The sequence below is a fragment of the Flavobacterium amniphilum genome, from assembly GCF_023634845.1.
GTDB lineage: Bacteria > Bacteroidota > Bacteroidia > Flavobacteriales > Flavobacteriaceae > Flavobacterium > Flavobacterium amniphilum.
Map to the genome: position 1 here is coordinate 1 of NZ_JAMLJL010000005.1, position 115,343 is coordinate 115,343.

The window sequence follows — 115,343 nt, forward strand, 5'->3', positions numbered from 1 at the left end:
TTCAGGATACAACAGCTCCGGTATTCAATACGGAAGGACTACCACAAGATGTAACCGTTCAGTGTGATAATGTTCCGGCTCCGGTTGTACTAACAGCTTCTGATAACTGTGACCAAAATGTACAGGTGATTTACACCGAAACCTTCGCCGGTCAAAACGATAACTGTAGCGCTAATTATGTAATTACCAGAAACTGGTCGGTTACCGATTGTGCGGGCAACAACACCCAACACACACAAATCGTAACCGTTCAGGATACAACAGCTCCGGTATTCAATACGGAAGGACTACCACAAGATGTAACCGTTCAGTGTGATAATGTTCCGGCTCCGGTTGTACTAACAGCTTCTGATAACTGTGACCAAAATGTACAGGTAGTTTACACCGAAACCTTCGCCGGTCAGGATGATAACTGTAGCGCCAACTATGTAATCACCAGAAACTGGTCGGTGACCGATTGTGCGGGCAACAACACCCAACACACACAAATCGTAACCGTTCAGGATACAACAGCTCCGGTATTCAATACGGAAGGACTTCCACAAGACGTAACCGTTCAGTGTGATAATGTTCCGGCTCCGGTTGTACTAACAGCTTCTGATAACTGTGACCAAAGTGTTCGTGTGATTTACACCGAAACCTTCGCCGGTCAGGATGATGACTGTAGCGCCAACTATGTAATTACCAGAAACTGGTCGGTTACCGATTGTGCGGGCAACAACACCCAACACACTCAAATCGTGACCGTTCAGGATACAACAGCTCCGGTATTCAATACGGAAGGACTTCCACAGGATATCACAGTACAATGTGATAACGTTCCGGCTCCGGCTGTGATTACCGCTACCGATAATTGCGACAACAATGTACAGGTAACTTATTCAGAACAAAAAATCAGCAATGAAGAAGGTTGTGCTGCAAATTACAGATTGATCAGAACCTGGTCCGTAACCGATTGTGCCGGCAATAATACAACTCATGTTCAGACTATTAATGTTCAGGATACCACTCCTCCATTCCCTTCTGTTGAACTACCGGAAAGTATCAGCTTAAACTGTAGTCAGGAATTACCTGAAATTACATTCAGTGACAATTGTACTACAAATGTAACTGTTGTATATACACAGGCAACAACTCAGCAAAATGAATACGGATATGTTGTTGTGAGACATTGGGTTGTTACCGATGAATGTGGTAACAGAGCTGAATACAATCAGACCGTTAATGTTACAATCGAAACTCCATTCTCATTTGTTAATGGATCGGTTTGTAACGGAGACGCACCAGTTGATTTGTATAGTTTCTTACCGCAAGGAACAGAAACAACCGGGGTTTGGACTGATGTTAGTGGCACAGGCGGGTTAAACGGAAGTATTTTAAACCCAGCAGGCATCCAACCGGGGTTCTATGTATACAGATACACAATTGCTGATTACCCTTGTCCGAGAATCATAGAAGTTTACATGACAATTGACGATGATTGTGTTGTATTACCTTGTACAGTTAGCGATATGAAAATATCTAAAGTTGTTACTCCCGGTGAAGATGGATACAATGATTTCTTTAGAATTCTTGGACTTGAAACTTGTGGATTCACTTATAATGTCAAAATATTCAACCGTTGGGGAGCACTTATCTACGAAAACCCTAACTATCAAAACGACTGGAGTGGAAAAGCTGATCAGGCAATTTCAGGTAGTAATTTACCGGCAGGTACTTACTACTACATCGTAAACATTGTTAACAGCGGATTCGACATAATAAATGGATATTTTTATTTAGGAACCAAAAACTAATCACCATATGAAACGTATAATATTAACTTTAGTAATAGGTGTAGTAGCGTTCTGTGCGAATGCGCAACAAACACCACAGTTTACACAGTATATGTTCAATACGATTTCTGTGAATCCAGGATATGCAGGAAGCCGTGAAGCATTAACAATAGTGGGGTTACACAGAAGTCAATGGGTTGGTATGGATGGAGGTCCCACAACACAGACCTTTTCAATTCATTCACCGTTAAGGAATGAGAATATTGGAGTGGGATTTTCCTTCATCAATGATAAATTAGGATATGAGAATTTTAATTATCTATATGCTGATTTTTCATACACTATCAATCTTTCTCAACAAACTAAATTGGCATTCGGGGTTAAAGGAGGCTTCAGCTATTACAGCATTGACGAAGCTTTATTCAACGATCCCGATGTGTATAATGACCCTTATTTTCAGGAAAAGTTAAACAGATGGACTCCCAATATAGGTGCAGGTATATACATGCACCAGCCGAGATGGTACGTTGGGGTTTCTTCACCAAAACTTATTGAAAATGATTATAATAAATTAGGCAATTATGTATCATTTGAGCAAATGCACTTTTATACCATTGCAGGATATGTTTTTGATTTGAATGACAGTGGCAGTGTTAAAATGCGTCCAACAGGTTTAGTAAAACTAACCAAAGGTGCACCGGCTTCTTATGACGCAACATTGTCCTTTTTATTCAATGACAAATTATGGGTAGGTGGTTCTTACCGCTTTGAAGATTCTGCAGGAGCATTGGTCAGTTTTCAGTTATCAAAACAGCTGACTATAGGTTATGCATATGATTATCCGATTTCCGACTTAAAACCATATACTTCGGGATCACATGAAATCATGTTGATGTTTGACTTCAAATTTGATAAGTCTAAGTACAAATCACCGCGTTATTTCTAACCTAAATGACTGAATTATGAAAAAACTTATTCAAATATTCGTAGCAATTCTACTTTTTGGATTCATTCCTTCGGCTTCAGCTCAATTTGGGAAGCAGAAAAAAGCGGATGCACTCTATAACAGTTTCTCGTATGTGAAAGCCATAGATGTTTACAAAGAAATACTGGCTAATAATTATAATGCCGAATATGCAAAAAGACGATTAGCCGATTGTTATTCGATGCTGCGTGATCCTCAAAATGCATCCGTCTATTATGCAGATGCGGTAAAACAACCCAACATTGATCCGGAATATTATCTGAATTACGCCTTGGCACTTCGAGCGCTTAAAAAATATGATGAATCCGAAGTTTGGTTAAACAAATACAAAGAAACCGGAGTTGTTGATTCCAGAATCCAGAAAATAGTTCAGGATAAAAACTTTATCACCAATATTTATGGCCTTAAACAGCAGTATTTTTCAAAACCGGTCTCTTTCAATTCTGAATTGAGTGATTTTGGAGCTATTGAAAAAGACGGTATAATCACATTTGCATCCAGCAGAGACAGAGGTGTGGGAATTAAAAGAACCTATTCCTGGAACCAACAACCTTTTCTCGATTTATACGATACCAAAAGAGAAGGAGACAAATATACTGATGCCAAAAAAGTAAAAGGTGATGTAAATACCCGTTTCCATGAAGGGCAGATTTCGGTTTCGAAAGACGGAAAAACAATGTTTTTCACACGGAATAATTATAATGACGGAAAAAAAGCCAAGGATGCAAGCGGTACCAATAACCTCAAAATTTATAAAGCAACTTTAGATAATGATGGTAAATGGACAAACATCAAAGAGCTACCTTTTAATTCCAATAATTATTCTGTTGGACATCCCAGCTTGACAGCTGATGGAAGTACTTTATATTTTGCTTCTGATATGCCTGGCGGAAAAGGGAAATCTGATTTATACAAAGTAAGTGTTAACGGTGATACTTTCGGTACACCTGTTAATTTAGGTGACAAGATCAACACCGAAGGCAATGAACTATTTCCCTTTGTACACAATGATGGTAATTTGTTCTTTTCATCTGACGGATTACAGGGCTTGGGGCAATTAGACATCTTCACCACCGTAATGGACAAAGAAGGTAATATTCAGGAAATCATCAATCTGGGGGTACCCGTAAATTCAAATATGGATGACTTTTCTTTCTTCCTGAATGACACTGGAGAAACCGGATTCATAGCTTCAAACCGTGAAGGCGGTATTGGTGATGATGACATTTACGGCTTTGACAGAGTACCTCTGTTCTCAATTATCGGAACTGTGACCGATGCCGTGAACAAAAAACCCATCAAAGAGGCCAAAATTGTCATCAAGGACAAAGACGGAAATCAAATAGCTGATTTACTGACAGATGATGAAGGAAAATACAGCATTAACGTTGATAGGGAAACGACCTACACAGTTGAAGCCTCACATCCGAAATACCAGCCGGAACCTTCAAAAATTGCCGACACAAGAAATTCAAAAGGCAAGACATTTGTTCAGGTTGATTTTGAACTGGATCCTGTTCAGGATGTTGATGTACTTGCCGGTTTAAATATTGAAAATATCTATTTTGATTTTGACAAGTACAATATCCGTCCGGATGCTCAGATTGAATTGAATAAAGTAGCTGATTTAATGCTGATTACATATCCGCAAATGGCCATTGAAATTGGTTCACATACTGACAGCCGTGGAAGTTTCAAGTACAATGAAGCATTAGGTATACGCAGGGCAAACTCCACTTACAATTATTTACTCTCAAGAGGAGTTGAACCTAAACGGATTAAAAAACATGAAGGTTTTGGAGAATACAATCTGGTTAATGATTGTAAAGACGGGGCCGACTGTTCAGAAGAAGCACACCAATTAAATAGAAGATCTGTCTTCACAGTTTTAAGAATGCAATAAATACTCTCATACGCGTTGCATTTGGAAACCTTTCAACGATATACCTAGTTGGAAGGTTTCTTTATTGTATAACGGCTCGATACTTCTAAGATTGTCTCGTACAATACATTAGGCTCAAAAGGCTTTATCATCACACCATTCATTCCTGAGGCTTCTATTTCATCATTAATTTCCTGCTTGTCAAAAGCCGTCAGGGCAATAACAGGAACTTCAAATCCTTTTTCACGGATAAGTTTAGTTGTTTCAAATCCGTTTAATTGTGGCATGTTGATATCCATCAAAATTACATCAAATACGGTATGCTGTATTCTTTCAATCGCTTCAAAGCCGTTCTCTACAATCTGGGTTTCAAAGCCGAATTTACCCAAAATCCTTTCCGTAACAATCTGGTTGATTTTATTGTCTTCCACCAGAAGGACTTTCAGTTCGGTAGTTTTACCATTCAGGCAAAGTTCGATAGAATTCTCAGCATCAGCCATAGTTTCGGTATAGTTAAAATCAAGAGAGAATGAAATCGTAGTACCTTTATTCTCTTCGCTGTCCAAATGGATTTCGCCCCCAAAAAGTTCCACTAATTTTTTTACAATCGGGAGTCCGAGGCCGGTTCCCTGATAATCGTCTTCCCTGCGTTCAATTTGCACGAACTCATCAAAGATCTTTTCATGGTCTTCTTTAGAGATACCGATACCGTTATCGGCTACTTCAAAATACAATTTACAGGTATCCTTTCCTCTTTCCGATGTTTTTACCAAGACATCAATCTTTCCTTTTTCTGTGAATTTGAGGGAATTACTGATGAGGTTCATGAAGATTTGCGACAATCGGATCTTATCACTGAAAATATATTTCGGAACATATTCATCAATATGGATATGGATTTCATTTTGGTTTTTCAGGGCTAAGATCTGTAGGCTGTTTTTAATCGATTCAAGTTCGTACCGTAAATCAAAAGGAGTTGTCTCCAGTATGATTTTCTTTTCGGCGATTTTGTTCATCTGTAAGATGTCGTTTACTAAAGAGAGTAGGTATTTAGCCGAGAACTGAAGCGAACTCAGGTACTTGCTTTTATTCAGTTCCGGATATTCTTCCGAGATGATATCCGTAATACCGATAACGCCATACAAAGGCGTGCGCAATTCATGGGTGATGGTCGAAACGAACTGCGATTTGAGTTGGTTCACTTCTTCTGCTTTATTTTTAGCCAATTCCAGTTCCTGATTGGCCAACTCCAATTCTCTGTAGTTTTTCTTCCGCAGTTTATTGTTTACAAACAGGTTGTACATGAACGCCAGCAGAATGGTCATACTGATCAGGCATAAAAAAACAATAATCCAGGTTTGTCTTAAACTATTTTCCCGTTGAAGCTTCTCCCCTTCTATAAAATCAATCTGCCTTTTGTATTCGTCAATTTCGAGTTTATTTTCATAATCCCTCACCTTTTCGGTACGTTCGGCATTGTAAATTTCCTCATTCAGTTTATTGTTGAGGTCAAGGTAATGATAAGCTTGCTCGTAGTTTTTATTCTTTAGGTAATGCAAGGAGAAATCGCTGTACACTTCCGCCAGATACGAATCCAGCAAGTCGGTCTTTTCATGTTCCCCGAAAGAAATAGCTTTTTGAAAGCTGGCTTCAGCTTCGTTATTTTTGCCCATTGCGCTCAAATAAGATCCTAACTGGGAATAGTAGGTTATTCTCGCTTCCAGTTCATCATGTTTATCCAAATGTTTTTCTGCCTTTTGCAAAAAGGGCAAACCTTCTTTATACATCCCTTCCCCGAAATAAGCACCTGAAATATTCAGGGAATTATAGGTGATTTGTATGGGATTCTTGGTTTTTTCGGTGTAAACCAATCCTTTTTTATAATATTCAATCCCTTTTTTGAAATCATGGTTATAATACGAATAAAGGGCACCGAGGTTGTTATACACCCAGTCCTTTACGGTATCGTTATCGGTGAGGTTTGCATAATGGAGCGATTTTTTATAATAGTTCTCCGCTTTTTTAGTATCCAGGAATTCGAGGAAGTTGGACCCAATCACATTATACGATTTGGCGATCAGTAAATTATCATTAATGGTATAGGAATCTTTTAAAGCTTCTTCAGCGATGCGGAGTGATTTTTCGCAGTCCAGTTCTGAGAGTGCATTTCTGGCATTGGTGATTTTGGTAAGAACCTGCTTTTTTGTGGGTGTAGTTTCCTGTGCATAAGTAATACCTAAGGTAAGCCAAGACAATACAATAAAGAATTGGAAAGTTTTAATCATAGATTGTCTAAATTACTTTTTACTTAGAGGATTTATTTGTGAACAGCAAATAATACATTTGTTAAATGTACTAATTTCCAAACAAATACAAATAAAAAACTCCGCATTTTGCGGAGTTTAAGTAAATTATCGTACTAATTTTTTGTATTTTAATTTGGTTGGAGCGGTATCTCCCAGACGTTTTTTACGGTTTTCTTCATACTCTGAGAAACCACCTTCGAAGAAATACACCTGTGAATCCCCTTCAAAAGCAAGGATGTGAGTACAGATACGGTCTAAGAACCAACGGTCGTGCGAGATAACCACGGCACAGCCTGCAAAGTTCTCCAAACCTTCTTCAAGAGCACGAAGTGTATTGATGTCCAAATCATTCGTTGGCTCATCCAGTAATAATACGTTTCCTTCTTCTCTTAGCGTCATTGCTAAGTGTAAGCGGTTACGCTCTCCACCTGAAAGCGTGCTTACTTTCTTGTTCTGGTCACTGCCACCGAAGTTGAAACGGGATAAATACGCTCTTGAATTCACCTGACGGCCACCCATCATGATCAATTCCTGACCGTCACAGAAGTTCTCCCAGATGGATTTTTCAGGATCGATGTTAGAGTGCGACTGGTCAACGTAAGCAATTTTCACGGTTTCCCCGGTACTGAACTCACCACTGTCCGGTTGTAATTCATCCATGATCATTTTGAAGATAGTGGTTTTACCGGCACCGTTCGGACCGATAATCCCTACGATACCTGCCTGTGGCAACGTAAACTCAAGATTATCGTATAGTAATTTATCTCCGAATGCTTTCGCCACATTGTGTGCATTGATTACATTCGTTCCCAGACGTGGTCCGTTAGGGATATAGATTTCTAATTTCTCGTCTAATTCTTTTTGGTCTTCGTTTAATAAACGGTCATAGTTTTGAAGACGTGCTTTCTGTTTTGTCTGACGTCCTTTGGCACCCTGGCGTACCCAATCCAACTCACGTTCTAAAGTCTTGCGTCGTTTTGAAGCCACTTTTTCCTCCTGCTCCATACGTTTAGACTTCTGGTCTAACCAAGACGAGTAGTTCCCTTTCCATGGAATACCTTCACCTCTGTCTAACTCTAAAATCCAACCGGCAACATTATCAAGGAAATAACGGTCGTGCGTTACGGCGATGATCGTTCCTTTGTACTGTTGTAAGTGTTGCTCTAACCAGTGTACCGACTCGGCATCCAAGTGGTTGGTAGGCTCATCCAGCAACAATACATCCGGTTCCTGTAATAAAAGGCGGCATAAAGCCACACGGCGGCGTTCCCCTCCCGACAATACCTTAATAGGCGTGTCGGCATCCGGACAACGTAAGGCATCCATTGCGATTTCCAGTTTGGTATCCAGTTCCCATGCACCGCAAGCATCGATTTTATCCTGTAATTCAGCCTGACGGTCCATAAGTTTCTGCATTTTATCTGCATCTTCGTATACTTCCGGAAGACCGAACTGGTCATTGATTTTATTGAATTCTTCCAATAAAGCCACCGCTTCGGCAGCCCCTTCACGAACTACTTCGATAACCGTTTTATTATCGTCCAGTAAAGGTTCCTGCTCTAAATAACCAACCGTATAACCCGGTGCGAAAACCACATCCCCCTGGTAGTTTTTATCAACTCCGGCAATGATTTTCAATAATGAAGATTTACCCGAACCGTTAAGACCCAGGATACCGATTTTGGCACCATAGAAGAAACTCAGGTAAATGTCTTTTAGAACTTGTTTGTTTGTTGATGAATAAGTCTTGCTTACCCTCGACATGGAAAAGATTACTTTCTTATCGTCAGACATAGTGTTTATGTTTATTTAATATTCAAATTTATTTAAACGGTTACAAATATAGGTATTTGTGAGTGATTAGTGAAGAGTGATTAGTAATTAGTGAAGAGCGACTTGTAATTAGTACTGAGTAATTAGTAACTAGTGATTAGCTTTTAGTTCTTAGCTCATAATCCTTAGTCCTTAGTACCCGCTAAATAGTACTTAGCTTTTACAGAAGTAAGCAAGATCTGCTATTAATGAATTATAAATTAGAAATAAAGGATATTTATTTCAGACATTAATGATATACGCTATAAACACGCTATAAACACGCTATAAACACGCTATAAACACGCTATAAACACGCTATAAACACGCTATAAACACGCTATAAATACGCCACATATCTAACTTTAGATAAGAATAGACAGTATTCTGTAAAGAAGTAAACTTTACTCCTGCTCTTTTATAGCAAATACTTTATTAAAGTGAACTTTCGAAATTGTTTAAAGCTGTTATAAATTCCTCCATATCCAGTTCCCATCTCTTAGAGTTAATTTTAGAAAAATTCAAACTGATATGTGTATAATTGCCATTATACCAAACATTACAATCCGAGATATCGCTTATATTACGGTTATAAAGACCTAATTCATTGTATATCGAAAAATACAAATCTATCTTTTGAGCTACATCCTTTTTATAAATTTGCCAATGAATGCATTCGTCATTATCATTTGGTTCATTAATTGGAAACTCCATAGCTTCTCCGGAATCAGGATCTAAAAATTGATATCTGCTCCTGTTTCTTTTCAAATTATCGCATAATTGGTTTAATCTTTCTAAAGACATTTTAAAATAAGAATTTACTATTTTATCATATTTCTGTACCGAAATTAGTCTGGTGTTTATTTTTAAAACAACGCTGGTGTGCAAATATAGTGTTTTAGCAAGCACTCCTTAATCCATAGCTATTGCTTTTAGTTATACGTTATATCTTCCTTCCACTTCCATTTTAGTCTATAGTATTTAAGAACAAAAATCATCATTAGTTCTTTTGTATCCGAACAACCTATATAAACAATAGCATCTCATTTTTTGAATACTTTCAAAATTCAGGCAAGGTATTTGCATATGATTTTACTTACAAATATGAATTGAAATAAAACAGAAGGATTATGGCAAAACAAAAAGGCATCATTAAACTCAGCGGTACACTGGAAGGCGTTAACTTTTACATCTTGAACGGGAAACCTGTGGTACGGAAAGCCGGTGGTGGTTTTAACGGAGAAACAATAAAAACTAAAGACAATATGGTAAGGGTCAGGGAAAACAGCAGTGAATTCGGGCATTGTTCCAAAGTAAAAAAACAGCTACGATTGGCATTACTACCCTTTTTGACCTTGCATCACGATACCGGTTTACACGGAAGGATGGTGCGGATGCTTCAGGAGCTCAAAAACCACGATCAAATTTCAGAGCGGGGAAAACGGACTATAGGCAACGGACTGCAAACAGAGGCCGGACGAAAACTGTTTACTGATTTCAATTTTACCGAATCATGGAATATTCGGAATACCTTGAATTGTGATATTAATTACAACCCTTCGGATTACACCCTTACCTTAAGCCGTTTCGATATTTCCAAGGTTAAATTTCCGGCATCGGCCACTCATTTAGAACTAAAATTTGGCTTATTATCTTTTGATTTCGACAACCTTAAATATACAATGATTGAAAGTGAGTTATTACAATTAAACAAAAGTAATACTTTAACTAACTTTATATTAACTCCTAAGGAACAATCCAATGCGACAAACCAATCATTTGTGTTTTGCGGTGTCCGGTTTCACCAGGAAATTAGTGGTGAATTATATCCTTTAAAAGGAGATGATGCGATAACCGTGAGCTGTTTGGGAGTATATCCTTAAAATCCGTCTTTGGCTTACCATTAATAAAACAATCAGGAAGCGGAAGAAATAGTTTACATGTGGCGCAACCTTTTGAAAAAATGAAGACTATTGGGTATACTGTAAAAATACCTAACTATGAAAAAACTATTTTTTTTAATGGCAGGATTACTGGCCTTATCCTGTTCCGATGAAGATTCAGCCATCTCCGATTTCAATTTTAACACCAAACTGTATACCATTACGATTAAAAATGAAAGAGGAAATAACTCATCTGAAGTCGGCAAAATGAATTTTAGCAAAGGAAAGCTACGGAACATCCAATATCCAGATAAAGCGCATGACGATTATTATTACAGCAACGGTTTAGTTTCTGAATTATACAGTTATGCTTCTGACAACAGATTACTCAAAAAAACAATCTATACTTATGACAGTAAAGGACGTATTATTGAAATCAGCAAAACGTATTTTTTTATAAATCAGACACAAAACAACACAAAATACTTTTTCACTTATACAGGCAACAAGATATTGATCCGTACAGGCACTCCGGGATCAAGTGTTTTAGTGGAAATCACAGCTGATGCCGACAACAACATTATCAGCGAGAAATTTCTGGACGTAAACGGAAACTCACACGAATGTACCTTTACTTATACTAACGGCAACCTAACTTCCTTTACTGACAATAGTTTAAATGACACCCCTGTAACAAGAAAATACACGTATACCCCATTAAAAAACAATTCCAATTACAACCAATACCTCTTCGGCAAAGAATGGAAAATGAATTATTGTCTGGACAATTGGGTAACAGGAAATGGTTTTTCCGGTAAAATGGAAGCTGTCTCGAAGAATTTACCGTCAGGCTTCACACAGGATACTAATGGCGAAAGAGATTATGAAACATCAATAAATTACCTTTTTAATGAAAAGAACCAACTTTCAAAAGAAATGCGGAATACAACTTATGCCGATTATTCCCAGGCACGAAAAGATCTAAATTATGAATACCGATAAGGCAGTTTGCTAATCCATACTATTCAAAAACACATTACTACGTTAGTTAGTTTGTCAGGAAATAATGAAGAAAAGAATGAAAGAAAGAAAAGAATCCATACAAACAAAAAAAGGAACCCAACGGGTTCCTTTTTTATACAAAGTATTACTTATTATACTCTTCCTTTTAATGAGCTGAAAACCCATGCATTTGCCAGAAATCCTACACCTACAGCACTAAATCCCCATCCGGCAACATCTGCATATCTGTAAACACCCAAGCCGATTAACAACAGTCCCATTACGACCATGATTAAAGTAGCCCAGCCTAATACAGTATTTTTATTCATTCCTACACTCATAGTAAATTAAATTGATTGGTTAATTATTGGTAGGCAAATATCGGTATTTATATTGTTTCAGGAAAATTTTTATGATTTACCGAATGATTTTCACGTTTTGACGGTAATTTGTTATTTGCCGCGTCCGGATAGTTTCCAACCTAAATAAGCCATCGGGATATACGCCACCAATACATCAAGAGCACTGAACCAGATGGGCGCCGGTAAAATACAAACCATATAGATACCACCCATCAAGAAGAAACCTCCCACTATCATGGCCAGTATGAAGTTTTTTGAAGCACCGAATCTAGCCGCCATAAAAGCACCAACCAGAACCCCTATGGCATGCGCCAGAAAAGGACCTACAAAGTGCTTGGGTTTAAACAAATGCATTCCTGTTTTCATGCTTTCAATATCTTTAGGATTTACGCCTTGGGGTAATTTAATCGCAGTTTGCATATTGTCAATGATATACATATTCAATATGGCTCCAACGGCAAGCCCCAGTACAACCGCTAAAATGTTTCTTACAATTTTCATAGCCTATATCTTTGGTTAGTTAAAAATCTTCACCAGCATTTCTTTTAATAAATCCGATTGCGGCAGATTATTGGCCCCAACCCCTTTACTTTTCAAATCAATATCCTTTAAAGTTGCCACAATCCCACTCACCTTCTTCATGGGGAAGTTGCGGGCAGCCAATTCATAATCTTTTACGAAATATGGGTTGACTTTCAGGGCTGAAGCCACATTCTTAGGATTTTTATCTTTCAATCCGTGGTATTGCAGCAATTGAGAAAAGAAACTGAATACCAGTCCGACCGTTAATACAATAGGATTATCCTTTGGATTTTGGGCGAAATGATCTGCGATTTGGTACGCCTTCAATTGGTTGCGTTCCCCGATAGCCTTGCGCAATTCAAACGGATTAAAGTCCTTACTGAAACCGATATTCTCTTCAATAATTGCCGGCGTAATGGTATCGCCCGGCTTTAAGATAATGGCCAACTTGTCAATTTCATTAGCAATACGGCTTAAATCGGTACCTAAAAAATCCACAAACATGGCGGCTGCCTTCGGTTCTATAGCCAGTTTTTTTCCTGACAATACACGTTTCAGCCAGTCCCCTACCTGATTTTCGTAAAGCTTCTTACTTTCAAATACAACCCCTCTTTTCTCCAGGACTTTAGTTACCTTTTTACGTTTATCCAGTGTTTTATACTTATAACATAAGATCAGAACCGTTGTTTCCTGAGGGTTTTCGGCATAGGATTCCAGTTTATCAATTGTTCTCGACAACTCCTGTGCTTCCTTAACGATTACCACCTGACGGTCAGCCATCATCGGATAACGTTTGGCATTACCCACAATATCATCAATGGTAACATCACGTCCGTACAAAACCGTCTGATTGAAATCGCGTTCATGTTCCTGCAATAAGTTTTGTTCAAAATATTCAGAAAGTTTATCGATATAATAAGGTTCTTCCCCCATTAGAAAGTAAATGGGTTTGATATTTCCGGCCTGTATGTCTTTGATGATTTTTAAAACTTCGTCCAAAATACGTTGATTTGGTTATTTGGTTATTTGATGATAGCTTTGCTGAATGCAGCAGCTTAACTTTCCAGCTTACAGCTTCCGGTTCAAAAATAGTGAAAATAAAGTCTCTATTTTTGATGAAATCAGGAAAAAATTTGTGGTTCTTACACCCGAAGAATGGGTCCGCCAACATGTGGTACGGTATCTTCTCGAAGAAAAGAAATATTCCAAATCCTACATTAATGTAGAGAAAATGATCAGCATCAACGGTCTTACCAAAAGATATGACATTGTTGTATTCAATCCGGACGGAAGTATTTTTGTTTTGATTGAATGCAAGGCCCCGGAAGTCAATATTACCCAAAATGTATTTGATCAGATTGCCCGTTACAATATGGTACTAAATGCTAATTATTTAATGGTAACCAATGGTCTGAATCATTATTTTTGTCAAATGGATTTTGAAAAAGAACAATATAATTTCCTGAGGGATTTACCCGAATTTAACCGATAAAAATGATACAAAAACTTTCTATTTTCCCCTTACTTTTCCTTTTGATTTCGTGTGGAAAAGAAAACAATAACAAAACCACTGCTGATAAAACAGATTCCATTGCGGTCAGTGAAGAAGTGAAACCGGATGCAGCTGATAATCAATCCGGCGTCACTGAAAGAGCCTTAAAAGAAATTATTTTCAAGACAGACTCTGTGAAGAAGCATCTGAACCGGAAGAATGCTTTGGCACTTTATTTAAAATTTAGGGAAGACACCGGAGAATTAATAGGTAAAATTGACAAAGACAACACCTATATATTGGATAATTTCTACACCCATGTATCTGAAAAAACACAAAAACTAAACCTTCCCGATTCATTGAAAACAAAATTCAGGGATATTAAGAAAGCCAATATTGAATTTTGGGAAATTGGAGAAGGATATATTGAAATCAGGCCTAAAGCTGATTATTACCAAAAGATTTTTGATAACAAACTATCGGCAGATTACAATGAATTTGTAAAGCTTGAAGCTTTTGAAAACAAAGACTTAATTGGTGCCGATGCCGGTTTAACCATTTCATTTGAGGAACTATCCGTTTTGGTTTTAAACTGGGAAAACTTTCTACTGAAATACCCCAACAGTAAATTATATGCAGAAGTAAAAGAGAATTATAAAAATTTACTGAACATCTATCTTTTTGGTCTGGACAACACACCAACCTATGAAAACAATGGCGATAACGTATTGGAATTATACAATGAGAATAAGAAAGAATTTGAACGTTTTACTTCCAAAAATCCTGAATCAGTAGCTTCGAAAATAGTTTTGTCTTTACTGGAAGAATTTAAAAATAAGTCAACTTATGATGATTTACATAAAAAAAGGGATCAGGAATTTTTAAAGTACCCAATAACCAAATAATGAAAAAAACTGCTGTAGTCATATTAAACTGGAACGGAGTGAAACTGCTCGAGCAATTTCTTCCGTCTGTTGTACAATATTCCCCGGAAGCAACCATATATGTAGCCGACAATGCTTCAACCGATACTTCAATTGAATTTGTGAAAGAACATTATCCTTCTGTCAAAATCATTCAAAACAAAGGAAATTACGGATTTGCAAGAGGATACAATGAAGCTTTGGTTTCGGTTGAAGAAGATATTTATGTTTTGGTTAATTCGGACATTGAAGTCACTGAAAATTGGTTGGTTCCAGCCCTTGATTTATTTGAAAAAGAACCTTACACTGCCATTATCCAGCCTAAAATCCTGGATTATAAAAACAAAGCATATTTTGAATATGCCGGTGCCGGTGGTGGTTTTATAGACAAATATGCCTATCCGTATTGCCGCGGGCGTATTTTTGAAACCATAGAAAAAGACAGGGGCCAGTACAATGACACCCGGGAAATATTCTGGGCATCAGGTGCCTGTTTTTTTATCCGGAAAAATGTGTACAGGGAATTAAAAGGGTTTGATGCTGATTTCTTTGCCCATCAGGAAGAAATTGATTTATGCTGGCGTGCCTTCAATAGTGGCTATACCGTAAAATACTGCGGAGAATCGACGGTTTACCATGTGGGCGGTGCAACATTGCAAACCGGAAACCCGCAAAAAACCTACTTAAATTTCAGGAATTCCTTATGGATGATGCTGAAAAACCTACCCAAAGGGAAACTATTCCCGGTTATGTTCGCCAGACTTATTCTTGATGGTATAGCCGGTGTACGTTTCATGACACAGGGCAGGTTTAAACATGTATGGGCAATAGTAAGAGCCCATTTTAACGTATATTTTACTATCTTTAAGTTCTTAAAAAAGAGAGGCTTACAGCAGGACGAAAATTATTACAAAATAAACTCCATCGTTTACCGTTATTTTGCTAAGAATGGCAAGCTATTTGCGGAATAAAAATAAAAATCAAAAAACGTTATACAATGAAAAAAGTAGCAGTATTATTATCAGCCTTGGCTATTGTAACTACTTCCTGCGGGAGTAAAAAGAAAATAGCAGAATTAGAAGCAAAAAACAAAGAAATTCAGGATTTACTGAACACTTGTACCGTAAAACTGAATACATGCTTAACTGAAAAAGAAGGATTAAGCAGTCAGAATGAGTACTTGAAAAAGAACAATTCGGACTTGATCAACAGTTCAAAAGAAATGACTGTTTTGACTACAAAAGGTGCCGAAAACCTTGAAAAATCATTGGAAAGTTTAAAAGAAAAAGATCTTAAAATTTCAAGATTACAGGATGCATTAACTAAAAAAGACTCGGTTACCCTTGCCTTGGTGACCAGTTTAAAACGTGAAGTTGGAATTGATGATCCGGATATCAATATCAATGTTGAAAAAGGAGTGGTTATGATTTCCATTGCCGATAATTTATTATTCAAATCGGGAAGTTATGATGTGAGCGACAGAGCCAAAGGCGTTTTAGGCAAAGTGGCCAAAGTGATCAACAGCAAGCCAGATTTTGAATGTATGGTAGAAGGACACACGGATAACGTGCCAATTAAAAACGCTGTATTATTAGACAACTGGGATTTATCGGTTAAAAGATCGACTTCGATTGTACGTGTATTACAGAATGATTTAGGAGTGAATCCGAAACAATTAATTCCTGCGGGAAGAAGTTTTTACATTCCTTTAGCAGAAAACGACACAGCAGAAAACAAAGCTAAGAACAGAAGAACCCGTATTATCATCATGCCTAAGATTGATCAGTTTTATGATATGATTGAGAAAGAGATGAAAGGTTTGAGCAAGTAATATTGTTTTATCATCTAAAAAGTAAATGCCCTGCCGAATGCAGGGCATTTTATTTTAAAATAAAAGCGGATCCGTATGGATCCGCTCTATGTACCTTAATTTACTTTTTTTAATAACCAATTAAATATTTAAACTAAGAAATACACAGTTTTAATTATTTAAACAAAACTAAACATCTATTAGTCATTAATTGGCTCCTCAATAATGTCAGATACTATGCTAAATTAGTATTTTTTTATGACTTTCTTTAATAATTTACAAAATATCAAGACTCCCCTTTCCTTCACGGATTACAACCGGTTCGCCTTCAGACAAATCAATTATGGTGGATGCTTCATTATCTCCATATCCCCCATCGATTACCACATCGACAAGGTTTTGCCATTTCTCAAAAATAAGTTCGGGATCTGTGGAATATTCTAAAATTTCATCATCATCATGAATGGAAGTTGAAACAATAGGGTTTCCTAACTGGCGTACAATTTCGAGAGCTATATTATTATCCGGAACACGGATACCTACGGTGGTTTTCTTTTTGAATTCTTTCGGAAGACTGTTATTCCCCGGAAGAATAAATGTGTAAGGGCCCGGCAAAGCCCTTTTCAGTATTTTAAAAGTAGAAGTATCGATTTGTTTGATATAATCTGATATATTACTCAAATCAGAACAAACGAAGGAAAAATTAGCCTTCTCCAATTTGGTTCCCTTGATTTTCGCGATACGTTCCAATGCTTTCGTATTGGTGATATCGCAACCCAAACCGTAAACCGTGTCGGTTGGATAAATCACCAAGCCACCATTCTTTAAGACTTTAATCACTTTAGCGATTTCCTTTTCATTGGGGTTTTCAGGGTATATTTTAATGAATTGTGCCATTTTTAGTTTGAAAGTTTAAAATTTGAATGTTATAAAGTTAACCTATAAAATCAATCTTAAATCAATTTAGATTATTTTTCTTACTTGTTACAACTCCTTTTTCAATTGCATTTGGATAGTATCATTATATAAGACCATATTCCATTCCATTGAATTCCCTTTAAATTTATTGATTTGCACAGAAATTGTATCCGGCTGTTGTGGATTTTTCTCGTATGAAATAACCCGAATAGCATCTTTAACCTTGACATATTCGTATTTCATCAAAATGGACGTATTATCATCATACTTATACGGGTTTGGCGTGTACAGTATCTTCCCCCTTTCTTCGAAATAAATATTCTTCCAGGCAGTTGTATCTTTTTCCCAGGCATCTTCAGCAATTGGTTTTCCGTTGCGTTTCATCGTTTCAACATTCCATTTTCCGAAGTATTTAGAAGAAGCATAGACATCACTTTTATAGTACAACAGAAACGCTACCGGGATGATAACACATAAAATTCTGGCAACATTTCTAAAAATACGGCTTCCGACTGAGGGTAAATTGTTTTCAAAATTAAGGAACAATGCCATTATTTCCTCTTTTCTCTGGTACAACAGATAAGACAGTCCCAATACTGTTGACAAAGCGGTCAGTGTTGTGATTGGTCCAATTCCGTAAAAAATGTTTATTAAGAGAATATTGAACATTACCGGTAATAACATTGCAATAGCTAACAGAATTGTCTTTCTGAAAAGCAATAAATAACCTCCCACTATTTGGAAAAAAGCGATTACAAGAGAAATTCCATATGAATAACTGTAGTAAATCCATGTTAATTGTTGTCCGTCCAAAAGTCCTGCCGGCGTATCATTTGCATTAAAAGACGGTGCAAAGTTTATTCCCATGATTTTCTCAAAACCGAAAGAAGTAATTTTCATTGCTATCCAATAACGCAAAAGAGATGTTAGCCATAGATGCCATTTTTCAGAATTAAAGCTTCCTTTCTTTTCTTTTATATGCCAGTAGATTGAAAAACCTATTGAAAATAAAATGGCGCTTCCCATGCAAACCAGACCAAAAGGCAAAGCATATTTGGATAGTTTAAAAGGCAGTAAAGGCATTGCTATGTACAAAAATAGATCTACAGTTCCCACTATAGACAAAAAAGACAACAAGAACTTGGTAAACCAGTTACTCTTCATGAGGGTTTTGGGTGAAATCATAATAATTGAATAGTTAAATTGGTTGAGTGCAAATTGCCACAAATTTTATACCAATTTAACAAGTGATTTCGTATTTACTAAACGAATGAAGCTTAGTGCAATGATTTTCAGTGCAAACTAATTGAAATAATTTTATTTTTTAACCAGAACCCAATTTTGAACCAAGTAATAGTTCCATAAGCCTTTTTTAACATCCAAAATTACATAGTAATCTTGAGGGTTTTGGTCTAGGTATAACTTAACATCATCGTAACTGGTTTTTATTTTTTCATAATCACCATTAAAATAGAAGTTTATACCACTTGAGCTTTTTCCGCTGCCTTTTGAGAAATTATCAACCGGTAGTTTAAATACTTCAACCGGATTCCTTTCTGATTCTTTTATATTCAAATGATTCCAAATTGCATTGGCCGTAAATCCGAAAGATAGATATGAAAAAATAAATGTTGAAAAAAACAATACAAATGAATAATATACTTTGTGACTGAATTTCACTCCATTTTTAAGGGCCAAAAAATAATTTTCCCACAATCTCTTAAAAAAAGGTAATCTAAAAATGATGAAAGTCCCCGCAAGCACCGGAATCCAAAAAATGTAAAGATGATATCTATAATCATGTCCGATTGTTTCTCCTTCAAAAAACCAATAATAAAGAACATGCAAACCAAGAAAAGCTAAAAAAACTCTATAATACAAAAGATCTTTTTCTTTTTGCTGTTTAATCTGTTTTTTTGATTTTTCCATCAAATATTATCCAATCACTTCTAACTTGGCAAACCTTAACAGTAGTTTCTTAATACCACCTACTTCGAATTTGATTTCTGCTTTTTTATCGGCGCCGGCACCTTCAAGATTTAGTACCTGCCCTTTCCCGAAACGTTCATGCATTACGACATTACCGACAGTTAGTTTACTGTCAAACAAATTGGCGCCACCCGAAGCAGGAGCTTGTCCGGCAACCGGTTTCAGTTTGCGGATATTCAAGTTCGGTTTAGGTTCATCAGTTGAAATATATTTAGGAGGCGTTCCGGCAACCGGCTTGGTAAGCCTTAATTTAGACTTATCCACATCACCGAAAATATCTGCATCAATAGTGGGTTTGTATCTGTAATTTGTTTCAACCGGTGTCAGATATTCTAAGTATTCACTGTTAATTTCTTCAACAAAACGGGAAGGCTCGCTATCAACCAGTTTACCCCAACGGTAGCGTGACTGTGCGTAGGTCAGATACGCCTGGTGCTCGGCGCGGGTTAAAGCCACATAGAACAAACGGCGCTCTTCTTCCAGTTCGCTTCGTGTATTCATACTCATGGCACTCGGGAACAAATCCTCTTCCATTCCCACGATGAAAACCGTTGGAAACTCCAGTCCTTTAGCCAGGTGAATGGTCATCAATGCCACACGGTCATCGTCTCCGGTATCGTTATCCAAATCGGTTGCCAAGGCTACATCCTCCAGGAATTCAGACAATGAACCACGTGCACCGTCGACTTCTTTCTGTCCTTCGATAAAGTCTTTGATACCGTTCATTAATTCTTCGATATTCTCTATTCGGGCTATACCTTCAGGAGTACCGTCTTTTTTCAGTTCCTGGATCAAACCTGTTTTTTTGGTCACATGATCTGTGAGTACAAAAGCATCCTGATTTTCGTTGATCACCTGAAAACTTTTAATCATGGTCACAAAATCCTGTAGTTTTTGTTTTGTTCCGGCATTTAAGCGCAAATCAATCTTATCGATATGTTCCATTACTTCAAAGATGGAACGCTTGTAATGATTGGCGGCAACGGTCAGTTTTTCTACTGTCGTATCTCCGATTCCCCTTGCCGGGTAATTGATGACACGTACCAATGCCTCTTCATCCTTCGGATTGATAACCAATCTTAAATAGCACAAAACATCTTTGATTTCTTTACGCTGGTAAAAAGACAAACCACCATAAATACGGTATGGAATGTCTCGTTTACGCAAAGCATCCTCCATCGCACGGGATTGTGCATTGGTTCTGTATAAAATAGCAAATTGCCCATTGTGCATTTGCTTGCGCATCTTTTCTTCGAAAATCGTTGAAGCCACAAAACGTCCTTCTTCCCCATCTGTCAGGCTTCGGTGGACTTTAATTTTTGGTCCGTCCTCATTAGCCGTCCAAACAATTTTATCCAGTTTCGTTTTATTATTATCGATGACGTTATTCGCTGCTTCCACGATATTTTTTGAAGAACGGTAATTTTGTTCCAGACGGTACATTTGAACCCCTTGATAATCCTTTTGGAAATTCAGGATGTTATTGATATTAGCACCACGGAAAGCATAAATACTCTGGGCATCGTCCCCAACCACACAGATATTCTGGAAACGGTCAGACAATGCACGTACAATCAGATACTGCGAATGATTTGTATCCTGATACTCATCTACCAGAATATAACGGAAACGGTCCTGGTATTTCATCAGGACATCCGGAAAACGGGTTAGTAATTCGTTGGTTTTCAACAGTAAATCATCAAAATCCATGGCACCACTTTTGAAACAGCGTTCCACATAATTTTGGTAAATTTCACCCATACGCGGCTTCTTACTCATCGCATCAGCTTCCTGCAATTCAGGATTGTTGAAATAAGCTTTAACGGTAATTAAACTGTTTTTATATTGGGATATCCTTCCAAAAACCTGTTTTGGTTTGTAGATATCCTTATCCAATTGCATTTCTTTGATAATCTGCCCAATCAAACGGGTAGAATCCTGGGAATCATAAATGGTAAAATTCGACGGATAACCCAGTTTATCTGCTTCAATTCTAAGGATTTTGGCAAAGATCGAGTGGAAAGTCCCCATCCATAAGTTTTTGGCTTCGCTGTTACCCACAATATCCGCAATACGCTTTTTCATTTCACGTGCAGCTTTATTGGTAAACGTCAAAGACAAAATATTGAACGCATCCACACCCTGACTCATCAGGTTAGCGATACGGACCGTAAGTACACGCGTCTTTCCAGAACCCGCTCCGGCAATCACAATCATTGGCCCATCTTTCTGTAAAACAGGGGCTCTCTGTGCATCATTTAACTTCTCTATAATTTGCTGAATCATACTCATAATCGAAAGTCCAAAAATACGTTTCCTATGTTTGAATTACAACATGATATCAATATTTGTTTTTAGCATATTCTACTTAAAAAAATTATATTAGTAAAAATTTAGACATGAAAAACAATAACGAATTAAACAGAGCACTAGGTCTTGGCAGTGTTATTGTGATTGTTATCGGAAACGTATTAGGGTCAGGTGTTTACAAAAAAGTTGCCCCCATGATGGCCGAATTAAACTCATCCTTATGGGTTTTGCTGGCATGGCTCTGTGCGGGAATCATAACTCTTTTCGGAGCCTTATGTAATGCTGAAATAGCAGGATTATTATCGGCTACCGGAGGTGAATATTCCTATTATAAAAAAATTTACAACAGATTTTTTGCTTTCATGTATGGATGGACAGCATTTAGTATTGTACAAACTGCAGCAATATCTTCACTTGCCTATGTTTTTTCACAATCGATAAACAACATCATTTCATTTCCCGGATTATTACCTGAATTAAAATCATTTTCCTTATTCAATATCTTTTTCCCTTTTGAGAATTTTACGGTTAAACTAATAGCAATTACCCTAATTTTAGTATTAACCCGGATTAACACACTTGGTGTTAAATTTGGCACTAAAATAAGCAGTTACATTCTTTTACTGGTATTCATAGGTTTATCAACCATTATTATTTCAGGAAGCTACAGTGATAAAGCTGATTTTAGCTCAGTACTTTCCGTTGAAAACCAACAAAACACTGTTAGTTTAAGTACATTCTTTACAGCTATGTTAGCAGCCTTTTGGGCCTATCAAGGTTGGGCTTCTGTAGGATTTCTTGGAGGAGAAATTAAAAATCCGCATCAAAATATCCCTAAAGGAATTGCTATTGGAGTCTTACTTGTTATTGCAATCTATTTATTGGTAAACTTTATCTTTCTGGGTCTATTATCCAACACTGAATTAATTCAAATTACATCAAAACCAAATGGCATTGCAGCTATCAGTGCAATAGAAAAAATCTGGGGAGAAACCGGGAAGATATTCATTTCCATTCTAATCCTGATTACAACTTTAGGCTGTACACACATGACCATTTTGGCGAGCTGCAGAACCTATTATGCCATGTCAAAAGAGAATCTTTTCTTTAAAAAAGCATCAATATTGAATACTAAACAAGTACCATCCAATTCGTTACTTTATCAAGGCATATGGGCCAGTCTATTAGTTTTATCAGGAACATTTGACCAATTGACGGATATGATTATTTTTGCAATATTCATTTTCTATGGAAGTACAGCGTTTGGCGTTTTCGTTTTGCGTAAAAAAATGCCGGAAGCTGAAAGACCTTATAAAGTTTGGGGATATCCAATTATTCCGGCTGTATTTGTTTTATTTTGTTTTGGTTTATTCATCAACACAATAATAACAAGACCCCGTGAAGCAGGATTAGGATTATTACTTATACTTTTGGGTATTCCAATGTACTATTGGTTCAAAAAAAAATATAACAATTAAAAAATAATATGGATACAACAAAAATTATTGAAATCGCTGCTTATACCCTTCCTTCCCTAATTACCGGAGGTGTCGCCTATTACTTATTCCAGTCATTTTTCGATAATGAAGAAAAAAGAAGGAATCATTTATTGCTGAGAAACACCCAAAAAGATGCTTTGCCTTTAAAGTTACAGGCTTATGAGCGTATGGCTTTATTTTTAGAGCGTATCAATCCGTCAAAATTACTGATCAGGGTTGTACCCATGTCTCAAGACAAAAATTTATACGAATCGTATCTAATTGATCACATCGAACAGGAATTTGAACACAATTTAACACAACAGATTTATATTTCCGATGATTGCTGGAATGTGATTTTAACCGCTAAGAATACTGTTATCCAGAATATCCGTAAAACCAATATGAGCGATAAGGTAACCGGTGCCGATAAATTACGTGAAACTATCTTAAGTGATTTATTAGATTCAGATTCTGCAACCACGATTGCATTGGCTTATTTAAAGAAAGAAGTTACACAGATTATATAAAAAAATCCCCTCGAATGAGGGGATTTTTTATTTCAGTTCATTTTTCAGGAAATTCTGTTCACGTTCCGGAAGCTTTGGTAACAATTCTTCCAATTGCTTTTTGAATTCAGGTTTTTTAATCAGTTTACGGATATTATCCTTGGCAAATTTCACAAACTGCCATCTGTGGTGTGTTGTTGCATTCAGTAATGATATCAGCACTTTTTCATCCGAAGGGTTTATCTGTAACAAAATTTCCAATGCATTCTGACGTACCGATCCATCAAACTGTGTGGATGCATAATCCAACAATTCGAGGTACATGGCCCGCTTATTTTCCTTCTCGTATTCTTTGGTACCCAACGCCAGTGTTAACCAGATAATCCGTAAATTTTTATCATTATTTCCTACCCATTCTTTTGATAGATCCAGGTAGCGGTTTCTCTCTTCCGGGAATTTTGTCCACAATTTCTGCAAAACAATTTCCCTTGTCCGGTATGAATTATCGTTTAGCAATGATTCATACTCGGCTTTAAAATCAGCAGGAATCTCTTTCAGTGTTTCAGCCAAAGCCTGACGTACCATGACATTATTAGACTGGAGTGCCAATTGCAGAAACATCTTCTTTTCTTCATAAGGCTCTTTAGCCAATTGGTACAAAACCTCCTGTTTTAAAGGATAATAAGCATCCGAATGCAGAATACTGACAAAATTATTCTGTTTCAGGGGAAGAGGCATGTTCTCCATTTTCTGTAATTCAAAATAGGTGTTCATGATTTTGTTTTTGCTTAAAATGGAAAGCGCTAAATCTTTATTGAACTGGGTGGATTCCAGCCATATTCTTTGAAATTTTTCGGTATCATAATCAGTTACCTTTCTTATTTCAGCCAGAAAATCTTCCGTTTCCACATTTTTAAAACGGTACTTTTTCAGATAGTTTTTAACGACTTTATTAAAATTTTCTGCTCCGATATTTTCCCTTAAATAGTGTAATGCCCAAGCGCCTTTTCTGTAAAAAGACAATGAACTCGCTTTGGCATTCATTACCTGAACAGAATCAACTTTGTTGGCATTTTGAAGTTCTTCTGCGTATTTCAGTAATTCAAAATTGAAATAATTCTCCCCAAATAGTTTTTTTTCAGCCAATAACGCATAATAGGTAGCAAAACCTTCCTGCAGCCAATGATGCTTTGATTCTTTGGCCGTTATTAAATCTCCAAACCAATGATGTGCCAACTCATGTGCATTTACATTGATATAATTGGTATCATTATACCCGGTTTCATCCACTACAAAATCCTGTGAAAAGAGTGTTGCCGATGTATTTTCCATACCGGCGTATAAAAAGTCATCAGCCGGAGCCTGTTTGTAGACCTGCCATGGATATTTTATTCCGATTTCTTTTTCTAAAAAATCAAAAATATCTTTTGAATACTTGTAAGTCGATTCAAATTTTGAAGCATCAGAACGTTTTAAATACATTTCAAGCGGTACTCCCGATTCTGATTTCTTTTCATACTTATCGTATTTACTGATAGCCAGCATCACAAGATAAGAACTCATTGGTTTTTGCATTTGGAACCGGTACGTTTTCAGATTACCTTTCGAATTATAACTGATGTCTTTCAGTACGCCGTTTGAAATAATTTCATAATCATTTCTATATTCTACGGAAAGGTTAAAAACCAGCTTTTCATTGACATCATCAAAACTAGGCAACCAGTGTGACGTGTACTTCCCCTGCCCCTGTGTCCAAATCTGGTTATTCCCAAAACTGACATCACCCACAAAATACATGGTTTGTCTGGGCTGTGCCGAATAACTGAAAGTTAGTGTGTTTTTCCCTTTTTTATACCCTTCGTACAAGGCTAATGTTTTCCCTGAATTTTTAAAATTGACCGGTTTACCATTAATTTTCACATCGCTGAATTCCATTCTGACCGCATCAATTTTAATGGTATCCACTAGTTCTTTAACCTTAAAAACATATGAGACTTCCCCTTTAACCGTTTTTTCAATAGCATTTGGTTTTACCAGTGCATCAAGTGAAATAAAATCGGTTTTTGAGCTTTGCTGGGCAAAGCAAGTCAGTGAAAATAAAAGAAAAATATATTTCATTTCTGTCAATTTGGATTCCAAATGTACAAAGTATCATCCGGTTTTTTTGTAAGTTTACTCCCAAAAGATATATAAATTGAAGCCAAAAGCAATATTCAACTGGAGCAGCGGAAAAGATTCGGCACTTGCATTATATAAAATATTACAGCAGGATGCATTTGAAATTAGCGGGCTTTTGACCAGTGTCAATTCACAATTCCAACGCATTTCGATGCACGGTGTTCGTGTTGAATTGCTAGAGGAACAAGCCAGAAGCATTGGATTACCATTATTTAAACTTGAAATTCCGGAAATGCCCACAATGGATGTTTACGATGAACTGATGAAAGTGAAGATGCTTGAATTAAAAAAAATGGGAAATCAATATTCCGTTTTTGGAGATATTTTCCTGGAGGATTTAAGAAAATACCGCGAAGAGAAATTGGAAAAGGCCGGATTTAAAGGCATCTTCCCTTTGTGGAAAATAGACACTTCTGTACTAATCCATGAATTTTTAAGCCTGGGATTCAAAACAATAGTTACTTGTGTCAACGAGCGTCATCTTGACAAAAGTTTTGTTGGAAGGATAATAGATGAGCAATTCATTAATGACCTACCTGATCATGTGGATGTTTGTGGTGAAAACGGTGAATTTCATACCTTTACTTTTGACGGACCGATTTTCACCTCACCGATTGAATTTGAAACCGGTGAAATTGTGTACCGCAAATATGAAAAACCGAAAACAGAAAGCTCAAATGAAGCATGTAACAGCAATACTGATTCAACCGCTTTTGATTATGGTTTCTGGTATTGTGATCTGATCCCTAAAAAATAAGTATGGAAGAAATTACCAAAATATTCAATTTTTTAAGTGAAATAGGAATTGAAATCCGTGAAGAAAAACTGGAAAATGATACTTTTCTGCCTGGTTTAACCTTGAAGTCCAATGCAGTTGTTGTTGATTTGGAAAAATTGAAGTATCCCGGTGACCTATTACATGAAGCCGGGCATATTGCCGTAACTTCTCCTGAAAACAGAAGCCGCATCGGAACCCCTGAAATGGATCAAAACTGGCCTGACGGCGGTGAAGAAATGGCTGCTATTTTATGGTCTTATGCAGCAGCTTTACACCTGAATTTACCTTTAGAATTCGTATTCCATCCTGATGGTTATAAAAACGAATCTGAGTGGCTGATTTCCAATTTTGAAAAAGAAAACTACGTGGGTTTGCCTTTTCTGGAATGGATTGGATTAACATATGGAAAAGAGAATGCTATAAAAAATGACACCTCCCCTTTTCCTGTAATGCAAAAATGGATACGCAATTAATTATGGATCAATTAATCAGACATTTGAAATTTCCAATGCAATTGGATAAAGCAAAGTTGAAGGAAGACTTGCAAAAAGTGATGGCAACAAATTGGATTGGCCATTACAATACGAACGATTATTCGGGTGACTGGTCATCTGTGGCTTTAATGTCGGGCGATGGAAAATCAGATAATATCTATGCCCTAAACCAGGGAAATGGCCCGATTAAATCTACTGAGATTCTGGAGTCCTGCCTCTATTTCAAACAAATCCTCGAAGAATTTAAGTTTGATAAAACGGCTGTAAGATTATTGCGCCTGGCGGTTGGTGCCGAAGTAAAACCCCATAGCGATTATTGTTTGGGATATGAAGACGGCTGCTTCAGAATGCATATTCCCATCGTTACAAATTCTGATGTTGAATTTATTCTGGATGAGGAAAGAATCATCATGAATGAAGGAGAATGCTGGTATATTGATGCTAATTTTACACATTCCGTAGCTAACAGGGGAACTGAAGACCGCATTCATCTTGTGATTGACGGTGTACGGAATGACTGGACTGATGATTTATTTTTCCAACAAGCCGACGCGACTCATTTTATAAAACCTGTCATAGATTTTTCAGATGAACAGAAAGATCTGATCATTGAAGAATTGAAACGGATGAATCTTCCTGTTTCACAAGAACTCATTGCTAATTTAAAGAAAAAGGAATGAGTTGCCCCATTCCTCTTTCCATCCAATAAAATAAAACTAAATTATATAATCTCGACTTTAAAACCGCCCTGATTGCCTGCTGGAAGCGCTGATTTTTCCATTTTACCGGCTTCATTGCTCATAAAGAAACCATTGCGACCATTCACTTCAACCACGATATCACTGCTATCCACAGCTTCTTTAGCTTTTAGTGTTTTTGATGCAACAGAAGGTATTTCAATAAATGCCTTTACTTCAATATGTGTCTGACAGTTTGCACAATATTGAACATTCCATCTGCTTAAAATTGCTTCGGTGCCGATGTGCTGCTTTTTACCGTCAATCATGGCAAATGCATTGATCATAAATGAACCTTTGATTGGTCCGCGGTTAATTCTTGAAATTTTCAAGACTTTGGATTCACCTTTTTCCTCTTTTGCAGCTAATAGCCCATTTGTAGTGTATTCTTCCAATGAACCTTTCCCGTAAGTATAGCCCATTTGTGTTTCAATATTGATAGCATCCAATGACGTATAGCTTTTACCGTCATTTTTCTTAAACGGGTTTAGCGGACTTTCCATTGTCAACCATGAATTTGGCGCCATACCGGGAGTTGGTCCCTGACTGTCGACCGTATTCGTTCCCGGATATTCAGCCATGATTTCCAATTTATCCGTAAATCCGTGTTTCTTTTGCCATAACCAGAAAACACGGTCAACATTGGCATGGTGGAAATAAAATATAGGGTCTAAACCGGCAGTATCATTTTCTCCCATATCCCCGTTTGCACCATCAATCGGAGAACGGTCATAACCTGGTATATCACAACCGCCTACAGCCAAGTGAATACTGTTGTGTGGAGATTCCAAAGCCACAACTGGTTTTTCACCATCCGGTAAATTATCATTCCATTCGGCAGATGAAGTTGTATTTGAAAAAACAGTGAAGTTTGGTGCATACAAACTGTCAATATATTTTTGGTTAACATTGGTCAGGATCTTCTTCCCGTCAACCACAATATAAGAATTCAGCCAGTTTACGATATTCTCGTTCAGGATTTTAACATTGGTATCATAGTCGGGAAACTGTGCATTGTGTTCAATTGTATTTTCGATATCGCTTGGTCCAACCAAACCGGACAATGGATACCTTACCGTTTCATATCCTTTAGGTTTTGAATAATCCACCACATCATTACTGATATTATCTACTATATTCTTTGGAAATGTGAATGAGCGCAACGGATTATCGATTTCGACACCGTCCAATTCATATTTTTCATTTGTCAATGCCCATGGAATACCGTTTTTCAAAGATTCTTCGTTAGTTTCATCCCAAAAAGGAAGCATAACATCCCCGCAACCAGCTATGCTTTGCAAAGCCTCTTCCAAACGAAGTAAATAAATCCTGTGCCAAGTTGGAAACAATACATTACCATGATTACAATATCCGCCCCAATAAGCGGCATTTCCCCATCCTGCTCCGCGGAATGGTTCGCCATGATATCCTCCGATCATAAAAAAAGAATTCGGATCATCAGCAGGTAACTCTTTAACACCTTTCCAGGCACGCATTAAATTATCAAGTTCTTTTTTGTTTCCTGCTTCATAATCTCTTTGAACATCGTGCAGTGATCTGCGAACCCTTATTTTTTCATGCAATTTCATAGTAGTATAATTTAGTTAGTTATTTATCGTAAAATCATTTTTTTGCTTCCTGAAAAATTGTTTAGTAATGAACCTGCAATAATAAAACTCATACCGGCAACAGGAATCCAATTGATATTAATCCACATCCATTTACCCAGACATAATACCAAAAAACCAAGCAGACTCATCACAAAAGGCATGATTCCTTTTTCTGGAATTTTTCTGTATAACAATAGTAAATGAAACAAGAAGAAAAGCAGAAAAAAAGGTAACAGCCACCCCATATAAGGTAATTCGGCAAAACCCAATCCGCTCAGCATACTCATGTAAACCGCCCAACACATAGGGCATTTGGGAAAGAAAGCAATTATAACACTCATTAAAGTAGATGGTAAAATTCTGAGTGATTTTTTAAAAACGGAAATTTCCCTTTGAGTGTTTTCTTTATCCGCCTTGCAGCCGCAATTGCAGTTCGAAACAGTATTTATATTTCCCATTTTTAAGCAGATTAAGAGGTTGTTATTCGGTTTAGATAAAACTATTATTTTGAAAGTAATTACTTACAAGTATTTATACCTGTTTTTTTTAAAAGGAAGCAAATCTGATTTTAAAAATTATCATTAAAAACTTATCTTCGCATATAATGATTTCTGAGAAAACCCTTAATGAATAACCTTTTAGAAACTCCCATAGAATACCTGAAAGGCGTTGGTCCGCAACGTGGCGAATTGCTACGGAAAGAACTCAACATTCACAAGTACAGAGATTTACTCAATCTCTATCCCAACCGCTATATTGACCGAACCCGTTATTATAAAATCAATCAGTTGCAAAACACACCAACTGAAGTTCAGATTGTTGGTAAAATAATCCATATCAAAACCGTTGAATTCGGTAAAGGAAAAAAACGTTTAACGGCAACGTTCATTGATGATACCGGCGAAATGGAACTAGTCTGGTTTCAAGGTATTAAATGGATTCGGGAAAGTATTAAAGTCAATTTCCCGTATGTCATTTTCGGAAAAATAAATGCTTTTAACGGACAGTTTTCCATGCCACATCCAGAAATGGAAGGTTTGGAAGAACATAAAGCCAGTTTGAGAAGTGCCATGCAATCGATTTATCCGAGTACGGAAAAGCTCAGTAATAAAGGCATTTCGAATAAAGTCATCAATAAAATGATGCAACAATTGTTTATTGAAACGCACAGCTTATTCACTGAAACTTTACCTGATTATCTGATCCATGAATTACAGTTGATTCCTAAAAATGCTGCTTTATTCAATATTCATTTCCCGAAAAGCCAGGAATTATTATCAAAAGCCCAATTCCGATTAAAATTTGAAGAATTATTTTTTATCCAGCTCCAACTGATTACCAAAAATTTAATCCGTAAACATAAAATCAAAGGACATCCGTTTGGAAATGTTGGCGACTATTTTACAGACTTTTACAAATATCATTTACCTTTTGAACTTACCAATGCTCAAAAAAAAGTACTGAAAGAAATCCGTAATGATTTAGGCAGTAATGCCCAAATGAACCGATTATTACAGGGAGATGTTGGATCCGGTAAAACAATTGTTGCCTTAATGTGCATGCTTTTAGCCATGGATAATGGATTTCAGGCATGCTTAATGGCTCCAACCGAAATATTGGCCAATCAACATTTTAACGGAATTTCAGAATTAGCTAAAAGCCTGAATGTAAACATAAAAATACTAACAGGCTCAACTAAAACAGCAGATAGAAAAACCATTCATGAAGAACTGGAGAATGGAAGTTTGCATATCATTATCGGTACCCATGCCTTATTGGAAGACAAGGTGAAATTTAAGAATTTGGGATTGGCCATTATTGATGAGCAGCATCGTTTTGGTGTTGAACAGCGGAGTAAATTGTGGCAGAAAAACGAAATTCCACCCCACATTCTGGTCATGACAGCCACTCCAATTCCAAGAACTTTAGCCATGAGTTTATATGGAGATTTGGATATTTCCGTGATTGACGAATTACCTCCGGGAAGAAAACCCATTCAAACGGTTCACCGTTATGACAGCAACCGCTTGAAAGTATGGGCTTTTATAAAAGACGAAATCGAAAAAGGCAGACAAATTTATATTGTTTATCCGTTAATTCAGGAATCGGAAACCTTAGATTATAAAGATTTGATGGATGGTTATGAAAGTATTTCCCGTGATTTCCCTTTACCAAAATATTCGGTATCGATTGTACACGGAAAAATGAAACCTGTCGAAAAAGATGCTGAGATGATACGCTTCGCGGAAGGGAAAACCAATATAATGATTGCAACAACAGTAATTGAAGTTGGTGTTAATGTACCCAATGCATCGGTTATGATAATCGAAAGCGCCGAACGATTCGGGCTATCCCAATTGCATCAGCTGCGTGGGCGTGTTGGCCGTGGTGCCGAACAGAGTTATTGTATTTTAATGACCGGCCACAAATTGAGTAATGAAAGTAAAACCCGTCTGGAAACCATGTGTAAAACCAATGACGGTTTTGAAATTGCCGAAGTTGATTTAAAGCTTCGCGGGCCCGGAGATATTATGGGAACACAACAGAGCGGCGTATTAAATCTTCAGATAGCCGATTTAGTTAAAGACCGTGATATTTTACAGCTCGCAAGACACCATGCCATTAAATTACTAAAAGAAGATGCTTCGATGACAAAACCCGAACACAAAAAACTTCGGGAAATCTTCATTGAAATGGGCAAAAAGAAAAACATCTGGAATTATATCAGTTAAAAAAAGCTCAGGTAATTACCCTGAGCTTTTTTTATTGTCTAAATACCAGTACTAAATCATAGTCAATATAAACTATTTTTTAGACCATTCAGTGATACTGTCCTGATTCATTTTTACATAATCCTGGTTATTTTCAGCCTGTGCACCAGCCAAAGAAATTTTAGCGGTTTCGATAGCTCCTTTTTTATCACCCAATTTTGCCTGAATCTGTGATTTCAAACGTGCATACCAATAAGGTTTTTTCTCATGCATTTCATACGCTTTGTTTACATAAACCAAGGCTTTATTCATGTCACCGTTTGATTGGAAATAATATTGCGCAGCAGAAAAATAATCAACTGCTGACGGTCCGTTCAATACCTTATCAATACTTGCATTGGCAATTTTCTGTGTTGGCACTTCAAATTTTAAGGCAACTAATGTTTTTTCCCAAGATAATTCAAGGTTTGCAAAGTTATTATCAGTATTATTGATCCCGATTGTAAATGTTTCCACATTTCTGTTCAATAATTCTGTTTTCACTGTAGCTTTCAGGGCAACTTTTGCTTCATCCCATTTCTCAGGATTTCCCCAATTATTTGTATCTGAATAAAAGTAAATTTCCCATTCGCTCGTTTTAGGAGTAACATACAAGGCATACTTACCTTTTTTCAAAGTAGCCCCATTAATTACCACATCATCCGAAAATGAAATAGTGGTATTGGCATTTGCGCCTGTTCTCCAAACCTTTCCGAAGGGAACTAAATCTCCGAAAATCACTCTTCCCTTTGCACTTGGACGTGAATATTCGATTTCAATGTCAGTCAAACCAACAGTTTGCGTTAAAGTTGATTTCGGGCTGGCCTGAGGAACTTTTACCTGCGCTTCGATTGATAAAGAAGCAATAAACATGGCCAATGCAATAATTATTCTTACCATTTTGTTTGTTATTTTTTCCAAAGTTAAAATTTCAATTGGATTTCATTTGTTAATAAAACGATAAAATAAAAAATATCTTGTTTAAGTAATTTGTAAATTTGTTAAACAAATATTCATTATGTTATATTCTATCCACAGCAGTCAAAAATTACCGGTCTCCTTAGAAGATGCCTGGAATTTTTTCAGTGATCCAAAAAATCTGAATACGATTACGCCAGACAACATGAATTTCAAAACGTTATCAGGCGATGAAAAAAATATGTTCCAAGGACAGATCATTCACTATAAAATAACGCCTTTTCCTTTTATTACAATCGAATGGATAACTGAAATCACACATGTCGAGCCTTTGTCGTTTTTTGTGGATGAACAGCGGTTTGGTCCTTATAAATTCTGGCACCACAAGCATTTTTTTATCGGAATTGAAAACGGAGTCTTAATGGAAGATATAGTACATTACAAAGTCCCGTTTGGAATATTGGGAAGGTTATTCCATCCAATTTTGGTCAAACCGAAGCTGGATGAAATTTTCGCCTTCAGGAGACAGAAACTTATTGAACTTTTTGGACATTATGAATAAGCCTATAACAATTTTCTGGTTCAGAAGAGATTTACGCCTGGAAGACAATACCGGGCTTTTTCACGCATTGCAATCGGAAGAAAATGTACTTCCTATTTTTATTTTTGATACTACCATCCTATCACAATTGGAAAAAGATGATGCACGTGTAACTTTCATCCATAATCTTTTAAATAATATCCAGAAACAACTGAATGATATCGGAAAATCATTGGCGGTTTTTCACGGAAAACCCATTGAAATTTTCCAACAATTAATTTCTGAAAACACAATCATTTCGGTGTTCACTAATCATGATTACGAGCCTTACGCACGAAAAAGAGACAAAGAATTGAATTCTCTTTTTAAAGCACATGAAATTGAATTCAAAACCAGTAAGGATCAAGTTATATTCGAAAAAAATGAAGTCATCAAAGATGATGGCAATCCTTATGTGGTTTTCACTCCCTATTCAAAAAAATGGAAAGAAAAATTAAAGGCAGATTTTCCGGTTCTTTATCCATCAGAGACATTTCTTGATAAATTCACCCCACACTCCTATCCGTTTTTAAGCCTTGAACACATAGGCTTTGAACAATCGGCAATTCATGTTAACCAGTTTGATCTCTCTGAAAATCTAATACGGAATTATGCTGAAACCCGAAACTTCCCGAATATTGAAGGAACTTCTTTATTAGCGCCACATTTGCGCTTTGGTGCAATTTCTGTCCGAAAAATAATCCATCAGATAAAAGGAATTTCAGGCGAAACTTTTCTGAATGAATTGATTTGGAGGGAATTTTTCATGCAGATTTTGTGGCATTTCCCACACATCATAAATCAATCATTTAAACCAAAATATGATTACATCCAATGGAAAAATGATGAAGCTAAATTCAAGAAATGGTGTGATGGAAAAACCGGTTATCCTTTTGTAGACGCAGGAATGCGGGAATTGAACGCAACTGGGCACATGCACAACAGAGTGAGAATGATTGTAGCCAGTTTTTTATGCAAACATTTACTGATTGACTGGCGCTGGGGCGAAGCTTATTTTGCGAATAAATTATTGGATTACGAGCAATCCAGCAATGTAGGCAACTGGCAATGGGCTGCAGGCTGCGGCGTTGATGCAGCTCCGTATTTCAGGATATTCAATCCAACTGAACAAATCAAAAAATTTGATACCAATTTAGAATACATCCGTAAATGGGTTCCCGAATCAAATACACCTGATTATCCGAAACCCATCGTCGATCATAAAGAAGCCAGGGAAAAATGTCTGAAAACGTACAAGGAAGCTTTGGGTTAAGAAATCAATTTCTGTAATTTATCAAAATTAATTTCGCCGAAATCCTGAATCACATAATCTGCTTTGGATAAGTCCTGGTGCTTTGAATTTTCACTATTATAGCCAATACAAAATATATCCGCTGCTTTTGATGCTTCGATACCGTTTGTACTGTCTTCAATCACTACACATTGTGATTTTGGTGCAACAGACAATGAGGCAGCATGTAAAAAAATTGCCGGGTGTGGCTTTGACTTCGGAAAATCTTCACCACTGATTTTATGTGTAAAGTATTGGTTTAGGTTGAATCGGTTAAAAACCCTGTTTATAGTACTGTTGGATGCAGAAGAAGCTAAAATTAACTGCATTCCGTTTTTGTGCAATTCTTGAATTAACGTAAGTACACCCTCTATTAATTCCAAATCGGGCTTTGTATCAAATGCTTCATTGAACAAATGCCTTTTTCTCAGGATCAAGTCTTCAACATCCTGATCCAACCCGAATTTATCTTTCAGTTTCTGAAATACATTACGTGTTGAATTTCCTGTAAATGTGGCGTACATTTCTGCAGATACATTAATATTCAATTCTTTGAAATGCTGGTCATATGCATATTTGTGAACCGGTTCTGTATCAACAATCACACCGTCCATATCGAAAATTACTGTCTTTATCATTACTTTGGATTTCTTGGGCCAAAGATACAAACCGGCAAATTTTTTTCATATTCATTTTAAACCTTTTTCTTTATCTTTAGTCCTATTCCCAAAACAACATCATTGCAGGACGAAAAACAATTCATAGCAGCCTTATTAAATCCAAAAACGCAAAATGAAGCGTTTCGGGAATTAGTACGTGAATACCAGCGTCCGTTATACAGTCACATCCGTAATATGGTTTTGAATCACGATGATACTGATGACGTTTTGCAGAATGTATTTGTAAAAGTCTACCAAAATCTGAAAAATTTTAAAGGCGAGAGCAAACTATATTCCTGGGTTTACCGGATTGCCACAAATGAAGCCATCACTTTTATTAATTCAAGAGCAAAAAAGAGCGGAATTTCAAATGGTGAGATGAACGATTATCTGATTGGTAAACTGGAAGCCGATGTTGATTATGACGGAGATGAAATTCAGCTGAAACTGCAAAAAGCGGTTGCAACATTACCCGAAAAACAACAATTGGTTTTTAAAATGAAATATTTTGAAGAAATGAAATACGAAGAAATGTCGGAGATTTTAAGTACTTCTGTCGGAGCCTTAAAAGCATCCTATTTTCACGCTGTGAAAAAAATTGAAGATTTTTTGAATTCCAATTAAACCTTTTACTATTAATTTTGTCTAATGAACATGAAAAAATTTGATTTACATAACGATCCAAAAATTGAAAGTGGCTTCAGGATTCCTGATGACTATTTCGATTCTTTTGAGAACCGTATAATGCAACAGGTTTTAGCTGAAGAAAAGGAAACCAAAGTTATCGCTGTCTGGCAACGTCAGTCCTTCTGGATTTCAAGTGTGGCCGCTGTTTTTGTACTGTCATTCGGTATCTGGATGTATTTTGTACAAAACAATGCTGAAACTACACTGTCCACCAGCGATTATTTAGCTTATGAAAGTGATTTGACAACGGAAGATATTGCAACCCATTTAACTGATGAAGATATAGCCTCGATTGAAAATGAAATGAATTTATACGATGCCGCAACAGAAACATACATCAACGAATACTTGAATTAAGATGAAAAAAACATATACCCTATTCCTTTTATTACTCACTGTTTTTGCTTTTGGGCAAGATGCCGAAGAACGCATTGAGCGGGTAAAAGCGCTCCGGATTGCTTACATTTCGGATCAGTTGGATCTGACTCCAGAAGAAGCGCAGAAATTCTGGCCTCTTTTCAATCAGTTTGATGACAAACAGACCGAGCTTCATAAGCAAAAAAGACAACTGATGATTAAATTGCGTCCAGGAAATGCAACCACACTTTCTGAAAAAGAATCGGCTAAACTGATTGAAGAAGACGAAAGAATTGAAAATCAGATGCAACAAAACAAGCGCCAACTAGCTAAAGATCTACAAGGTGTTATACCCAATCAAAAAATCCTGATGTTACGCCAAATAGAAATTGAATTCAAACAAAAACTATTAAAGCAAATCCAAAAACGCAGGGAAGGACGATTCAGAAAATAAAAAAAAGAGCCAAATTGGCTCTTTTTTATTCAAATGTCAGTTTTACTATTCTGTTTTTACCTGTTGCGATTGCCGTTTTAGTATCAACAAACCGTATCGTCAGGAAATCAGGATCTTTACACAGCTGTTTCCAGGTTTTACCACTGTCATTAGAGTAAAACAATCCGTTGGCACCAACTTCCACAATTGATTTTCCTTTACTACCGGGCAAATACTGAACGCACGAAGCATAACCGAAACCTGTATTTTCAGCAATTAGTTTCCAGGTTTTTCCACCATCGCTTGTAATTGCTTTATTTTGAAAATTCTGGTCTAATTTTTGGTAATTTCCACCGGCGATAATTCCGTTATTACCATCATAAAAATCAGCGCAAAATACTCCAGTCATTGCTTCACCCTGAACTATTGGTGTTTCAGAAGCAATCCAGGACTTTCCTTTATCTTCCGATATATACACTTTAGATTTTTTTCCACCCGAAACCATGAACATTTTTCCATCCCTTAAAATCAGATTGGTATTACTCGCTGCAAAAAAAGCTTCACCATCAGCAAATTTAGGCAATGAAGAGCAATTCACTTTTTGCCAGTTTTGTCCTCCATCAGTTGTTTTGATAAATGACGGACAATCTTCGGTGGGATCACCAATCGCAAATCCTTCCCGGTCATTTAAAAACTGCATGCTGTCATAAAACACCTTTTCATGCTTTTCTTCGTAAACTAATTTGATTTCTTTACTTTTTTTATCAATCCTGTATAACAAACCGGGATTAGCCACTGACAAAACAAAGACATGATCTGAAGTTTGCGCTATACTTCTGAATTCCAGCTTTAAATTGTCACGTTCAATCGTTTTAGAAAACTTATCTTCATTATTCTTCAGGGATATACTCCCAACCTTACCACCGTTGCCGGCATACCAAAGCACATCATCATCAATTAAAACAGCTCTTGAACTTAATTTTTCAGACAATAAAGAATCAATTCTGACGTTGCTGAAACCCCTATCAACAAAAACTTTATTACCCGTTGAACACGAGATAGTTAGACAACTCAAAAAAACAATAAAAAGGCTCTTATTCATTCTATAAAAGATTAATTAACACTCATTTGTAAAATTAGGTTTATAATTTTTAAATAAAAAGATTTCAGGATGTTTAAAATGTTATAATTTTGACGTTTTAAATTTAAAACTAAAATGAGTTCTTCAAATCATCACGATCTTCATAGTAAGTTCACTATTGCTGGAGTTTTAATCACATTAGGGATCATTTATGGGGATATTGGAACATCACCTTTGTATGTAATGAAAGCCATAATTGGCTCACATGCGATTGCAAAAGATGTTGTTCTGGGAGGTATTTCTGCAATTTTCTGGACACTGACATTACAGACTACTTTAAAATATGTTATCATTACACTTTCTGCCGATAATAATGGTGAAGGTGGAATTTTTGCTTTGTATGCATTAGTAAGACGCACTAAAATTAAATGGCTGATTGTACCTGCCATCATTGGTGGATCGGCACTTTTGGCAGATGGTATCATTACACCGCCAATTTCAGTATCATCTGCGGTTGAAGGATTAAAAACATACTATCCGGATCTGAATACAGTTCCGATTGTTATTGCAATTTTGTGTATGTTGTTTATTATCCAGCAGTTCGGAACCAGCTTAGTTGGAAAGTTTTTTGCTCCTATGATGACGATCTGGTTTGGAATGCTTGCGGTTTTGGGAATTATCCAAATTAGCTCCAATACTGATGTTTTATGTGCAGTTAACCCTTACTACGCTATTCATTTATTGAGCATACATCCGGAAGGTTTTTATGTATTAGGTTTTGTATTCTTATGTACAACCGGAGCTGAAGCTTTATATTCAGATATGGGACACTGCGGAAGAAAAAACATCCGTATCAGCTGGATTTTTGTAAAGATTGCGTTATTATTGAACTATTTCGGACAAGGTGCCTATTTGATTAAACACGAAGGGGAAGTTCTAACAAGTATCAATGAACACAATGTAAATCCTTTCTATTTTATTATGCCGGATTGGTTTTTACCATTCGGAATCGTAATCGCAACAATGGCTGCCGTAATCGCATCACAGGCGTTAATTTCTGGTTCATTTACATTAATCAATGAGGCAATGCGCTTGAATTTCTGGCCGAAAGTTACTATTAAATACCCAACAGATTTAAAAGGTCAATTATATATTCCTTCGATTAACTGGTTGTTATTGGCTGGTTGTATCGGAATTGTTTTATACTTCAAAGAATCCGGAAGAATGGAAGCCGCTTATGGTCTTGCAATCGTATTGTGTATGATCATGACCACTTTACTGTTGATGTACTACATGGTAATGAAAAGAATTGCAAGTTATATCATAATTCCAATCATCTTATTGTACTTAGCCATTGAATTCAGTTTCTTAGTTGCTTGTTTGGATAAGTTTGCACATGGCGGTTATGTTACTCTGATTATTGCATCTCTGTTGATTTTTGTAATGGCAATTTGGCACGTAGCAAAACGTATCAGCAAAGAGTACACTAAAATTGTTAAAATTGACCATTATAAAAAGGTTCTTGCTGAGTTAAGTGTTGACCTTTCTATACCGAAGTACGCAACACATTTGGTTTACATGACAAACGCTAACCGTGTTGATGAAATCGAAGAGAAAGTAATGTATTCGATATTACAAAAACGCCCGAAAAGAGCAGATATGTACTGGTTTATTCATGTTAACGTAGTGAGTGAGCCATATAGAAAAGAATATAAAGTAACTGAAATAGTAAAAGATGATTTGTACCGAATTGATTTCAACCTTGGATTCAGGGAACCAACAAAAATCAATTTAATGTTCAAAGAGGTAATTAAAGACATGGTGGCAAAAGGTGAAGTTGACATCACCAGCCGCTACGAATCATTACACAAGAACAATATTATCGGAGACTTTAAATTTGTACTTTCTGAAAAATTCCTTTCATACGACAGCTTTATGAGTATGTATGAGAAGTTTGTGATGAATGCTTATTTCTTCTTCAAGAAATTCTCATTATCTGAAGAGAGAGCTTTTGGATTAGACAGTAGCTCTGTTAAAGTGGAAAAATTCCCAATGGTGCTTCATGCTCCTGAAAAAATAGAAATGACCCGTGTTTATAAAAGCGAACAGTAATGATTTCGTATAATCCAAAAGATTGGTTTACTTTTATTTTTAAGTTTCACAAAGCGGATACTTTCAGAGCTTTAATGCCTTTGATTATAAGCATTGGTATTTATTGCGGGATTGTAGCTTTTCTTGAAATTGAATATTTCCAGTTAGCCGAAACGAGCCATGTGAAGAACATTACCATCATGCACAGCCTTTTGGGTTTTGTGATTTCCTTATTATTGGTTTTCAGGACAAATACTGCCTACGACCGCTGGTGGGAAGGACGTAAACAATGGGGTGCGCTTGTAAACAACAGCCGTAATTTTGCGGTTAAGCTTTCAGCTATTTTGGATGACAAAGATGATAAGCTTTTTTTCAGAAAGACGATTCCTTATTACGCTTATGTTTTGAACTTACATCTTAAAAACGAAAAAATAAGCCAGGAACTTTTCGAGGAATTCAATATTAATGTTGAACACAAGAAACACAAACCGAATCAGGTCGCTAAATTATTATTCAAAAAGCTGAATGAATTAAAGAAAAACGGCAAAATCACTAACGAACAATTACTGATTTTAAATCCGGAGATTAGTTCGCTACTTGATATTTGCGGTGCCTGTGAACGTATTAAAAACACTCCGATTCCTTTTTCGTATAGTGTCTTTTTAAAGAAATTCATTTTCTTTTACGTGATGACTTTACCATTCGGGTATGTGTTCAGTCTTGGGTATTATACAATTCCGGTGGTTATTTTTATCTTTTATGTATTAGCCAGTTTGGAACTTATTGCAGAAGAAATTGAAGATCCGTTCGGAGATGATGAAAATGATTTACCAACCGAAAGAATCGCTGAAAACATTAAAAAGAACATCGAAGAAATATTGTAAGTAATCAAAAGTCTAAAGTCTAAAGAACGAAGAAGAAGGTCGAAGGTACTACGACAGAATTTCAATGAATAAAACTAAATCCCTTATTACCTAAAGAAGTTTTCTTAGTGTAATAAGGGATTTTCTTTTGGCAGAAATGATAATTCTGAAGATTTTTAGATTATTCGATTGTCAGATTTCTTTTGGCAGAAAGAAAAAGTATTTTGGCAGGAAGGAAAAGTCTTTTGACAGGAAGGAAAATTATTTTGACAGAAAGAAAAAGTCTTTTGGCAGAAACAAAAATTCTTTTGCCAGTTAGGAAAAGTCTTTTGATAGAAACAAAAAGTCTTTTAGCAGAAAGAAAAAGCCTTTCAACAGTTAGAAAAATTCTTTTGGTAGAAAGAAAAAGTCTTTTGGCAGAATCAAATATTCTTTATGAAGTTGGCAGATATTTCTGAAAAGAAAAAAGCTCCGATAAAACGAAGCTTTCTATTCTTATTCAAAAACAAATACTATTATTTGATGATTAGTTTTTTTACGGTTGACTTATGGTCTTCGGTAACTTTGACCATATAAATTCCTGAAGCCAGATTTACATTCAATCGTGATTCAGGGATATAGTTTCCGTTGTACACTTTCACGCCCGAAATGGTATAAATTTCCAAAGGGGCGGTTTGTTTCAACCCTCCGATGACGATATAATCATCGGCTGGATTAGGATACATCCTGATATTCAATCCTTCAGCAACATCATCATTTGAAAGAGAAGATGACCAGGTATCCCCGAAATGACTTCCGAAGACATAATCAGCCAATAACGGATAATCTACAAAAGGGTTGCGGTTATGTTGCCAGTTATAGATCACATTATTATGGTTCATTTCAAAATCATCTGCCCTATCTGTGGTATTCCACGTCAGCAAGGTTGCTAAATCTCCGATATTCCCTGTTGGTTCACCCGGAAAACCGTTTACAACATTCAATCCGTTGTAACGAACGGCCATGTAGAATAAAGCTCTTGCCACATCGCCTCTCCAACTTCCGGCAGTTCCCGCAGGACCATTATAATCATCGGTTCCGGTTGGATCTACACCATAATTTTTATTGTTTCTCGAAGAATTTTCAGAACTGTCTTCGGATCGTAAATGATGACCATCGGCTCCTCCGGCAGTTATATCATTAGCATCGGTTGTAGTCCACACATTAATTCCGTCATTCGGCAACATGTCATCCAAGAAGAAATTTCCTCTAGACTGACAGTAAATATGTTCGCGGTTCCACTTCCCTATTCCGCCGGGTCCCGATTGCTGGTCCAGTTTTGACCTTGGCTGTTCGACATACATTAACCAAACCTGTCCGCTGTTCAACGGATTTTGATCGGCTTCCTTCAACATATCCCAGACTTCAGCATAATTATGCTCACGAACGACAGCCGGATTCGCAATAATATCCTGAATAGCCTGCTTTAACTGGTTTCCTGATTTTCCTTCCAAAGAATCATAATAACCGGCCGGGGTCAAATTGGGACACAATCCGTAAGTTGGCGCAGTTGGTACTCCCCATGGCTTCACTTCATAATCATTATCATGGATACGGACCTCAATATTGTCATTCAATTTAGCATAACCAACGGGTAAAGTACCAATTCTGATTATCATGGTTTCATCACCTTCATTTAAAGCATCATCTGTGAGTGTAATTGTTCTTGAAACTGAATTAGACCCGACAGGTATTGTGACATTCAGGTTTCCGGTATAATCTGATGTATCAAAATTTCCATTAGCCAATGTATAAGTAAAATCGAGATTAGTTCCCGTCACATTAGTATCCAGTGTAAAAACAATCGAAAAGGAAGTTGGTTCCGTTTGATTGCCTGTTGGCGAAAGCGTTACATTTAAATTATTATATACGACGCCTGAGCCATCATTGGGAACATCAGGCGTTGGGGCTTTTGTTTCATAAGTACCGTCATTTTTTCTTTGGATTGAATTAACGTCACTCGGACTTGCCGCGCTGATGTATTCATCATAAGCAACAGTTATTCCCAAAGCAGCCATCAAAGTTGTTGGATTAGCATCATTTGTTTTATGTACCAGAGCATCAATCAGATTCGTTGTATGTGCCACGGTAACACCATTGACAAAACTTGAAGGATTCCCTAAATATATTCCTACCGCATCAGGTCCGTTTTGAATAACATTATTATTTATGACACGGTCCGGTGCCGGACTTACACCTGAATTACCCAATGTAACTATACCGTTTGCATCTGTTGTCAGGCCATCGAGGTCAAAAGACAAATAAGCCGTATCATTATTTCCCGCATTGAAGAAAACCAGGACATAGCCGTCGAGTGAAAAATTTGGAGTTGCACTTTTCAGTTCGATAAATTCAAGAACATCAGTACTTGGCGTATCAGCGTCTAATTCATTGATAACAACCTGACCGAAAGAAATATTAGTACAAAAAAGTAATAATAAAAGTAGTTTTTTTAGCATAGTCATAAAATTGAGCCAAGCAATTTAATTAAAAAACGACAGCATGGTCTAAGAATGCTGTTAAATCATTGTTATTTGTGCATAAGAGCATTATAATTGATATGTTTTAAAGAAATTACTTACAATAAATTAATAATGGTTTTTAATTATTTTAATATTAAATTGCAGTTATTTTACAAATTGAAAAAAACTTCACAAATACTATTATATATAATGTTTGCACTGAGCTCTTTTATCGGGTTCAGCCAACAGGATATTGATGTTTCAATAGTTTATGACAGTGAAACAGGCCAATTTCAGGTTCGTCAGGATATTGTATTCAAAAATACAACTGCAAAACCACTCAGCAGTATTGTATTAAACGACTGGAACAACGCCTATTCAGACAAGAAGTCACATTTAGGCAGACGCTTTTCAGATGAGTTTATAAGGAGCTTTCACCTTTCAAGGGAAAAAGAAAGAGGTTATACCAAAATTGAAAATGTATCAATTAATTCGGCAGATGCGGGTTGGAACCGGATATACGGCCAAATAGATCTTTTGGAAATTCCGTTAAAAGAAAAACTGAATCCAGGCAATTCTGTACAATTACATCTGGAATATATTTTAAAATTCCCTGATTCCAAATTTACCCGTTACGGCGATGATAAAGGAAATTTTTACCTTAAAGACTTCCTTTTAAGCGCCGCCAGGATTAATGAAAATGGTGAATTTGTAACCTATAGCAATGAAAATATTGATGATGCCTGTTATGAAAAAATAAATTTTTTAAGTTTAAAAATACAATTACCTTCCGATTATGGAACGGTAACTTCAAATTTAAGCTTGGCTTCCCAAAATAAAGAAGGTTCAAACGAATGGCATTTTGAAGGAAAAAAATTGCATGAAATTCAATTGGCCATAGAAAAAAATAAAACTTTTGAAGTTTATAAAAATGATAAAGCAGAAGTCGAAACCAACCTTTATGGGCCAAGGGTAACCGATTATCAAAAGGCAATTATTATTGACCGTGTTATTAACTTCACGGAAGAAAGATTGGGTAAATCAATTACATCCAAATATCTGATTTCGCAAACTGAATACGACAGGAATCCTTTTTACGGATTAAACCAATTACCCGGTTTTTTGAGTCCGTTCCCGAATTCATTTTTATATGAATTGAAATTTCTGAAGATTTACACAGCCAATTACCTGAAACAAAACCTGAATATTGACTTCAGAAAAGACCATCATATTTATGATGCCATACAAACTTTTACAATCATCCGTTACATTAAGGAGCATTATCCTGATTTAAAATTATTGGGAGGATTAAGCCAATTCAAAGTGCTTAAAGGATATCAGATTGCCAAAGCCGATTTCAATGATCAATATTATTTGCTGTACATGTTAATGGCCAGGAAAAATTTAGATCAGAGCTTGATGGAATCTAAAGAAAATCTTGTCAAATTCAATGAACAGATTTCAAATCGATACAAAGCCGGCATTTCATATTTATATTTAAATAAGTACTTGAGAAATAATGGCATAAGTGATTCATTTTTAAAACATACCGAATTAAACAGATCGCAAAAAACGAACCTGTCCGATTTCAAAAAAGTTTTAAACCAAAACGTTGGCACAAGTATTCCCTGGTTTTTCGACAATGTGATAACTACCGGTAAAGAAATTGATTTTACCTTCGGGGAAATACAAAAAGAGAAAGACGATTTAAAAATTGAAATACAAAATAAAACAAATCTAAACGTACCTTTTTCCATTACAGGTTTCAAAAAAAGAAAAAAGTTATTTGAAAACTGGTATCCACCTACCCAAATCGACACAACAGTTATTATTCAGAATACAGAAGCGGACAAACTTATTATTAATTACAAAAATGAAGTTCCTGAAATAAATAACCGTGACAACTACAAATCATTAAAAGGATTTTTGAGTCTGAATAAACCTATCAAGTTTTCTTTTCTTAAAGACATTGAAAATCCGGCTTATAATCAGATATATTATTTCCCGGAGGTTGGATTCAATGTTTATGACGGTGCAATCATATCATTGAAATTTAACAATAAATCATTGATAGAGAAGCCTTTTTCATTTTCTCTAGCTCCAAGTTTATCAACCAACACAGCTTCTGTTACCGGATTTGGAATCGTCAATTACACGCAACAAAGAAAAAACAGCGATTTATACCAGATCAAGTATTCATTAGCAGGAGCTTATTACCATTACATACAGGATGCCAGCTATTTAAGAATAACTCCATTAGTATTATTCAAATTCAGGAACAATGACAATTTAAGAGATAACTTCTGGCAAACACTAAGTTTAAGGCAGGTAATTGTTACCAAAGAAGACAGTCCGCTGGTTTCAGACAATTTAAATCCGCTTAATTATTCTGTTTTTGATTTGAGATATGGCTTAGGAGACGGTGAAACTGCCAAAACCTACAGTTTATTAGGAAATATGCAATTATCGGGACAATTTGGGAAATTGACGTTTGAAAGCTTGTACCGGAAACTTTTTGAGAATAATTACCAATTTGGATTGCGACTGTACGCCGGAACTTTTCTGTATAAAAACACAAACACTGATTATTTTAATTTTGCCCTGGACAGACCAAAAGATTATTTATTCGACTATGAATACTATGGCCGTTCAGAAAATACAGGACTTTTCAGCCAGCAGATTATTATTGCCGAAGGCGGATTCAAATCGAAATTCAGCAATCCATACGCCAATCAATGGATGACAACCCTTAATGCAACATCTTCGATCTGGAAATGGATTCAAATGTATGGCGATGCCGGAATTTATAAAAACAAAGGGATCCACACCAAGTTTGTTTACGACAGTGGCATTCAGTTTAGTTTAGTACCTGATTATTTTGAATTGTTTTTCCCGGTCTATTCTTCAAACGGATTCGAACTGTCACAGAAAAATTACAATGAAAAAATAAGATTTATGATTACGTTAAACCCAAAAACTTTAATAAATCTTTTTACCAGAAAATGGTTTTAAAAATCAAAAAAACTTCATTTTTTATAAATTATTTTCAATAAAACAATATTTTTATTTGTTTTTTATCACAAAAACCTTTTTCAAAATCACTCTTTATAAGAATTATTCAATTAATATTTATTCAATAAAATTAGAATATATCGTGTTTTTGTTTAAATTTGTCCTTATTACATCGACACAATATGATACAAGTGGAAACTAAAAAAGAATTAACTTTTGAAGATTTCAAAACAGAAGTTATTAGCGATTACAAAATTGCAAGAATAAGCCGTGAATGTAGTCTTTTAGGAAGAAAAGAAGTTCTGACAGGGAAGGCAAAATTCGGAATTTTCGGTGATGGTAAAGAAGTTCCGCAACTGGCTTTGGCCAAAGCATTCCAAAATGGTGATTTCCGTTCAGGATATTACCGTGACCAGACTTTCATGATGGCCATCGGTGCAATGACAATCGAACAGTTTTTTGCCGGATTATATGGCCATACCGATATAAATTTTGATCCAATGAGTGCCGGACGTCAAATGGGAGGTCATTTTGCCACACATTCACTCGACGAAAACGGTAATTGGAAAAACCTTACACAACAAAAAAATTCAAGTGCCGACATCTCTCCCACTGCCGGGCAAATGCCGCGATTATTAGGATTGGCACAAGCATCTAAAATATACAGAAATGTTGACGGTATCAATCAGACTAATTTTTCTGAAAAAGGAAATGAAGTAGCTTGGGGAACTATCGGTAACGCTTCGACATCTGAAGGTTTATTTTTTGAAACTATTAATGCAGCAGGTGTTTTACAGGTTCCGATGGTTATGAGTGTGTGGGATGACGAATACGGAATTTCGGTACATGCACGTTACCAAACCACTAAAGAAAATATATCGGAAATCTTAAAAGGATTCCAACGCGACGAAGACAATAACGGTTATGAAATCATGACAGTTAAAGGTTGGGACTACCCTGCTTTGGTAGAAACCTACCAAAAAGCATCAGCAATTGCAAGAGAAGAACATGTACCGGTTTTAATTCATGTTGATGAATTAACACAACCACAAGGACATTCAACATCAGGATCGCATGAGCGTTATAAAAACGCAGAGCGTTTGGCATGGGAAGCAGAATTTGACTGTTTAGCCCAAATGCGTAAATGGGTACTGGAAAATAATTTGGCTACAGCTGAAGAATTGGATGAAATTGATTCCCAAGCCAAAAAAGATGTTTTGGAAGGCAAAAAATCGGCATGGACAAACTTCACTACTCCAATCAAAACTGAAAGAGATGAATTAGTTGCTTTATTAAATAATGTAGCTGCTACTTCTGAAAATAAAATATTCATTGAAAAATATGCGGCAGATTTGGCTTCAGTTAAAGAACCAATCCGTAAAGATTTAATCACTTTGGCCCGGAAAGTTTTACGCATGGTAATTAAAGAGAACGGAAAGGATTCTTTGGCATCATGGATAACTTCTTATACAGAAGCCATCCAACCTAAATTCAGCTCACATTTGTTCTCACAATCTGAAAACAATGTATTTTCGGTTAATGAAGTATTGCCATCCTTCGATGATTCGGCAGAAGAGGTTGATGCACGATTGGTATTGCGTGATAATTTTGACGCCATATTTGCAAAATATCCGGAAACATTAATTTTCGGTGAAGATTCCGGAAATATTGGTGACGTTAATCAAGGTTTAGAAGGCATGCAGGAAAAGTACGGAGAGTTTCGTGTTGCTGATGCCGGAATCCGTGAAGCCACCATTTTAGGCCAGGGAATCGGGATGGCAATGCGTGGTTTACGTCCGATTGCTGAAATACAGTACTTAGATTACTTACTGTATGCTATCCAAATTATGAGTGATGATTTAGCAACACTTCAATACAGAACTGCAGGACGCCAAAAAGCACCTTTAATCATCAGAACCCGTGGCCACCGTCTGGAAGGAATCTGGCATTCAGGTTCACCAATGGGTATGATCATCAACGCTATCCGCGGTATTCATGTTTTAGTGCCGAGAAATATGACTAAAGCAGCCGGTTTTTACAATACATTATTAGAAACTGACGAACCTGCATTAGTTGTGGAATGTTTGAACGGATATCGTTTGAAAGAAAAAATGCCGACCAATTTAGGAGAATTCAAAACGCCTATTGGAGTTATCGAAACCATCAAAGAAGGTTCAGATATTACTTTGGTTTCTTATGGATCAACTTTACGTTTGGTTGAACAAGCCGCCAAAGAATTACTTGAAATTGGTATTGATGCTGAAATTATTGATATTCAGTCTTTATTACCTTTCGATATCAATCATGACATTGTAAAATCATTGGCAAAGACAAACCGTTTGTTAATTATTGATGAAGACGTACCGGGTGGAGCTTCAGCATTTATTTTACAGCAAATTGTTGACGAACAAAAGGGATACAAACATTTAGACAGTCAGCCTGAGACGCTTGCAGCAAAAGCACACCGACCAGCTTACGGTACAGATGGAGATTATTTTTCAAAACCTTCTGTAGAAGATATTTATGAAAAAGTTTATGCAATGATGTATGAATCAAATCCTTCAAAATACCCTTCTTTATACTAAGACTTAATTAATATTCTTTATAAAAATAGCCCAACTTAACAGTTGGGCTATTTTTTCGTACATAATCAACTGATTTTAACACTTTTAACGGAAAAACCGTAAACCATTCTTCAATCTAAAAGTTAACTTTAAGGAAAGAAAAATAGTACATTATATTTGATTATTCCGCTTAATCGCTAAAGAGTGTATGAAACGTTTCAATATTTTGGATTCGTTGATTTGTTATGTGGTAATGTAAAAATGGTAGTTGTGAAAAAAATGCCTTACATAGTAAAAGAAGGAATTGATTTAGCTAATCTGAAATATTCAGTTTTTGACAACATGATTGAAGGCGTTCAGGTTCTGGATTTTAACTGGAAATATTACTATGTTAATGATGTACTTGCAAAACACGGAAATTCTACCAAGGAAGCAATGCTTGGGGGAATAATGATGGAAAAATACCCCGGAATAGAGAAAACCACTATGTTCAAATCATTTGAATATACCATGTATAATAGAAGTCCAACCTATTTAATAAGTGAATATGAATTTCAGGATGGCTCAAAAAAATGGTTTGAATTAAGTATACAACCTGTCCCTGAAGGTATTATCATTCTTTCCTCGGATATCACAAAACTCAAAAAAGTAGAAGCTGAACTCAAAAGGAAACTGAATGAAAGAACGGAAATGCTTGCACAAATATCCAATCAGAAAAAGCAACTGGAAGAATTCTGCCAAATCATTTCACATAACCTCAGAGCACCATTGAGTAATTTGATTATGCTTGGTGATATGCTGGCAGAAAATCACTCCATTGAGGATAAATACAATTATTTTGAGATGCAGAAGCCTATCATAAATTCGCTTCAAAATACTTTTGAGGAATTAGTAGATGCAACGCAAATCAAGATGGATGCAACCATCAAAAAAAGTTTAATTGATCTGGAAAAAAGTACAATAAAGGTTATTGAACGTTTTGGAAAAGAAATTTCATCTTTAAACGCAACAATTACTTTTGATTTCGGAGAAGTAAGAACATTGTTTTATTCCAGAAAATATCTCAATAATATCATTACCAATTTATTAAGCAATTCATTGAGGTATTCCTCTACCGAAACAACTCCAAAAATTCACATCAGAAGCTATAAGAATGATGGTTGGGTTTGCTTTGAAATAAAGGATAACGGATTGGGTATCGATATGAAAAAACACAAAGAAGATCTTTTTAAACTCCATAAAACTTTCCATAATCATCCGAAAGCCAAAGGATTCGGTTTATTTATCACAAAAATTCAGATCGAAGCATTAGGTGGTTTTATACACGCTAAAAGCATTGTAAATCAAGGGAGTACATTTACAGTCAAACTTTACAAATTAACCTATGATGATAATGAGTAAAATTAAAAACATTTGTGTAATTGACGACGACAAAATTTTTCAGTATCTCACACACAGAGTGATTACTGATACACACCTTATTAAAGAAATTGAGATTTTTTCCAACGGACTTGATGCGCTCAATTATTTAGAATCAGTAAGCCTGGACAAGAAAAAGCTTCCGGACATTATCCTTTTGGATTTATTCATGCCGGTAATGGACGGTTGGGGATTCCTCAAAAAATATGTGGATTTGCAATCAAAGCTAGCCAAAAAAATACCGATTTACATTGTTTCGTCTTCAATTGACCCTATTGATATACAAAAATCAAAATCTATTAATTCAGTGATTGATTTTATTGTAAAACCCATGACAAAAGAAACATTTCTTCAAATTGTAAAAAAACAGTCAAAACAATCAAAACATTCTCCTAAAAAATTACACTGACAAACTATTTTCAAATATTTAATACTAATAATTTGCCTAAAGCGTTGTATTTAAAAGTATTTGAAAATGAAAAAAGTCTGTACCATATTATTATTGGTTTTCATCATATCATGTAAGAGTAAAAAAAATGAACATTCTGCCGTAATTGTTGAATCAAGTAAAGTTGAAGCTGTCAAAAAGAACCGTGCTTATGATTTAGGTACGAGATTACTTGAATCCTGTAATACTTCACGGTTTAAACCTTTTACAAAAGACGAAGCAACTGATAAAGTAATTCAGAATGCAACTCCGGAAAAAATAACGGCTACTTGTCTGAAAATCCGTCATAGAAATGGAAAATTCAATTTTATCAAACTCATTGACATCACTTATCTTAAAGCAACAGACGAATATATATTCCGCTATAAAATTGACTATGAGAAAAAATATTTCATGCGCGAACTGATTATCACAGTAAATGAGGATAATAAAGTTTCAGCAATTTCAACCAAGGAAGTAAAACCTAAACCTTTATAAAAAGTCCCGTTTTAAACGGGACTTTTATCTATTCTTTAATCAGTTTCATCGTTTTAGCGAGTAAACCTTGTTCAATAGTTAGCAAATAAATTCCTTTTGGTAAATCATGTCCAAAAACAAATTCCTGTTCATTAACTTTCTCTATTTGTTTAATTAATTTACCGGATATATCAAAAACTTTCAACAAAATTGGTTCACTGGTTTCATTTTGGGTTTTAAAAGTAAATTCATAATTCGAAGGATTTGGATAAATTTTCACTTTGAATCCTAAATCTGTTATTGGTTCATCAGTTTCGGCAACTTCTTCTTTAGCCGATCCGGATGCAGTTCTAACCTGAAGTGATCCTCCGTTTAAAACCTGTTCAACTGTTTTTCCTTGGCTGACACTCCAATTACTTGAAAACCAAACACCACCTGCTTTTCTGTTTAACGTAATGGCTAACGTTTTTTGTGATAAACTGTTCCCTGAATCCGTCATGGCCATTTGGAATGCAGCACCGCCTTCAAGTGAAACCGTTGTTCCGTTATCTAATTGTTCAACAATGTTGGCTTTACTACTGAATTGCGCTTTTGGAAGTGTTATATTCAACAATGAAATTGCATTGGTTGTAATTATGTAAGTGTGTAATTTATTATCCAAAGTTCCATCAGGTTTGTTATAACTGGAAACATAAATAAACGCTTTCCCTTGTGGATTAGTCAGTTTATTATTGAATTGCACATCAAATTGGAATCCTGTCAATTGTCCTTTGGCTCCTTTTACATAACCCGAAGAATTCGAATTCAATAAATTTCCTCCTCCAACAATATAACCTCCCGGTACAGGTTTTGTAACTGTTACTATGGTTTGTGATAATGTTGCCCAAGGGTTATTTTCATAGGCTCCGGTAACTTTTACGGCTATCTGGAAACTTGCAGCATTCGCAGAACCAATATTCAATTGTACAATTGCACTGGCTGAACCAACACTTCCGTCGGACACATCTATAAGACCAACAGGTAAATTTTGTGCGCTTGCTATTGGAGACATTGTACTTCCGTTAACAATAAAGAAACTTACTTTTGCTCCTCGTACATCACCGGTAGGAGAATTGTTGTCTTTTATCACTGCTGTCATCGTCAATGTTGCCGTACTGGTGCTTGGTCCGGTTGTCCAGGCAAATAGATCACCTGTATAAAATCCGGTTGCGTTATACGGACTGGCATTTCTTGGAATAACCTGCAATGGTTTCTCCTGATAACTTCCTGTGTAATTAGCATTTGAACTTAAAAATTCTGCTTTAGCAATATAGTTACCCGGTAAATTCACAATTTGTTTTATTGCCATTGCTTGAACTGATCCATCGGAAGCTCCTGGTATTGGAACAACCGGATAAGATCCATAATCAACTCCATTTACAGTAAATTTAACAGTTCCTGTTAATGGGCTTCCTGAATTTAAAGGAATAATTTTAGCGGTAAACGTTAAATTGTCCATGTAACGCACACTAGCAGCGCTTAATTGTAAATTCAATGCTGTCGTAGCTGATGTTATAGATGCAGATGTGACAGCGGTAGTGTTGGTTAAATTATAATTATTCTGATCTGCACCACTTTTAGTAATACCACTAATGTTTACTGTCCAAGTTCCTACATTAGGATTGATAAACTGTGCACTTGAATAAGCAACAGTTAATGCATCACCTGCAATTTTATCTGATGACAGATTTACAGTTGCTGCTGTTGTTCCGTCGTAAATTTTATTGACTCCTGTAGCTGATACAATTAAATTTCTTTGCGAAATTGTAACTAATGCCGATCCTGAAACATTATTGTAGTTAACACCTCCATTAAAATTCCAAACTGTGGAACCACCGGGAACATTTCTGAAATTGGTTACAAAACTTAATCCTGCATTTAAATTTGCTCCAGCAACACCTGTTGCAGTACCGGTTGCGGTGTGCAGAAGTGAATCATAAACTCCTGAATATGGCGTAATAACAATTGTTGCATTGGCTTTACCGATGGCATCATTCACGCTTCCGCTGGTATTGTTGTAATTCCCTGTCACATCGGTAAAGGTCCACGGATCGTTGTTGTACGTTCCGGCACTCGTGTGGGTGGTGCCCGAAAGATCCAGTCCGACTAAAGTTTCTCCTTCTACTCCTGTGGCTGTTCCGGTGGCAGTGTGTGGATTGGCATCATAGGTCACCGAATATGGTGTCACCGAAATAACAGCATTGGCTTTACCGATGGCATCGTTCACACTTCCACTGGCATTGTTGTAGTTGCCTGTCACATCAGTGAAACTCCACGGATCGTTGTTGTACGTTCCGGCATTGGTATGGGTGGTGCCCGAAAGATCCAAGCCGGCCAAAGTTTCTCCTTCTACTCCTGTGGCTGTTCCGGTGGCGGTGTGCGGATTGGCGTCATAGGTCACCGAATATGGTGTCACTGAAATCGTTGCATTGGCTTTACCGATGGCATCGTTCACACTTCCGCTGGCATTGTTGTAGTTGCCTGTCACATCAGTGAAACTCCACGGATCGTTGGTATACGTTCCGGCATTGGTGTGGGTGGTGCCCGAAAGATCCAAGCCGGCCAAAGTTTCTCCTTCTACTCCTGTGGCTGTTCCGGTGGCAGTATGCGGATTGGCATCATAGGTCACCGAATATGGTGTCACCGAAATCGTTGCATTGGCTTTACCGATGACATCATTCACGCTTCCGCCGGCATTGTTGTAGTTGCCTGTTGCATCGGTGAAACTCCACGGATCGTTGGTATACGTTCCGGCATTGGTGTGGGTGGTGCCCGAAAGATCCAAGCCGGCCAAAGCTTCTCCTAAAACACCGGTGGCTGTTCCGGTGGCAGTATGTGGATTGGCGTCATAGGTCACCGAATATGGTGTTACCGAAATTGTTGCATTGGCTTTACCGATGACATCGTTCACGCTTCCGCTGGCATTGTTGTAGTTGCCTGTCACATCGGTGAAACTCCACGGATCGTTGTTGTACGTTCCGGCACTCGTGTGGGTGGTTCCCGAAAGATCCAAGCCGGCCAAAGTTTCTCCTTCTACTCCTGTGGCTGTTCCGGTGGCGGTGTGCGGATTGGCGTCATAGGTCACCGAATATGGTGTTACCGAAATAACAGCATTGGCTTTACCGATGGCATCATTCACGCTTCCGCCGGCATTGTTGTAATTTCCTGTCACATCGGTGAAACTCCACGGATCGTTGTTGTACGTTCCGGCATTGGTGTGGGTGGTTCCCGAAAGATCCAAGCCGGCCAAAGCTTCTCCTAAAACACCGGTGGCTGTTCCGGTGGCAGTATGCGGATTGGCATCATAGGTCACCGAATATGGTGTTACCGAAATAACAGCATTGGCTTTACCGATGGCATCATTCACGCTTCCGCCGGCATTGTTGTAATTTCCTGTCACATCGGTGAAACTCCACGGATCGTTGTTGTACGTTCCGGCATTGGTGTGGGTGGTTCCCGAAAGATCCAAGCCGGCCAAAGCTTCTCCTAAAACACCGGTGGCTGTTCCGGTGGCAGTATGCGGATTGGCATCATAGGTCACCGAATATGGTGTTACCAAAATAACAGCATTGGCTTTACCGATGGCATCGTTCACGCTTCCGCCGGCATTGTTGTAGTTGCCTGTTGCATCGGTAAAAGTCCACGGATCATTGTTGTACGTTCCGGCATTGGTATGGGTGGTTCCCGAAAGATCCAGTCCGACTAAAGTTTCTCCTTCTACTCCGGTGGCTGTTCCGGTGGCGGTGTGCGGATTGGCGTCATAGGTCACCGAATATGGTGTTACTGAAATTGTTGCATTGGCTTTACCAATCGCATCGTTCACGCTTCCGCCGGCATTGTTGTAGTTGCCTGTTGCATCGGTAAAAGTCCACGGATCGTTGTTGTACGTTCCGGCACTCGTGTGGGTGGTGCCCGAAAGATCCAAGCCGGCCAGAGCCTCGTTTAAAACGCCTTTTGCCGTTCCGGTGGCGGTATGTGGATTGGCGTCATAGGTCACCGAATATTGTGTTACCGAAATTGTTGCATTGGCTTTACCGATGGCATCGTTCACGCTTCCGCTGGCATTGTTGTAGTTGCCTGTCACATCGGTGAAACTCCACGGATCGTTGGTATACGTTCCGGCACTTGTGTGGGTGGTGCCCGAAAGATCCAGTCCGACTAAAGTTTCTCCTTCTACTCCTGTGGCTGTTCCGGTGGCGGTGTGTGGATTCGCGTCATAGGTTACCGAATATGGTGTTACCGAAATAACAGCATTGACTTTACCGATGGAATCATTCACGCTTCCGCCGGCATTGTTGTAGTTGCCTGTCACATCGGTGAAACTCCACGGATCGTTGGTATACGTTCCGGCATTGGTATGGGTGGTTCCCGAAAGATCCAGTCCGGCCAAAGCAACTCCTCCAATTCCTGTGGCTGTTCCGGTGGCGGTGTGTGGATTGGCATCATAGGTCACCGAATATGGTGTTACCGAAATAACCGCATTGGCCTTCGTAATCACAATATTGACATTACCTGCTTCATCAAGATAATTCGGATTGATGAAGGTCCAATTTACAACACCTCCAGGAACATTCACAAATGAATTTCCAAAATTTAAACCACTAAGGGAAACACCTCCAATTCCTGTTGCAGAACCTGTTGCACCATGTGAAGCTCCATCGTAAACTCCGTTATATCCAGTCACAACAACATTGGCATCGGCTTTATTCACAGTCAAAGAAGCAGCATTACTTGTTATATTCCCACATCCATTCGTTACTACAACCCTGTATAAATATCCACTCATTGAAACTGTTGGGTTGTTAATTACTAAACTTGCACTGTTCGCTCCCGGAATATTATTGTAATTGAGGCCGTTATCAGTACTCAATCTTCATTGGTATGTCAGCGTTGCACTTCCATTGGCAATTACAGAAAAGTTTGCGTTCGACCCGTAAGTTATTATTTGGTTTGTGGGTTATGTACCTATGGTAGGTGAAATACAAGAAACATAGTTAATTGTAAAATCCTGGATTCCGCTATTTGAATTTGCCGGAATACATATTATACGTGGATTAGAACCATCAACGGTAAATTCCCCTGCTGGCCCACTCCAGGAACTGAAAACACTCCCATTAGCTGCTGTTGCAGGTGCGGTAACACTTAAAGATGTGTTTGTTGTATTATTCAATTTTGTAAAAGTAGTACCATTAGTTGTTGTAGCCGTTCCGCCACCGGAAGAAGTTGGCGAACCTGAACAGACTGTTCCAGAGAAAACATTCCAGGTTATACCGGCTGTACTCACGTTGGTTTTTATTCTGACATTACCATCAGTAAAAATAGTCTGTGCGCTTGATCCGGAGCTTTCTCCTGTGGCTGTCAATACAAACGTCACTCCTAAATGTCTTTCATTTATTAAAAACTGATCATATAATATATTCCCGTTTTCGTCTGCAATCGTCGAACGGTTATGATCTGAGGTACAAACCTGCGGTGTTTCATCAAAATGCAAATGAACTGTTTCACCCGGTGACCAACCTGAACCGGTAACAATTACATACTGACCAGGTACATAATCATCCCTGTCTGTAAAAACTGTTGCCTGACCGTAAATTATGGAAGAAAATAAGAATATGTAAAAAAAGAAAATGCTTTCTAAGCGTTTGGTTTGAAGTAAGTTTGAATCCATAGCAGTTAAATTAAATTCATAAAAAATTTATTCGTTTGCTTTTGGAACAACCTGACTATAAATTCATTAAAAAAAATATTATTGTGGTATTTTGGAGTTTAAAAGAAGAAATTATGTTTTAAACCAAGCACTAATTTAACATTTACTTTTTTATAAAATCCTATTTAAAAGAAATACTCGACAAACCGATAGAAAAAGTCTCTGTAAAACATTTTTACTATTTTACTTATAAATAAACTCTTAATTTTCAATAAAATACAGTAATACTATATTTGAAATGTAAAAAAATACATTCTTCAAAAAACCAAGCTCAAACCTTTTACGTAAATGCTGATATAACAAAAATTTACAAACATGAAAACACAAAAAATCTTATCAGCAGTAATTTTGGGAATTGCCTTAACATTTGGATTGTCTTCCAATGCACAGAAAACCGTGATGGTTGGCGGAGCACCAATGTATCCAACCAAAAACATCATCGAAAATGCTGTTAACTCAAAAGATCATACAACACTTGTAGCCGCTGTGAAAGCAGGTGAACTTGTAAACGTATTATCAGGTAAAGGACCATTTACCGTTTTTGCACCTACAAATGCGGCCTTTGAAAAATTACCGGCCGGTACCGTGGAAACATTATTAAAACCGGAAAACAAAGCTACTTTGCAAGCAGTTCTGACCTATCATGTCGTATCCGGTAATATGGACAGCAAAGCAATTGCCAAAGCGATTAAAGAAGGCAACGGAAAAGCAACATTAACTACTGTTCAAGGTGGAAAGTTAACATGCTGGATGGATGGCAAAAATCTGATAATCAAAGATGAAAAAGGAGGAAAATCAATGGTAACCATTGCAAACGTATATCAATCCAACGGAGTCATTCATGTAGTGGATTCTGTTGTATTGCCAAATTAACCCAACACTTTTTTTGTCCCCACTTATAAAAAATCCCTATCCGGGGATTTTTTTTTCGTATGATACCCTATCAATTTAGAAATACTGGTATCTTTATATTTGTGAATCAAAACAACCATTTTAAGAATTATTCATGAAAATTGTTATTTCCCCGGCCAAGTCACTTGACTTCGAAAAAAGCCTGCCAACTGAAAAATTTACCAAGCCAAGTTACCTGAAACAATCAAAAGAGATAGTTAAGGTCTTAAAGACATTGAAACCAAAAGATTTATCGGAATTGATGGATATTTCTGATGCTTTGGGAGAGCTTAACTGGCAACGCAATAAAAAGTTTAAAACTCCTTTTACTCAGGAAAATGCACGTCCGGCGGTATATGCATTTAACGGAGATGTATATCAAGGCTTGGACTCCTACTCCATTCCGGAAGAAAAATTAGATGTTTTACAAAGTAAACTAAGAATTCTTTCCGGCCAGTACGGAATTTTAAAACCGCTTGATCTTATTCAACCTTACCGATTGGAAATGGGTACATCCTTAGCAATCGGGGAATCCAAAAATCTTTACGGCTATTGGAAAGAAACACTTACAGCAGCTATGAATAAAGAGCTGAAAAAAAATGAGTTGTTTGTTAATCTAGCCAGTAATGAATATTTCTCTGTTTTGGATACTAAAAAACTGAAAGTTCCTGTTATTACTCCTGAATTCAAAGATTACAAAGACGGAAAACTGAAAATGATTTCATTTTTTGCCAAAAAAGCCAGAGGAATGATGGTTCGTTATATCATTGATCATAATATTGAAACACTCGATGGATTGAAAGGGTTCAATTATGAGGGGTATGCTTTTGATGCCAATTTATCGCAAGGGAATACACTGGTTTTTACGAGATAGCCCGCGTGAAGGATGGCAGTGGAAATCCTTTTTCAGGAAGGCGGAGCCTGAACTGTAAAAGATTGAAACGTACAGCCTGACCCGAAGGGACACGCCCAAAACATTACTAAAACTGACAGTTAACCGATGAAGGATTACAGAAACGACATAGAAAGACTTAAAGCGCTGATTTCTTATGAGATAATGGATACTCCGGAGGAAAAAAGTTTTAACGATCTGGCAGAATTAGTATCGATTATTTGTAATACACCGGCTGCAATCATCTCATTTATAGACGATAAAAAACAATGGTACAAAGCCAAAGTAGGAACAACCAATACTGAAGTTCCCTACGAGGAAACGATTTGCCAGTATGTCGTGGTAAGCGGAAATATGCTTGAAATTCCGAATGCATTGGAAGACGAAAGATTGAGTAATCATCCACATGTGCATACCGAAAACGGAGTCCGGTTTTATATTGGGGTTCCTCTTGTTTCTGACAATGGACACACTATTGGTACCGTTTGTACATTTGACGGAATAACCAAAAAACTTTCAGAAGAACAGAAAACAGCTTTGACAATTATTGCCGATCACGTGATGCATTTACTTGATATTTCAAAAAAGAACAGTGAACTGACCGAAGAAGTCAAAGTAATATTAGAGCAAAAAATTGAAGAAGCAAATGAAACCATAAAAGTTACCGAAGCTGCCTACAACACGCTTTTCAAAGCTATTGAAAAATCAAATGCTGTTATTGAATTTTCACCTAAAGGGATCATTGAATCTGTTAATGATAATTTCTTGGAAATCATTGGTTATTCCAGAGAAGAGTTAATTGGAAAAAAACATGACGCTCTTTTAAACGAAACCGAAAAAGAGAATAATCATTTGTTCTGGGAATCCTTAAATAAAGGAGCTTTCAAGTCCGGGAGATTCAAACGGAGACACAAAGATGGATCACAAATTTGGATACAGGCATCCTACAGTCCGGTTCTGAACTCAAGTAATGAAGTCGTTAAGGTTACCAAAATTGCCCAAAACATTACACTGGAAATCAATGCCGAAAAAGCACTGGAGAAAGCAAAATCATTGGCCGATGAATTGAATGTGCAAAAAGATCATTTCATTGCAAATATCAGCCATGAAATCAGAACGCCAATAAACGCTGTTTTGGGTTTTACCGATTTATTACTCGATGAAGAAACTGATACCAAAAAACTAAAATACCTAAAGTCGGTTAAAACATCAGGTGACAATCTTTTGCATCTAATAAACGACATCTTGGATTTGTCAAAAATTGAGGCCGGTATTTTTCTCGTTGATTCAAGTCTGTTCCATTTATACGAAACCATCGAGAATGTATTTTCAATACTGAATCTAAAAGCTGAACAAAAAAATCTGACATTCAGTAAATCAATCGCTTCAAATGTTCCGGAACATTTCATTGGTGATAAAAACCGCCTGACACAAATCCTTATTAATTTATTAGGCAACGCCATCAAATTCACACACGAAGGAAGAGTGAATTTAAATCTTTATCTCGAAAATGATTCTACTTTAAAGTTTGAAGTTACTGATACGGGTATTGGTATTCCTAACGATAAACTTAAATCCATTTTTGAGCGTTTTTCCCAGGCACAGGAAAATACATCAAGGCAATTTGGTGGAAGCGGGCTTGGATTAAACATTTCAAAACTATTGATAGAAAAACAAGGCGGACAAATTAATGTGGAAAGTACTTTGGGGAAAGGCTCAAAATTTATTTTCACACTTCCGTTTACAATCAGTTCAGAAACTTTAAATACCGCCCAAAAGCAAAAAACAAAAATAGTAAGCAATTCTACTTTAAAAATACTGATGTGTGAGGACAATGAAATGAATCAGAATCTGATGAAAGCTGTTTTCATGGAAACAAACCATTCACTGGATATTGCAGATAATGGCCACGAAGGTTTAAAACTGCTTTCAGTAAACACATACGATTTGATTTTAATGGATATCCAAATGCCTGAATTAGACGGCTGTGAAACAGCTACAATCATCCGAAAAGAATTGAAATTAAACGTTCCGATCATCGCCATTACTGCGCACTCCACATTAAAAGAAAGAGAAAGATGGTTATCTTTAGGAATAAATGATTATATATCAAAACCATTTAAGAAAGAAGAATTATTTGAGAAAATAGATTTTTGGGCATTTGGAAAAACAGATATTGAAAACACATTTGAAAACGAAGAAAAAACAGCTTCAGACACAATTATTTCATTGGGTTACCTGAAAGAAATGTCTGCCGGGGATGACCGTTTCATGAAAGAAATGCTTCAGTTGTTTGCGAAGCAAAGTTCTGAAAACATGACACTTCTCAAAGAATCTTTTTCGGAAAAGGATTTTAGAACTGTAAAAAATATAGCACATAAATTAAAAACATCTTTTAGTTTAATTGGCGCCGATGTTTTAATTTTGGATATAATTGAAACTGAAAATACAGAAGAAACTTTATCCGAGAACATTAAAAAACTGGAAAACCAGCTTAAAAACATAACCCGTGAAATAAACAGATTATTGACCAATACCTGATTTTATGAAAATTGTTATCATTGAAGACGAAGACATGTTACGCCGATCTTTGGCCTTTTTCCTTAAATCCAAAGATTTTGACGTAGAAGAATTTGACAACGGACTTGATGCTATTGAATACATCAATTCAAATCATGAAGATATCGATATTGTCATAACCGACTTAAATTTACCTTTTGCAGGAGGGAAACAGGTTATTCATGCCTGTAAACAAATCAAAGACAATAAAATGCAAATCATTGTATTAACTTCCTCAAGCGTTGAAAACACTGAAATTGAAGTGTTTAATTTAGGAGCCGATGAATTTGTTGCCAAACCATTCAGTCCGCAGGTATTGTTAAAACGAATAGAAAAATTAAGCGCCTTCTGATGTACATCTCAAAGCTCAAAAATACCACAATTAAAATATCGTTATTCCTCATACTGTTTGCAGGTAACTGTATCGCGCAGGAAGCACCGGATACTATTTTCAGCAAAGCCAAAACAATGGCAGCTCAGAATGATTATAATGCGTCATTAGCATTAATCAAACAACTCACTTCACAATATCCAGACAATCTTGATTATAAATTATATTTGGCCCAACTGTATTTTTGGTCTCAGGATTATAATGCTTCTAAAACTCTTTTGGAACCAATTGTCAGGGAAAAGCCTAATCATAAGGAAGCAACCAACTTATTAATCAAAACCGAATTCGCTATTGGTAATTACGAAACTGTCATCCATAAGTCAAAAGAAGCCAAAAACAGGTTTGCCGATAACAGTGGGTATTATGATTTACAGGAAGCAACAGCTTTGGAAAAACAAGGAAACGAACAAAAAGCATTGGCTGTATTGGCTGCTATTCCGGTTAATTCAGAGTTTAAATCCGAAGTCAATTATCTTGAAACCCAAATTCTGAAAAAAAAGAAAAATACACTTGCGATTGGTCATTTGTTTACCGATTTTGAAAATTCTCCTTCATCAATGAATATCACAAATATTGAATATGGAAGAAAGATTGGAAAAAATACTTTCATTGGAAGAATCAATTATGGTTCAACAAAATCCAATCATGAATTACAGACTGAAATTGATGTGTATCTGAAAATAAAACCCAAGAGTTATATCTATTTAAACTCAGGCTTTGCAGGTAATAACGGAATATTTCCGCAGTATAAATTTGCTACCGAATATTTTCAGGATTTCAACAAAATCAGTGCATCTCTTGGTGCCCGATATCTGATTTTTGATAAAGACAATAGTACTTTGCTATTTACCGGACATTTAGGTGCTAATCTTAAAAACTGGAAAATAGAATACAGACATTATCTGGCAGAAACGAATAAGGATTGGCTTTCTTCCAGTATTTTAAATTTCAGGAGAAATTTTGAAGCAACAGAATCGTATGTCCAACTCGACCTACAATATGGTTCCCTACCCTATTTCTTCTTGAATAATGAAAGTTTTGAAAGACTTAGCGCATACCGAATTGGTATAAACGGTAAAATACGATTACAGAAAAATTATTTTATCCAACCCGTTTTGATGTATGAAAGGGAAGAATTTATTCCGGACGAATTCAGAAACCGCTATTCTGTTCAATTAATTTTAAGTACCCGATTTTAAAAGATTATGTTTAACGGCGATTTTTCACATTACGATTTTCAAATTAGATTACTACTTGTGTTGATAGTCACATTTATTGTTTCCTTTGCCCTCTTTTTTATCCTGACATATATAAAACGCTACAAACGGATTAAAAAAACTGAGTTAAAAGCAGTTTATCAAAAAAAAATTGACGAGTTATTGTTTACCTTACTTTTTGATACTGAAACTTCTGTTGAAATGGCATCAAATATTTTCAATAATGAAATTATTCCAACAAAACTTGTCAAAAAAATAACCATTAAATCAATCAATTCACTTCACCGTAATTATACCGGGGAATTAAAACAGAAACTGGAATTATTTTATATCGAATCCGGATTGGTGAACTATTCTTTAAAAAAAATAAATTCATTGAATTGGGCTAAAGTAGTTGAAGCAATCCGTGATCTTTCCAATTTAAATTATCAACCCGCTTACGAAACGATTGCAACAAAATTGGATCACAGAAAAAAATTAGTCCAAAAAGAAGCTTTTATTGGTGTTATCCTATTGAGAGGATTGGATGAATTGATAAAATTCAGAAATATTGACATCTATGTTGACGATTGGACGCAAAGTAATATTTTATATGTAGTCAAGCGGGATAAAATGAATGCTCCTGAAGACATCGGATTAGCTTTGGAAAGCAATAATGAGTCAATTGTATTATTAGGCGCACGAATCATTCAATATTTCCAGTTATGGCAGTATATTCCAAATTTGGAAAAATGGACAAAAAACAATCCCGATTTAAAGGTTACAGACAAGATAAATGATATCATAAACCAATTAAAAAATACACATTAAAATATGACGGGAATACATTGGTTAGATGCAGGAATTCATATTTTCAATTACCTGATTTTGGTTTTTGCCATTTCGGTTATGGTGTCTTATATTATTCTGGCAATGATTTCGGCATATGCATTGAAATCTTATCACAAAAAAAACCGCTTTGTAAATTACAGTGCACTTTTAGCTTTACCGGATACACCACGTGTTTCCCTTCTTGCTCCTGCCTATAATGAAGGAAGAACCATAACAGAAAATATAAAATCTTTATTATCGATTAATTACAATAATTTTGACGTAATCGTTATCAATGACGGAAGCAAGGATGATTCCATTCCAATTTTGATTGAGGCATTCGAGCTTGTTGTTATTGATCAGAAATATGAAGCCAAAATCCCGACCAAAGAAGTCAAAGCGATTTATAAATCAACAAATCCATCGTACTCCAAACTTGTCGTTGTAGACAAAAATAACGGAGGAAAGGCCGATGCTCTCAACACCGGAATCAATGTTTCCAAAAATCCGTATGTGGTTTGTATCGATGTCGATTGCATTATGGACAAAGATGTTTTATTGAAGTTGGCAAAACCTTTTTTGGAAAAATCAGACAAAAGAATCATAGCAACCGGTGGCGTGGTAAGAATTGCGAATTCCTGTGTAATCAAATCCGGAAAATTGATCAAAGTCAACGCACCTGATAACTGGGTGGCACGTATTCAGGTCCTGGAGTACCTGAGGGCTTTTCTTTTAGGCAGAATGGCTTGGGCAAAACTAGATGGATTGCTTCTGATCAGTGGTGCCTTCGGTATGTTTGACCGTGAAATTGTTCTGGAGGCCGGTGGTTATAACACTAAAACCGTTGGAGAAGATATGGAACTTGTCATCAGGATGAGACGCTATATGATGGATCAAAAAAGAGAATACGCCGTACAATATATTCCAGATCCGTTATGTTGGACAGAAGCTCCGGAAAGTTATGAGATCTTAAGAAAGCAGCGTAGCAGATGGACCAGAGGCACTATGGAAACGTTATGGATTCACCGAAAGATGTTTTTAAATCCGAAGTACAAAACCATTGGTTTATTAAGTTATCCCTATTGGCTTATGTATGAATATCTGGCTCCAATTATTGAATGCATCGGACTTTTAATTACGATATTGTTTGTTTGTCTCGGAATTTTAAAATGGCAATTCTTCCTTCTTCTGACTTTATTGGTATATACTTTTTCAGTTATGTTCTCCATGCTGGCCATATATACCGAAGAATCAACTTTCAGGAAGTACACAACATATAAGGATTTACGTAAACTGATATTCATTGCCCATCTTGAAGCTCTCATCTTTCATCCGTTTACCGTTTATGCAGCTATCAGGGGAAATTGGGGAAAAATAAAAGGAAATAAAGGTTGGGGAGAAATGACCCGAAAAGGGTTTGACAAACCAAAAGCATAAAAAAATCCCGTCTCATAATACAAGACGGGATTTTATATTTTAATCGTTCATCGAGATTAAGAACTCTTCATTATTTCTGGTTTTCTTAAATCGGTCATTAATAAACTCCATTGCTTCCACCGGGTTCATATCTGCCAGATACTTACGCATAATCCACATACGCTGAATTGTTTTCTCATCTAATAATAAGTCATCACGACGCGTACTTGAAGATGTTAAATCAACAGAAGGGAAAATACGGCGGTTAGCAATCTTACGATCCAATTGTAGCTCCATATTACCGGTTCCTTTGAATTCTTCAAAGATTACCTCGTCCATTTTAGAGCCAGTTTCTGTCAAAGCAGTAGCAATAATACTCAACGATCCACCACCCTCAACATTACGTGCAGCTCCAAAGAAACGTTTTGGCTTTTGTAGTGCATTTGCATCAACACCACCACTCAATACTTTACCTGAAGCCGGTTGAACGGTATTATATGCACGGGCCAAACGTGTAATTGAATCCAATAAAATAACTACATCATGACCACATTCAACCAAACGTTTAGCTTTCTCCAAAACTATATTGGCGATTTTAACATGCTCTTGCGGTTCACGGTCAAAAGTTGATGCAACCACTTCACCACGCACACTGCGTTGCATATCTGTAACTTCCTCAGGACGCTCATCTATAAGTAAAACTAACAGGTAAACTTCGGGATGATTTGCTGCGATTGCATTTGCAATATCTTTCAACAACATGGTTTTACCGGTTTTCGGTTGTGCCACAATCATACCACGCTGTCCTTTTCCGATAGGAGAAAACAAATCGATGATACGGGTTGAAATTGAACTTCCTTTTTCTGCCAAACGGAATTTTTCTGTTGGGAAAACCGGTGTCAAATGTTCAAAAGAAACACGATCACGAACAACTTGCGGATCATGCCCGTTAATTTTCAACACTTTAACCAATGGAAAATATTTCTCACCTTCTTTAGGCGGGCGAACCACACCTTTAACCGTATCTCCTGTTTTTAAACCAAATAAACGGATTTGTGAAGTTGAAAGATAAATATCGTCAGGAGATGCCAGATAATTATAATCAGAAGAGCGTAAAAACCCATAACCGTCAGGCATCATTTCCAGAACACCTTCACTTTCAATAATTCCTTCGAACTCATAATCAGGCTCTCTGAAATTAGTGGTCTTTTTATGCTTATTGAATTTTTGGTTTGTTTGGGCTTGCTGTGTATCAGCTTCGGTAGTTGCCGTTTCTTCTGTAGTATGTACTATCGGCGCTTCTAATTCTGTATCTCCCACAGCAGGCGCTGCTTCCGGAGTTGGGCTTTCGCTTTCAGCAGGAACATTTCCTTTTGGTTTATTTTTCTGAAAACGGTTATTTTTTTGATTTTTATTATTTCTGAACTCTTTTTCTTTTTTCTCAGTTGGTTCAGGTTTTGCTTCTTCAAAAAGAGTTGATTGAGTTTGGGCTTCAACCGGCTTTTCTTTTTGCTTGACTTCAGGCTTTTCCTCAGGTTTTACAGCTGGTTTAATCTCTTGTGCAACTTCTTTTGTAATCCTTGCTCTTTTAGGTTTTGGGGCTTCCTTTTTTTCAACGTTACTGTTGGCTTCGGGAGCAATTTTATCAGGATTTGCCGCTTGATAATCTAAAATTTGATATACCAACTCGTCTTTTTTGAGGGTTTTAAAGCTTTTAATCTTGGCAATCTTCGCAATTTCCTGTAGCTCAGATAGCTTCATTTCTTTTAAAACAGAAATATCAAACATATAATGTTGTTGGATTTAATTAAAGGAATAAAATGTATGAGATTTTTTTGATTTCTATGTTCCGAAGTATGAAGTGCTTACGGATTGTTATGGCAATATTACGAATTTTATTTTAGTAAACAATAGTTTTTTATAAAAAGATGCTCTATTTTTGCTACTCAATTTAAAAAAATGATACAAAGAATTCAAAGCGTATATTTGTTTTTTGCATTTGTGGCGAGTGCTGTGTTACCGTTTGTATTTTATTTATGGATTGAAAATGACGCTAAAGGAACAAAAGTATTCTTCATGGGGAATATTGTGTATACCGTTTTATTCGGATTGAGTTCAACTTTAGCCATTTTAAGCATAATGACTTATAAAAAAAGACAACAACAGTTTGTGATGAACAGACTGAATATGATATTAAACTTAATTTTACTAGGATTATTTGTGTATCGTACACTAAATTTATCTGGAGAAACTACGGTTTCCGAGAAGGGTATTGGGATGTTCTTACCTGTTCTATCTATCTTTCTGTTAGTCTTAGCTAACAGAGCCATCAAAAAGGACGAAGATCTCGTAAAATCTGTGGATCGATTACGGTAAACCTATCATCTTAGTTTATTAGTGCGAGGAAAGCTAACCCAAAAGGTTAGCTTTTTTATTATAATCCATACTATTTTTTTTACTAAATTTAAATAATCATATCACCAAAATTAGTGATATAAAAATCATTAATTAAGAGTATTTCAAGTGAATTATTAATCCGTTACTTTTGAAAAATATACCCAACGAACTATGGATACCAAAATCAAAATACATCTGGCTGATGACCACCAGGTTTTAATCGATGGATTATTAGCAGTACTAAGAACTAACCCTATTTTTGAAGTTGTAGGCTTTTCTCTTAACGGAGACGGCTTAGTGGAAAGGGTGGCACAGAATGATGCACATATACTTGTTATGGACATCAATATGCCTGAAAAGGATGGCATTCAGGTTTTAAGGGAATTCAATGAAAAAGGTTTTACCTGTAAAGTCATTGTACTTTCCAGTTATGACGATCCGAAATTAATTAAAGAAGTAATCAAACTTGGCGCAAGCGGTTACCTGACTAAGCAAAGTGCCGGTGACAGTATCCTCGATGCTATTATGACCGTAGCACAGGGAAGTCAATATTTTTCTGCCAATATAAAAGATAAAATCTTCGATATCTTTACTGAAAATAATAACCGTGAGTCTTTACGCATTGAAGATGTTATTTCAAACATCACTACAAGAGAATTGGAAATATTAGGATACATCTGTGAGGAAAAAAGCGGAAAAGACATTGGTGAATTATTGAATATTAGCCCGAACACGGTTGAAACCCACCGTAAAAATCTTATGAAAAAGCTTAAGGTAAAGAGTTCAGTCGGACTTGTATTATTCGCAACTAAACACAATTTAATTAATATTAACTAACACCAAAAATTCCATGGCAACTTACACTATGCTGGGTGAATACACCTGTGAAAAAGAAAACAGTACACAATTCAGAATTTCGTTCAACATCCCTGACAATTGCTCTTACAATTTAGGTTATTCAAGTGGTAAATATTCTGTTGAAATTCAATTAAATCCAAAAGAAACAATACCTTCAAAAGTATTTATTGAACAAACCGAAATTGTTAGCGCCGTTTCAAACTGTCTGGATCTTCGATTTGAACAAACAGATGCATCCGGTATCGTTATTAAAAAACCTTCAGTTATCATTAATGATTAAACTCTACTTCTGAAAAATTCATTCTACATACTTATTTTAATACAAAACATCTGTTTCGGTTTTCATTCAAACAAAACCGAAACAGATTCAATTTCATATTACAAAGAGAAAAATAAACCTGTAAAGGCCATCAATTTTGCAAGAAAACAAACAGAATTGTATTTGAGTACAAATCAGTTTGAAAAATATTGTGATATGAAGCTTGAACAGGCATTATTGTATGAACAATTCAGTGATATAGAAAATGCAATTAAGATTTTGTATGAATCACGTAAAGTTGCCGAAAAGCACAATTTAAAAGAAAAACTGATTCTTATTCATTGGAAAATAGGCAATCTTTTCACCACTACTTTTGCTTTTGACAAAGCAGCAAAGCATTTATACCAATCAAGGAAATTAGCCGAACGAATCAATGACAAAGGATTACTTTCAAAGGCCAATCAGGGGCTTTACAGGTATCATTCAAATATTGAATCTGACAGTGTAAAATACTATCTGGAAAAAGTTGCCTTTTACACGAGAGGAACAACTGATTATACCGAAAAATTTAAAGCTAATAATAATTTTTTTGATTACCACTTCAGCAGAAAAGAATACCCTCTGGCAAAATCATACAGTTTAAAATCCATGCAGATTGCTGAGGAAAGTAAAAACAAACAATTAATTGCCATAGCAAAAAACAATTATGCAGTTTGTTTGATTGAAGGGGAGAAAAATTATACTGAAGCCATAAAAAATTATAAAGAAGTTTTAGCTTTATATCCCAACAATGGTGACCACAAAAACATATCCCAATGCCTTTTAAACATAGCCTATGCTTACGAGAAAATAGGAGATTATAAAAGTGCTTTGGAATACAGTAACAAATATATGGAATTTGTGGAATTAATCTTAAACGGTAAGGTTGAAGAAGCAACTCAGGAAATTGAGACAAAATATCAGTTAGACAAAGCCGCAAACGAATACAAAGAAAAAGAAAGTGCGATTTTGGATAAACAGAAGCGTAACCAGAAAATCACTTTGTTATTAGTATTCTTATTGCTGTTATCAGGAGTAATATTCTATTTTTATTACCAAAATTTATTACTGAAGCAAAAAAACCGCATGAAAGATATTGACAGTAACTTACAGTACAATATCATCAGTGCGACTTTAGACGGTCAGGATCAGGAACGGAATAAAATTTCACAGGTTTTACATGATTATGTAAGCGCCACCCTATCTTCTGTAGGTTTGCATTTATCAGCTTTTGAATCTTCCCTGACAGCCGAACAGCGTACCGATTTAAAAAAGACCCGCTTATTATTAAAGCAGGCACATGATAAAGTAAGGGACTTATCACATGAATTAGTACCGCCGCTTTTGGTTAAATTCGGGTTGCAGTTTGCTTTAAGGGATTTATGTGAAAACAATTCCAATTCGTTACTGCAATTCAGTTACAAATCGACTTTACCGGAAGACAAAAAATTTGAACAGGACTTTGAGATCAAGATTTATTATATTGTATCCGAATTAATCAATAACATCATTAAGCACAGCAGAGCTTCTGAAGCTTCACTGTTAATTGAGGAAGAAGACGATAATTTATTGTTCACCATAAAAGACAACGGTATTGGTTTTGACATCAATAACATCAGGCAATCGGAAGGATTTGGATTGACACAGATCCGTGCCCGCGTTAAGAACATGCAAGGTGCAATGACCATTAAATCTAAAGAAGGCGAAGGAACAACAATTGTGATCCAAGTTAAGGAATAGTTTTATTTCTTTCCCAGTTCGACAATTTCCAAGTCTTTAATTTTGTCTCCTTCAATGACAAAACGAAGCATGGTTCTTACCTGATGAAAACCACTTTTACCGGCAGCTCCGGGATTCATATGCAACAGATTCAAGGTTTTATCAAACTGTACTTTTAGAATATGAGAATGTCCGCAAATGAATAATTTAGGCGGATTTTGTTTAATTTCTTCCCTTATTTCCTGATTGTATTTACCGGGATAACCGCCAATGTGTGTGATCCAAACATCCACATCTTCACAATTAAAACGATTGTTCAGCGGAAATTCAAGACGTGCCTCTGCCCCATCGATGTTTCCGAAAACGCCTCTTAACGGCTTCAGCTTTTTAATCGAATCTGTCACTTCAAGATTTCCGATATCGCCGGCATGCCAGACTTCATCTGCCCAGGCAACATGTTTAAGGATTACATCATCAATATGGCTATGTGTATCTGAAAGAAGAAGTATTTTTTTCAAGGAGAAAGATTTTCCGTCAAAGATATAAAATTGCTAAATTTGATGCTTATGAAACAAGTATATTTAGACAACGCTTCAACGACACCTTTACGTCCCGAAGTTATAACCGAAATGACTGCTGTCCTGACAGAGAATTTCGGTAATCCCTCTTCTTCCCATGCCTTTGGAAGAAACTCAAAAAACCTTATCGAATTATCACGCAAAACCATAGCTAAGAGTTTAAACTGTAATGCCCAGGAAATCATTTTTACCTCCTGCGGTACAGAAGCCAATAATTTCATTTTGCTTTCCGCTATCAGGGATTTGAAAGTAGAGCGCATCATTACCAGTAAAATTGAGCATCATGCTGTTTTACATACTGTTGAAGTATTTGAAAGGCAATTTGGCGTTCAAATTGATTATGTCAACATCTTACAAGACGGGACTGTTGATTATAACCACTTTGCTGATTTACTTTCAGAAGACAAGAAAACTTTGGTCAGTTTAATGCATGTCAATAATGAAATTGGGACCATTTTAGATTTAGTGAAAGTGTCCAAATTATGCAAAGACCATCAAGCTTATTTTCATACCGACACCGTACAATCGATTGGGAAGACACCAATAGACTTAACAGAGTTACCCATAGACTTTTTAGTGGCCAGTGCCCATAAATTCCATGGTCCGAAAGGGATTGGGTTTGCTTTTATACGCAAAGGAATCGTTTTACAACCCGTATTATTGGGCGGTGAACAGGAAAAAGGCTTGCGTGCCGGAACCGAAAGTGTTCATAATATTGTGGGCATGGCAAAAGCTTTGGAATTGTCCATGGAAAAGCATGAAGAAGAGATGAAAGAAGTTACTGATTTGAAAGAATATCTGGTGAATCAACTTAGAAGTACTTTTCCTGAAGTAACTTTTGCCGGAAATCCAGAACAAACCTTTTACAATGTGACCAATGCTATTTTACCTTTTGACGAAAGTAAAATCAGTCTGTTTTTATTTCAATTGGACATGAACGGAATAGCAGTTTCAAGAGGAAGCGCCTGTCAGTCGGGAAGCGTAAAACCTTCGCATGTACTCGAAGCTTTCCTTCCTGAAGATTTATTAAAAAGACCGAACATCAGGATTTCACTTTCACATTACAATACCAAAGACGATATTGACTATTTAATTGAGATTCTAAAAAAAGTATAATGAGACATTTCTGTTTATTACTATTACTTCCTTTCGCAACATTTGCACAGAATTTAGACATTCAGGGACACAGAGGATGCCGTGGATTACTTCCCGAAAATTCAATTGAGGCGATGAAAAAAGCCATTGATTTAGGCGTAACCACTTTGGAAATGGACGTTGTGATTTCGAAAGACAAGCAAGTGTTGTTATCACATGAACCTTTTATGTCGCATGAGATTACATTGGATTTGAACGGACAGGAAATAGCAGAAACAGACGAGAAAAATTTCAATTTGTACCAGATGGATTATGCCCAAATTAAACAGTATGACTGTGGTAGTAAAATACATCCCCGATTTTTGGACCAAACTAAAATAAAAACATACAAACCCTTATTGAGTGAAGTCATTGACTTTGCGGAAAGCTATGTAAACGAGAAATATCCCGGAAGGAAACTGTTTTACAACATCGAAACCAAAACCACACCGGAAGGAGATGCTATTTTTCATCCGAAGCCTAATGAGTTTGTAGACTTGCTAGTTAGTGTGATAAAACCAAAGCAAATTAGTGAACGTGTGTACATCCAGTCGTTTGATGTAAGAACGTTGCAACATTTACATACTGCTTATTCCGAATTTAAAACCGTTTTACTGGTTGAGAACAAATTGAGCATTGCGAAGAATTTAGCTTTATTAGGTTTCAAGCCTGATGTATACAGTCCGGAGTTTATTTTACTTGACGAAAGAAAAGTAGAGATGCTGCATAAGAAAGGGATTAAAGTCATTCCGTGGACAGTGAACAAGAAAGAAGACATGAATAAAGTTATCAAATACGGAGTTGACGGTTTGATATCGGATTATCCGGATCGTTATTTTGAATGGGCTGCTGAGTAGTTGTTGGTTAATGGTTTGTTGTTTATAGTTAATGGTTCAACGTTAAGTGATATTATTTGCTCTGTAATAAAAAATGTTGGCTCAACAATAAAATATATTGGCTCAACAATAAAATATATTGGCTCCACAAGCAGCAATATTGGCTCCACAATAAAAAACATTGGCTCCACAAGCAGCAATATTGGCTCCACAATAAAAAACATTGGCTCCACAAGCAGCAATGTTGGCTCCACAAGCAGCAATGTTGGCTCCACAATAAAAAACATTGGCTCCACAAGCAGCAATATTGACTCAACAACAGATACTATCCACACTTTAAAAATAAAAAACCGCTAAGAAGGACTTAACGGCTTTTTGGGCAATTTGGGGCAAATACTATTATTTCAGTTTAACGACTGAACCGTTTTGTTTGATCTGATATTTCTCAAGTATTTTCTTTGATCGGGTATTGTAATCAATACCATAAACCGAAATTGACAAATCCTTGTTGATTACAAAAGACTGATAGGTTTCGTTTTCGGGCATTGCATAACCAATGGATTCTTTAGCAATTATTTTACTGTCTTTTACATTGATTATCGTTTGGGAATCTGAATCTCCGTATGTGCAATATACATAAGTATCAAAAGTGGTCGTTCCGTTGTTTACTTTAAAAACAATATCCGGGTTGTCTTCACTATCAGTTGAAATGATTTTTTTTACAGCTTGCAGCTTTTCATCTTTTAACACAGGATAAACCTGCGGTAATTTTGATTCATCCGTATTTGCCAGTTTGTTTCTTTCTTCAAAATCAAACGGAAGATTAACCGATTCGTTGTTTTCATTTACAACCGGTTTTTCCTGTGAAATAGTATCAGGCAGTTGTTCATTTTGTTCTGCTGCAACAGCCGCTTTATCAGAAACTGTATTTTGGGTCAATTCATTATTGTTTCCACTGTCTTTACAGCTTGCCGTGAATAAAATAAGTAAAACCGCTATTAGTTTGATTATTTGCTTATTATACTTCATCATTAAGATTTTATGAATGCTAAATATTTTTCTTCGCATTGAGTAAAGTGCTCATACTCATTCATTGAATTGCCGTAATTTTGAACTTGAATTTTATTTTTTTCATACATCCCTTCAATTTTTCCAAAAGTCAGGTACGTTACATTATCAATGATTTGTTTTTTCACCTTACCTTTTGAAATGGTTTTCTTTCCATCAAGGATTGAAAATGAAAGGATTCCTGATTTTTTTTCAATTTTGATTTTAAATCTTGAATTCTCACATGTTTTCAAAACATACAATCCCTGAACGTCCTGTTTATCTTGTGATAATGTGTTAGCATTTTCTTTGCAAATTTCTTTATTTACCTGACAGGTAATCGCTTTACAATTTAGATTCAATATTGCCAGAATTAATAAAATTACATTTGTCATTTTACATTAATCAGATAATTACACCCAAAACCTAGAGCCTTTTAAATTTTCCTGAATTTTCAATTTCAAACGACATATAAGTAATATCTTTTTCAGTAACGCCTCCGCCCTTTTTATCGACAATCAAGCATTTTTTAATTTTTACTTTGTATTCTTTTGAAATTTCATAAGTAGTGGATATCACTCCATTTTCACTTTCTTCACTATTAAAGATCAGCAAGCTATCAATTAGTTTACCATTAGATATAGAACATAATTTTAAGATACTTTGACCTTCTTCGCTACTACAGGATACTAAAACTAAATCTATTGAAACATTAGTGTTCTTCAGTTTAATTGCTTTAAAACCATCATAGTTTTCAATTTTAAATACAGATGTAAAGTTATTCGGAACTGGCTTAAAATTTTTCAATTCGGTTATAAATCCATAACTATACACCAATGGTACATTTAAAACATTCAATGTATTAAAAAAGTTGTCGTCTGATGTTTTTTTAGAGACTATTTCACTTGTAGATTTCTTTTTAAAAACTATGATATAGTCTGAGTACTCAAGCAAAAGATAGTCGTTCTTATAAACACAGACACCACCTTCCATAAAATAATCTTTAAATGGGTACTTATTCGAATCTTCATAGCTTAATTGTAAGTATGAAACTTCGTTTTTAATGTCTACTTTATAATCATTCGAGAGTAAGTTAACATAGAAATTATACAAATATTTTTTTCCGAAAAATGCATTGGACTTATCCTTCTCAATATCAAATTTAGCCTCATGATTATTAATGAAAATTTTATTTTCCAGCATTTCAACTTTCATCTGATTCAATTTTTTCAGAATCGAATCAACAGGAGCATTATTTGATATTTGTTTAACAGTAATTAAATCAAACTTTGTTTTCTGGTCAATTTTGCTGCCCAACTCATCACTGTTATTGCTATCATTGGTAATAGTATTACTGGTTATGTTTTTTTCTATACTGTTATTTTCATCAATAACAACATCATTTTTTTTACAACTTAATAGAATGAATAGTAATATTGGAAAAATGTTTTTAATCATACTTTTGGTTTTAAAGGTTTTAATGGGTTGAATCGTAAATATTTTTTTTAAACATATTAATTTCTGCTTTTCTTCTTTTTACAAGTCCGGATGTTCCTCCGTTTGTAACATCAGACATTTCATCAGCACCGGCTTCATATTCTTTATTGTTAATTTTCTTTTTGATTTGGGTTTCACCATTGTTTTTACCACCGATATTTAAAAAGTTTTCACCTGTATTAAAAACCAAGCTGACCAGAGCATCAAACTCATGCTGATACAGCGGTACTTTTATGTCCCTTTGAATTGATTTTTCAAATTCAACTAGTTTTTGTGCAAAAAGTTCAGCTGCTTTTGTTTCGGTAATACCATTTTTAAATTCGTCAGGAATAGTAATATCTTCACATTTCTTTCTCCTGATCAAATGTCCGTAACCAATTGTACAATAGCCTTCAGAATCATTGTACGGTTTAGACTCAAATTTCTCCCAATCTTTAATAAAATCAATACCTTTTTTACTCGTTTTTAAAGTCTTAGGATCCTTTCTATCATCTTTTTTAGCTTGTTCCTGTGCCGGTAGGGCTTTATTTCCTGCTTTGATACACATACACATATTCGTAAACCCTAACTCATTTGCAAGTTGGACCATACTTTTTTTATTCAAATTGATTAAATCCTTTACAAAATAATCATCTTTAAGATAATCCAATCCAAAAGTTCTCACATCATAATGAACCCAATTAGTTGCAATAAATTCTGTGCCTATCCTGTTTCTTGTACTTGGTTCAAGTGCTAAAAAATCATCTCCGGTCCAACGGTATTTTGCACCACTATATTTTATCAATATATCCCTTACTTTATCACAATTGCTTTCTGTTGTTGATGCATTATCATTTTTATAAATATGAATATCAATGGCTTTCCCCATGTGATTGGTACTCGTTCTGTTTTTCTGCTGATTATTAATATTACATCTATAACCAGAATGAATTTTTGCAACATAGAGATTTTTATCTTTCTCTAAAGTAGCCAAATAAAACTTAACAGCTCTTAGTGTCCAAAGTAAAGTTCTGTGAATCCCGGGATATTCGTATTTTCTATTTTTTTCATTGATATTTTTGTCTCCCTTTTCTGTTGCGAACTTTCCATTTCCAAAGCCAGTACATTGACCACAAGGACATTTAGCCTGATTGACATCAACAGCATAATTCGATTGAAATTGGTCTATTGCCATCAATACATTTCCGCAGACTTTACCTGTTTCAGGTACTTTCATGTAGTCCTTTTGGAACTGTTTCACCATTTTTTCGGTGCGGTCAGTAAATTCATCAGTAGGTACATTTCCGCCAAAGCCGGCTAAACGGATGTTGATTTCGCGTATCAATTCACTTTTTGGAGATCCTTTTTTGATACAGAATTTTTCACCGCAATCTTTGCCTTTATTTTCAGCCTTAACATCCGAAACTTTTGCTACGGTTGTGCTTTCAGCCGGTTCATGTTTAAAAGCTTTGGTATCGACATCGATGACTGTACTTTTGATATGTGCTTTACTTTCGATTACTTCGATATCAACGAACAATTCCTGCGTACTGCCTTCAAAAAAATCGTCACCGGAACTTTTTGGTATTTTATCCAATGAAAGGTTGATCGCAAAATCATCACCTGTAATGGTGAAATTTTTAACCAATATCAATTCATTTTCGGTTACATCTTCTTCGTAAAGTTTGAAACGAATTTCCTTCCCTTTTAATCCTGTTGACTTAATATTTACCCTAAGAGCCGATTGACTTACGGTTCCTGTTATCGGACGGCCGTTCACATCAGAAAACGTAACACTTGAAATACCCGCTTTTCCTGACTGTGTTGCCGGTGCGGCTGGAGATTTAGGCGGTTGCACCGGAACATTCTTTTTGAATGGCGGAACGGCCGGTTTAGGTGGTTGTTTTTTATCCCCGAGATGTTCTTCGGTTTCGGATTTGCGTTCCCTTTGAAAATCGGGATTCCTTACATTCACATTTGCACTGGCTTTCGTTTCACCCGAAGCAAAAGCCGTCACATAATATTCGTGAGTACTTCCTTCACTGCTGTCGCCATTCGCCAAGTGTGCGTTAGCAACTTTTTTGAAATCCGGTTTTAAGACAAACTGTTTATGGGCAACACCTTTGTCACCGACTTCCACTTTTCCGTCTTCCATCAGATTTTTTTCATTTCCTTCATTATGGCCGTCACCTGAGGCATCATCTTCCCACAACGAAATGTAGATAAACTGTCCTTTTAATCCTGTGGTTTCCACGTGGGCGTTAATAATTTCCCCATAAGCCAAAGGTTTACTGATCGGATTATTATTGACATCACTAAGTTTTACACTAAGAATTTCAGCTTTTTCTGAAGGTTCCACATTGACGATCATAGAACCTGCACCGTTTGGATCAGGTTCGTTCAAAAAAGCAATGATTTTATATTTATTATTGGCAGCTTTATCCTGAAAACGGAAATGCCCTTCATTTTTTTCCAGTATTTTCTGTGGGTTCGTATCATTTTGCAGGTAATACAATTCCCATTTGACATTTGCAGGATTTTTTTCCTCTTCAGGAGTACCTGCGAACCACTCCTCCACTTCATAATCTTCCCAGTCGCCCACTTTGATCAGGTTTTTACCTTTGATGGATTTCACACCACTTTTGGCCATTTCTTCGTTATAAAAAGGAATTTTAAGCGAATCGCCTTCCTTTATATCCAGGCGGTAAGTTTTAGGATTAAAAAGTCCGCCGCCAAATTCGGCCAAAGGAATTTGAGGGTTCGCCTGGGCTAAATCTGCTTCTGTGATACCATGCTGTGAACAGATACTTTGAACTGTATCTTCCTTCTTAACTATATGCGTCTTAAAATCGTTATATCCTTTTTCCATTATTCAGCATGATTCGTTACTTTTTGTTCTTGTGCAATCTTGAAAGCTCCGGTATCGACCGCAGGATTAAGTTGGTTTGTTGCTGTTTTATCAGCTTTGCGGGCCTGTTGCTGGGCCGGTTTCGGTTTTTGGCCATGATCAGTTATGCTGATACAGTCGGGGCCACCAATGGGACAAGTTGCTTTACTGTACTCCAGTAATGCTTTTCCTCCATTTTCATCCAACGTAATTTTATCATAGAAACCACTCCACTGTGTTACCTGTATCTGACAAGGTTTATAACCACCACCCGGTAAAGGCTGTTGTTTACAGGGTCCAAATGTGTTTTTTTCAAACGTTTGTCCGATATCTTTATTGGTAGCCATTAATTTTTCGCTTCCGTCAGGATCATTAATGAACGTTTTCTTTTGTGTTTTAACTTTCAGCTTATCGGGAGCATTACCATATTTACATTGGCATGTTGCGCCTTGACATACGAGGTGTTTATCAGCCATAACTACTTTTTAAAACGGTTAAACAATACTCATAACCTTTTGTTCAGGAGCAATTGCCGGCAATTTTTCCTGTTTGGTCATGAAAGTCAGTTTGATTTCTTTTTTACCCTCCAACAGCATTGTTCCTTCACAGGAAACAAGACTATTATCTTTCGGGTTAAACGTGTATACACCATTGATTGCAATAACATCCGAATCCGATTGTATTTCAATGAATACATCATCGCTGATTTCATCTGTGTCATTGTTTTCTTTTTTTCTTTTCACTAAAGTCTGCTTCATTGGAATATCAAAAGAAAAATCCATGAAAGGAGCCGGTTTCCATTTGGTCACCGTTTTATTATCCTGGTAAAAGCCATACAGCGGTTTAAAAAAGAAGTATACAAAAAGATGGTTCTGCATCATTTTTTTGAGAACACCCGTATTCCTGATATTACTGTCGGACAATTTTATATAATCCAAAGCTGTGTCGCCTTCATAATAATTGATCAGCTTGTTTTTGATGATCTCCCATCTTTCCACCATTTGTTGGTGTTCAAAAATTTGTTCGATTTCCCCTAAGCTGTTCACTAAGAATTTCATTGGGAACAAAGCATTACCACAATCACAGGCTAATTGATCAAAAACGGTATCAGGAGCGCTTCCGTCAATCAGCAGGTTTTTTCTGTCAATCACATACACAAATCCGTTTTGATTCACATTGTTCAGCAAAGAAACTTCCAGTTCGTACTGAATTGTTTTATCAACCCAGTCACCTGAGAACTGGCGATGCGTAACTTCAAATGTTTTGTTTCCCGGTTTAGGATGTAAAACAAATATTTTCTCCTGATTGATTAATGATTCCATAATTTGACAGCAATTGAATAAAACATTTACCTATAATAGCTTTTGGAAATAAAAACCATAAGCAGAATCAGACAAGCGTTAACAATCAGATTGTTAAAGCTTTTATTCCTGAACAACAGAATTGCTTCAAAAAATAAAAGCAACCCGGCGACAACCTGAAAAGAAGTTATGGCAATTGCCAGAAAATAACCTTCCGAATAACTTCCTTTTGAGAAAAAAGAATACACGTAGATCAAAACATAAAAGGCCATTAACACTGAAAAACGTAACGTAAAATGCTTTACCCACATGTCCTGAACAAGAATACTTTTATCAGCATCGAAACTCAGGCTTTTCATATTACCGGATTTAAAGAATGACAGTAAAAATGCCAGAACAATCAAATCACAAATAGTACGCATGAAATTTATTTCCCTGAAACAGCTGAACAGAAAATCAAGGTTGCACAAATCAACCAGAACTGATGTTACAATCGATACTGATAAAATTGCCGTTATGATTTTGAGTTTATCCTTCATGATTATCTTTTATTAATCTTCGTATGAATCTTTAAAGCGCAAATGGCTGTTAGGATAAATACGGATACTGTCGACTTCAATTGGTTTACCGTTTAAATCGATGGTAAGTTGGCTGTTGTCTTCTTTTATGTTTATATTAAAAAAATTGTCTTCTATTCCTGAGGTTTTAAACCACTCATTGGTTTTGTCCCAGTCGAAAAAAATGCGGCTGATGTAACGTTCATTTTTGCCTGTTTCCCAGAACAGGTGAATGACTTTTGGCACTGCCCTTGAACTGGTTGGTTCGTTAGTGATACGCGGTACAAAATGCTTTTCATATTCAGCGTTGTAATACTCAAGGTCCAATCCTAAAAATTTGAACTTTTTATTTTCATTTTTCACTTTATATGACCATTCGTAACGCAAACGGTAATTATCCCATTGAGTACTCGTTGCATTGGGCAAATGCATTGACTTTCTGGCTTCTTCGTAGCGTTCCGGGTGTATACGGTATTTTTCCATATACACTTTTTTAGCGTTTTCAATTTTTGCGGAATCTTTAAGTTCTTTGGCTTCAAAACGGCCTAGCTCAATAGAAACCTCTCCATAACACAACCAAACCACTATCATTCCTTTTGGTGCAAAACCAAAGACCAAGCGGGAGAAACACTCGTACGGAAAACCAAGATCATCCGTATCTTCTTTCGAGTGCTCTCTTGCTACATAACTTTTGAGATAAGACGTTTTATTGTACTGATCATCATTTGCATAACAGCGGTTAACCATTTCCTTCATGTGAGCCACATCAAAATCCTGGTCGATGTAGTAATATTTATCTTCGTAACGGGAATAATAGGTTACTTCAAAGCCTATTGGAGTTCCATGTTGTGTAGTCCAGCTTTTACCCGAATACCCCCAATTACCGCTTGTACTGCCGTAAGGGAATCCTGCTGTAACTCCTTCCATTGTTTTAATACGGGCAAAAACCGGTGTCACCTCATATTTTTGATTTGGTTCTGAAATTTCCACATCAAACGCAGGTAAGTCATTTTTCATTTGGCATCGGGATTGGGTTGTTATCAATAAAATAAGTAATAGTGTTTTAAAAAATTGTTTAGCCATTATGTATCTCTCTTTTTCGTTCATGTTGTGGGGCATCTCCTTTAACCCGGCCTGAAAGTCCCGTTAAACTGCTTTTAACTGACCAGTGCAGGTAATTATTGCGCAATTGGTGCAAATCATCCCTATTTACATAATTCGCATAATTGATCAGTTTGATTTCTTTCAGGTAGTTTTTCGAATAAAAATCGAAGTTTTTCAACTCTTTATTATATTGGTTTACATAACTGTTGCGGACGTTTATTCTGGCGTTATAATAATCCTTAATCTGATTGTAAATGGTATTGATAAAAGAGTCCTTGATTTTGTAATCTTCTAACCTTTCGGCTTTATATTCAACCTTAAAATACTTTGATTTTTCAACCATCATATCCAACGGTATTTTGTCGTATGTGTTATACAGTTTGCGTCTGCCAACCAATCCGTAATATTCTCCCTTATCTAAAATGAATACATTTTTTTTGAAGTTTTTGTTTTCAAAAAACTCCTTTTTGAGTTGACCGTCCTGATACCAACCTTCTTCGACTAATCGCCTTTTAAATGAATCGAATGTAGGATCTTTTCTTCTTCTGGCTTCATCATGGGGAGATTCCGTTCTTTCCTTATAATATCCTCCAACCGTTATACAATCAATCACTGAAGTTTCGGTCACTTCATTAAGATAGGAACCTCCAATATCAGAGTGCACACCCGGCAGGGTAAGTTCAAGACCATTAAGTCCGGCCGAATCTATATTGGATAAATCAAAATTATCACGGTATTCATCATCGGAAACCAAATGGAATACATAATTTGCTTTATGGACACTGTTCAGATCCAAATCACTTACATCATTATAATGTGCCACTCCGTATGAAGCTACCGTATCGTAAATCCCGACAAAATTGAAAATTATCTTTTTGATTTTTAATCCCATTTCCAATAAGCAGGCACCGAAATAACCGTAGTTATCTATGAAAGATGTTTCATCTAAAGCTAATTTGAATTGGGGCTGGAACTCACCTTTAATGATATACAGTTTCTTTTTGCCTTCAAACCGCTGAAAAAGATAATTTGCCTGTGTACTCGCAACATGTATAAAATGACGTGCAGCAGCTGCCCCACGGCTAAAACCATAGACATTTACATACAGAAAATCGATGTCTTTACCGCTATATTCAGCACTGATACTTTTTGCCGCTTTCTTACAACCTATAGCTACTTTTGCAGGAACTCCGGTATCTCCCATACCCATGGCGACACCTTTGAGGACAGAATCACTTTTTAAATCTTCGGTACCGATTCCTTCAATATAAACAGCAATCTGATTTTCTGCATCAGAATCTACGGCATCATATCCGCGGGCTACGTTCGTGAAATCATTTTCATAGCTATCTTCTTTATCAGACTCTTCCTGATACTCCGGTGAGTTAGCCATTCTGGCTTCAGTATTCGTTTTATTGTTTTGGGTACCGTCAAAAAAAAGATTCAGCTTTACGTTGATTGAATTCGATAACGTATCTTCCTTATCGGAAGCCTTATAATCTGATTCAACCACGCCGTCAGCCTCACCCTTCCATTGGTTTTTCATGGGTGTGCTGAACTCATAATCACCTGCATTTGCAGTCAGGTTCATGGCTGTGGACGTATTGATTAAATCCCCTTCAACTATTCTTGTGATACTCATAGTTTAGAATGCATTAGATTTTTCACCGCTCTTTTTCACCACCTTTTGCGAGGCGTTTACCACAATACTTTTCTCAGTTGTACTTAATTGAGCCGATTTAGCAATTTCGGTACGTTCAGTAGTTTCAGATTCCCTGTTACCCTTAACAATTTCAAGCAAACTGCCCATTACATTTACCAGGTAGTTCTTACCAACCGAAACATTATGGAAAGCACCGGCAATAAGGTTTTTGTTTGCGCCGGCCGTTTCGGTTATATCCACACCCGCGATTACCGATAAGTTTTGGCCAACATTGATACTCATGTTTTTACCTGCCGTTATCGATATATCATTTGGTGCATTCACGCTGATATTTCCCTGGCCATCCATTAACCAGGTATTACCGCTTGGATCTTCAATAAAGATGCTTCCTTGTGCATCATTGAAAATCATTTTAGTTCCCGAGCGGGTATGGATCACCTTCTGGTCATTTCCGGCTGTATTATAACCGGATATTTCGCGTCCGTTGTATTGGGTTCCTATAATGAACGGTTTCTCAGGGTTTCCACCTTCAAAAGAAACAAAAACCTCTTCCCCGATTTCAGGAATGAAATAAAATCCTTTTCCTGATCCGGCATGTGGTGTCACTAAGCGCGTCCAATCGCTTTCATGTCCCCAAAAGAAACGCACTTTTACACGTCCCATTCCCGAAGGATCATTATTATCCGTTACGACTGCTGCTTGTGTTTCAGCTTTCGGGTAAATAAGCGGATTGGTATAAGGCGGGACTTTAACATCTCTCGGTACGGCTTCAAACTGGCACTCATAATGTCCAAATCCCCTTGAATAATGATGTGCACCCACTGTTATGAATTCTCCATCAATACCATCTTTTACTATTGTTAAAGTCCCTCCTAACTGTAGTGGAATTTTGCTTAATCCGGAATACGTCACCACATTGGCTTCCTTAGCCTGCTGGCTTAATTCCTGGATGCGCTGTATATCGCGGGAATCATGTGAATTACTTACAAAACCATGATTCGCATTACTTCTGTCATATACATTAGAAGAAGCCTGCTGTGCATTTTGGGCCAGGTAACTTTGCGTATTGTTTTGAGGTTCTGAATTTTGCGCTTCGATTTCAGAAGCATAATTATAATCATACCCTTTGAATGAAACCTTTTGGGGTCTCAGTCGGCTTATTACTTTAAAATCGTGCAGGTTAACCCCGTTATGCAATACTGCTTTTGACGATTTCAGTTCACCGAATTGCAAAAGATCACCATCATAGTACATCCATTCCCCGTATTGTACGGCAAGACGCTGAATGAATTGAAAGTCAGTTTCATTGTACTGTACGATGTAAGGCAGATTAAAGGTAAAATTAGGCCGTACATTCATTCCGGAAAGAACACCTTTCGGGACATTGCTGTCGATTTTTTTTACGATCTCTTCAACCGGGCGTGAAAAATAGGTTTCACTTTGTTTGATTTCATCCAACAGGACTGTAGGGCTTTCCCCAATAATCTGGAACCCTTTAGAAGCACCGTCATTGTTAAGCACTTCCATTTGGGTAATAATACCCTTGAAATAAACGTTTTGTCCGTTTGCGCCATCCTTCAGTGTAATGATAACTTTGGCACCCATGTACTGTTTAATAAAATCGGCCTGACTTTTAAAGTCCATTACCACATCACCTATTCTCCAGGTAAAGTTGAATGTGTGATGTCCTAATAAACCTTGATTGATCATTAGATTATAATAAACAACCTGACTGCTGTAACTGCCTATCTGAATGCTGACTTTTTCCTGCATGGCATCAGTTACTTTACTCATAATATTATTGATGGTGCTCATAGGATTTAGATTTAATGTTTATTTACATTTTAAAGATATTCGCCTGATTATGGGGATTTCTTTATTCCCGAAGACCGCTGATCAGATGAATGGCTTCTTTTGTTATGGTATCGTATAAAATTTGTTGTTTATAAGGATAGTACACCCCTTCTAAAGCAACCTTATTCTCTAATTCTATTTTTTTAACAATGGATTTATCTTTCAGGTAATCTGTATAAAATGAGAGGTCGTTTTCTTTGAAAGGAAAGCCGACCGGCACTTTTTTAAATCCGGCATTTAATTCACTGTTGGACAGAAATGTTTTTTTGGTTATCAGATCATTTATGAACTTATCGTTTGTCTGATAGGTAAAATAACCCCAGCTCATGAAAGTTGGCGTCACTTCGGAAAATTCACCTTTACAGTTCGTGATTTCCTTATTCATTTCTTCCGGCAGATTCAAAAGCTTCAGTAACTGGCTTACCGGTGTTTGGTTATTGCCCAGAAATGAGCAGCTAACCACCAGCAAAGCAAATACAGCTATATATTTTATTTTGTCCATACCGTTTCGATATTAAATTCCTGATGCAAATCACCTCCGAAACTTGGAATCATAAAACGGAATTCGGATTCTAACTTATTCGAAATAAAGATGGGCAGTTTCCTTTTGATTGTTTGTCCCCTCGGGGCGCTATCCACTAAATTTTCGATACTGAAACCCAGGGTTTCGTCTAATTTATTCTGCCAGCTTTTAGGCAGTCGTGTTCCTGAATACCAGTGACTTCTGTTTTTGATCACCGCTTTGATCTTGTAGGAATCACCGGTGAGTTTTGTCCAATATACTTTAGCCTGATATGAGCCAAGAAACCATTCGACAATTGTATAATAATCCTTGATTCCGGTTTCGGATCCTACGAAATGGAACGTTGCATCAAACGGATTTGACCTTGCCAGATCGGTTGTGGCAAAAAACTTCTGTTTAATGGAGTTTCCGGTACGTGCTCCTGAGAAACTTGGAGAATTTGCAATATCTTTTGAAAAAGGACTGTTTGGATTAAAAACAACCTTATCCCCTTGCCAGACTGCATTTTGCATGGCGGGTGATGTTTCAAAGAACCAGGCGTTTAGTAATTCATCCCAGTTTGCGGTAGTTCCTCCCTTGGGTAATTCCGGGAATCTTACTTTGAGTACCTGTTCTAATTTAATTTTCAGCCAACCATAGATATCATCATCCACATCTGTGAATACGTATGATTTAAGCTTGTGAAGCATTTCATAATCAGGTAGGTGTACTAAAATTGGATTTGCAGGCATGGTTTAAAGTTTTAGATGTCCAGGGTCCAGGGTTTTCCGAGGACCGCTCCGCTGAAGTCGATCTCTTTAGAAGATATTACCAATGCTACCTGCATAGGCACTTCATTGCTGGCACGGAAACTTTCATGAAAATCGATACAAAAAGCTTTATCGAATTTCAGTTCTTTCATTTTTGACATGGCATCGCGGCGGTAGAAGGTAATCTTTCCGTTTTTGGTTTGGGTGCTGCTGATCATCCATTTCATGAAATCGACACTTTTGGTTGATTCGATGACCAATCTGATATTTCCGCCCTGCGCTATAGTCTGGGGTTTTCCGTTGTGATCTACTTCCTGGTGGATATGCAGATCAAACTCCAACACATTATAGGTTTCCCCGTCTAATTCTAATTTCGCTAAAAAAGACATGATTTTTCTTTTTAAAGGTGATACGAATGTTTCTTATTAGCCGAAAAGCAGGGATGAACGTATGCCCATCCCATTATTTTCCGGCATCACAAATAAGAACTTACTAAAATCCGATTGAGATTATACCCATTCGTTTTCATAAACTCCCGTACCCATTTCGATCTTACGAGCAGAAATAGTGAAAGTTTCTGTTAATGGATTTTGACCTGTAGAGTCAAAGTTTTCTCTGTGTTTTACTAAGTAACCTTCAGAGAATTTTAATTCTTTAAGAGTAGCATCGCTGTCTCTTTTGAAGAATTTTACACTACCGTCTTTGCGCTCGAAGCTGTTTGTCATCCACTCGAATAATTCTGTAGATCCAGTACCTTCGATAGTTACATCGATTTTACCACCTCTTGTTACTGTAGACGGACGGCCTGTTGCGTCTGTTTCCTGAAATAAACCATAGTTTACATTCAACACGTTGAAGTCTTTCCCACCAACGTTTAGTTTTGCTTTAAATGACATAATAAAAAATATTTAAAAAATTAATAAATAAAGACAAGATTGATCCTTACCGAATAGCAAAAGTATTCAGCCCAAAAGGATAAAAAATCGTGGAGTACCGCCAATAGCGGATATAAACCAGATTACAGCAAAGAAGAATTGCCTATGTTATTCAAACATCAGCTGCTGCAAAAAATTAAGTTACGTAAGTTGTTCATAGTCTAAAAATTAAGGTTAAATAAAAAATATACCGAGTTATAAAAATACACTACAATTGTAAGAATTTATTTTCAAATAAAAAAACTTTTTTGTAAGTCTTTTCCGAAATTTAACATCTAAACATTAAATTAACTTGCAGAAGGCCAGCTGGTAAGGGTTTTGTTGGATTATCCGATTATTAGATTGTTAGACTTCTTAGACTTCTTAGATTGGCTTCCGTAGGCTCAGTCAACGTTTAGGAGATTAAGGCAGCAGTAGCAATAATCTATCGAGCAGTAGGAAGTTTTATGCGAGCAGTAGTAATAATGTATCGAGCAGTAGGGAGTTTTATGCGAGCAGTAGCAATAATGTATCGAGCAGTAAGGATTATTATGCGAGCAGTAGCCATAATGTATCGAGCAGTAAGGAGTTTTATGCGAGCAGTAGTAATAATGTATCGAGCAGTAAGGAGTTTTATGCGAGCAGTAGTAATAATGTATCGAGCAGTAGGAAGTTTTATACGAGCAGTAGGAAGTTTTATAAGAGCAGTTGTAATAATGTATCGTGCGGTTGCTAAATTTAACCGTGCGGTTACAATTATCTATCGTGCGGTTGCTATTATTTACCGTGTGAAGGTATAAAAACAAAGCAAGGATAACTGCTTCGTTCGGGTGCAAATCTGTGATATCAGAGCTAACTACGAACAATGATATAAAAAACTATTCTTTAATCAGTTTATGCCATTCTCCTTCCTTTTCGTCGTAAAAATCAGGGCTGGAAATACAATAATTATCTCCATCTCTTTTTATTCTGAAATTAGGAGCTGATGATTTACAATTTTCTACAAGTCCTATATAATATAAATCCAAGATACTATTTTTAAATTCATATATATAATTACCCTCACAAAATATGGGCTCGTGATAAGAACTCGTTTCAAGGATTATTGTATATTCAGTTATTGAGAAATTCCAAGTTCTGCCGGATACTGATCCATCAGATAATCTATCTCCATCAATAGAAATGGTATACTTACCTTCCCATTCTGAAATATCAATTGATTTCTGCTTAGCGTCACTAACTAATACCATCGCCGCTGCTTCAGTATTATTATTCAAATTTGAACCTCCGCTATTTTTCAGATTTTCCACAAATTCAATCTTACCATTAGAACTGTTTATTTTAAACTTCTCCCACTTATCAGCCTGAAAGGCATATTCTGAAAAATTACAATACGATTCCAATTTAAAAAGTTCCAGATTATTGTCTAAAAAAACTATGGTTTCAAATCGTTGTTCCTTTGGAAAATCCTTATCCAATTGATATTTATAGAAAAGAATTGAATCCTTAATTACATTATTAACCCTTGTATATAAGACTATTTGGATATCACTGGTTTTGCTTTTGGCAGCAAATTTTTTTCTCTTAAGTTCCAATACTAATTTATCAGAAATCTTCAGGGTCTTAATGACTGCATTACTTTTAAAATCCACATATTTTTTATTGTGCTTTTTCAGAAGGTTCCCAAATTGGTTAAAGTATTGGAAATTTTCGCCACCCCGTTCTGTATTACGTATGAATTCCGGATCCTTTGCCAATGGTTCTCCAATAAATAAACTGTCTGTTATATGAACTGGTCCACTACTAACTTGATAATTAACTGGTTCTTTTGCTGAAATTACAGTATCAGCTTTCTTACATGAAACTAAAAAAGGAAATAGAAGAATGACAAAAATTAATAATCTATTATTTTCCATATTATTTAAAAACTAAGATCTGGTTTTAATAACCTTTACTTTATTACCCAAACCATACTTATTCTTTAGATAAGGTGAGTCGATCCACAAAGCGTGGTTCTCTATAAATAATTCGGCAATCTTTTCATTTACCTTCAACACATCCGGGCTGCCTTCTTTAGTTTCTATGTAGTGTAATTTCATTCTTTGCCCTTCAATTGTATATTTGAGTAAATGCTTATTATACAGCCTTCCCATATTACCCGATTCAATCAAGAAAGCAACATCTTTATCAAATTCCATTAAAAGTTCAACATCTTCATTCTTGGCATCTAAATAATACTCTCCTTTTAAGCTTTTTAAGTCGGTTTCAGTATTTGTTTGTTGATTGCTCTTATGAAGATCAACAACTGTAACAGGAAGTGTCGAAATATGATTAACTTTTTTATTTTCAGTATAAGCAATTACGTACTTTTTGATTGAATTTCCGTTTTTAATCTGAATTCCTGCGGAAGTATTATCGTCTGAAATTTCATATTCCAATTTTTGGAAATCATCGGTTTGTGTTTCTGTTGAAAATTTACCTGCAAATTTAATTTCATCTGAAGTTATCAAATAAAAATAGCTTTCAACTGAATACTCATATTCCATATCAACAATTAATATTCTGATTTTTTTAGATTTTGACTCAAAAAGACTGCATTGTAATCCTGTTCCGCTAAAATTATCCTGAATTGAAAATTTCTGCTCTTTTAATTTATTTGAAACCGTCAGAAAGTTTAAAGAATTGGAATAATCAATTTTAATTTTTAAATCCTGATAATTACAGGAAACAGGAAGAATATCTTTATCGCATTTAAGATCAATTTTCTTATATAATGAATCTGATACTACTTCCTTATTAACAACTTTTATATTGCAAACTTTAATATCATCTTTGCATAACATCAAACTGATGGAAACAAAAAAGGTAAAAAGAAGAGACATTCTGCACATACTATTTTTTACTTCAATTTTTCAATTGGATAGTTGTCGTTTCCGGGATTAATAAAGTATATGGGCTTACCTGATATCGAATAATTGTCACCATCCTTATCGAGGTAAACTTCACCCATTTCATCATACTTTTCATTGAAGACTATTTTGATCTTATCTGACGATAATTCTTCAGCACTTAGATTTTTATAAATTTGAGGAGGACTTCCGTCTCCAACATATTTAACAGTTACGTTCTTTAAATTTTCAATCGTAATATCAAAACTGGTTTTTAAATCATCCCTGTTAGTTGTTTCAAAGTAATATCTTCCTTTCCATTTATTTGTAACAAAACGACCAGTACTTGTAATATTATATACATCAGAACTACTTGAAGATATTTCTATTTCTTTACCGTTTTCATCAAAATCAACGCCTTTTGACTTTTCAGATACTTTTATAATTTTATCTTGAGTTATCACAAATTCTTTTTTCAATGATCCCTCCCATTGTATATTCTCATATACTGTAAGTGAATCCGTAATCTGATCTTTGAAATAGGAATAGAGTTTCACTATTGGGTCAATATGCTCATCTCCATTTGGTTTCATTTCCACAATAACGATTTCAACATTGCCATTTGATTTATATTTCCCGATGGCTCTTGAGTACCAATTTTTGTTTTTTATAAAGCTCTTATCATACATATAATAGCCATTCTTATCTCTTTTTGAATAATTCAATTGTTTAGAACTGAAAGGGAGCTTAATTTCTTTAATTATAGTTTCTTGAGATGCAATGTTTTCTTTTAATGTATTTACATTACTATTATTCTCATTTGCAGAAGATATACTGGAATTTGATTTTTGATTACACGCAAAACAAATTACTATGAACACATAATTTAAAAGTCTCATTTTATTTTTTATTTATTAAAATTAGTGAAAAATCAAAACCTGATAAATGTAAATGATGATAGTGTCTATAGCCACCCGGCCCTAATTTTTTCATATGTTTAGTATGTCTTAATAATGTATTTTCTTCATTATTATGAGTAAAATATTCTGAATACATTTTCTCTTTTCTTCCCCAACCAAATAAATATAGTGCATCATTAAATTTATTTTGGTTTTCAAAATCAAAATGCGTGTCTTGAAGGATGGTAGCGCCACCATCTTTATTAGTTGATAAATACCTCAAATCGCCTTTTTCGCCATTTCTATGAGAACTACTACCTCCTACTGAGCGTGCTAAACTGTCACTAAATCCATTAAACCCTAAATAATCAATACTGTTTTTCGCCATCGCTCCTAACAATCCCGCAAAACAATCTGGATTTATATACCATCTCTGACTGTCTGAATTCCATGTTAGAAATTTCAACTTCACGCCATCTTTAGAATATCCCTTAAACTGTCTTGCATCTAACAATTCAACCATATCATTTCCTTCTACATTGCCTGCGTTCATTTCGTTTGTAGATGCGAAATCAAAAACTCCTAAATTATGAATTTTATATTTTGAATCAATGTATAAATATTGGTATTTATTTTTATAACCCTCCTTAATTTCTTTAGGTATATTCTTTTCAATAAATCCAGATTCATAAATATTATAGGTCATGATATCTTTAGTGTCAATTGATGGTGTTCCATTGATCATACAGCTATATGCAAAGGCTTTATATGCCTTCCCTTCTTCATAAAATTCATTTATTGCTTCTTCAAATTCCCAAACATATGATGCTCCACTTTTACCTTTATAATATTGTTTAACACCTTTATCATTGATCCAATATTCATCCTTTTCTCTTTTAAACATCTTATTTGCATCATAAGCAGATTTTGTACTATCGTAGACTACATAATCTTTTTCAGTTCCATGACCGCAAGCACTTTGATAATTAACAGCTAAATATAAATCAGTTTTTGTTTTAAGTTTTCCTTCGAATTTTTTAAACTTAAAATATTTTTCTACATATTCCAATTGATCAAATGCTGACATTTTGGCTAAATCTGATCTTTTAACACCCAAATCAATTGAGGCAACTTTACCAAACTGAATCAGTCCAACGTAGCCTCCTTCATCCTCATCAGTCTTTTTATTTTCTACAAATGTTCCGGCAGTTGGGCTAAAAGTCCTTCCTGTCTCTAAAGCCATAACCGACATAAGCCAATTAGCTCCTTCATTTTTTTCTTGAGGTAATCCTAAGCTTTTTGATATTTCAACTACTCTTTTTCTAAAATCGCAACTAACTTTTTTACCCCAGATTAAGTCATTCACTTTACAAGCACAATTCCCGTTTGTTAAACCACTTAAAGTCGTACTTCCCACAACTGCCGCACTGCTGTAACCCGCTGAACCGATAAGCATGCTTTTTGCCCTTAGCGGTACAAAGTTTCTGTTCAGGATGGATTTTCCGCTGTACAGTTCGGCTTTATCATTTGCGTTGTCGAGTACTTTCACATAGATGTTTTTATAGGAACCCTGTTTGCCTTTGGGTATTTTGCTCCAGTCGATTTTCACTTTGATGACACCGCTTTTATCGGGGGAAACCACTTGGGTTAGCAATACATCATCGAACATAAAATTATATTCACAGATTTCGACCGTGACTTTTTCGTTTTCTTTGATACCTCTTGATTTCCCATAGAACCAACTGATCATGTCGTAATCGACCTGAACGTGTTTCTGTCTGCCGTCTTCTGAACCGATTTGACCACTGTAGACTTCACGGCCATAACCCACTTCAAGCGATCCCATTGGTTTTCCTTCATTGGGGAAATCCAGATCCACTACACTGACCACCACTTTGAGGTTAGCGTCACTTTTGGTGTACTTCCTTAAATCGGCATTCAGGTCCAGTTCTATAAGTCCGCCATCATACACCTTTTCAGGGAAATAATGCACCGGCACACCTTCGTCCTGCAATGAAATTTTCAGTTTTTCACCCGTTAAATGCTTTTCCTTTAACCAAAAGTAAACCTTGTTGCCCCATGATGATTTTTCGATCTGGATACCGTGACTGTCGGTAAACATCACATTCTCCAAAACGGGTTGGACCACAGTGAAATTTTTCGAGATTCCCTTTTCGGTATTGATTTTTGCCGTTACGGTAATATTACCCGCACCACGAGGTGTAGTCGTAACCGCTGTTGTATTATTGATCACCTGCCCATTGACGGTCCAATTCACTTTTTCATCACCCTTCAAATCCTTGAATATGAAATCACTTGCCGTCAAAGTCGTTTTTCTGCCCACTTTCAGAACATTGTTAGCCTGAATATCGGCCACATCATTGCGTTTCACTTCAAAATGCCAGTCATCTTCCTCCTTTTTGGCTTTTACACCAAAAGCATTTGCCATACTGCAGTAAGCTTCCACGACATATTTACCGGTTGGTAACCCTTTCGGAATGCCCAAAACCCTGCCTGAATTTTGATAGACCCCGTTCAGGTTCCATTTAATATCCTGGATTTCACCGTCGGTCAAATCAGAATCGGCAGTGATGACCGAACCGATTGTCATTTGTTTCACTTCAAAACCTATGGCCGAGAATTCACGTACCACCTGATCGGTATGGCTGATTGAGACCACATAATTTTTCGTCAGAGTTTTTCCTTTAAACGACTGTTCCCAGGTATTTCCTTCATCGTCCTGATAGATCGCGTGAAAATTATACACTGCATCAGCATTTGTGGGTGTGAATGTCAGATATTTCCCTTCCTGAGTAAAATCCGTCAGGCGGTTTCCAGCTTCATCGGTCACAAACATTTCGAGTCGGTCCAATTCCTCCTTTGTGGGTGACATCAGGAATTTAGCTTTAAAAGCGGCCAGGAAATCTTTTCGCAGTTTAACCTCCGATTTGATTTTTGCGGCAAAATCCTGTCCGTCCAGTTCCAGTTCACCGTCAACCAGTTTGTTGATGGCAACCGTCACATCGATCGAGCAGGTTACATCATTCGTATCATACTTTCCGTTTTCAAATTCTTTGGTTTTCGGTTTCCCGTAACCTTCCACCCTGAAATCACCAATTGCCGGGAAAGCATTTGAAAAAGAAGTACCGATTTGTTCCTTCGTGAGTATTTTTTTATCGGTTTTCCCTTTGACAACATCGTAAACCACCCAAGACGTCAGGTCTTTCTTCCCTTTCACCACATTAGCCGTGAAGCTGCAGTTTTCATCGGGGCGGACATATATTTTTTCGATTTCCTTTTTGCTTTCGTTTGATTTTACCGGTTTGAACTTCGTTCTATTTTCGATTGACTCGATTGTGATAAAATCCACTGCTGGATATTCGGCTTTTGTAACCGGTTTTTTAACGGCAGGATTTGCATGTGCCATTTCCGCCGGGTTGGTATTTTCGGCATGTGCAGTAGTTGCTGCATCAGTTTGCCCGTGCTTTTTGATGGTGATCTTACCTCCGACAGTACATTTCAGTTCAGAGATTTCGGTGAGCACACATTTGCCCAATACTTTAGTCTTATCGTAAGGCTTGTCCCATTTAGGAGCCGGAGCCAGTGCACAAGGCTGGTACCCACCTGAAGAAGGTTTCAATTTACATTTACCGAAAGTAGCCGCAGGCGGATTGAACTGTTTATCCTCTTCGGTAGCCGCCCATTTCTTAGCCTGATCGTTATAGATCATTTTCTGGTGAGTCGTTACCTGCAATTCGGCTACCTTAGTCGGATCTTCCGCTTTGTCACATACACAGGTTGCACCGTGAACCACATAATACTTACCGTCGTGTTCACTTTTGCTGTCTTCTTTCTTTTCCTCTTTTTTCTCCTCTTCCTTCGGTTTTTCCTCCTGTTTTTTATCTTCCGGTTTCTTTTCAGGTTCCGGTTGGTTTCCTTTCGAAACACCGTTCATTTCATCAATTTTATCCTGTGGAGGTGTATACAGTATGTTCCCTTCCTTGAGGTTAATACCGATTTGCTCGTTCAGAGGACAATTATTGTTATGATACACCTGAAGATCTTTCCAGTTTTTGATCTTCAATTTTGCAGCAATTTTACCTAACGTATCACCTTTTTGAATTTTGTATGGAATAGGACTTGACATTTTAATTATTTGTTGGGCTTAGTGTTAGGTAAAAGTTTTGCTTGTATTTAAATTTCCCTCCAAATGAGATCTTGAATTCTGCATTAGAATATTTGATTTCATTGAGCGTATCGTTGTAGAATGTTTCTGCGTTGAAACTAATTTCAGGAAATTCATTTTCACTGAAAGACATCAGAATTCCGTTTTCGGTTATATACTTTTCTATCATTTCCATAATGAAACCTTCATTTGTGTTTTTCAGGCTCACCTTCATTTTACTTTCTACTGTATCCAGCTTGAAATCGGCTATCCCATCAACAACATCCATTCCGGCAATGTTCCACTTAAAACTGATTTGTTCCTTTTTGAATTTTGGGGCGGCACTCATGTTCAGTATCTGGTAAACAGGAAGTAATTCGATGAATTTCTGGAATTCCGATTGGTTTTTCACCCGGTTCAGAAACTGTTCGCGGATGTATTCAAAACCGTCACCACTGTAATCGTTTTTAAGCACCAAGTCGTTTTCCATGATTCTTTTGGCGGCTTCTTTATACTCGGCGACCGTATAATTCCCTTCGTGATACGTTAAAACCAATGGGAATATGGATGAGAAGTAGCGGCTCGATATTTTAGGAAATTTCTTTTCGGGTTCTTTACCGTCGATTTTAAAATTGGCGCGGTTGAGCACAATCTGGTTGTTGTACTCCCTACTCTTACCTATATGCAGTTGGTAGCTTGCTTTACTGGTATAATTACTTTCCCCGAGTTGAAATGTAATGGTATCTTCCACTTCATAGAGCGAAGCGGATTTAGTTTCTTTAGTGGTATTATTGTTTAAAAGCATTTAAAACAGAAATGTGATTGATAAGGTTATTTTTTTCGAATGCATATTTTGGTTATCAATCATTACTGAAATAAGGTTCTACTGCCTTAATGTACTTCCATCCATTCGTATCGAATACTTTATCATATTTTCCATAACCTTTTTCTAGATGTATTTTCTCTTTCGGATCATAAATTAAATATCCAATTTTACAACCTTCAAATCGCTTTTTCTCGTAAACCATAAACTTGAATGTTGAATCAGGATACACTTCCAAAGAGTTTAGAATATCGTATTTATCATCTCCGTCAACAATCAGTTTTTTTTGAAACAATAAATCAATTGGTTCAAAAAAAGTTTTATTGGAATCGGCTTTTTTTAAAAGATCGAAATAGTTTTTATTTGTAACAAATCTGGCCCGCTTTTTTTTGAAAACCAATTCGTCAGATGAATTTTCAGACGGTCCAATATGATGTGTCATAAAGTACTCATGATGACGAATAACGCTGTCTTTAACTTTTTCGAAGTATATCATATCCTTTGAATCTATATCCGGTGTATGAAAATAGAAACCAATAAAAGCTATTAGTAAAATAATTAATCCGATAAACAATTTACTTTTCATTACTCTGGTTTAAATTCAATCAATTTGTTATCTAATCCTTTTGGCGTAGTTCCTCCTTTTACACCATTAATTGCGCCTGTCGCATTCCATAAGGCATGGTCTCCATCTTGCCAAAATTTTGCACCAAACCATCCTTTTTCAACTGTCTCATCATCAATTTCTATTTTTTGAAAATTCCCATGCCAAGTTGGTTGATAATCCGATCTTGTAATATATGCGAAAACGGAAATTCCCATCTGATTAGCCATTTTTTGAGCTAAACTTTCTTTAGGACGAGCATCTGAAGGCGAAACAGAAGGCTCAATAAAATAAACATTTGAAAAACTTTTCTTAAGTTGGCCGTATCTTTTTTGTGCTAATTCCCTATTTGTAAAATTCTCCGAAAAATCTGCTTTACCTGCAAAATACATAACTGTATAATATGGAGTAAAATCATTTTGAGATACATTTTTTTGAGCATTTCCTGTTCTACATGCATAGGAATGAATTTGAGCGTTTTTAGCAAAAACATTCTTTTTTATTTTAGAAATTTCAGAAAAAGTAAAAGTTTGTGGTCCATCAACGTTTGCCGTAATATGCCCCAATCCAAATGTAATTTTACTTGGCATACCGTGAGAATAAAAATGCAGCTGTTGAATATCCTCATAGCTATTAATTTTATTGATCATTTCTGTAATGTTTTTAACAGGTACAAAATCAATTTTAGAATTATCATATTTAGAAGATAAAGACTTTTTCACTTCATCTATTTCGCCTTTATTGTAAGAAGTTTTTTCCAGTGGTTCAACATAATTGAAATAAATCAAACTAACCTTTTTCCATTTATTACTATTTAATAATAATGTTCTAACAGCTTGAGCAAAAAATCTCATTTTATTTCCGTAAGTTGGTTCATGTAATTCTGAACCTACAACCATTACTGCATCACATGTAGACAAAATTTTTGCTTCTACACATACCGTTTCACTCGGCTTGTTATAAAAAGCATATACTTTCACTTTCTCCTCCATTGCCGGCATGCGCAGTTTAATGACAATTTTGTTGTCGATTAAACGGTTGTAAATACCCGCGCCTTTTACCTGATACTGTTCTTTATCATCAGGTTTGAGTGCCCATTTCAGGGAAGGGATTTCAACAGCTATGGGTTTTCTGGACGGAGTGGCCTTAAAAGTGCAAAACTCACCTACTTTGACATTTTTCACCTGTTTTCCGGCATCATCAAAAGGACCTTCCAGTTTAACAATTTTAATACCTACACCTTCTTTGGGAGTTGTATTCCCAACATGGTTTAATCCGCTGGTTTCTCCATTTTGCGTGAAAGCACCACCTGAAATATTCGAAATTTTCTTCGCATCATAACGCACCGAACCATTGGCATTGCCTTTGATGTTTTTTGCTATAATGGTTATTTTACCTGAATCACTCATTTTTAACTTTTCAACATAGTATTGAAAAAATATATTTCATTCTTATTGCTTTTTTGCCAACGAAAAAGGCAATTTTATACTTTTACCCGAATGGAGGTCAAAATCATTAAATTCCATCAAACTATCATTCACTATTGCTTTTATATTTTTATACAGATATAGTTCATCGAATAAAATTTTAGGCTTTCTGATTGTTTCCTTCTTTATGATTATATTTTTAAATCGATAATAAAAAGCCCCATCTATTGCTAGTTCCATATCACTATCAATTGAAATACTATTATCGAATTTAAGTGATATATTTAATGCTTTTGTTGATGTACTTTCATCTTTAATGTAACTAAATGTAAAATCATTGAACTCTTTAATTTTATTTCTGAAATTAGTGTTCTTTTCATAGAAGGCTAACTTTGCAACTTTGCCATAGAATTTATTTTGAGGATAATCTTCAATAAATATGTAGCTAAAATTTTGACTATCCTCTGTTTTTATACTATCTCGACAAGATGATAGGGATAATACAAAAATCACTATGCTAATTCGCCTCAATGTATTTATAGAAAGTAGATTTAAAACAATCATCATTTACTGTCCGGAACTTATAATTTTCTTCATATCAATTTCCAGTTTCACATCTGATAGAGAATCAATTAAAGTATTATTTATCACATATGAATTCAAAAAACACATACTAACACTATTATGTCCAACTTTATACGTTCCGCAATTGAGTTTTAGTGCATTTAAATTGTATACTTTATCATTGATCAATATTTGATATTCTCCATTTTCTTTGAGACAATCATCCAAATCAATTTCAAAACCAGTATCATTCTTTTTTATTCTTTTCACCAAAACCATTTTATCTTCTTTTAGATCAATAACTTCAAGTGATGGAGCAATACCATCAAAATTTGTCAAACTAATTGAGCAGATGGTATTATTCTTTTTGTCTTCTAATTCATTTTTACATGAAGAATTCAATAACAGAATCAGTAGTATACTTATAATTAATTTATTTGAATTTAAGATATGCATAATAGTTACTTCTAAATTGATTTTTTTCTAACTTCAATTTTGGCATTTTTATATTATAATCAGGATGCAAACTATCATTCCTAATTTCTCCCCAAGTAAAGACATTCAATTCTATATTTGATACATCATCATAATCCAGTTCTTGCAAATTACTTGAATTTAAATATTTTAATCCTCCTTCATAAACTATCCAATGATATTCTGAAAAATCATCAAAAGAATAATTTGACTCTTTTGAAAAAGCTACCATGCTACCATCTATTAATAAACATATTTTATATCCATTTCTATAATCTTTGTCGATATCTTTTTCTAGAATACGTAACTTCTCATCAGAACCAAAAAAATCTCTTAGGTAAGATTTGTTCGCTTTATAATAATCTATTTCTACAGTGGAATAACCCAGTAATTTTTTTCCTAATCTTGTCATTAACCAAGGCCAATTGATTGCTTGAAATTCTTCATTTCCACCTTTATATTTAGGATTATCAGTATTTCTAGTTCCTGCCATAGTTATAAAATCAATCAAAGGCATTTTTTCATACTTATTTATAAACCTATTATACGATCGTGGAAAACCCTTTTTTGAAGGGTCAATTTGATGTAAAACTTCATTTGGATTCACAGTATAACTATTAGAAGTTGCGACACCCGTTCTAAATAAATCCCTTGCAAATTTTTTATAACCATCAGGTTTCTCTTTTGCAAACAGATAGAATATACATGCCATACCACATAATGAAGTACTTGCCTGATCAATTTTCCATGGCATTCCTCTACTAGTTCTATCTTCAATTTCCTCTTCAACAATCATCCTATCAAACCATCTAAACCTGTTATGCTTCCAGACTTTTAATTCCCCTTCTGTCTTCGGATCGTTTACATAAGCCCTGACATATACAAAGCGGCCACACATCTCTTTTTCATTTACGAAAAGCTTCATTACTTCTCCTTTTGCCTTGAGATGTATTTCTTCCCATTTATTTTTTGATAAATTATGGTATTTGATCATCCATTTTACCACCGATTTATTGGGTGGTTCTTTATCAAAATAGGATTTAACCCTGAATTGATACGTTTTCCCGAAAACCATCCCTTTCTGGATACCTCCCGATTTATCATTGGCAGATCCGCTATCCAAAGCAGTAATCAATTCAATTTCTTTAACTTTGATTGTAGGCGGCATGCTTTTTACCGGAGCTTTTCTTTCTTCAGCTTTATTATAAGATGTTCCTTTACTTTTACCATTGAGTGTTAAAGCACCTCCTGAAGTATTCGAAATCTTTTTGGCATCATAACGCACCGAACCATTGGCATTACCTTTAATATTTCTTGCTATAATTGTTATTTTACCGGAATCTCCCATGCTTAATGATTTTTCACATTCTCACCTGACTGGTTGTGGATTTGGGTTTCACTGTTCAGCGTATAATCGGAAACAGCCTGTACTTCAATGGTATCAGAGGCATTTTTATGAATGTCTTTTGCATCATAAGAATAATTCTCCGACGCTATTTTAGAAATGTTTTTAGCCAATAACATAAAATCATTTGAAGCCATCTGGTTGATGTTCACTCCGGCGGTATCGATCATGTCTTTTCCGGCGCTTGATGCAATATTGATTCCGGCCGAATTATATATGTTTTCACCGGCTGAGAATGTAATATTCTTACCGGCTACCATGGTAATATTATTGGGCGCATTGACACTGATATTTCCCTGTCCGTCCATAAGCCAGGTGTTACCGCTTGGATCTTCAATGAAGATACTTCCTTGGGCATCGTTGAAAATCATTTTGGTCCCCGAACGGGTGTGGATTACTTTCTGGTCGTTGCCGGCTGTATTGTAACCTGATATTTCCGAACCGTTGTATTGCGTACCCACCACAAAAGGTTTTTCCGGATTACCTCCTTCAAACGATACAAAAACTTCTTCACCGATTTCAGGAATGAAATAAAATCCTTTTCCGGACCCGGCGTGTGGAGTTACCAAACGGGTCCAGTCGCTTTCATGTCCCCAGAAGAACATAAAACGGATGCGCCCCATGCCCATTGGGTCGTTGTTATCAGTCACTACGGCCGATTGTGTTTCTGCTTTTGGGTATACTAGCGGGTTCGTATAAGGTGGAACTTTTACGTCTCTTGGAATCGATTCGAATTCACATTCATAATGTCCGAATCCTTTTGAATAATGTTCAACTTTTGTGGCGATAAAATCTCCCTGGATACCATCTTTGGTAATCGAAAAAACGCCTCCGATCTGTAACGGGATTTTACTCTGCCCGGAATAGGTTAAGACATTCGCTTCTTTGGCCTGCTGGTTAATTTCCTGCATCCTTTTGATATCCTGTGATTCGTGTGCATTGCTCACAAAAGCATGATTTGTATTGCTGCGGTCAAAGACCATACCCGATGCATTTTGCGCGTTCTGGGCGATATAACTCTGTGTGTTGTTTTGAGGTGAAAGGTTTGAAGAGCCAATTTCAGATGCTCCATTGTAATCATACCCTTTGTAAGCTACTTTTTGTGAACGCAAACGGCTTTTCACTTTAAAATGATGCAGGTTTACGCCACTGAACAATGAAGCTTTAGACGATTTAAGTTCGCCGAATTTAAGGTAATCCCCGTCATAATACATCCATTCCCCATATTGGGTGGCCAGACGCTGCAGGAAACCAAAATCAGTTTCATTATATTGTACAATATACGGAAGCATATTGGTGTAAACCGGTTTGATGTCACATCCTGTCAAAACACCTTTAACCAGATTCTGATCAATTTTCTTTCCGATTTCTTCAAGATTCATAGACAGAAACGTCTCACTTTGGGTGATATCATCCAGCAATACTGTTGGACTCTCTCCTACGATATGAAATCCTTTGGAGGCACCATCATTGTCCAGCACTTCCATACCGGTTATAACTCCTTTGAAATTAACGTTCTCTCCTCGGGCCGCATCTTTTAGTGTTATAACTACTTTGGCACCCATATATTTCTTGATGAAATCGGCCTGGCTCTTGAAATCAACAACGACATCACCTATACGCCAGGTGAAGCTGAAATTATGATGTTCCAACAATCCCTGACTGATGCGGAGATCATAGTAAACAACAGGTTCTGAATAACTTCCAACCTGTATGCTTACGCGGTCTGCCATTACATCCGAAATTTTTTTAACAAGATTCTGAACTGTACTCATGGAGTATAAATTTAAAGTATTGTTTGGCCTTAATTACAGGCTCTTATTATCAAAGTTTAAAATGTAACTGTTATAATTACATTAGATATCCAGTGTCCACGGTTTTCCTAAAACCGCACCGCTGAAATCAATCTCTTTTGCTGAGACTGTAAACGCTATCTGCATTGGAACTTCATTACTGGAGCGGAAGCTTTCATGATAATCGATGCAAAAAGCCTTATCAAATTTCAATTCCTTCATTTTTGACATGGCATCACGACGGAAGAAAGTAATTTTTCCGCTTTTGGTCTGCGTGCTGCTGATCATCCACTTCATAAAATCAACACTTTTGGTTGATTCGATAACAAGTCTGATATTACCACCCTGTGCAATAGTCTGGGGCTTACCATTGTGATCTACTTCCTGATGGATGTGCAAATCAAATTCCAATATGTTATAGGTTTCCCCATCTAATTCCAATTTTGCTAAAAAAGACATGTTTTTATAATTTAAGGTGATACTATTGCAAATAATTTACCGTCAAAGGGGGATAAATTTGGGGTATTATCCCCCAATCACGGCTTCTCAAATAAATATGTTCAAAAAAGGATTATACCCATTCGTTTTCATAAATTCCAGTACCCATTTCAATCTTACGGGCAGAAATAGTGAAAGTTTCTGTTAATGGATTATGACCTGTAGAATCGAAGTTTTCTCTGTGCTTTACCAAGTAACCTTCAGAGAATTTTAATTCTTTCAAAGTAGCATCGCTGTCTCTTTTGAAGAATTTCACGCTTCCGTCTTTACGCTCGAAGCTGTTTGTCATCCACTCGAATAATTCAGTAGATCCGGTTCCTTCAACCGTAACATCAATTTTGCCACCTCTGGTTACTGTAGATGGTCGTCCTGTTGCATCAGTTTCCTGAAACAAACCATAGTTTACATTCAATACGTTGTACTCTTTTCCTCCAACGTTTAGTTTTGCTTTAAATGACATAAGAATAAATATTTAAAAAAAATTAATAATAAACAGACAATATTATTCCCAGCAGAACAGCATACGTATTCCGCCTAATAAAATTTATATGAATAAGGAATTTGCCTAAAAGGCGATTAGAATAAAATTACTTACAGCATACAAGTAATTCTGATAGTAAAAAATCAGCTGCTGCAATAATTAGATGAAGAAAAAACATGAATCATTGTTTTAGAAAATTAAGGTTTAAAAAAAATATACCAATTAAAAAATAAAGTGCAATTGTAAGAATTTTTTCTCAAATATTAAAAAAATGTACAACTTTTCTTAAAACAATTTGCTTAATATTTTCTTAAGCATTTGATATCTTCATACATTTGAGTTGCCGTTTTTTTATCGACACGGAACTCATAATCCTTTTGATAGGTATGAATCAAAAAACCTTTGATCAAACTTTTTGACATGTATTTGATATCGTATCCCCTTAATTCGACAACAATATAACCTTCACAATTCACCTGATATTCGTTGATCAGATCATATTTATCATCATTTACGAATGTCAGCTCAACAACATCGTCTTTTTTAATACAGGCATTAAAGGAAAACAATTTAATGTAAGCAAAAACTTTAGATCCCTTTCTTTTCCCAAGCTGGAAACTGATATAGTCCTGATCTGTATTGTAAACTTTAAAGTAATACGGTTCTGTGTAAGCATAAGCTCTTTTATCCAAAAAATTCTCTTTACTTCTGGTAATCTTTACCCGGTTTTTACATCGTATTTTAAGAGAGTCTTTAGCAGACATTTGTGCTGTCGCCGATAATGAGAAAAATAAAAAAACGCTTATTGTGAATAGTATTCTTTTTAGTCGCATAGCTGATAAATATTAAAAGAAGGGATTTTACAATCCCCTCTTTCAAACTAAAGATTAAATTATTTTTGTTCGTATTCAGTATCCCAATCAGTACCGTCATCCCCTTTTTGACCTTCCATTTTGATCATAAAGTTTTTAGCGGGGAAATATGGTTTCATATGGATATCCAAATAAATTCTGTCTTTTTGGATTGGATCCTGCTCGAATCTTTTGATCTCGAAGTTTTCAATCAATTTATCCGGACCAGTGATTCCATCAAGGAACTGAACGATTTGCCCCATGATTTCTTTACGGGTTTTAGCAGTAAAGTTCTCAAAAGCTCTTCTGTTAAGGAAGTCCATCAATACTTTAGTCACATAATCAAAAACACGTACAACAGAATATGTTTGTAAACCTAAGTTGTCACCGTTGAATAATGTTTTACCTGAAAACGCCATTACTTTACCATATTCATTAACCATAGGAATTAATCCCATGTTCTCTAAATTGGCAATTTCGCTTTTCTTCAAGTCGAAACGAACACCGTCAACTTCGTTGATACCCCCGAATTTTTTACCGGCAGTAACCTGTGACATTAAAGTTTTGTAAATTTTTCCGGCAAGAGCTGCTGAAGGCGGGATGAATAAATCCTCAGATTCACCAACCACATCAAACTTACCTCTACCAACCAACCAGTTACAAGTCATCAAAACATTTGAACGGTAGATATCACCACCAGTTAAATAAGCAGCATCGAACATTTCCATAACATCATCCGGTTCATCAAGGTGAGCAAAATCGGTTACAAGCATTACTTTGTTTTCATGTGCAATTTTTGCCCATTTTTCAACAACTTTATTACTTCCCAAGTAACCCGGAATTACTAATAAACCATAGTTGTTTTTAAGATCAAGACGGTCATAATTATCAACTAATTCATTATGAATTGCATCGATAAAACGAGTATTATCCAAATCCTGTAGTTGCTCTAAATCAGCATTAATAACCGTTACGTTTCTTACTTTATCCGTTTCAGTATTTTTATAGAACAAACCGATGGTTCTGTATGATTGCTCTAGTTCTTTTGTTTCGTGAATTGCAATTGCAAGGTTTTTAAGTAAAGTTTCTTCAGCTACTTTACTTTTATCCTCACATTGGGCAACCATATCAGTAAGTGATTCATTCTCTTTCAAAGCACTTGCCCACATTTCCAATGTTTTCTTAAGTACTTCTCTTTCTGATTCCTTATTTGCTTCATTCATGAAAATCTGACGGCGTGCTTTTCTGTCAGGATTCATATTTTGAGCACCTTCGATAGAAGTTTCCAACAAATCAAAACCACCATATTTAGCCAGTTTCTCTGCGCTTTGTTTTACCGCACCTTCTCTCTTTTTTGGTTCTAAAACTGCTGATTCAGCAGTTTGAGCTTGTAATTGTTCTTTAGACATATTATAATTTGTTTAGGTGATTTTTATTTTTGGTTTAATTCAGCTATTAACTCTTCAATTGTTTCCAACAAAGCTTTTTTTGCATCCGGATTATCCAAAGCGCTTTTTAAGATTTTGTTAGTTTTCAATTGCTTGATAATTTTTTGGTATTGGTCTTTTTCAGTTTCCAAATTGGTTAAAAACTTACTTTGAGCCGTGATACCTTTCACACCGAAATCTCCTAAGTTTGAAAATTTCAATTCTTCATTTTTTGTAGCACCTTCAGCATCTTCAAAAGAAACTTTTGCAGTTGGTTTAAAATGTGAAAAAACCTGCTCAATATTTGTCAATCCTTCAACAAGTTCTGGTCTTACCGGTGCATCACCTGTAAGTTTTTGAGCTACTAATGTCCTGTTTTGAGGAATTTCTAAGATTGCTTCACTAGCATCTAACTTCACTTCATTTCCCCCGATTCCGTAATTTGATAACATAATATCCGATTGTTTTAGTTAATATTTAATTCGCTTTATTAATCTGTCTGCAGACTTCCAGATCGCGTTTTACGATCTCCAGTTCGCTTTTATAAGTTTCTATTTGCTGCAATAGTTTATCCATTTCTTCTTTACTCTCCCCCATCATCTGAATACTTTTCTTCGCATCAATCAACTGTCTGTTAGTCAAAATAATGTTATCATACATATTGTCCCGCATCAAACTGTCTTTGGTTGGGATTGACTGTTGCATGCTGATAATTGTGGATATGGCCTTTTGCTGGTTATAATAAAAGTCCTGTCCAGGCGCATTTAGTGAATCAATAGAAGATTTCAATTCTTCCATGTTTTTGGCAAAATCTTCCTGGAAAAGAAATTCTCTTGTCATTGTTTCGTTTTCACTTTTCAATTCACTATTTTCCTTCCATGGCAAGTAATAATCGAAGAAAATAGCTCCAATTATAACAAACATTGTAATTCCGAAAACTGCCAGAAATGCTAAAAATGATTTTGCCCGTTCTTTTTTGTTTAAAACTTCCATTCCTTATTAATCTTCTAAAAATGTTCTACTTCTTTTTGATGAGTCAATTGCCAAATTTTCAAGTTCCAGTCTTTCTTTTACGAAAATTCCGTTATCCTTGCGTTTACCGATGTAATCCAAATGATTAAGAGTTGAGAATAATTCATCTATTATTTTCATAAATTGAATCATTTTTTTAACCGTTTTATCGATTTGCGTGTGATCATATCCCACATTCACCAAATCAGTAAAAACCAGTTCAAGATCTCCCTGGCTAACGCCACACCATTCTGAGATATAATTCAACAGTTCTTCTTTACCTGCCCCCGATTTTGAATCAATGTAGTTTTTCATGATTCTGGCCAATGAAATTACTTTGTCAAACATATATGCCGGTGGTTCATTAACTGTAAACCAGCGGAAAGAGTTGATATTATTTCCTAAATAAGTAATGATTTTCTCTGAAAGAGCAAGAACCATCATTGCCAGATCATTCGTTTGGTTTTTTCTGTTTATTTTTTGGGAAATTTGAACGGCATACAACTCCAACTGACCAAAGAAACGATCCGTTTTAGTGTGAATATCAATCAACTTCTGGTGACTCTGAACGGAAGTACACGGTGGAATATAATCAGCCATCAGGTAACTTTCATTACGGTTGATGATAATTTTCCCCAATGTCAAACTGTAACCACCTTGACCACTTTGCACACTGTTTTCCGGAATTAAATGTAAATTGAAGGTAGGTATCAAATTTGGATATCTTGGTGGGTTTTCCTCCGGATCAGGCTCGCCGTAAGGTTTTCTGTCAAATAAATTAACTGAAACATTAACCAATAATACCATATCCTGATCATCATTCAATTCATGGACCGCTTCCGGGTAAGGCATTTCCATATTCAGCATGCGGGAATTGTTCGAACTAATATCAATACGGCTTCCATTAGGTGTTACTGCATGACATTCTTCAACTTTAACCCTTAATAACTTATGATTATCGATAACCAATGAAATTTTAATCGATTCATTGGCATTTCCAAAAGGGATCAATCCGTAATTAAGGCTGTTCAGTTGTGTACCAATGGCATCCCTCAAAACATCGCTCACGTGATTTTGCATCGCAATGAAATGGGATTTATTAATTTTCATTCCGTCAACCCAGTTAACCGGAAAATGATTCAATTTCTCTAACATATACTGTCCTTATTTATGATTCTGATTATGCTAATGCCTCCTGTAATTTCTCATCACTCTGAGGACTCGTACGCAAACATATCACCGTACTGTCTTCCTGAATTCCATTCATATACATTGTTAATTCAGGATTGATATATTTGGAAACTCCATACCAATTTGGTTTTAAATAAAATACCCAATGCTGAGGATTTCCGAATTCATCCAAAAGCTCAATCGGACTATCCACATTACGTGTATTATAATCATTTACGAAATGATAAAACAGTCGACCGAAATCCATTCTGATTGGTGATTTTGCCCTAAACTCAGTTCTTATAATAGAATTTGGATTTTTGTAGAAAACAAACGTAATAACTACCATATCCCTGAATTCATCATCTTTTGGTTCAGAGAAAGTTCCAAATTCCGGGAACGCCCATGTTTTATAGATTTTAGCCGGTATAGAAATCGAGGCTTTGAAAGTCGAGTAAATCCATGTTGGCACCAAAAACATTAAAATACAAGAAGCTATCATAAAAGAATAAGTTGTGCTGTTCATATAGGTATACAGAAGTAAAAAAGGAATACTTCCGAAAACAGCTATCAACAGATTGTATACACCTTCAAGCCAAATACTTTCAAGTCCGAATTTATTCAGATAAGTTCTGTAAACCAAAACATGCAATCCTCCCAATGCGAAGAATAATATCTGATAAAATACAAATTCCCCAAATAACGTGTTGATGACCTTCGATTGCCCCAGAAAAGAAACCAGGGTAAAAATTAAAATTGATGAAAAGAGATAGATATAATACTTTGTTTTGTATTCTGTTTTGTAATTTTTGACCTTATCAATAAAAAACATGGCCAAAATTGTTCCTAACAATAGCAGTATTGCTACTGTAATCAACAAAGTAGGATCAATTAATTCTTTAAAATTGGGTCTGAATGTAGGTCTCATATTCTGGTTGTAATTCCTAAAACTGGTTCTTGTATAAAATTAAATTGTTCGATTTCTATTGGTAAGAGAATTGTTGTTTTCACATCAATCTCAACCGGCAAAAAGTATTCGTAAAAAAGATCTATAAAACGTCTTACCCCACCATCATGTATATATTCCTTGAAAGAACTGTTTTCCAAAGGGCCAATTTTTAATTCGATATTCAAAGAGTAGTCCATGTAAGACATACCTGAAACCATATCCAGTCCTAACCTGCAATTATCAAGAGTAACGTTTTGATTGCTTTCAGCTAATTCCTGATAGCCTAATTCGACGATTTCCACTTTTTCACCCAGTAAATATTCAAGACAAAAAGCAGTTTTATCAAGCTTACCGACTACTTTATGAACAAATGGAAGCAATCTGATAAATTTAGCCACGAGGACATGAGGGAGACCTCTGTCAATATTCCAAAAATCAAGAAAAAAGTCTATAGGGTGACCTTGGTTAAGCCGAAACAAAAAGTCTTTTTCTGCGGCATCACGAACCATTCCGTTAAGGAAAAATTCATTTTCAAAAGGCAGGAAAAATTTTCTGGCATTTTCCTCTTCTTTTTGCTGTAAGCGATACTCTTTGGTCATATCGTCAACAGACTGATTCAGCCGCTCAGTTTTCGGGTAATGGAAAACACCTTCAGGTAGTGCATCATAAATTCCATCCCTTGAAATATTGATTTTTAAAAATTGAGTAGCATCATAATCATAATCAACTATTTCACATCCCAATACATCTGTACTGTAAGGCCTTTTAAACTGCCCTTCATAGTTGATTAAAAATTCGTAACCATCCCTGTTGTAACTTTCCAAAAGTGAAGATAAAAGCACTTCAGCTTTCAGGTCATAAGGAATGGAATTAATTTTATTTTTTATTTCTTCAATCGCATCCATACATCCTTCACTTAAATTATTCTTCCTTTATCCTTCCCGAAGCAAAATACCTTGTCTGAAAATAATCATCATTAAAATTAAAAATCCTTAATCCCGAAGATTTCGTTGTCGCCAGAATTCTATCATTTTTTAAATAAATAGCGACATCAGAAATAGGATTATCTTTATTGTACCTAAGAAAGATAAAATCACCTTCTTCCAGGTCAATTCTGGACAGAAACAATTCGATATCCTTAGATTTAAAGATACCCAGAGCAGTTTTTGGCAAACTCTTTTTATACGTTTTGCTATACAAAGCCTGAACAAAAGGCACCATACCAAGACTATCTTTGGTAAAAGCCCTGTTCCCATAAGGTGTACCAAGCCATTTATCAATATACCCGTAGAAATCATAATTTTTGACTTCATCAGGTCTTACACTAAGCAATACTGCATATTTCTCTTTTACTCTGATTTGCTCATCAGTCAAACCTTCTTCGTATTGATCCGCCAAACGTTCATTTGTCTGACGCTCATTAATCCCTAAAGCTTTTTTGATTTTCTGTTCGTCATATTTAAGTTTAAGAGGAACTTCTTCAATGTATTTAGGATTACCACAAGCAATCAGAACCGGGAATATGAAACCTATTAAAAATATTTTTTTCAAAGGGGCAAATTTTTTTTGTAAATTATTTCTTACAAATATATAATTTTTATAATACAAACAAATTTTTTTGCAGTTATTTTAAAGTTAAGTACTGCTTTTTTAGACTTAGATAATCTATGGAAGTATTCTTACAAAGTGCAATAATACTAAAAATTTTCAATTGTAAGAAAAATTACATGAAAAATTAGTTGTGTAAGTGTTTTTTTACTAAGTTCGTCATCTAAAAAACAAAGAATGAACAGAAGTCGGAATTCGGTATGGGATTTAATCACTGGCTTTGACCCAAGGATTTTATTGGTTTTCATTATACTTCTAGCCCTTGGTATGCTCTCGTTTATATCGAAATTCATCGGGAGCGTTGATTGTGAAAACACTACATTTTATATCGTTGCAAAAAACAGATTGGTTGGTGAAACCATTGAGTTTTATAATGAAACCCCGAATGCTTCCACATGGGTGTGGAATTTTGGGGATAATTCCAAAAATCAATTTGACAAGAGTGTAACACATCAATATAAAAATCCCGGAAAATACCGTATAACCCTTACAATTAATGACAATTGTGTTACTTATAAAGATATCGTTATCAAATCGGTTGGTGATTTAGATGAGAGAAGCAGAAAACCGGAGATCCTTGCCCCAAGAGTTGTAAAAGTTGGTGAGGAAGTTGTTTTTGATTATTACTACAGCGGAAGTGATATTTTTTCCTGGGAATGGAGTTTTGGTGAAACTTCACGGTTAGATGATACCGAAAGTAACCCTGTATACGTTTACAAAACCCCTGGCGTTAAGAAAGTCAGCCTTATCGTAAACGGTAACGTAAGTAAAATAACTTCCCAAACCATTTTGGTAAAACCTAAGGATCCAGTTGTAGCTGATGCATTGGTTGAAGATGTCGAGATTAAACCCTTGAAACTAAGACCAGGTCCTGCACAAATTGATCCTGCAGAAGAATATGCCATGACCTTACCGGTTGTTCCGCCATCTTCAAAAAAGAAATCAGGAAAATCAGACAAAAACAAGAAGAATGCACCTAAAATTTCCGAAGAGCAGTTTGAACTTTTATTGCATCAAGTAGCTAAACAAAGTAAAACCAAGGATGATTTCGGAACATTTTTATGTGACGATTACAAAATACCTGTTCTTATTAACGATTCCAAAATAATGCCTTTTGATGAATTCTGTAAAAAACTAGCAGGAAAAACGCTTAAAATTTCCAATATACGTCTTTCTACCAATGATGAAAATTGCATTATTAACGTAGAAATAAACTACAAAATTAAAAAACACCTATTGTGGGTCAACGATTAAACGAAAGCGACAATGAAGAAGCATTCAAATAACTTTAAACTGGTATTTTCAAATTTTGAAACAAGGATTCTGATTATTTTTGCCATACTACTCGTAGGAAGTATTACAATTTTTAGTTTCAAATACAATAAACATGTCGATTGTGACACTTCAGATTTTTTTATTGTAGCCGAAAACTTTTCAGTTGGTGAAGCCATAGAGTTTCACAACGAAACACTTAATGCTACACAATGGAAATGGGATTTCGGAGATGGAAGTCCGATGGAAAACAAAAACCATGTCCTACATAAATATACCGAACCGGGAATTTACACCGTAACCTTAATAATCAACGGATTTTGCCTGAAAGAGAAAAAAATCCAGATCAAGAATCATGGAGAAATCTTGGACAGAACAAAACTGCCTACCATTATTGCACCCAAACTTGCAGCCGTTGGACAGAAGGTAAATTTCACCTATAAATATTATACTGATGAAACTTTTTCATGGGAATGGAGTTTTGGTGAAACCGGTGATATAGACAACACAGATGAATTCCCGAGTTACAGTTTCAGAACACCGGGACCAAAAACCATTACATTAATCATCAATGGTGAATATAAATTTAAAACGTCCAAAATTATATACATCAAACCAAGGCCGGCTTTTAAAAAGGAAAGCGAAATGATGTTGGATGAAGGTTATACTTATGAAAAATCAGTACAGTCATTTTACAAACCTAAAGGGAATCCAAAACCAGATGCAACCGATAAGTGGCTCAATCCTATTCCGACACGCTCCAGCGAAAGACATATTGTACAATTTGCACCGGACATTTCGGAAAATCAATTTGAATTATTGATTCACCAGGTTGCAAACGAAACCAAAGAAAAAGAAGATTTCGGCAAATATATTTGTGAAAATTATCAGATTCCGGTGATCAAAAATGAAGATCAGGTTATTTCATTTGAAGAATTCTGTAAAAGAATCAGAGGACAGGAAATTAAAATTGAAAATTTACGTCTGACAAAAGACAATCTCAACTGCATTGACGGTTTTAGCATTACTTACAAAGTAAAAGGATTATTGGGTTGGACAGAAGATTAACAGTACAGATTATAAATACCGGATTATGATTACAGAGAATATAATTTTTCACGAAGAACTACAAACTGCGCTTGAATCGGCAAAACGTATCGCCCAGGAAAGCAGACAATATGAATATACGGCAGCCCATTTATTAAAAGCCATGCTGCACCGAAACTTTTCCCTTTTGAAAGAACTGGAAACAATGGGAAAAGATGTTTATTTCATTGAAGAATGGGCCGAAGTCAGAATAGAAGAGATTCCCAAATCGATGAAACCAACAGAAGCTGAGCCGCATCAAAGTATCGATGAAGTAATTGCTGAAGCTGATGCCGTGAGAGATATTCTAGGACGCGAAGAAGTTGATTTATTCGCCGTAATGGTTGCATTGGCTACTCCTGGTGTAGGTTTCAATTTTGATCAGATGAAAAGTTTTCCGGTTACCCGATCTGAACTTTTAACTGAAATGAATGATGAAAAAGTTAACTCTGAAATTTTAAACTTACCAACAGAAAGATCCGTTTCAAAATACATTCACAAATATTGTTTTAACAAAACTGCAAAGGCTAAAAAAAACAAATTTGAAATTGTTGGAAGAGACAAAGAAATCAAAGAAATTACTGAAGTACTTTGCCGCTTTTCCAAACCAAATGTATTACTGAGCGGTTATTCAGGAGTTGGAAAATCAGCCATTATCAATGGTTTTGCCAACTCTATAGTAAATAATCTTGTTCCTGAAAAATTACAGAATACTGATGTCTTCGAACTTGATTTAGGCAATTTAATAGCCGGTGCTTCTTATAAAGGTGAAATTGAAGACCGTTTAAAAAAACTTATACAGGAATTAAAATCCTATCCGAGAGCGATTTTAGTCATCGACGGAATTCATGTTTTATTGGACAAAAACAGTGACAATGCAGGAATTTCAAGCATACTGAAAAGTGAATTGACAAAAGGATTAACCTTGGTAGCCACAACCACCGTTGATGAGTATACCAAAAAAATCGAAAAGGACGAAGTATTATCCGGTATGTTTGAACTGATTAAAGTGGAAGAACCGGATGATGAAAACGCTTTCAGAATTATTAAAACAGCTCTAAAATCCTACCATAATCATCATCAGATTAAAACGGATGATGAAACCATCAGAGAATCAATACGATTATCAAAACGTTATTTAAAAGAAAAAAGTTTACCTGAATCTGCCTTGAACTTATTGGACAGAACCATGTCGGTTATTAAAACAGCCGGAGAATCTTTTCTGTCTGAAAAAAATGCGTTATTCTCTAAAATGGAACAAATCAAAGAACTTCCTGAAGAATACAAGCTTCAGGAAGCCAATTGGTTGTTTGAAGACATCAAGCGAAAAGCACATTATTTACTGACTCAGGAAAAATTTGGGGAAGAAGAAACATCTGACAGTTCCTCTGAAGAATTATTACAGAAACTTGAACAGTTTATTGATAAACTGACAACGATAGCTCAAAGCAAAAAAGACCATATTGAAGGAATCGATTTAGCAGCCATTGTAGCACAAAAAACAAACATTCCTTTAGGGAAATTGCAATCGGAGGAAAAAGACCGTTTACAAACTATGGACGAAACCTTGAAGAAACGTGTGGTTGGACAGGATTTAGCGATTCAGATTATCACCGAAGCCGTTCTTGAATCACGATCAGGATTGAGCAAAGCCGGACAACCGATAGGATCCTTTTTCTTTCTGGGGCCAACCGGAACCGGAAAAACGGAATTGGCAAAATCATTAGCTGACTTCTTATTCCAGGATGAAAATGCCATCATCCGTTTTGACATGTCAGAGTTTAAGGAAGAACATTCGGCGGCTTTATTATACGGAGCTCCTCCGGGATATGTAGGATATGAAGAAGGTGGTTTGTTAGTAAACAAAATCAGGCAAAAGCCCTATTCTATCGTATTGTTTGATGAGATTGAAAAGGCACATCCTTCTGTTTTTGACGTATTTCTACAAATTATGGATGAAGGAAAATTACATGACCGTCTAGGAAAAGAAGGTGACTTTTCGAATGCATTGATTTTATTTACGTCCAATATCGGTTCGAAGTTTATTGTAGATTCCATTACAGGTGGAAACGGCTATCCAAGTTCGAATCAATTGATGGAAATCATGGCCAATCATTTCAGGCCTGAATTTTTGGGGCGTTTAACGGAAATAATTCCTTTTGCTCCAATTTCCAAAGAAAATGCCATGGGAATTTTTGAAATCCATCTTAAAAAAGAGCTATTGGATTTAGTAAAATCACAACATATTGAAATGCATATCACACAG

The 115,343-nt window shown here is 36.0% G+C and carries 101 protein-coding genes (1 of these 101 running past the window's edge); 44 read left to right on the top strand and 57 right to left on the bottom strand.

Going from position 1 to position 115,343, the window contains the following annotated elements; genetic code table 11:
* From NAT51_RS06875 to NAT51_RS06885, 3 genes are all read left to right on the top strand, one after another.
* The coding region (locus tag NAT51_RS06875) for a gliding motility-associated C-terminal domain-containing protein (RefSeq protein ID WP_250596945.1) at positions 1-1,796 on the top strand (1,796 nt) is incomplete at its 5' end.
* 7 nt (positions 1,797-1,803) lie between these two features.
* Entirely contained in the window at positions 1,804-2,721 is a 918-nt protein-coding gene (locus NAT51_RS06880) for a PorP/SprF family type IX secretion system membrane protein (protein WP_250596947.1), read from the top strand.
* A gap of 16 nt (positions 2,722-2,737) precedes the next feature.
* Positions 2,738-4,663, top strand: a complete 1,926-nt coding sequence (locus NAT51_RS06885) for an OmpA family protein (RefSeq protein ID WP_250596949.1) — start codon at positions 2,738-2,740, stop codon at positions 4,661-4,663.
* 44 nt (positions 4,664-4,707) lie between these two features.
* Here the strand turns inward: NAT51_RS06885 and NAT51_RS06890 are convergent, their stop codons facing one another.
* The 3 genes from NAT51_RS06890 to NAT51_RS06900 all read right to left on the bottom strand — a co-directional run bounded on the left by NAT51_RS06890 (position 4,708) and on the right by NAT51_RS06900 (position 9,564).
* Positions 4,708-6,927: an ATP-binding protein gene (locus NAT51_RS06890; RefSeq protein ID WP_250596951.1), complete on the bottom strand. Its 2,220-nt coding sequence runs from the start codon at positions 6,925-6,927 to the stop codon at positions 4,708-4,710.
* Positions 6,928-7,053: 126 nt separating this feature from the next.
* Positions 7,054-8,742: an energy-dependent translational throttle protein EttA gene (gene ettA, locus NAT51_RS06895; protein WP_250596953.1), complete on the bottom strand. Its 1,689-nt coding sequence runs from the start codon at positions 8,740-8,742 to the stop codon at positions 7,054-7,056.
* A gap of 453 nt (positions 8,743-9,195) precedes the next feature.
* Positions 9,196-9,564 carry a hypothetical protein gene (locus NAT51_RS06900; protein WP_250596955.1) on the bottom strand — a complete coding sequence of 123 codons (369 nt, stop codon included), beginning with the start codon at positions 9,562-9,564 and terminating at the stop codon, positions 9,196-9,198.
* A 326-nt stretch (positions 9,565-9,890) separates the two neighbouring features.
* Here NAT51_RS06900 and NAT51_RS06905 point away from each other — a divergent pair, with 326 nt between their 5' ends.
* The gene (locus tag NAT51_RS06905) at positions 9,891-10,643 is read left to right on the top strand and encodes a hypothetical protein (protein WP_250596957.1); all 753 of its coding nucleotides are present in this window, start codon (positions 9,891-9,893) and stop codon (positions 10,641-10,643) included.
* A gap of 117 nt (positions 10,644-10,760) precedes the next feature.
* The gene (locus NAT51_RS06910; protein ID WP_250596965.1) at positions 10,761-11,645 is read left to right on the top strand and encodes a hypothetical protein; all 885 of its coding nucleotides are present in this window, start codon (positions 10,761-10,763) and stop codon (positions 11,643-11,645) included.
* A 152-nt stretch (positions 11,646-11,797) separates the two neighbouring features.
* Here the strand turns inward: NAT51_RS06910 and NAT51_RS06915 are convergent, their stop codons facing one another.
* From NAT51_RS06915 to holA, 3 genes are all read right to left on the bottom strand, one after another.
* Positions 11,798-11,974: a CAL67264 family membrane protein gene (locus NAT51_RS06915; protein ID WP_250596967.1), complete on the bottom strand. Its 177-nt coding sequence runs from the start codon at positions 11,972-11,974 to the stop codon at positions 11,798-11,800.
* A gap of 123 nt (positions 11,975-12,097) precedes the next feature.
* The gene (locus NAT51_RS06920) at positions 12,098-12,508 is read right to left on the bottom strand and encodes a hypothetical protein (protein WP_250596975.1); all 411 of its coding nucleotides are present in this window, start codon (positions 12,506-12,508) and stop codon (positions 12,098-12,100) included.
* 15 nt (positions 12,509-12,523) lie between these two features.
* Positions 12,524-13,528: a DNA polymerase III subunit delta gene (gene holA, locus NAT51_RS06925; protein ID WP_250596984.1), complete on the bottom strand. Its 1,005-nt coding sequence runs from the start codon at positions 13,526-13,528 to the stop codon at positions 12,524-12,526.
* A gap of 46 nt (positions 13,529-13,574) precedes the next feature.
* Here holA and NAT51_RS06930 point away from each other — a divergent pair, with 46 nt between their 5' ends.
* From NAT51_RS06930 to NAT51_RS06945, 4 genes are read left to right on the top strand one after another with little or no spacing between them, the layout of a single operon-like run.
* Positions 13,575-14,021 carry a type I restriction enzyme HsdR N-terminal domain-containing protein gene (locus tag NAT51_RS06930; RefSeq protein WP_250596986.1) on the top strand — a complete coding sequence of 149 codons (447 nt, stop codon included), beginning with the start codon at positions 13,575-13,577 and terminating at the stop codon, positions 14,019-14,021.
* A 2-nt stretch (positions 14,022-14,023) separates the two neighbouring features.
* Entirely contained in the window at positions 14,024-14,926 is a 903-nt protein-coding gene (locus tag NAT51_RS06935) for a hypothetical protein (protein WP_250596988.1), read from the top strand.
* Positions 14,926-15,915 (top strand): glycosyltransferase family 2 protein, encoded by a 990-nt coding sequence (locus NAT51_RS06940; RefSeq protein WP_250596991.1) that lies wholly within the window; start codon positions 14,926-14,928, stop codon positions 15,913-15,915. The genes NAT51_RS06935 and NAT51_RS06940 overlap by 1 nt, the downstream gene beginning before the upstream one ends.
* A gap of 26 nt (positions 15,916-15,941) precedes the next feature.
* Entirely contained in the window at positions 15,942-16,775 is an 834-nt protein-coding gene (locus NAT51_RS06945; protein WP_250596993.1) for an OmpA/MotB family protein, read from the top strand.
* A gap of 255 nt (positions 16,776-17,030) precedes the next feature.
* Here the strand turns inward: NAT51_RS06945 and NAT51_RS06950 are convergent, their stop codons facing one another.
* From NAT51_RS06950 to NAT51_RS06965, 4 genes are all read right to left on the bottom strand, one after another.
* Positions 17,031-17,651 (bottom strand): L-threonylcarbamoyladenylate synthase, encoded by a 621-nt coding sequence (locus NAT51_RS06950; protein WP_250596995.1) that lies wholly within the window; start codon positions 17,649-17,651, stop codon positions 17,031-17,033.
* An 87-nt stretch (positions 17,652-17,738) separates the two neighbouring features.
* Positions 17,739-18,836, bottom strand: coding sequence for a hypothetical protein (locus NAT51_RS06955; protein WP_250596996.1), 1,098 nt, complete (start codon positions 18,834-18,836; stop codon positions 17,739-17,741).
* 153 nt (positions 18,837-18,989) lie between these two features.
* Complete coding sequence (locus NAT51_RS06960) at positions 18,990-19,352, bottom strand: hypothetical protein (protein WP_250596998.1); 363 nt, start codon at positions 19,350-19,352, stop codon at positions 18,990-18,992.
* A gap of 255 nt (positions 19,353-19,607) precedes the next feature.
* Positions 19,608-21,947 (bottom strand): ATP-dependent helicase, encoded by a 2,340-nt coding sequence (locus NAT51_RS06965; RefSeq protein ID WP_262921797.1) that lies wholly within the window; start codon positions 21,945-21,947, stop codon positions 19,608-19,610.
* A 113-nt stretch (positions 21,948-22,060) separates the two neighbouring features.
* Between NAT51_RS06965 and NAT51_RS06970 the strand changes: the two genes are divergently transcribed.
* Positions 22,061-23,449: an APC family permease gene (locus NAT51_RS06970; RefSeq protein ID WP_250597000.1), complete on the top strand. Its 1,389-nt coding sequence runs from the start codon at positions 22,061-22,063 to the stop codon at positions 23,447-23,449.
* Positions 23,450-23,457: 8 nt separating this feature from the next.
* Positions 23,458-23,979, top strand: coding sequence for a DUF7935 family protein (locus NAT51_RS06975; RefSeq protein WP_250597002.1), 522 nt, complete (start codon positions 23,458-23,460; stop codon positions 23,977-23,979).
* A gap of 27 nt (positions 23,980-24,006) precedes the next feature.
* Here the strand turns inward: NAT51_RS06975 and NAT51_RS06980 are convergent, their stop codons facing one another.
* Positions 24,007-26,076: a M1 family metallopeptidase gene (locus NAT51_RS06980; RefSeq protein WP_250597006.1), complete on the bottom strand. Its 2,070-nt coding sequence runs from the start codon at positions 26,074-26,076 to the stop codon at positions 24,007-24,009.
* A 76-nt stretch (positions 26,077-26,152) separates the two neighbouring features.
* Here NAT51_RS06980 and NAT51_RS06985 point away from each other — a divergent pair, with 76 nt between their 5' ends.
* From NAT51_RS06985 to NAT51_RS06995, 3 genes are read left to right on the top strand one after another with little or no spacing between them, the layout of a single operon-like run.
* Entirely contained in the window at positions 26,153-26,893 is a 741-nt protein-coding gene (locus NAT51_RS06985) for a Dph6-related ATP pyrophosphatase (RefSeq protein WP_250597008.1), read from the top strand.
* A 2-nt stretch (positions 26,894-26,895) separates the two neighbouring features.
* The gene (locus NAT51_RS06990; protein ID WP_250597010.1) at positions 26,896-27,387 is read left to right on the top strand and encodes a hypothetical protein; all 492 of its coding nucleotides are present in this window, start codon (positions 26,896-26,898) and stop codon (positions 27,385-27,387) included.
* On the top strand, positions 27,372-28,088 hold the full coding sequence (locus tag NAT51_RS06995; protein WP_250597012.1) for an aspartyl/asparaginyl beta-hydroxylase domain-containing protein: 717 nt from the start codon (positions 27,372-27,374) through the stop codon (positions 28,086-28,088). Before NAT51_RS06990 ends, NAT51_RS06995 begins: the two co-directional genes overlap by 16 nt.
* Before the next feature lie 41 nt (positions 28,089-28,129).
* Here the strand turns inward: NAT51_RS06995 and NAT51_RS07000 are convergent, their stop codons facing one another.
* Both NAT51_RS07000 and NAT51_RS07005 read right to left on the bottom strand, forming a co-directional pair.
* The gene (locus tag NAT51_RS07000; RefSeq protein ID WP_250597014.1) at positions 28,130-29,734 is read right to left on the bottom strand and encodes a tyrosinase family protein; all 1,605 of its coding nucleotides are present in this window, start codon (positions 29,732-29,734) and stop codon (positions 28,130-28,132) included.
* Between the two features lie 23 nt (positions 29,735-29,757).
* Positions 29,758-30,096 (bottom strand): hypothetical protein, encoded by a 339-nt coding sequence (locus NAT51_RS07005; RefSeq protein ID WP_250597016.1) that lies wholly within the window; start codon positions 30,094-30,096, stop codon positions 29,758-29,760.
* A gap of 285 nt (positions 30,097-30,381) precedes the next feature.
* Here NAT51_RS07005 and recG point away from each other — a divergent pair, with 285 nt between their 5' ends.
* A complete protein-coding gene (recG, locus tag NAT51_RS07010; protein WP_250597018.1) occupies positions 30,382-32,487 on the top strand; it encodes an ATP-dependent DNA helicase RecG in 2,106 nt (701 codons plus the stop codon).
* A gap of 72 nt (positions 32,488-32,559) precedes the next feature.
* Here the strand turns inward: recG and NAT51_RS07015 are convergent, their stop codons facing one another.
* The gene (locus tag NAT51_RS07015; protein WP_250597020.1) at positions 32,560-33,405 is read right to left on the bottom strand and encodes a DUF2911 domain-containing protein; all 846 of its coding nucleotides are present in this window, start codon (positions 33,403-33,405) and stop codon (positions 32,560-32,562) included.
* Between the two features lie 118 nt (positions 33,406-33,523).
* On the opposite strand from NAT51_RS07015, the gene NAT51_RS07020 reads away from it, so the two are divergent.
* Both NAT51_RS07020 and NAT51_RS07025 read left to right on the top strand, forming a co-directional pair.
* Positions 33,524-33,985 (top strand): SRPBCC family protein, encoded by a 462-nt coding sequence (locus NAT51_RS07020; RefSeq protein ID WP_250597022.1) that lies wholly within the window; start codon positions 33,524-33,526, stop codon positions 33,983-33,985.
* Positions 33,978-35,276, top strand: a complete 1,299-nt coding sequence (locus NAT51_RS07025) for a cryptochrome/photolyase family protein (protein ID WP_250597621.1) — start codon at positions 33,978-33,980, stop codon at positions 35,274-35,276. The genes NAT51_RS07020 and NAT51_RS07025 overlap by 8 nt, the downstream gene beginning before the upstream one ends.
* On the opposite strand, the gene NAT51_RS07030 is transcribed toward NAT51_RS07025, so the two are convergent.
* Positions 35,273-35,932, bottom strand: coding sequence for an HAD family hydrolase (locus NAT51_RS07030; RefSeq protein WP_250597024.1), 660 nt, complete (start codon positions 35,930-35,932; stop codon positions 35,273-35,275). The genes NAT51_RS07025 and NAT51_RS07030 overlap by 4 nt on opposite strands.
* A gap of 102 nt (positions 35,933-36,034) precedes the next feature.
* On the opposite strand from NAT51_RS07030, the gene NAT51_RS07035 reads away from it, so the two are divergent.
* From NAT51_RS07035 to NAT51_RS07045, 3 genes are read left to right on the top strand one after another with little or no spacing between them, the layout of a single operon-like run.
* Positions 36,035-36,577, top strand: coding sequence for an RNA polymerase sigma factor (locus tag NAT51_RS07035; RefSeq protein ID WP_250597026.1), 543 nt, complete (start codon positions 36,035-36,037; stop codon positions 36,575-36,577).
* Between the two features lie 24 nt (positions 36,578-36,601).
* A complete protein-coding gene (locus tag NAT51_RS07040; protein ID WP_250597028.1) occupies positions 36,602-36,997 on the top strand; it encodes a hypothetical protein in 396 nt (131 codons plus the stop codon).
* 1 nt (position 36,998) lies between these two features.
* Positions 36,999-37,451, top strand: a complete 453-nt coding sequence (locus tag NAT51_RS07045) for a sensor of ECF-type sigma factor (RefSeq protein WP_250597036.1) — start codon at positions 36,999-37,001, stop codon at positions 37,449-37,451.
* 25 nt (positions 37,452-37,476) lie between these two features.
* On the opposite strand, the gene NAT51_RS07050 is transcribed toward NAT51_RS07045, so the two are convergent.
* Positions 37,477-38,421, bottom strand: a complete 945-nt coding sequence (locus NAT51_RS07050) for a beta propeller repeat protein (RefSeq protein WP_250597039.1) — start codon at positions 38,419-38,421, stop codon at positions 37,477-37,479.
* Between the two features lie 225 nt (positions 38,422-38,646).
* Here NAT51_RS07050 and NAT51_RS07055 point away from each other — a divergent pair, with 225 nt between their 5' ends.
* From NAT51_RS07055 to NAT51_RS07065, 3 genes are all read left to right on the top strand, one after another.
* The gene (locus NAT51_RS07055) at positions 38,647-40,623 is read left to right on the top strand and encodes a KUP/HAK/KT family potassium transporter (protein WP_250597048.1); all 1,977 of its coding nucleotides are present in this window, start codon (positions 38,647-38,649) and stop codon (positions 40,621-40,623) included.
* Positions 40,623-41,486 carry a bestrophin family protein gene (locus NAT51_RS07060; RefSeq protein ID WP_250597049.1) on the top strand — a complete coding sequence of 288 codons (864 nt, stop codon included), beginning with the start codon at positions 40,623-40,625 and terminating at the stop codon, positions 41,484-41,486. Before NAT51_RS07055 ends, NAT51_RS07060 begins: the two co-directional genes overlap by 1 nt.
* Positions 41,487-41,668: 182 nt before the next feature.
* Complete coding sequence (locus NAT51_RS07065; protein ID WP_250597055.1) at positions 41,669-41,923, top strand: hypothetical protein; 255 nt, start codon at positions 41,669-41,671, stop codon at positions 41,921-41,923.
* A gap of 57 nt (positions 41,924-41,980) precedes the next feature.
* Here the strand turns inward: NAT51_RS07065 and NAT51_RS07070 are convergent, their stop codons facing one another.
* Complete coding sequence (locus NAT51_RS07070; protein WP_250597057.1) at positions 41,981-43,963, bottom strand: endonuclease; 1,983 nt, start codon at positions 43,961-43,963, stop codon at positions 41,981-41,983.
* A gap of 213 nt (positions 43,964-44,176) precedes the next feature.
* Here NAT51_RS07070 and NAT51_RS07075 point away from each other — a divergent pair, with 213 nt between their 5' ends.
* The 5 genes from NAT51_RS07075 to NAT51_RS07095 all read left to right on the top strand — a co-directional run bounded on the left by NAT51_RS07075 (position 44,177) and on the right by NAT51_RS07095 (position 51,886).
* A complete protein-coding gene (locus NAT51_RS07075; protein ID WP_250597059.1) occupies positions 44,177-46,978 on the top strand; it encodes an aminopeptidase in 2,802 nt (933 codons plus the stop codon).
* Between the two features lie 182 nt (positions 46,979-47,160).
* Positions 47,161-49,563, top strand: coding sequence for an alpha-ketoacid dehydrogenase subunit alpha/beta (locus NAT51_RS07080; protein ID WP_250597061.1), 2,403 nt, complete (start codon positions 47,161-47,163; stop codon positions 49,561-49,563).
* 258 nt (positions 49,564-49,821) lie between these two features.
* Entirely contained in the window at positions 49,822-50,943 is a 1,122-nt protein-coding gene (locus NAT51_RS07085; RefSeq protein ID WP_250597062.1) for a PAS domain-containing sensor histidine kinase, read from the top strand.
* Positions 50,936-51,370, top strand: a complete 435-nt coding sequence (locus NAT51_RS07090) for a response regulator (protein ID WP_250597064.1) — start codon at positions 50,936-50,938, stop codon at positions 51,368-51,370. Before NAT51_RS07085 ends, NAT51_RS07090 begins: the two co-directional genes overlap by 8 nt.
* Before the next feature lie 66 nt (positions 51,371-51,436).
* A complete protein-coding gene (locus tag NAT51_RS07095) occupies positions 51,437-51,886 on the top strand; it encodes a hypothetical protein (RefSeq protein ID WP_250597066.1) in 450 nt (149 codons plus the stop codon).
* Positions 51,887-51,914: 28 nt separating this feature from the next.
* On the opposite strand, the gene NAT51_RS07100 is transcribed toward NAT51_RS07095, so the two are convergent.
* A complete protein-coding gene (locus NAT51_RS07100) occupies positions 51,915-56,774 on the bottom strand; it encodes a YDG domain-containing protein (RefSeq protein ID WP_250597068.1) in 4,860 nt (1,619 codons plus the stop codon).
* Between the two features lie 87 nt (positions 56,775-56,861).
* Positions 56,862-57,572, bottom strand: coding sequence for a hypothetical protein (locus NAT51_RS07105; protein WP_250597070.1), 711 nt, complete (start codon positions 57,570-57,572; stop codon positions 56,862-56,864).
* A gap of 354 nt (positions 57,573-57,926) precedes the next feature.
* Here NAT51_RS07105 and NAT51_RS07110 point away from each other — a divergent pair, with 354 nt between their 5' ends.
* The 7 genes from NAT51_RS07110 (at position 57,927) to NAT51_RS07140 (ending at position 65,808) form a co-directional block, all read left to right on the top strand.
* Positions 57,927-58,484, top strand: coding sequence for a fasciclin domain-containing protein (locus NAT51_RS07110; RefSeq protein ID WP_250597077.1), 558 nt, complete (start codon positions 57,927-57,929; stop codon positions 58,482-58,484).
* 133 nt (positions 58,485-58,617) lie between these two features.
* Positions 58,618-59,376 carry a peroxide stress protein YaaA gene (gene yaaA, locus NAT51_RS07115; protein WP_250597079.1) on the top strand — a complete coding sequence of 253 codons (759 nt, stop codon included), beginning with the start codon at positions 58,618-58,620 and terminating at the stop codon, positions 59,374-59,376.
* A 126-nt stretch (positions 59,377-59,502) separates the two neighbouring features.
* Positions 59,503-61,935, top strand: coding sequence for an ATP-binding protein (locus NAT51_RS07120; RefSeq protein ID WP_250597081.1), 2,433 nt, complete (start codon positions 59,503-59,505; stop codon positions 61,933-61,935).
* 4 nt (positions 61,936-61,939) lie between these two features.
* Positions 61,940-62,305 (top strand): response regulator transcription factor, encoded by a 366-nt coding sequence (locus NAT51_RS07125; RefSeq protein WP_250597089.1) that lies wholly within the window; start codon positions 61,940-61,942, stop codon positions 62,303-62,305.
* Positions 62,305-63,543 (top strand): YaiO family outer membrane beta-barrel protein, encoded by a 1,239-nt coding sequence (locus NAT51_RS07130; RefSeq protein WP_250597091.1) that lies wholly within the window; start codon positions 62,305-62,307, stop codon positions 63,541-63,543. Before NAT51_RS07125 ends, NAT51_RS07130 begins: the two co-directional genes overlap by 1 nt.
* Before the next feature lie 219 nt (positions 63,544-63,762).
* Complete coding sequence (locus tag NAT51_RS07135) at positions 63,763-64,371, top strand: hypothetical protein (protein ID WP_250597092.1); 609 nt, start codon at positions 63,763-63,765, stop codon at positions 64,369-64,371.
* Between the two features lie 3 nt (positions 64,372-64,374).
* Entirely contained in the window at positions 64,375-65,808 is a 1,434-nt protein-coding gene (locus NAT51_RS07140; protein ID WP_250597094.1) for a glycosyltransferase family 2 protein, read from the top strand.
* A 39-nt stretch (positions 65,809-65,847) separates the two neighbouring features.
* Here the strand turns inward: NAT51_RS07140 and rho are convergent, their stop codons facing one another.
* Positions 65,848-67,575 carry a transcription termination factor Rho gene (rho, locus tag NAT51_RS07145; RefSeq protein WP_250597096.1) on the bottom strand — a complete coding sequence of 576 codons (1,728 nt, stop codon included), beginning with the start codon at positions 67,573-67,575 and terminating at the stop codon, positions 65,848-65,850.
* A 171-nt stretch (positions 67,576-67,746) separates the two neighbouring features.
* Between rho and NAT51_RS07150 the strand changes: the two genes are divergently transcribed.
* The 4 genes from NAT51_RS07150 to NAT51_RS07165 all read left to right on the top strand — a co-directional run bounded on the left by NAT51_RS07150 (position 67,747) and on the right by NAT51_RS07165 (position 71,080).
* Positions 67,747-68,163 carry a DUF4293 domain-containing protein gene (locus NAT51_RS07150; protein WP_250597098.1) on the top strand — a complete coding sequence of 139 codons (417 nt, stop codon included), beginning with the start codon at positions 67,747-67,749 and terminating at the stop codon, positions 68,161-68,163.
* Positions 68,164-68,355: 192 nt separating this feature from the next.
* Positions 68,356-69,021, top strand: a complete 666-nt coding sequence (locus tag NAT51_RS07155) for a response regulator transcription factor (RefSeq protein WP_250597100.1) — start codon at positions 68,356-68,358, stop codon at positions 69,019-69,021.
* Between the two features lie 13 nt (positions 69,022-69,034).
* Positions 69,035-69,322 carry a hypothetical protein gene (locus NAT51_RS07160; protein ID WP_250597108.1) on the top strand — a complete coding sequence of 96 codons (288 nt, stop codon included), beginning with the start codon at positions 69,035-69,037 and terminating at the stop codon, positions 69,320-69,322.
* 162 nt (positions 69,323-69,484) lie between these two features.
* Complete coding sequence (locus NAT51_RS07165; protein WP_250597109.1) at positions 69,485-71,080, top strand: ATP-binding protein; 1,596 nt, start codon at positions 69,485-69,487, stop codon at positions 71,078-71,080.
* Positions 71,081-71,082: 2 nt separating this feature from the next.
* Here the strand turns inward: NAT51_RS07165 and NAT51_RS07170 are convergent, their stop codons facing one another.
* Entirely contained in the window at positions 71,083-71,577 is a 495-nt protein-coding gene (locus tag NAT51_RS07170) for a metallophosphoesterase family protein (protein ID WP_250597111.1), read from the bottom strand.
* Between the two features lie 48 nt (positions 71,578-71,625).
* On the opposite strand from NAT51_RS07170, the gene NAT51_RS07175 reads away from it, so the two are divergent.
* On the top strand, positions 71,626-72,753 hold the full coding sequence (locus NAT51_RS07175) for a cysteine desulfurase family protein (protein WP_250597113.1): 1,128 nt from the start codon (positions 71,626-71,628) through the stop codon (positions 72,751-72,753).
* The gene (locus NAT51_RS07180) at positions 72,753-73,628 is read left to right on the top strand and encodes a glycerophosphodiester phosphodiesterase (protein ID WP_250597116.1); all 876 of its coding nucleotides are present in this window, start codon (positions 72,753-72,755) and stop codon (positions 73,626-73,628) included. The genes NAT51_RS07175 and NAT51_RS07180 overlap by 1 nt, the downstream gene beginning before the upstream one ends.
* On the opposite strand, the gene NAT51_RS07185 is transcribed toward NAT51_RS07180, so the two are convergent.
* The 36 genes from NAT51_RS07185 to NAT51_RS07360 all read right to left on the bottom strand — a co-directional run bounded on the left by NAT51_RS07185 (position 73,604) and on the right by NAT51_RS07360 (position 110,662).
* Entirely contained in the window at positions 73,604-73,903 is a 300-nt protein-coding gene (locus NAT51_RS07185; RefSeq protein ID WP_250597118.1) for a hypothetical protein, read from the bottom strand. The two genes, NAT51_RS07180 and NAT51_RS07185, sit on opposite strands and share 25 nt — an antisense overlap.
* 103 nt (positions 73,904-74,006) lie before the next feature.
* Positions 74,007-74,639 carry a hypothetical protein gene (locus NAT51_RS07190; protein WP_250597120.1) on the bottom strand — a complete coding sequence of 211 codons (633 nt, stop codon included), beginning with the start codon at positions 74,637-74,639 and terminating at the stop codon, positions 74,007-74,009.
* Positions 74,639-75,049 (bottom strand): hypothetical protein, encoded by a 411-nt coding sequence (locus NAT51_RS07195; protein ID WP_250597122.1) that lies wholly within the window; start codon positions 75,047-75,049, stop codon positions 74,639-74,641. Before NAT51_RS07195 ends, NAT51_RS07190 begins: the two co-directional genes overlap by 1 nt.
* A 31-nt stretch (positions 75,050-75,080) precedes the next feature.
* Positions 75,081-76,112: a hypothetical protein gene (locus NAT51_RS07200; protein WP_250597124.1), complete on the bottom strand. Its 1,032-nt coding sequence runs from the start codon at positions 76,110-76,112 to the stop codon at positions 75,081-75,083.
* 19 nt (positions 76,113-76,131) lie between these two features.
* Positions 76,132-78,999, bottom strand: a complete 2,868-nt coding sequence (locus tag NAT51_RS07205; protein ID WP_250597131.1) for a glycoside hydrolase family protein — start codon at positions 78,997-78,999, stop codon at positions 76,132-76,134.
* On the bottom strand, positions 78,999-79,493 hold the full coding sequence (locus tag NAT51_RS07210; protein WP_250597133.1) for a DUF4280 domain-containing protein: 495 nt from the start codon (positions 79,491-79,493) through the stop codon (positions 78,999-79,001). The genes NAT51_RS07205 and NAT51_RS07210 overlap by 1 nt, the downstream gene beginning before the upstream one ends.
* Before the next feature lie 18 nt (positions 79,494-79,511).
* Entirely contained in the window at positions 79,512-80,339 is an 828-nt protein-coding gene (locus NAT51_RS07215; RefSeq protein ID WP_250597135.1) for a hypothetical protein, read from the bottom strand.
* A 26-nt stretch (positions 80,340-80,365) separates the two neighbouring features.
* On the bottom strand, positions 80,366-80,857 hold the full coding sequence (locus tag NAT51_RS07220) for a hypothetical protein (protein WP_250597137.1): 492 nt from the start codon (positions 80,855-80,857) through the stop codon (positions 80,366-80,368).
* A 12-nt stretch (positions 80,858-80,869) separates the two neighbouring features.
* Positions 80,870-81,892: a DUF2931 family protein gene (locus tag NAT51_RS07225; RefSeq protein WP_250597144.1), complete on the bottom strand. Its 1,023-nt coding sequence runs from the start codon at positions 81,890-81,892 to the stop codon at positions 80,870-80,872.
* Positions 81,893-81,950: 58 nt separating this feature from the next.
* Positions 81,951-83,621 carry a phospholipase effector Tle1 domain-containing protein gene (locus tag NAT51_RS07230; RefSeq protein WP_250597146.1) on the bottom strand — a complete coding sequence of 557 codons (1,671 nt, stop codon included), beginning with the start codon at positions 83,619-83,621 and terminating at the stop codon, positions 81,951-81,953.
* 3 nt (positions 83,622-83,624) lie between these two features.
* Positions 83,625-85,457 (bottom strand): type VI secretion system Vgr family protein, encoded by a 1,833-nt coding sequence (locus NAT51_RS07235; RefSeq protein ID WP_250597151.1) that lies wholly within the window; start codon positions 85,455-85,457, stop codon positions 83,625-83,627.
* 61 nt (positions 85,458-85,518) lie between these two features.
* Positions 85,519-85,998, bottom strand: a complete 480-nt coding sequence (locus NAT51_RS07240) for a hypothetical protein (RefSeq protein WP_250597152.1) — start codon at positions 85,996-85,998, stop codon at positions 85,519-85,521.
* Entirely contained in the window at positions 85,986-86,750 is a 765-nt protein-coding gene (locus tag NAT51_RS07245) for a hypothetical protein (protein WP_250597154.1), read from the bottom strand. Before NAT51_RS07245 ends, NAT51_RS07240 begins: the two co-directional genes overlap by 13 nt.
* An 11-nt stretch (positions 86,751-86,761) precedes the next feature.
* Positions 86,762-87,157 carry a type VI secretion system tube protein TssD gene (gene tssD / locus NAT51_RS07250; RefSeq protein WP_250597156.1) on the bottom strand — a complete coding sequence of 132 codons (396 nt, stop codon included), beginning with the start codon at positions 87,155-87,157 and terminating at the stop codon, positions 86,762-86,764.
* A 120-nt stretch (positions 87,158-87,277) separates the two neighbouring features.
* Positions 87,278-87,664 (bottom strand): type VI secretion system tube protein TssD, encoded by a 387-nt coding sequence (gene tssD, locus NAT51_RS07255; RefSeq protein WP_250597158.1) that lies wholly within the window; start codon positions 87,662-87,664, stop codon positions 87,278-87,280.
* Between the two features lie 896 nt (positions 87,665-88,560).
* The gene (locus NAT51_RS07260) at positions 88,561-89,598 is read right to left on the bottom strand and encodes a hypothetical protein (RefSeq protein ID WP_250597160.1); all 1,038 of its coding nucleotides are present in this window, start codon (positions 89,596-89,598) and stop codon (positions 88,561-88,563) included.
* A gap of 12 nt (positions 89,599-89,610) precedes the next feature.
* Positions 89,611-90,564: a hypothetical protein gene (locus NAT51_RS07265; RefSeq protein WP_250597162.1), complete on the bottom strand. Its 954-nt coding sequence runs from the start codon at positions 90,562-90,564 to the stop codon at positions 89,611-89,613.
* A 17-nt stretch (positions 90,565-90,581) separates the two neighbouring features.
* Positions 90,582-91,469 (bottom strand): hypothetical protein, encoded by an 888-nt coding sequence (locus NAT51_RS07270; protein WP_250597164.1) that lies wholly within the window; start codon positions 91,467-91,469, stop codon positions 90,582-90,584.
* Between the two features lies 1 nt (position 91,470).
* Positions 91,471-95,616, bottom strand: a complete 4,146-nt coding sequence (locus tag NAT51_RS07275; protein WP_250597166.1) for a PAAR-like protein — start codon at positions 95,614-95,616, stop codon at positions 91,471-91,473.
* 1 nt (position 95,617) lies between these two features.
* Positions 95,618-96,439, bottom strand: a complete 822-nt coding sequence (locus NAT51_RS07280) for a hypothetical protein (RefSeq protein WP_250597168.1) — start codon at positions 96,437-96,439, stop codon at positions 95,618-95,620.
* Between the two features lie 55 nt (positions 96,440-96,494).
* On the bottom strand, positions 96,495-97,043 hold the full coding sequence (locus NAT51_RS07285) for a hypothetical protein (protein WP_250597170.1): 549 nt from the start codon (positions 97,041-97,043) through the stop codon (positions 96,495-96,497).
* Positions 97,043-98,470, bottom strand: coding sequence for a hypothetical protein (locus NAT51_RS07290; protein ID WP_250597172.1), 1,428 nt, complete (start codon positions 98,468-98,470; stop codon positions 97,043-97,045). Before NAT51_RS07290 ends, NAT51_RS07285 begins: the two co-directional genes overlap by 1 nt.
* Before the next feature lie 42 nt (positions 98,471-98,512).
* On the bottom strand, positions 98,513-99,055 hold the full coding sequence (locus NAT51_RS07295; protein WP_250597174.1) for a hypothetical protein: 543 nt from the start codon (positions 99,053-99,055) through the stop codon (positions 98,513-98,515).
* Positions 99,056-99,454: a hypothetical protein gene (locus tag NAT51_RS07300; RefSeq protein WP_250597176.1), complete on the bottom strand. Its 399-nt coding sequence runs from the start codon at positions 99,452-99,454 to the stop codon at positions 99,056-99,058.
* A 31-nt stretch (positions 99,455-99,485) separates the two neighbouring features.
* Positions 99,486-100,874, bottom strand: a complete 1,389-nt coding sequence (locus NAT51_RS07305) for a hypothetical protein (protein WP_250597178.1) — start codon at positions 100,872-100,874, stop codon at positions 99,486-99,488.
* 2 nt (positions 100,875-100,876) lie between these two features.
* Positions 100,877-102,706, bottom strand: a complete 1,830-nt coding sequence (locus NAT51_RS07310) for a type VI secretion system Vgr family protein (RefSeq protein WP_250597186.1) — start codon at positions 102,704-102,706, stop codon at positions 100,877-100,879.
* 81 nt (positions 102,707-102,787) lie between these two features.
* A complete protein-coding gene (tssD, locus tag NAT51_RS07315; RefSeq protein WP_250597188.1) occupies positions 102,788-103,183 on the bottom strand; it encodes a type VI secretion system tube protein TssD in 396 nt (131 codons plus the stop codon).
* A gap of 112 nt (positions 103,184-103,295) precedes the next feature.
* Positions 103,296-103,682, bottom strand: coding sequence for a type VI secretion system tube protein TssD (tssD, locus tag NAT51_RS07320; protein WP_250597195.1), 387 nt, complete (start codon positions 103,680-103,682; stop codon positions 103,296-103,298).
* Positions 103,683-104,002: 320 nt separating this feature from the next.
* Positions 104,003-104,536 carry a hypothetical protein gene (locus NAT51_RS07325; RefSeq protein ID WP_250597197.1) on the bottom strand — a complete coding sequence of 178 codons (534 nt, stop codon included), beginning with the start codon at positions 104,534-104,536 and terminating at the stop codon, positions 104,003-104,005.
* 59 nt (positions 104,537-104,595) lie between these two features.
* Positions 104,596-105,963, bottom strand: a complete 1,368-nt coding sequence (locus NAT51_RS07330) for a DUF5458 family protein (RefSeq protein WP_250597199.1) — start codon at positions 105,961-105,963, stop codon at positions 104,596-104,598.
* Between the two features lie 23 nt (positions 105,964-105,986).
* Positions 105,987-106,433, bottom strand: a complete 447-nt coding sequence (locus tag NAT51_RS07335) for a hypothetical protein (protein ID WP_250597201.1) — start codon at positions 106,431-106,433, stop codon at positions 105,987-105,989.
* A gap of 25 nt (positions 106,434-106,458) precedes the next feature.
* Positions 106,459-106,974 carry a type VI secretion system TssO gene (gene tssO / locus NAT51_RS07340; protein ID WP_250597204.1) on the bottom strand — a complete coding sequence of 172 codons (516 nt, stop codon included), beginning with the start codon at positions 106,972-106,974 and terminating at the stop codon, positions 106,459-106,461.
* A gap of 6 nt (positions 106,975-106,980) precedes the next feature.
* A complete protein-coding gene (locus tag NAT51_RS07345; RefSeq protein WP_250597211.1) occupies positions 106,981-108,147 on the bottom strand; it encodes a hypothetical protein in 1,167 nt (388 codons plus the stop codon).
* 25 nt (positions 108,148-108,172) lie between these two features.
* The gene (locus tag NAT51_RS07350; RefSeq protein ID WP_250597213.1) at positions 108,173-109,090 is read right to left on the bottom strand and encodes a TssN family type VI secretion system protein; all 918 of its coding nucleotides are present in this window, start codon (positions 109,088-109,090) and stop codon (positions 108,173-108,175) included.
* Positions 109,087-110,016: a type VI secretion system baseplate subunit TssG gene (locus NAT51_RS07355; protein ID WP_250597215.1), complete on the bottom strand. Its 930-nt coding sequence runs from the start codon at positions 110,014-110,016 to the stop codon at positions 109,087-109,089. Before NAT51_RS07355 ends, NAT51_RS07350 begins: the two co-directional genes overlap by 4 nt.
* A 16-nt stretch (positions 110,017-110,032) precedes the next feature.
* The gene (locus tag NAT51_RS07360) at positions 110,033-110,662 is read right to left on the bottom strand and encodes a C40 family peptidase (RefSeq protein WP_250597217.1); all 630 of its coding nucleotides are present in this window, start codon (positions 110,660-110,662) and stop codon (positions 110,033-110,035) included.
* Between the two features lie 234 nt (positions 110,663-110,896).
* Between NAT51_RS07360 and NAT51_RS07365 the strand changes: the two genes are divergently transcribed.
* The 3 genes in view from NAT51_RS07365 to NAT51_RS07375 are tightly spaced (at most 25 nt apart) and all read left to right on the top strand, a layout consistent with a single transcriptional unit that may run on beyond the window.
* Complete coding sequence (locus tag NAT51_RS07365; RefSeq protein ID WP_250597219.1) at positions 110,897-111,973, top strand: PKD domain-containing protein; 1,077 nt, start codon at positions 110,897-110,899, stop codon at positions 111,971-111,973.
* A gap of 12 nt (positions 111,974-111,985) precedes the next feature.
* Positions 111,986-113,059, top strand: a complete 1,074-nt coding sequence (locus NAT51_RS07370) for a PKD domain-containing protein (protein WP_250597221.1) — start codon at positions 111,986-111,988, stop codon at positions 113,057-113,059.
* Between the two features lie 25 nt (positions 113,060-113,084).
* Positions 113,085-115,343: the 5' portion of an AAA family ATPase gene (locus tag NAT51_RS07375; protein WP_250597223.1), read on the top strand. It continues 186 nt past the right edge of the window; 2,259 of the gene's 2,445 nt are visible here — the first part of the coding sequence; it begins with the start codon at positions 113,085-113,087; its stop codon lies off the right edge, out of view.

What these genes read in the sequence shown, in the direction of transcription:
- NAT51_RS06880 (WP_250596947.1), top strand. Translation starts at nt 1,804, where the DNA reads ATGAAACGTATAATATTAACTTTAGTAATAGGTGTAGTAGCGTTCTGT.
- NAT51_RS06885 (WP_250596949.1), top strand. Translation starts at nt 2,738, where the DNA reads ATGAAAAAACTTATTCAAATATTCGTAGCAATTCTACTTTTTGGATTC.
- NAT51_RS06890 (WP_250596951.1), bottom strand. Translation starts at nt 6,927, where the DNA reads ATGATTAAAACTTTCCAATTCTTTATTGTATTGTCTTGGCTTACCTTA.
- ettA (WP_250596953.1), bottom strand. Translation starts at nt 8,742, where the DNA reads ATGTCTGACGATAAGAAAGTAATCTTTTCCATGTCGAGGGTAAGCAAG.
- NAT51_RS06900 (WP_250596955.1), bottom strand. Translation starts at nt 9,564, where the DNA reads ATGTCTTTAGAAAGATTAAACCAATTATGCGATAATTTGAAAAGAAAC.
- NAT51_RS06905 (WP_250596957.1), top strand. Translation starts at nt 9,891, where the DNA reads ATGGCAAAACAAAAAGGCATCATTAAACTCAGCGGTACACTGGAAGGC.
- NAT51_RS06910 (WP_250596965.1), top strand. Translation starts at nt 10,761, where the DNA reads ATGAAAAAACTATTTTTTTTAATGGCAGGATTACTGGCCTTATCCTGT.
- NAT51_RS06915 (WP_250596967.1), bottom strand. Translation starts at nt 11,974, where the DNA reads ATGAATAAAAATACTGTATTAGGCTGGGCTACTTTAATCATGGTCGTA.
- NAT51_RS06920 (WP_250596975.1), bottom strand. Translation starts at nt 12,508, where the DNA reads ATGAAAATTGTAAGAAACATTTTAGCGGTTGTACTGGGGCTTGCCGTT.
- NAT51_RS06930 (WP_250596986.1), top strand. Translation starts at nt 13,575, where the DNA reads ATGCAGCAGCTTAACTTTCCAGCTTACAGCTTCCGGTTCAAAAATAGT.
- NAT51_RS06935 (WP_250596988.1), top strand. Translation starts at nt 14,024, where the DNA reads ATGATACAAAAACTTTCTATTTTCCCCTTACTTTTCCTTTTGATTTCG.
- NAT51_RS06940 (WP_250596991.1), top strand. Translation starts at nt 14,926, where the DNA reads ATGAAAAAAACTGCTGTAGTCATATTAAACTGGAACGGAGTGAAACTG.
- NAT51_RS06945 (WP_250596993.1), top strand. Translation starts at nt 15,942, where the DNA reads ATGAAAAAAGTAGCAGTATTATTATCAGCCTTGGCTATTGTAACTACT.
- NAT51_RS06950 (WP_250596995.1), bottom strand. Translation starts at nt 17,651, where the DNA reads ATGGCACAATTCATTAAAATATACCCTGAAAACCCCAATGAAAAGGAA.
- NAT51_RS06955 (WP_250596996.1), bottom strand. Translation starts at nt 18,836, where the DNA reads ATGAAGAGTAACTGGTTTACCAAGTTCTTGTTGTCTTTTTTGTCTATA.
- NAT51_RS06965 (WP_262921797.1), bottom strand. Translation starts at nt 21,947, where the DNA reads ATGATTCAGCAAATTATAGAGAAGTTAAATGATGCACAGAGAGCCCCT.
- NAT51_RS06970 (WP_250597000.1), top strand. Translation starts at nt 22,061, where the DNA reads ATGAAAAACAATAACGAATTAAACAGAGCACTAGGTCTTGGCAGTGTT.
- NAT51_RS06975 (WP_250597002.1), top strand. Translation starts at nt 23,458, where the DNA reads ATGGATACAACAAAAATTATTGAAATCGCTGCTTATACCCTTCCTTCC.
- NAT51_RS06980 (WP_250597006.1), bottom strand. Translation starts at nt 26,076, where the DNA reads ATGAAATATATTTTTCTTTTATTTTCACTGACTTGCTTTGCCCAGCAA.
- NAT51_RS06990 (WP_250597010.1), top strand. Translation starts at nt 26,896, where the DNA reads ATGGAAGAAATTACCAAAATATTCAATTTTTTAAGTGAAATAGGAATT.
- NAT51_RS06995 (WP_250597012.1), top strand. Translation starts at nt 27,372, where the DNA reads ATGGATACGCAATTAATTATGGATCAATTAATCAGACATTTGAAATTT.
- NAT51_RS07000 (WP_250597014.1), bottom strand. Translation starts at nt 29,734, where the DNA reads ATGAAATTGCATGAAAAAATAAGGGTTCGCAGATCACTGCACGATGTT.
- NAT51_RS07005 (WP_250597016.1), bottom strand. Translation starts at nt 30,096, where the DNA reads ATGAGTGTTATAATTGCTTTCTTTCCCAAATGCCCTATGTGTTGGGCG.
- recG (WP_250597018.1), top strand. Translation starts at nt 30,382, where the DNA reads ATGAATAACCTTTTAGAAACTCCCATAGAATACCTGAAAGGCGTTGGT.
- NAT51_RS07015 (WP_250597020.1), bottom strand. Translation starts at nt 33,405, where the DNA reads ATGGTAAGAATAATTATTGCATTGGCCATGTTTATTGCTTCTTTATCA.
- NAT51_RS07020 (WP_250597022.1), top strand. Translation starts at nt 33,524, where the DNA reads ATGTTATATTCTATCCACAGCAGTCAAAAATTACCGGTCTCCTTAGAA.
- NAT51_RS07025 (WP_250597621.1), top strand. Translation starts at nt 33,978, where the DNA reads ATGAATAAGCCTATAACAATTTTCTGGTTCAGAAGAGATTTACGCCTG.
- NAT51_RS07030 (WP_250597024.1), bottom strand. Translation starts at nt 35,932, where the DNA reads ATGATAAAGACAGTAATTTTCGATATGGACGGTGTGATTGTTGATACA.
- NAT51_RS07040 (WP_250597028.1), top strand. Translation starts at nt 36,602, where the DNA reads ATGAACATGAAAAAATTTGATTTACATAACGATCCAAAAATTGAAAGT.
- NAT51_RS07045 (WP_250597036.1), top strand. Translation starts at nt 36,999, where the DNA reads ATGAAAAAAACATATACCCTATTCCTTTTATTACTCACTGTTTTTGCT.
- NAT51_RS07055 (WP_250597048.1), top strand. Translation starts at nt 38,647, where the DNA reads ATGAGTTCTTCAAATCATCACGATCTTCATAGTAAGTTCACTATTGCT.
- NAT51_RS07060 (WP_250597049.1), top strand. Translation starts at nt 40,623, where the DNA reads ATGATTTCGTATAATCCAAAAGATTGGTTTACTTTTATTTTTAAGTTT.
- NAT51_RS07070 (WP_250597057.1), bottom strand. Translation starts at nt 43,963, where the DNA reads ATGCTAAAAAAACTACTTTTATTATTACTTTTTTGTACTAATATTTCT.
- NAT51_RS07075 (WP_250597059.1), top strand. Translation starts at nt 44,177, where the DNA reads ATGTTTGCACTGAGCTCTTTTATCGGGTTCAGCCAACAGGATATTGAT.
- NAT51_RS07080 (WP_250597061.1), top strand. Translation starts at nt 47,161, where the DNA reads ATGATACAAGTGGAAACTAAAAAAGAATTAACTTTTGAAGATTTCAAA.
- NAT51_RS07085 (WP_250597062.1), top strand. Translation starts at nt 49,822, where the DNA reads ATGCCTTACATAGTAAAAGAAGGAATTGATTTAGCTAATCTGAAATAT.
- NAT51_RS07090 (WP_250597064.1), top strand. Translation starts at nt 50,936, where the DNA reads ATGAGTAAAATTAAAAACATTTGTGTAATTGACGACGACAAAATTTTT.
- NAT51_RS07095 (WP_250597066.1), top strand. Translation starts at nt 51,437, where the DNA reads ATGAAAAAAGTCTGTACCATATTATTATTGGTTTTCATCATATCATGT.
- NAT51_RS07105 (WP_250597070.1), bottom strand. Translation starts at nt 57,572, where the DNA reads ATGGATTCAAACTTACTTCAAACCAAACGCTTAGAAAGCATTTTCTTT.
- NAT51_RS07110 (WP_250597077.1), top strand. Translation starts at nt 57,927, where the DNA reads ATGAAAACACAAAAAATCTTATCAGCAGTAATTTTGGGAATTGCCTTA.
- yaaA (WP_250597079.1), top strand. Translation starts at nt 58,618, where the DNA reads ATGAAAATTGTTATTTCCCCGGCCAAGTCACTTGACTTCGAAAAAAGC.
- NAT51_RS07120 (WP_250597081.1), top strand. Translation starts at nt 59,503, where the DNA reads ATGAAGGATTACAGAAACGACATAGAAAGACTTAAAGCGCTGATTTCT.
- NAT51_RS07125 (WP_250597089.1), top strand. Translation starts at nt 61,940, where the DNA reads ATGAAAATTGTTATCATTGAAGACGAAGACATGTTACGCCGATCTTTG.
- NAT51_RS07130 (WP_250597091.1), top strand. Translation starts at nt 62,305, where the DNA reads ATGTACATCTCAAAGCTCAAAAATACCACAATTAAAATATCGTTATTC.
- NAT51_RS07135 (WP_250597092.1), top strand. Translation starts at nt 63,763, where the DNA reads ATGGCATCAAATATTTTCAATAATGAAATTATTCCAACAAAACTTGTC.
- NAT51_RS07140 (WP_250597094.1), top strand. Translation starts at nt 64,375, where the DNA reads ATGACGGGAATACATTGGTTAGATGCAGGAATTCATATTTTCAATTAC.
- rho (WP_250597096.1), bottom strand. Translation starts at nt 67,575, where the DNA reads ATGTTTGATATTTCTGTTTTAAAAGAAATGAAGCTATCTGAGCTACAG.
- NAT51_RS07150 (WP_250597098.1), top strand. Translation starts at nt 67,747, where the DNA reads ATGATACAAAGAATTCAAAGCGTATATTTGTTTTTTGCATTTGTGGCG.
- NAT51_RS07155 (WP_250597100.1), top strand. Translation starts at nt 68,356, where the DNA reads ATGGATACCAAAATCAAAATACATCTGGCTGATGACCACCAGGTTTTA.
- NAT51_RS07160 (WP_250597108.1), top strand. Translation starts at nt 69,035, where the DNA reads ATGGCAACTTACACTATGCTGGGTGAATACACCTGTGAAAAAGAAAAC.
- NAT51_RS07175 (WP_250597113.1), top strand. Translation starts at nt 71,626, where the DNA reads ATGAAACAAGTATATTTAGACAACGCTTCAACGACACCTTTACGTCCC.
- NAT51_RS07180 (WP_250597116.1), top strand. Translation starts at nt 72,753, where the DNA reads ATGAGACATTTCTGTTTATTACTATTACTTCCTTTCGCAACATTTGCA.
- NAT51_RS07190 (WP_250597120.1), bottom strand. Translation starts at nt 74,639, where the DNA reads ATGATGAAGTATAATAAGCAAATAATCAAACTAATAGCGGTTTTACTT.
- NAT51_RS07195 (WP_250597122.1), bottom strand. Translation starts at nt 75,049, where the DNA reads ATGACAAATGTAATTTTATTAATTCTGGCAATATTGAATCTAAATTGT.
- NAT51_RS07200 (WP_250597124.1), bottom strand. Translation starts at nt 76,112, where the DNA reads ATGATTAAAAACATTTTTCCAATATTACTATTCATTCTATTAAGTTGT.
- NAT51_RS07205 (WP_250597131.1), bottom strand. Translation starts at nt 78,999, where the DNA reads ATGGAAAAAGGATATAACGATTTTAAGACGCATATAGTTAAGAAGGAA.
- NAT51_RS07210 (WP_250597133.1), bottom strand. Translation starts at nt 79,493, where the DNA reads ATGGCTGATAAACACCTCGTATGTCAAGGCGCAACATGCCAATGTAAA.
- NAT51_RS07215 (WP_250597135.1), bottom strand. Translation starts at nt 80,339, where the DNA reads ATGGAATCATTAATCAATCAGGAGAAAATATTTGTTTTACATCCTAAA.
- NAT51_RS07220 (WP_250597137.1), bottom strand. Translation starts at nt 80,857, where the DNA reads ATGAAGGATAAACTCAAAATCATAACGGCAATTTTATCAGTATCGATT.
- NAT51_RS07225 (WP_250597144.1), bottom strand. Translation starts at nt 81,892, where the DNA reads ATGAAAAATGACTTACCTGCGTTTGATGTGGAAATTTCAGAACCAAAT.
- NAT51_RS07230 (WP_250597146.1), bottom strand. Translation starts at nt 83,621, where the DNA reads ATGAGTATCACAAGAATAGTTGAAGGGGATTTAATCAATACGTCCACA.
- NAT51_RS07235 (WP_250597151.1), bottom strand. Translation starts at nt 85,457, where the DNA reads ATGAGCACCATCAATAATATTATGAGTAAAGTAACTGATGCCATGCAG.
- NAT51_RS07240 (WP_250597152.1), bottom strand. Translation starts at nt 85,998, where the DNA reads ATGGACAAAATAAAATATATAGCTGTATTTGCTTTGCTGGTGGTTAGC.
- NAT51_RS07245 (WP_250597154.1), bottom strand. Translation starts at nt 86,750, where the DNA reads ATGCCTGCAAATCCAATTTTAGTACACCTACCTGATTATGAAATGCTT.
- tssD (WP_250597156.1), bottom strand. Translation starts at nt 87,157, where the DNA reads ATGTCTTTTTTAGCGAAATTAGAATTAGACGGGGAAACCTATAATGTG.
- tssD (WP_250597158.1), bottom strand. Translation starts at nt 87,664, where the DNA reads ATGTCATTTAAAGCAAAACTAAACGTTGGTGGGAAAGACTTCAACGTG.
- NAT51_RS07260 (WP_250597160.1), bottom strand. Translation starts at nt 89,598, where the DNA reads ATGGAAAATAATAGATTATTAATTTTTGTCATTCTTCTATTTCCTTTT.
- NAT51_RS07265 (WP_250597162.1), bottom strand. Translation starts at nt 90,564, where the DNA reads ATGTCTCTTCTTTTTACCTTTTTTGTTTCCATCAGTTTGATGTTATGC.
- NAT51_RS07270 (WP_250597164.1), bottom strand. Translation starts at nt 91,469, where the DNA reads ATGAGACTTTTAAATTATGTGTTCATAGTAATTTGTTTTGCGTGTAAT.
- NAT51_RS07275 (WP_250597166.1), bottom strand. Translation starts at nt 95,616, where the DNA reads ATGTCAAGTCCTATTCCATACAAAATTCAAAAAGGTGATACGTTAGGT.
- NAT51_RS07280 (WP_250597168.1), bottom strand. Translation starts at nt 96,439, where the DNA reads ATGCTTTTAAACAATAATACCACTAAAGAAACTAAATCCGCTTCGCTC.
- NAT51_RS07285 (WP_250597170.1), bottom strand. Translation starts at nt 97,043, where the DNA reads ATGAAAAGTAAATTGTTTATCGGATTAATTATTTTACTAATAGCTTTT.
- NAT51_RS07290 (WP_250597172.1), bottom strand. Translation starts at nt 98,470, where the DNA reads ATGAGTGATTCAGGTAAAATAACCATTATAGCAAAAAACATCAAAGGC.
- NAT51_RS07295 (WP_250597174.1), bottom strand. Translation starts at nt 99,055, where the DNA reads ATGATGATTGTTTTAAATCTACTTTCTATAAATACATTGAGGCGAATT.
- NAT51_RS07305 (WP_250597178.1), bottom strand. Translation starts at nt 100,874, where the DNA reads ATGGGAGATTCCGGTAAAATAACAATTATAGCAAGAAATATTAAAGGT.
- NAT51_RS07310 (WP_250597186.1), bottom strand. Translation starts at nt 102,706, where the DNA reads ATGAGTACAGTTCAGAATCTTGTTAAAAAAATTTCGGATGTAATGGCA.
- tssD (WP_250597188.1), bottom strand. Translation starts at nt 103,183, where the DNA reads ATGTCTTTTTTAGCAAAATTGGAATTAGATGGGGAAACCTATAACATA.
- tssD (WP_250597195.1), bottom strand. Translation starts at nt 103,682, where the DNA reads ATGTCATTTAAAGCAAAACTAAACGTTGGAGGAAAAGAGTACAACGTA.
- NAT51_RS07325 (WP_250597197.1), bottom strand. Translation starts at nt 104,536, where the DNA reads ATGCGACTAAAAAGAATACTATTCACAATAAGCGTTTTTTTATTTTTC.
- NAT51_RS07330 (WP_250597199.1), bottom strand. Translation starts at nt 105,963, where the DNA reads ATGTCTAAAGAACAATTACAAGCTCAAACTGCTGAATCAGCAGTTTTA.
- NAT51_RS07335 (WP_250597201.1), bottom strand. Translation starts at nt 106,433, where the DNA reads ATGTTATCAAATTACGGAATCGGGGGAAATGAAGTGAAGTTAGATGCT.
- tssO (WP_250597204.1), bottom strand. Translation starts at nt 106,974, where the DNA reads ATGGAAGTTTTAAACAAAAAAGAACGGGCAAAATCATTTTTAGCATTT.
- NAT51_RS07345 (WP_250597211.1), bottom strand. Translation starts at nt 108,147, where the DNA reads ATGTTAGAGAAATTGAATCATTTTCCGGTTAACTGGGTTGACGGAATG.
- NAT51_RS07350 (WP_250597213.1), bottom strand. Translation starts at nt 109,090, where the DNA reads ATGAGACCTACATTCAGACCCAATTTTAAAGAATTAATTGATCCTACT.
- NAT51_RS07355 (WP_250597215.1), bottom strand. Translation starts at nt 110,016, where the DNA reads ATGGATGCGATTGAAGAAATAAAAAATAAAATTAATTCCATTCCTTAT.
- NAT51_RS07365 (WP_250597219.1), top strand. Translation starts at nt 110,897, where the DNA reads ATGAACAGAAGTCGGAATTCGGTATGGGATTTAATCACTGGCTTTGAC.
- NAT51_RS07370 (WP_250597221.1), top strand. Translation starts at nt 111,986, where the DNA reads ATGAAGAAGCATTCAAATAACTTTAAACTGGTATTTTCAAATTTTGAA.